The following is a 104,044-nucleotide window of genomic DNA, read 5'->3' on the forward strand; positions in this document are numbered from 1 at the left end:
CAAGTCTTGGCAGGTGAGTGATGATGGGCTGGAGTATGTTTTTGAGCTAAGAGATGATGCTTTTTGGCATGACGGGGTGAAATTTAGCGCAAAGGACGTTAAATTTACCATCGAAGCGGCTCAAGATAAGAAGCTAAACGCGCCGGCTATCTCAAATTATGAAGTCGTAAAAAGCGTTGAAATTTTAGGCGATTATAAAGTTAAGATCACGCTTAATGAACCATTTCCGCCATTTCTTGACGCACTTAGCTTTGGCGTTTTGCCTGAGCACATTTTAAAGGGCAAAGATATCGCAACTGATAAATTTAATAACGCTCCAGTGGGAACTGGTGCATACAAGCTAGTAAAATGGAAAAAAGATGAGAGTTTGGAATTTGTGGCAAATGAGAAATTTTACAAGGGCGAGCCAAAGATAAAAAGGGTATTTTTTAAGATCGTCGGCGATGAAAATTTAAGACTTGTAGGCCTAAAAAGCGGTGAGATAGACGTTGCGCTCATCTCTCCAACCGGCGTAAATTTCATAAAAGATGATAAAAAATTAAGCCTACTTAAATTTAAAAGCGCGGATTATAGAGCTTTGATGTTTAACTTTAATGATCCTCTTTTTCAAGATAAAAATGTAAGGATAGCCCTAAACTACGCGGTTAATAAAGATGAGATCGTTAAAAGCTTATTTCACGGATATGCAAGCGTAGCGAACAACCCGATAGAAAAAAGCTTTGCAAATGACAGCGAGTTTAAATTTAACTACGATCCGCAAAAGGCCAAAGAGCTACTTGAAAAGAGCGGCTTTAAGAGAAACAAGGCTGGCTTTTTTGAAAAGGATGGCAAGGAGCTTGGCTTTGACATCTACGCCTTTAATAACGACATTTTAAGGGTCAATCTAGCTAAAATTTTAAGCAGTGAGCTAAATAAATTTGGCGTGAGAGCCAAAGCCTACGCTAAGCCAAGAACAGCCTTTAGTATAAGCGAGGTTGATAGCTTTATCATCGGCTGGGGAAGCCCATTTGATCCAGACTTTCACACATATAGAATTTTTGGCGGATTTGCCGATGTGAGCGTAAATGAAAATGGCTGGAACTTTAGCCACTACAAGGACTCAAACGTCGATCTTGCCTTAAAAAATGCAAGATACACAAAGGACGTAGAGCTTAGGAAAAAGTACTATAAAGAATTTCTAAAAGCGCTTCATGAAAACCCACCTTACATTTTTATAGCCTATCTTGACTATCCACTTGTGTTTAATAACAAAATTTCAGGCATTAAAACGCAAATTTTAGGTCACCATGGGGCTGGATTTTTATGGAACATAAGAGAGTGGCAAGTAAAATAGTGGATAAAAACTTTGTTTAGAGCCATTTTAAAAACAGCGATCTCAAGCCTTGGATTGCTGTTTTTCATCTCATTTTTTCTATTTTTGCTCATATATTTTTTGCCAGGAAACGTCACTGACGCGATGTTTTTGCGAAGTGAGGCGGTGAGCGTGGCTGTAAAAGAGCAAATTTTAGAAAATTTGGGGCTAAAAGATGGCTTTTTTGTGCAGTATTTTAGATGGCTGGCTCACTTTGTGACGGGGGATTTTGGCACTAGTTTTGTAAGTGGGGCAAGTGTTTTTTTGCTCATTAAAGAGAGGCTTTTAAACTCGCTTATCTTATTTTTCGCCTCATTTTTTTTGATAGTTTTTTTATCCTTCTTCTTAGGATTTTTAAGCGCCATTTATAAAAATAAATTTGCCGACATCTTTATAAATTTTAGCTCCTTTTTGCTGGCATCACTACCGCATTTTTACATCGCTCTTGTGCTAATAGCGATATTTAGTGTCTATATAAATTTGCTGCCAAGCTCTGGGGCAAACGAGCTAGGATCCAGCGGAGTAGGGGCTAAATTTATCATCTTGCCAACGCTTGCCATCATCTTGCCACACCTTGGCGCAAATGTGAAATTTGTAAGAGACAGGCTAAATCAAAGCCTAAACGCCGACTTTATCCAGACGGCTCACGCTAGAGGTTTGGGACGGGGCAAAATTTATCTCTTTGCCATAAAGCACGCAAGCACCGATATAGTCTATTATTTTGCCACTCTTGTGGCTGGCGTTTTTGCAGGCTCATACGTCATTGAGAGCATTTTTTCATTTCCAGGCATAGGCAAACTTAGCCTTGATGCAGTGATCGCCAAAGATTATCCAGTCGCACTTGCGACCATTTTGCTAACGGCTGTTTTTGTTGTTTTTGCAAATTTACTGGCTAAAATTTTCGCTATCTTGACAGATAAGAGAAATTTATGAGAAAAGTCATATTTTTCCTAGCCTGTTTTGTCTTTTTGTCGCTTGTCACATTTGCTTTTGTGACGCCGTTTTTTTCTAAATTTGAGCCAAATTTCACTGACTTTATAGCGGTAAATTTAGCCCCAAGTAGCGAGCACATCTTTGGCACTGACATCCTAGGCAGGGACAATCTCATAAGAGTGGTCTATGCGCTTAAAAACTCGCTTCTTATCTTGCTTTTAGCTGGCTTTTTAACAACGCTTTTTTCGCTCATCTACGCATATTTTGGCACGAGCAAGAGCAGAGTTTGCGAGAGCCTTTTTGACAAGGGGCTTGATGCCTTTTTGAGCATACCAAACATCGTTTTTATCATGCTTTTTAGCTCATTTAGTAGCGGAGATCTGCTTATAACCTCTTTTATCATCGCCATTTGCTCGTTTATGCAGGGCGCAAAAGTTTTTATGCAAAATTTTAGACTTAATAAAAAGTGCGACTACGCCGAGCAAGCCGTGATAAATGGAGCTGGTAAATTTAGCCTGATTTGCTTTGAAATTTTGCCAAATTTAAAGCATCTAATAATTAGCATCTTTGGCATAAATGCGATAAACGCTGTCGTTATGGAGGCCACGCTTGGCTTTTTTGGCGTGGGTAGCGACGCAAACAAGATAAGTCTTGGCATCATGCTAAATGAGAGCAAAGAAGCGCTTTTCCTTGGCTCTTGGTGGATGGTGCTTTTCCCTGGCATGACGCTATTTTTACTTATCCTTGCAACCTCGATCATCACATCAAATTCAAAAAATGGCAATATAAAAATATGATAGAGATTAAAAATTTAAATATTTTTTATAAGGATAAGAAGCTTTTGCGTGAGCTTGATTTTGGCATGAGTGAGGGTAAATTTATAGGTATCACAGGCGCTAGTGGCAGTGGTAAATCGCTCTTTGCAAAAAGCCTAATAAGGCTTTTTGATGATGATTTTAGAGTGAGAGCGGATAAATTTAGTATTTATAAAAAAGATATCTTAAAGCTTAGTCAAAATGAGCTAAAAGAGCACCGAAGAAAGGTCGCTGCGCTTGTTTTTCAAAACTCCGTTGCTAGCCTTCATCCGCTCTTAAACGTCGGCGATCACTTCAACGCCTATCTTGGCGGCGATAATAAATCAAATAAAGAGCTTGCATTTAGCTATTTTAGGGAGTTTGGGCTAGATAATGCAAATCTCATCTGGCACAAATACTCATACGAGCTAAGTGGCGGTGAGGCGAGCCGCGTGCAGATCGCTCTTGCACTTTGCCTGAGGCCAAAAATTTTAGTCTGCGACGAGATAACAAGCGGGCTTGATAGCATTAGCGCTAGCCATGTGGCTGGCATCTTAAAGAGCCTAAAAGGCAAGATGAGCGTCATCTTTATCTCGCATGATGAGGCGCTGACAAGCTATCTTAGTGATGAGATTTGGCAGATGAGAGATGGGCAGCTAAATTTAAAGGAAAATGCGTGAAAATTAGGCTTGAAAATGTATCAAAAAGTTTAAACTTTAAGGAGCATTTTAATGCTAGGGCTGAAGTACTGCACCTTTTAGAGGGGATAAATTACGATCTTGATGATGGCGAAAATTTAGCCATTTTGGGCCAAAGTGGCAGTGGCAAAAGCACGCTTGCAAAGCTCATATCATTTAGTGAGCCAAAAAGTGGGGGCAAAATTTACATAAACGATGAGGAGATCACGGATAAAAATGAGCTCAAAAAGGACATCAGATATATCTTGCAAAATCAAAAGCAAGCCCTAAATCCAGCGCTAAAAGTAAAAACCGCGATCGCTCACGTGAGGTCTTATCTTAAGCTTAGCTTTAGTGAGAATGAGCTTAAAGAGCTTTTAGCTAATTTAAATTTAAAAGATGAAATTTTAGAAAAATTCCCATCTCAGCTAAGTGGCGGTGAGTCGACAAGGGTCGGGATACTGCTAGCACTTCTTTCAAAGCCAAAAATCTTAATCTGTGACGAGATAACAAGCGGGCTTGATAACGAGACAAAGCAAAAGATCATAAATTTGCTTTTAAGCTTAGATGAAAAGATCAGCATTATTTTTATCACGCACGATATTTTAAGCGCGATGAAGATAGCACAAAAGGTGCTAATAATCGAGGCTGGCAAGCAGGTGGCTTTTGGTAAATTTGATGATCTTGCGAGCCAAAATGTCCTTAAAAAATACCTCGATGCTGCAAAAATTTATAAAAATAATCTTTGATATAATGCAAGCAAAAAAGGGTTAAATTTTGCTAGTTCACATTTGCTGCTCGGTCGATAGCCACTACTTTTTACAGCGCCTACGAAAAGATCATCCAAATGAACGAATAGTAGGCTATTTTTACGATCCAAACATACATCCATATAGCGAATTTTTACTGCGTTTTGAGGACGTGAAGCGAAGCTGCGAGAAGCTAGGCATCAAGCTTTTATGCGGCGAATACGACTACGAAGCGTGGCTTGGCGGCACAAAGGGGCTTGAAGATGAGCCAGAAAAGGGCAAAAGGTGCGAATACTGCTTTCATTTTCGTATGAAAGACTCCGCTAAAAAGGCGATAGAGCTAGGACTTAGTAAGATCACGACGACACTTTTGATGAGCCCAAAAAAGGACTTTACTCAGCTTAAAAAGGCGCTTGATGAGGCGGTGGCTGGCTCAAATTTAGAGGCGGTCGCGGTTGATTATAGAAAAAATGGTGGCACAAGCGAGCAGTTTATCCTCGCTAAAAAGGACAAACTCTATCACCAAAACTACTGCGGCTGCGTCTTTGCGCTAAAAAAACAGCGCGACTCGCAAAATTTACCCCAAAGTGAGCTAATGAGCGAGCTACACGCAAGGGCGCTTTACGGAAGCATAGAAGCTAGGCTTGAGCTTTATAAAAAGGTGCGCGAATGCGAGGCGAGAGGTGAGAAATTTCACCTTTTTAGAAGGCGATTTTTAAACTACAGGCTTTTACGCGCTAGTGTGAAATTTCAAAACGCTGTGATACCAAGCTACTTTGTGCTCTACTCTGGCTTTAAAAGAGAAAATTTGAAGCTAAATGTAGAAAATTCCTGCGAAATGGACGATGAGCTAAAAGAGTGTGCAATTTTTATGAGTATAGAGCGCTTTAATAAATTTACAAATAGCAAATTTAAAAGCGTAGATGAGCTTTGCAAAAGGCCGCTTGAGCTTGATAAGGAGCTAAAATTTCGCCGTGATATAAGCGGAGAATTTTCGCAAAATCCTATCATCGTCTTAGACGAGGTCAAAAAGGGTAGCTACGAAATTTACGTAAAGGCTGTTTTTTATAACGATAGCGAAGAAATTTTGGTTTTAGACTAAAAGGTGGGTTTATAAAATTTATCTTAAAGCAGTGAATTAAATTTTTGCCACATAAGGCGAAATTTAGAGATTTTTAAAAGAGGCTAATAATTTTTTTCTTAGTATAAATTTGTTACAATCGCCACAAATTTACATTACTAAGGCTAAAACGTGATAGACGTCGTAGAAATTCAAAAAATTCTTCCACATAGATTTCCATTTTTACTTATAGATAGAGTTGTTGAGCTAGAGCCAGCTAAGAATATCGTGGCTTACAAAAATGTAACCATTGGCGAGCCGATATTTCAGGGACACTTCCCAGGTCACCCGATATATCCTGGCGTAATGATAATCGAAGGTATGGCGCAAGCTGGTGGCGTGCTAGCATTTAAGAGTATGAGCGACGAGCATCAAGCCGGTATCGAGAATAAAGTGGTCTATTTTATGAGCATAGACGGAGCAAAATTTCGCCATCCAGTCCGCCCTGGAGATAGGCTAGAGTATAGACTAAATGTGCTAAAGCACAAGGGAAACATCTGGGTGCTTGAAGGTAAGGCATACGTAGATGACGCACTTTGCGCTGAAGCTGAACTAAAAGCGATGATAGTCGATAAATAGGCTTTAAGAAAAAGAGATACAATGAAAAATATCCACCAAACAGCCGTTATAGAAGATGGAGCGATCATTGGAGATGACGCAAATATCGAGGCTTATGCATTTGTAAGTAAAGATGCAGTCCTTGGCAATAACGTCACGATAAAGCAAGGCGCAAGGGTGCTTGGCAAGACGAGGATCGGCGATAACTCTCGTGTATTTAGCTACGCGATCGTGGGCGATATCCCGCAAGATATCAGCTATAAAGATGAGATTGATACCGGCGTTATTATCGGCGAGCACGCAACTATACGTGAGTTTTGCACGATAAACTCAGGCACACACAAGGGCGATGGCATAACAAGGATCGGCGATAACGCCTTTATCATGGCATATTCTCACATCGCACACGACTGCATTATCGGCAACAACGTCATTTTGGCAAACAACGCAACCCTAGCAGGTCACGTCGAGCTTGGTGATTATGCTGTTGTTGGCGGTCTTACACCAATTCATCAGTTTGTTAGAGTGGGTGAAAGCTGCATGATCGCAGGTGCAAGTGCGCTTAGCCAAGATGTAGTGCCATTTTGCCTAGCTGAGGGCAACAGAGCCTATATTAGAAGCCTAAATTTAGTCGGCATTAGGCGTAGATTTGACAAAGAGCAGGTTGAAGAGCTGGTTCGTGCTTATAAATTTTTGTTTAATCAAGGTATCAGCTTAAAAGATCAAGCAAACGAGCTGATCGCAAAAACCAGCGACGAAAACGTGAAGAAAATGTGTAAATTTATATTAGAAACGACAAGAGGAATTCCACTTGCAAAAGGAAGAGATTAATGGCTAGAAAGTGTAATTTTTGTGGAGAGGCTGAGTCTGCCGAGAGAAGGCTACTAGCAGATATAGAAGGAAATGCCTATATATGTGAGTATTGCATTGCTGCGGCATACGATATGATACACGGAGATACTAGCGTAGAAGAGAGTAGAAGCGAAGAAGTAATAGAGTATCAAAAACTTACACCAAAGGAGCTAAAATCAGTACTTGACAACTACGTAGTTGGTCAAGATAGAGCCAAGAAGGTATTTAGTGTTGGTGTTTATAACCATTATAAGAGAATTTTTAAACAAAGTGATATCAAAGACGACACTGAAATTTCAAAATCAAACATCTTGCTTGTTGGACCAACAGGAAGTGGCAAAACATTGATGGCTCAAACTTTGGCGAGATTTCTTGACGTGCCTATCGCGATTTGTGATGCTACGAGTTTAACTGAAGCCGGATATGTAGGTGAGGATGTTGAAAATATCCTTACTAGGCTTTTGCAAGCTGCAAATGGCGACGTGAAAAAGGCGGAGCAGGGCATTGTATTTGTTGATGAGATCGATAAGATCGCTAGAATGAGTGAAAATAGAAGCATTACAAGGGATGTTTCAGGTGAAGGCGTACAGCAAGCGCTTTTAAAGATCATCGAAGGAAGTGTTGTAAATATCCCACCAAAAGGTGGCAGAAAACATCCAAACCAAGACTTCATCCAGATAGATACGACAAATATTTTATTTGTTTGCGGCGGTGCATTTGATGGACTTCTTGATATTATCGAGAGAAGAGTTGGTAAAAACGTACTTGGATTTAACCAAGAAAAGCGTGGCAAAAACGAAAAAGAAAATTTACTAAGCCTACTTGAGCCAGACGATCTTGTAAGATATGGCCTCATCCCAGAGCTTATCGGCAGACTTCACGTAGTAGCCACTTTAAATGAAATAACAAAAGATGACATGGTAAAAATTTTAACTGAGCCAAAAAATGCGATATTAAAACAATACCAAAAGCTTTGTGCGATTGACGGTGCTACACTTAAATTTGATGATGAAGCACTCGAAGAGATAGCAAGTCTAGCTATCGAGCGAAAGACTGGAGCTAGAGGACTTAGAAGTATAATGGAAGAGCTTATGACGGACATAATGTATGAGCTGCCAGAGTTAAAAGAGTATGACATCGTCATATCAAAAGAGACGGTAAAAGATAAGGCAAAGCCAATTTTAATAAAACACGATAAGAAAATAGCGTAAAGGAAATAGATGTTTTTAGATCAGGTTATAGGTTTTTTCTCAAGTGATATGGGCATAGATCTCGGTACAGCGAATACGCTTGTTTTAGTAAAAGATAAAGGCATAATAATAAACGAGCCTTCTGTTGTTGCAGTAAGACGTGAAAAATATGGCAAACAAAAAATTTTAGCGGTCGGACATGCTGCAAAAGAGATGGTAGGAAAAACTCCAGGCGATATCGAGGCGATAAGGCCGATGAGAGATGGCGTTATTGCGGATTTTGATATGACTGAGCGCATGATACGCTATTTTATAGAAAAGACTCACAAAAGAAAAAGCTTTTTACGCCCAAGGATCATCATCTCAGTTCCTTATGGACTTACTCAGGTCGAAAGAAAAGCTGTTAGAGAAAGCGCCTTAAGTGCTGGAGCAAGAGAAGTATTTTTGATCGAAGAGCCTATGGCAGCAGCGATTGGCGCAAATTTACCAGTTCGTGAGCCACAAGGTAACCTAGTAGTTGATATCGGTGGTGGTACGACTGAGATAGGTGTTGTCTCACTTGGTGGTCTAGTCATCTCAAAATCAATCCGCACAGCTGGCGATAAGATTGATATTAGCATTGTTAATTACATAAAAGAGAAATATAACCTACTAATAGGTGAGAGAACAGGCGAGGAGATAAAGATCGCCGTAGGTTCTGCTGTGCAGCTTGAAAAAGAGCTAAGCGTAGTAGTAAAAGGTCGTGACCAAGTAAGTGGTCTTTTAAGTAGAGTTGAGCTAACAAGCGAAGATGTGAGGGAGGCTATGAGAGAGCCGCTTAAAGAGATTGCAGATGCACTTAAAACCGTGCTTGAGATGATGCCACCTGATCTTGCTGGCGATATCGTGGAGACTGGTATCGTACTAACTGGTGGTGGAGCGCTTATTAGAGGACTTGATAAATTTTTATCTGATATCGTTAAACTTCCAGTTTTTGTAGCAGATGAGCCACTTCTCGCGGTTGCTAGAGGAACGGGCAAGGCACTTGAAGAGATCGGGCTTTTACAACAGCTGACAAATGAAGAGTAAGATTGTTCTTTTTGTTTTTATAGCATTGCTTGCTATGGTCTCAGTTTTCAAGGGAGAAATTTTAAGTAATCTTTCTATTGGGTTTAGTAACTATGCTACAAATTCATACGACAATTTTGCTAAAAGCGTGAAAGACTATATAAACGAATATTTTAGGCAGGCTAGCGAGATAGAAAAACTAAGAGCGCAAAATGAAGAGCTAGAGCGCTCAGCCACGCTTCTTTCTACTTTTGCGAACGAGCTAAATCAAATTTTAAAAGATAAAAACTCAACTGCCTACGCCCCAGCTGTAAAGCTAGTAAAAGGGCTTAGCTACGTTCATATCGGGGATTATAATAAAATTTGGATAAGCGAGTTTGAAGGATACGATCCAAATAAAATTTACGGGCTCATCTATCAAGGAAATAGCGCTGGTATCGTCGTTGCAAAAGACGGCAAGCCACTAGCTTACTTGCAAAATGACCCAAAAAGTATATTTGCAGTTTATATAGGAAATGACAAAATTCCAGGCGTCGCGCATGGAAATCAAGGTCAAATAATGGTGAAATTTATCCCGCAATGGCTCAGCCCAAAAGAGGGCGATGAAGTCTTTACGAGTGGGCTTGATGGGATATTTTTTAGTGGAGTGCCAGTAGGGCGCGTGAGTAAAATTTTAAAAGAGAGCTCCTATCAAAGCGTGATAGTTGAGCCTTATGTAAAACTAAACATACCAAACTACCTATACGTTGTTACAAAGGAAAAATGATGCCAAAAAGAACAGATATAAATACCATTTTGCTAATAGGCTCTGGCCCTATCGTCATCGGTCAAGCGTGCGAATTTGACTACTCAGGCACGCAAGCAGCCAAGACGCTAAAAGAGCTTGGATACCGCGTAGTGCTCATCAACTCAAACCCAGCCACCATCATGACTGACCCAAATTTTGCCGATGCAACGTATATTGAGCCGATCACAAAAGATAGCATTTTAAAGATCATCGAAAAAGAAAATATTGATGCCATCTTGCCAACGATGGGCGGTCAAGTAGCGCTAAATGCCGCCATGGAGGTCTTTGAGAGCGGCCTTTTAAAGGATGTTAAATTTCTTGGTGCAAACCCAGAAGCGATAAAAAAGGGCGAAGATAGACAAATTTTTAAAGCGACCATGCAAAAGATCGGCATGGACCTGCCTGAGAGTAGATATGCTTATAACATGGACGATGCGCTAAATGCGGCAAATGAGATAGGCTTTCCGCTCATCATAAGAGCTAGCTACACGCTTGGTGGCGCAGGAAGTGGTGTGGCTTATAATATGGATGAGTTTAAAGAGCTAGCCAACACCGGCCTTGACGCAAGCCCAATACATGAAATTTTGATAGAAGAGAGTTTGCTTGGCTGGAAAGAGTACGAGATGGAGGTCATCAGAGATAGAAATGACAACTGCATTATCGTCTGCTCGATCGAAAATTTCGATCCAATGGGTGTGCATACAGGCGATAGTATCACGGTCGCACCAGCTTTAACGCTCACAGATAAAGAGTATCAGGCTATGCGTGATGCAAGCTTTGCTATACTTCGTGAGATCGGCGTTGATACTGGCGGCAGCAATGTGCAGTTTGCCATAGATCCAAAAACGGGCCGCATGATCGTTATCGAGATGAATCCACGCGTTAGCCGAAGCTCAGCGCTAGCAAGTAAGGCTACTGGCTATCCGATCGCAAAGGTCGCGACACTGCTCGCAGTTGGTTTTAGCCTAGATGAGATCAAAAACGACATAACTGGCACGCCTGCTAGCTTTGAGCCGGTGATCGACTACATTGTGACAAAAATTCCTCGCTTTACATTTGAGAAATTTCCAGGATCAAACCCATATCTAGGCACTGCGATGAAGTCAGTTGGCGAGGTTATGGCGATAGGTAGGACATTTAAAGAGAGCATCCAAAAGGCACTTTGCAGTCTAGAGCGCGATCTTTGCGGATTTAACAGCCTTAGCCTAGAGAAAAACGCTTTGATTTATGGCATCAGAAATGCAAATGAGAGAAGAATTTTATATCTAGCGCAAGCCTTTAGAGATGGCTTTAGCGTGGCTGATGTGCATGAATTTAGCAAGATCGATCCTTGGTTTTTGGAGCAAATTTATGAGATAGTTAAATTTGAAGATAAGATCGATATGGATATCTTAAACAACGAAGAGCTACTGCGAGAGGCCAAAAGCATGGGCTTTTCAGACAAGATGATAGCCGTACTTATAAATGAAAAAGACGATCTTGAGCTTAGCCAAAATGATATCTATTTTGCTAGGCAGAAGCTTGGCATCGAGCTTGAATACAACGAGGTCGATACTTGTGCGGGAGAGTTTAAGGCGCTAACACCATATCTTTACTCAACCACAAATATCACTAAATTTCCTAAAAAAGAGCTAGCAAAAGACGCTAAAAAGGTGATGATAATAGGCGGCGGTCCAAACAGGATCGGCCAGGGTATAGAGTTTGACTACTGCTGCGTGCACGCAAGCTACGCACTAAGAGACCTTGGCGTAAAAACGATAATGTACAACTGCAACCCAGAAACCGTCTCAACCGACTACGACACGAGCGATATTTTGTACTTTGAGCCGATCGATTTTGAGCACGTGAGATCAGTCATCGAGCGCGAAAAGCCAGATGGTGTGATCGTGCATTTTGGTGGCCAAACTCCGCTTAAATTTGCAAAACGCCTAAGCGTGATCGGCGCTAAGATCATCGGCACAACCGCAAGAGTGATCGATGTGGCAGAGGATAGAAAGAAATTTAGCGAATTTATAAATAAAATAGGCGTCCTTCAGCCTAAAAACGACACCGCCACTAGTTTAGAAGAAGCCTTGCAAAAAGCTGCTACTATCGGCTATCCAGTACTCGTTCGCCCAAGCTACGTTTTAGGCGGTAGGGCGATGAGAAGGGTGCATAACGAAAGCGAGCTAAAAGAGTATATAAGTGAGGCGGTAAAGGTTAGCAATCACTCGCCAGTGTTACTTGATAAATTTTTACAAGATGCAAAGGAGCTTGATGTAGATGCGATATGTGACGGCAAAGAGGTCTATATCGGCGCGATAATGGAGCACATCGAAGAGGCTGGAATTCACTCTGGCGACTCAGCTTGCATACTGCCACCGATGAGTTTAAGCGCAGAAATGATAAAAAAAGTGGAGAAGCAAACCAGAGATATTGCTCTAAATTTAGGCGTCGTTGGCCTTATGAATATCCAGTTTGCCATCTATGAAAACGAGCTTTATATGATCGAGGTAAATCCTCGCGCGAGTAGAACCGTGCCGTTCGTGAGCAAGGCTACTGGCGTGCCTATGGCAAAGGTGGCAACAAGAGTCATGTGGCAGGGAAATTTACGTGAGGCGCTTAAATTTTATGATGATTATAAAGTTGTTTATGAGGACGGCGACATCTTAAAGCCTCGCGTTAGCTCGCATATTTGTGTAAAAGAGTGTGTATTGCCGTTTAATAAGCTAAGTGGCGCCGATCTCATCCTTGGTCCTGAGATGAAGAGCACGGGTGAGGTAATGGGCATAAGCCACGATTTTGCAAGCTCATTTGCAAAGAGTCAGATCGCTGCTAGCAACACTTTGCCAAGCAAGGGTAGGGTATTTTTAACACTAGCTGACGCTGATAAATCTTACGCGCCTGATCTTGCAAAAGAGCTAATAGCACTTGGTTTTAGCATCATCGCAACTGGTGGTACGCATAAAATTTTAAGCGAAGCTGGTGTGGAGGCTGAGTTTGTCTATAAGATAAGCGAGGGTAGACCAAACGTCGAAGATAGGCTCAAAAACGGCGATATCGCACTTGTTATTAACACAAGCGATACAAAATCAAGCGTGGATGATGGTAAAAAGATCCGTCAAAACGTGCTTAGATTTAAAATTCCTTACTTTACAACGATCCGCGCAGCACTTGCTGCTGCTAAGTCGCTAAGTGCAGTTCAAACTGGCAAAGCACTTGAAGTAAAAAGCTTGCAAGAGTATCTAAGCGAGAAATGAACCAAAAAGAGCGTGTAGTAGAAGCGTTAGCTAGCCTTGGTGGCATGGCAACGCTTTTTGATCTTTATCATAAAACTGATGTTAGCACTTGGGGTAGTAAAACTCCATTTGCTAGTATAAGACGGATAGTACAGACTAATAAAGAGTTTTATAAGATCAGAGCTGGGCTTTGGGGACTTTGTGAGTTTAGGGATAAAAATTTAGCCAAAACAGGTGATAGCAAGAGTGCGCAAAATGAAAAATTTACACATTCTTATTATCAAGGCGTTATCGTTGAGATAGGAAATTTAAGACATTTTCAAACATTCATTCCAGCTCAAGATAAGAACAAAATTTATAAATCAGATAAGAAACTTTGCGAGCTTGCGAGCTTGAGTGAGATATATAAATTTAGTTATGAAGATATCGTTAAAAGAGCAAAAACAATAGATGCAATATGGTTTAACGAAAGAAATTTACCAAACTCATTTTACGAAGTTGAACATAGTACAGACTTTAAAAATTCACTAAACAAATTTTTTGAACTTCAAGACTTTAATGCTAAGATGTTTATAGTCGCAGACAAAAAGAGGCAAAGAGAGTATGAAAGCGTTTTAAAGGCTAGCATCTACGAGCAGATAGCTCAAAAGGTAAAATTTGCTAGTTACGAAGATATATCAAGGCAGCTTGAAAGAGAGAGTGAGCAAGCATTTACTAAAATGGGAATTTAATGAAAGAGTTTGAAGTTGAGATAACTGAAATTTTAAGTAAAAAAATAAAGTTTAAAGCAAAAGATCAGCATGAGGCATGTAAGATCGCCAAAAAGGCTTACGAAAAGAGCGAGATCGTGCTTGGAGCTGATGATTTTACTGAGGTGAAATTTAAATCTTGTCCACAAGTAAGCCAAAAGATTAAGGTGAAAAATGAATAATATAACTCCTTTTGATAAATTTATGGCAAGTTTAAAAGAGACAAATGCCACACTTGGCTACTTTTGTGATTTTGAAAAATGTTCTAAGAACCTTGCGAAGGTCGCTATCAAACTTAATGCTTTAAATTTCTTACTTGGTTCAAAAGATTTGAAAACTGATATTTTCAGAGCGAAACCTTTCTGAGATTAAATTCGCAAAATTTTTTCCACTGCGGTTTTTTCTGGCGTTTGTGTCAAGTCCAACCTCCACGCCAAACACATAATCACATAAATTTTTAATTTTTCTATCCTTGAAAACTTCATCAAGCCCAGTATCTAAAAGAAAGCTGTAAATTTTCTCTGGCTCATCAAAATAACTCTTTAGCTCAAGTAAATTACCACTTGAACTCACAACTTTTCTACTACTTTCTCGAACGGCAATTAGTAAATTTAGCACCTCAAAGCAGCTTTGATATTCTCTAAAAAGGGTGAAAATATCAGCTTTCAAGCTGAAGTGTCAAGCTCAAATTCCCGCTTAAATTTAGGTAGTGATGTGAAAAGATTTGACTTTGTGATTCAGAGACAAAATATCACTTATCTAATCGAAGCAAATTTTTATAGTAGTGGTGGCTCAAAATTAAACGAAGTAGCAAGAGCTTACATCGAAATAGCCAAAAGGATCTCCCCTTTGTCAGAGTATAAATTTATCTGGATCACTGATGGCTGGGGTTGGCACGATGCTAGAAATAAGTTGCAAGAGGCCTATAAGAGTGTAAGGATTTATAACCTTGCAAATTTGCACCTTTTTATAAATGAGCTTAAAAATGCGTAATGATTTCAGACTCATAAATGGTGACTGCTTCAGTGAATTGGCTAAATTTAAAGGCGAGTTTGATCTTATCTTTGCGGATCCACCTTATTTTCTTTCAAATGGCGGACTTAGCATCCAAAATGGACAGATAGTTAGTGTAAATAAAGGCAAGTGGGATGAGGGCACAGATATTGATGAGATCGATGAGTTTAACCTAAAATGGCTCAAACTCGCTAAAAATGCACTTAGTAATAACGGCAGCGTGATGATAAGTGGGACATATCACAACATCTTTTCTATCGGTAGGGCACTTCAAAAGCTTGATTATAAAATTTTAAACATAATTACGTGGCAAAAAACCAATCCTCCACCAAATTTTAGCTGCAGGTATCTAACACATAGTACTGAGCAGGTTATTTGGGCTAGAAAAGATGAGAAACATAAGCACATCTTTAACTACGAGCTTATGAAGTGGATAAATGGTGATAAGCAGATGAAAGATGTGTGGAGTTTTGCTGCGATTGCTCCTTGGGAGAAAGCATGCGGCAAGCACCCTACACAAAAGCCACTTTCGCTTTTGATAAGGCTTATCTTGATGGCAAGCAACGAAAATAGCGTCATTTGTGATCCATTTGCAGGCTCGGCAACAACTGGTATAGCCGCAAATTTACTAAATAGAGATTTTGTAGGCATTGAAAAAGAGCAAGAATTTATAGATATTGCACTTAAGCGAAAGGCTGAGCTAGAAGCAAATTTTATAAATTTTAGAGATAAATTTAGTGATATAAAAATGCTTGAGAGCTTAAAATTTTTCTAGATTTAAGATACCTTACTTTACAACTATCCGTGCAGCACTAGCAGCTGCTAAGTCCCTAAGTGCGGTTCAAACTGGTAAAGCACTCGATGTAAAAAGCTTGCAAGAGTATTTATCTAAAAAATAATAAATTTAAGGCAGTTTAGCTTATAGCTAAACTGTTTTTAAAGTATTATTAGAAGCAACAGATGTCCATATATGGCATTTTGCTTTGAATTTTAGTCCAGCTTTCATCAATCTAGTAATATTAAAGCTTATGTTTAATATAATCTCACTCAAAAGGAGAGATTATGAAAATTTTAAATGCTTTTTTTACAGGTATTATATTTGTCCTTGCTCCTATTTTTACGCTATTTGTTGGAATTTACAACAACTACTTTTCTTACTATGGCATAAGTGAGTATTTTAATGTTATTTTTGTTGATAACGTGCCTTTCTTATGGCTTTTGCCCGTATTTTTTATATTTGGGTATTGCTTTTTTTACGCGTCTTTTAGAAAAATTTTTAGAGCCTTTTATTTAGTTTTGCTGATAGTTTGTGCTTTTAGTTGGTATCCTGACTTTGGACGCACTTTAGGAGAGAATTATTTTATGAGCAAATCGCTATCTTTAGATATCTCATCAAATTTAGAAAATGAGCAAAAGACTGATGGAAAGATACTTTATGATGGACGAAGAGAAATTTATTTTTTAAGAAGCGATAATAATAAAGTCGTTAAAATTTCAAAGTAAAGTTTTACCTTTATTTAGTTAAAATGGCATAAAAATTTAAAGGTTTAAAATGCGTTTAAAACTCCCACACGTTCCGTATATTTCACATAAAATAGCAATAGATCTTCTAAATTGTGGTTTCGTAAGATTAAATAAAGGCATTGAGCCAATCGTAGCAAAAACAAGTGAAATTTTAACAGTCGATATTCAAAAAGAAAGAGCTTTAGATGAGCGAGTAAATGAGCTTTTGGAGAAAAATGAAGACGAGATGCAAACTATGCAAATTGACCGCAAAAATATGTTTTGGCTCGTTAAAAAGAAGCTCGCAGGTGAATTTGATGTAATTTTAACCCACGAAGATAGATTTAGCAATATCGCTCACAAAGTGCTTGAAACTATTTGGAAGAGCGGTCTTGTTGACTATAATGTATCTGAAAATCGCGTAAAAAATGTGATTTATAACTCAATAGACGAGTACTTAAAAAGCTATGAGAAAATAGAAGATGATGTTTATGAAATGATACAAAATTATAAACATAAGCTAATCCCAGGAACTGATGAATATGATCTTGTCTTTGAGCGTTTGTATCAAGATGAGCTTAAAAAAAGAGGCATGCTTTAATGAAAGCTTACATTTATATTGAAAATGGTGTTTTTTTAGAAGCAAAAGCTTTTGGTGCTCACGGCGAGTGTGCAGGTGAGCTCGTTTTTAATACCTCGATGACTGGCTATGAAGAGATCATGAGCGATCCAAGCTATGCTGGTCAGTTTATCGTCTTTACTATGCCAGAAATAGGCATAGTAGGTATAAATGAAGATGATATGGAGAGCCTTAGAATTCATGCAAGTGGCGTTATAATGAGAAGCTACAATGAAATTCCATCAAACTACCGCTCGCAAAAATCTTTGGGAAAATTTTTCGAAGAGCAAGGTAAATTTGGCGTTTATGACATTGATACTAGATACCTTACAAAGATGCTACGTGACGAGGGTGCGCTTATGGCCTATATTTCAACGCAAATAAGTGATAAAGATGAGCTAAAACGCAGGCTTGAAAGTAGCGGGCGCATCGAAAATATAAACTACGTAAAAACAGTTAGTGCGATGGATGAATATGAGCACAAAAGAGGTGCATGGGATAGAAATTTAAAGTCATATAAGCCGTTAAAAAGTATTGGTAAAAAGATAGCTGTTTTTGACTTTGGTGTAAAGAGAAATATCTTAAACGAGCTATGTGAAACTGGTCTTGAAGTCATTGTCGTGCCACACGACACTAAGGCTGAAATTTTGATAGAAAAATTTAAAAATGGCGAGATAAATGGGGTATTTTTATCAAATGGTCCTGGTGAGCCAAAAAATTTAAAGGCCGAAATAGGCGAGATCAAAAAGATGATTGAGGCTAGGATACCTATATTTGGCATTTGCCTTGGACATCAATTACTCTCAAATGCCTTTGGATACGAGACATATAAGCTTAAATTTGGTCAGCACGGAGCAAATCACCCAGTGCTAAATTTAGAGACAAAAGCGATCGAGATAACAACACAAAATCACAATTACAACGTACCTGAGAGTATCGCAGAAGTAGCTGTTGTGACTCATAGAAATTTATTTGACAACACAATTGAGGGTGTGAGATATAAAGACTATCCGATCTTTTCAGTTCAGCACCACCCAGAAGCAAGTGGCGGTCCAAGCGAGAGTAAATATATATTTAAGCAGTTTTTAGAAATTTTATAAGATGCAAAACATAAACCTTTACATGATTATCTCAGTTGCATTTTTAAGTAGCTTTAGTCATTGTGTAGGTATGTGCAGCGGATTTTTGAGCTTACAGACTCTATTTTTTAAAGGCAAAAGCAAGAGAGAAATTTTAATGCTAAGTACGCTTTATAGTCTAGCTAGAATTTTTGCTTATGTAGTTTTAGGAGCTTTGTTTGGCACCTTTGGAGCTGTTATTAGCTTTAACATGCAAGCAAGAAGTGTGATATTTTTTATAGTTGGCTTAGCGATCGCGTTTATCGGTATTGCCTTGCTTTTTAGGGGCGAGCTTTTAAAATTTGTGGAGAATCAAAGGGCGCTTAATTTTGTAGTAAGAATTGCAAAAACGAGGATTCAAAAGAAAAATTTAACAAATTTTTTATTACTTGGTTTTTTAAATGGCTTTTTGCCTTGTGGTGTGGTTTATTATTTTTTAGCACTTGGGATTTTAAGTGCAAATTTTATTGATTCGGCTTTTATAATGCTTGTATTTGGTCTTTGTACATTGCCAGCTATGCTTTTAGCTAGCTTTGTATTTGGGATTTTAAATGAAAAATTTAAAGACATAATGTTTAAGATTTCGGCTAGCATAATGATAATAAATGGAATTTATCTATCATTTTTAGGATATAGAGCAAATGCCTAAGATAGAAAAATAAGAGAAATAATTGTTAGTTGCGTCAAAATTTATGATGTTTGATAAATATAACCAAAAAGGAAGAATAAATGAGCAAGATTCTTAATAATCTAACTGTTCTTATCGTTGAGAATGAGGGAGATGGTAAAAAAATAGTACAAGAAGTTATGCGAGATAAATTCGAAAAAGTTATCACTGCTCAAAATGGCGATGAAGGACTTAAGAAATTTAAAAAATATAATCCAAATATGGTTATAACAGACGTTTTTATGCCTATAATGAATGGCCTTGATATGGCTAAAAGCATTAAAGAAATTTCAAAAGATACACCTATTATAGTTTTTAGCACAAATAGTGAAAAAGAGACACTTCTAAAAGCGATAGATGTTGGTATTGATAAATACGTTTTAAAGCCGATTGATCTTGATGATTTTTTGGTTACTTTAGAAAATGTTGCCAAAAATAAGATAGAAACAGCAAATATTATTCAGGTTACAAATGGATATAGTTTTAATAAAATAAAACGTGTGCTTATCAGAGATGGTATTGAAATTTCTCTTACAAAAAAAGAACTTGCTTTTATATCTTTACTCATAAAAAGACTTGGTACGCTTGTACTTCACGATGAAATAAAAAATGTTGTTTGGGTTGGCGAAAGTGTTACAGAGGCTGCTATTAGGACCTTTGTTAAACGTGTCAGAGATAAAGTCGGTAGTAATTTTATAAAAAATGTTCCTGGACTTGGTTACAAAATAGATAGAAGACTCTCCTAGTAAAAGATAATTTATATTAATTAAGTCTTTTTATAGTTTTTCTACTCTAAAATAACCGAAAATTAATATAAATTTAACTAGGAGGAAAATTTATGCGACCATCCCAGTTGCTACATTATGATTATAGTGTGGCAAAACTCTTTATGTTCTCCACGATATTTTTTGGTATTGTTGGTATGGCTATTGGTGTTTTGGTAGCTTTTCAGCTTGCCTGTCCTGATCTAAACTATATAGCTGGTGAGTATTCGGCATTTGGTAGATTGCGTCCTCTTCATACTAATGGTATCATTTTTGGTTTTATGCTCTCTGGTATATTTGCCACTTGGTATTACATAGGACAGCGTGTCCTAAAAGTATCAATGAGCGAATCTCCGTTTTTGATGTTCATTGGTAAGCTTCACTTTTGGCTTTATATACTTGTTATGATTCTAGCTGTTGTGACACTTTTTATGGGCGAGAGTACATCTAAGGAGTATGCCGAGCTTGAGTGGCCACTAGATATTGCTGTAGTAGTAGTCTGGGTGCTTTGGGGCGTAAGTATATTTGGACTTATTGGCATACGCCGCGAGAAGACACTTTACATCTCAGTTTGGTATTACATTGCTACATTTCTTGGCGTTGCTATGCTTTATCTATTTAATAACATGGAAATTCCAACAAGACTAGTTAGTGGATATGGCTCATGGCTACACTCAGTTTCGATGTATGCTGGCTCAAATGATGCCTTGGTTCAGTGGTGGTACGGTCACAACGCAGTTGCGTTTGTATTTACAGTAGCGATCATCGCCCAAATTTATTACTTCTTGCCAAAAGAGAGCGGACAGCCAATATTTTCTTATAAGCTTTCGTTATTTTCATTCTGGGGCCTTATGTTTATCTATCTTTGGGCTGGCGGCCACCATCTAATATATACTGCTGTGCCTGATTGGATGCAGACTATGGGTTCGGTTTTTTCTATTGTTTTGATTTTGCCTTCTTGGGGTTCAGCTATTAATATGCTTCTTACAATGAAAGGCGAATGGACACAACTTCGTGAGAGCCCGCTTATTAAATTTATGATTTTAGCTTCAACCTTTTATATGTTTTCAACTCTTGAAGGCCCTATCTTGGCTATCAAATCTGTAAATGCACTAGCTCACTATACTGACTGGGTGCCAGGACACGTACATGATGGTGCACTTGGCTGGGTTGGTTTTATGACTATGGCAGCACTTTATCATATGACGCCACGTGTCTTTAAGCGTGAAATTTATTCAAAATCCCTAATGGAAGCCCAATTTTGGATACAAACAACAGGTATCGTTTTATACTTTGCTTCGATGTGGATTGCTGGTATTACGCAAGGTATGATGTGGAGAGCGACTGATAGCTATGGAAATTTACTCTACTCATTTATTGATACTGTTGTAGTGCTTATACCTTATTATTACATTAGAGCTATTGGTGGACTTTTGTATTTGATTGGCTTTTTGATGTTTGCTTATAATATCTATAAATCAACTTCTGCTAAAGCTATTTTGGCAGAGCCAAAAAGTGCAACGCCTATGGGCAGTACTAAAGCCAATGCGGAGGTGATGTGATGTTTGCTTGGTTAGAAAAAAATCCATTCTTTTTTGCAGTTTGTGTCTTTATCGTCATAGCTTATGCTGGCGTGGTAGAAATTTTACCTGACTTTGCAAATAGAGCTAGACCACTCGAGGGTACAAAGCCTTATACAGTTTTAGAGCTTGCTGGAAAAAATATATATATACAAAATGGTTGTAATACTTGTCACTCACAGATGATACGTCCGTTTAAAGCAGAGACTGATAGATACGGCATGTACTCGTTAAGCGGCGAATTTGCTTATGATCGTCCTCATCTTTGGGGTTCAAAAAGAACTGGCCCAGATCTTATGCGTGTGGGTAATTATAGAACGACAGATTGGCATGAAAATCATATGTTAAACCCAGCCTCTGTTGTGCCAGGTTCGATCATGCCAGCATATCCATTTTTATTTAAGAAAAATGCTGATATAGAGACCGCTTACGCTGAAGCACTAACTGTTAAAAAGGTCTTTAACACGCCTTATGATGAGAAAGATATGCCAGCTCTTGGTACTTTTGAGCAAGCAAATGCCAACGTGAAAGAGCAGGCTGCAAGTATCGTTGAAAGTATGAAAGATGAGCAAGTAAAAAGTGCCTTTGCAAAGGGTGAAATTCGCCAGATCGTGGCACTTATCGCCTATCTAAATAGCCTAAAATAGGAGTTAATAATGGATATTAGAGAACTTCAAGCTTATGGCTATTTTATTTTGACAGCATTCTTAGCTATCACTTTGTACGCTTATTTTTTTCATCTTTACAAAAGCGAAAAGCAAGGTAAAAGAAATTATGAGAAGTATTCAAGATTAGCCCTAGATGATGAGATCGGAAGTAAAATTTTAGAGCAAAAGGCTACAAAGGAGAGCGTATGCAATGGCTAAATTTAGAAGATAATATAAATTTACTTGCGTTAATAGGTGCCATCTTAATTATCGTACTAACTGTCGTTGTAGCTGGCAAGTATGTTGGTCAAATGAAAGTTAAAAAGGATGAAAGCGTAGAGCTTAGCGAGCACAACTGGGATGGGATAGGCGAGTATAAAAATCCAGTTCCATTTGGTTGGGCGGTAGTTTTTTTATTAACACTTGTTTGGGCGATTTGGTATTATTTACTTGGTTATCCACTAAATTCTTACTCACAAATCGGTGAATATAATAAAGAGGTAAAAGAAGCAAACGCTAAATTTGAAAAAGAGTATGCAAACCCAAGCAAAGAAACGCTTCATGCTATGGGGGAGAGCGTATTTTTAGTGCAATGCTCAGCATGTCATGGCATCACAGGCGATGGCATTGGTGGCAAAGCTGCAAATTTACAAATTTGGGGTAGCGAACAAGGAATAATTGATACGATACTAAATGGCTCAAAAGGGCTTGATTATCCTATGGGCGAGATGCCAGCAGGATTAGCCGATGCTGATGGAGCAAAGGCTATCGCAGCTTATGTTGCAAAAGAGATAAGTGCTATAAAAAGTACAAAAAACGAAAATTTAGTAGCTATGGGAAAAGAGCTTTACGCAGCTTGTGCAGCTTGTCACGGAGATGATGGCAAAGGCATGGATGGTATGTCGGCTGATCTTAGTAAATATGGTTCAAGTGAGTTCATCGTAGATGTACTAAATCGTGGTAAAAACGGCAACATCGGTGTTATGCCTAAATTTAATGATGGCAGATTAAACGAGATACAACAAAAAGCAGTTGGCGAATATGTCATATCGCTATCAAAGGGCGAATAATGGAAAATAAAAATAGAAATATCTTTGCTTTAAATGGTATTAGCGGTTATTTGGTGGCAGTTTTGCTTTTGCTATCTATCCTTGGCATACTTACTTATATTGGTATTGGCTTGCAAAAAGATGTAGCAACCAAACCTTACTCATTAAAAGAGGCAAGTAGTATTGAGATGAAGAGCGTTGATAACGCTAAACACGTCATTATAAAGGAGTAGTGATGCTAGGCATAATAGAAAAAGCCATAATATTGCTTATAGTTGTTGCAGGAGCTATTTGTGCGTGGTCAGTGCTTACATCAAACCACCTTTTTGTAGGCTAGGTGTGAGAAAATTTATACTCATTTTTATATTTTTGCTCTCACAAAGTTTGGCTTTGGGAGCAAATTTTGTGATAAATAATGATGAAATTCTAAGCCAAAAAGTAAGTGTAAAGCTAAATGAGATCGGCAGTGAGCTTTACGCAAAAAGCGGTATAAATTTAGTAGTTGGCGTATATAAAGATGGTGAGCTAGAAGCTCTTTTTAAAGAGCAAAACCTTAGCTCGCCTTATGCTTTTTTACTGCTTATAAAAGGCAAAAAGAAAGTAGAAATTTTTGCCGATGCTAATACTTCAAAGCTTTTTAATAAAGAACAAATTTTAAGTGTAAATCCAGAATCAGGAACGATAATTCCTATTTTGGTTTCTAAAAATGGCAAAGATGTCTATAATGCTGCTATATTAAATGGCTACGCTGATATTGCCGAGCAAATCGCATCTAGCTTAAATTTACAGCTTGAAAGTAGTGTTGGAAATTCAAATAAAACTACGTTAAATTTTTTAAGATTTTTCATATATGGCTTGGTTGCATTTTTTATAATTGTTATCTTTTATAAAAAGGTAAAAAATGGATAAAAAAACCTTTTGGCCTTATGCTATCGTGCTTAGTTTCATTGCTATCATTATCGCTTGCGCAGTAACGATCATCATAGCGCTGAAACATCCAGTCGAAATGGATAGCTCTTATATGCAAAGCTACCAAAATGTCGATGAAAACATAACCTTTATCAAAGAGAGTGAAAAACGTTTTGATGAGAAATTTGATCTAAAATTTGAGCCAAATTTTAATGCTCTAAATGCTAAGTTTAAATTTCATCTAACTCCTAAAAAAGGAGAAATTTCAGCTTTAAAATATGAAATTTTACTCACTCGCCCACAGACAAATAAAGAAAATAAAATTTTAAGAGCTTCATGGCAAAAAAATGATCTAGTAAGCGAAGAAACAAGTCTAAGAGAAGGTAGATGGCAGCTACTTTTAAGACTAAGTGACACTAATGATACAAGGTATTATAAATTTGATCTTAATGCCACAAAATGATCTTAAAATCGTAGCTTTGGTATCTGGGAAAGATTTCAAAGCTTTAATAAACTAATCTTTTTGGCTAAATTTAAAACCAAAATACTAAGTTTCTATCAAATAAAACTATAAATCAAATCTCTTTAAATCCAAAATTTAATCCCAAACGTTCGCAAGTACCGACATATTCTTTAAATTTATAGATTAGTGGATGCCATTTTTGCGTATCTATCTTTTCATCTTTTAGTAAATTTTCATCTACAAAAATGCCTGTAATCTTACAAGTAACGATGCTAAACCACTCTTTTAACTCTATCTTTTCTACAACCGTTTCTATCTGTATCTTGCACTCTTTTATCCTGACGGTTTTTGCATTTATGCCAGGCTCTTTGCTGAGATTTGCCACCTTAAATTTGTCGTGCTCGTAGGTGTAGCCAAGATTCTTTTTTTCTTCTGGTACTTCGCTATCACCAGTTAGTTTTTCCATTTTTTGCACAGCTTCTAGCAGGTTTTCATCACATAAATTTAGCGTGATATCTGAACCATTTTTGATATTTTTAAAGCCTTGATTTTCAATGCCTATGCCAAGCACCACTGTATTTCCTAACGTCCAAGAAGATGAAAGCACCGTGATATCATCGTTTGCGTTTTTATCTTTTGTGGTAGCCAGCAAAACCGGAAAGCCGTAGTAAAAACCTTGTCTGTTTAACTCTTTATGCATTTTTGCTCCTTTTTTTGTGATTGTAGCTTTTGGCTCTTTAAGGCTTAAAATTTTAATGTATTTAGATAAAAATTTAAAGCTTTATCTAAGCGTAAAAAGCGCTCTTTTATCAGCATTTAGCTATCATTGCTTAAAAATTCAAGAGAGAAAAATGCATAACCTAAACCAACTTTTTGTCTTTACGAACTCGCGTAAGATTCGTGAATTTAATGCAAGTTTTAATGATGAGCTAATCCCAAAAAGCCTAAGTATCGCTGAGTTTTATAAAAAGGTAGTTTATGTAGATGGTAGGTTTGAGATTGATAGCACCTATGTTTTAGTGCTTATGAATAGAGCCTGTGCTAGCGTCAAAAAGGCAAACTCTGTTCTTAAAATTCCAACTGAGTTTTTTGAATTTTTGAAAAATAATGACTATCTTTTTTCTTTTTTTAAAGAGCTAGCTATTAGTAAAAAGAGTATCGCTGAGATCAAATTTAACGATATTTACGCTAATTTTGAGGAGCATTTAAACATACTTGAAGAGGTTTTAAAAGAGTATGAGAGTTTGCTTGATAGAGAAAATCTCTATGATGATATAACCTTGCCAAAAATTTATAACATAAATGAAGCTTACATCAAAAGCTTTAGTGAAATTTCACTGCATATAGATGGAATTTTAAGTGAATTTGAGTGGGAAATTTTAGAGAAAATCTCAAAGCTAACTACGCTAAAAATTATCTTTCAAACTAGCGTTTTCAACACAAAGCTAATCAATAAAATAAAGCAAATTTCAGCTATTAGCGAGATTGAAAATTACAAAAAATATGAGCTAAATTTAAAGACAAATGAGCTAATTTGCTTAGAAAATATCAAAAAATTTGAGCCAGTTTTAGAAAAGCGATTTGCCACTAGAAGCCTGCAATGTGCCTACGCTATGGCAAAGGCGAGCGAGTTTGTGCGTGATGGAATAAAGCCTGAAAATATCGCTGTCATATTGCCAGATGAGAGTTTTAGTGAAATTTTAAGGCTTCATGATAGCAATAAAATTTTTAACTACGCTATGGGCGAGAGCTTTAAAAATACAAAATTTTATGAAGCGCTTTACTACATCACAAGAGCGATAAACGAAGAGGTAAGGCCGATTTTTGATCAAAATAAGTGTGAGAGCTACGAGGAGCTTGGCTTTATCTTGAACACGCTTAGCGTAAGTGAAGAGCTTTTTAATAAATTTAAATCAAGCTACTTTGATCTTTGTGACTTTGCTAAATTTAAAGAGCTAATAGACGAGCTTTTGGTGCTTGAAAATGAGCCAAGATGCGAAGAGAAGCTCGCGCTTGAGCTTTTTAGGATTGAGAATTTATGTAGGTATTTTAGCTTTAGCTTAAAGCAGTTAAGTGAAATTTTTTTGCTAAATATATCACGCCTTAGCATCGATGATGTGGGTGGTGGAAAGATCAGTGTCATGGGCATGCTTGAGAGCCGTGGAATGAAATTTGATGGTGTGGTCATAGTTGATTTTAATGATAACTTCATCCCAGCAAGAAGCACAAACGAGATGTTTTTAAACTCGAAAGTGAGGCAAAAAGCAGGACTTATAAGCTACCTTGAGCGTGAAAATTTGCAGAGATTTTACTATGAAAGTCTTATAAACAATGCCAAAAAGGTCGCCATAAGCTGTGTTTTAAACGAAGAGAGTATTCCTTCAAGATTTTTAAAAAATTTCAAAACAATAAAAGATGAGAAATTTAGTGACGAGGCGTATTTAAAATTATTTTTAAAAGGAAATACAAGCCTAAATTTAAGCGATGATGAGATCATTTTGGAGCATGATTTTTTTACTAAACCGCTATCATTTTCGACACTAAATTTATTTCTAACTTGCCCAAGAAAGTATTATTACGCAAAGATAGCTGGTATAAAAGGAGCAAAAGCAATAGCAACTGAGCCAGGATCTAAGCAAGGAAATAGCGTGCACAAGGCGCTTTATGAATACTATACAAGTAATTTTTATAGACAAAAAAATATATTTGATTTGACTATTTTTAAAGAAATGCTCGCAAAGCAAGATTTTTCTTCGCTTGAGCTTGAGATTTGGTCGCAGAAATTTAAAGAATACGCAGAGTTTGAAAATAAACGTTTAAGTACTGGCTTTAGAGTGCTTGATTGTGAAAAAGATATAGAGAGTGATTTTTGTGATGTAAAGATAAAAGGCATTATCGATAGGATCGATGCTAGCCCTGATGGCGAGCCTTTTATACTTGATTATAAAACTGGTGAGGCAAATGCGAACTCGCTTCAGCTTGCATTTTATGAAGCACTTTATGGTAGCGAGGTAAAAAGTGCTTATTTTGCCCTAAAGAATGAACCTGTGCTTATCAGCTCAAAAAAAAGCGTGGATGATCTAAAGGCTGAGATAGAAAATCTAAAGAGCATAAATAACACTAAGATAAATTTTGAAAGAAAAAGCGGAGCTTGTAAATTTTGCGAGTATGCCATACTTTGTAGGAGAGAGTTATGAAAGATTTTTTAGCCCTAAAAGCAAGTGCTGGAAGCGGAAAAACATTCGCTTTAAGCGTTCGTTATATCGCTTTGGTGCTTAGAGGCGAAAATATAAATGAGATCATCGCTCTAACCTTTACCAAAAAAGCGGCCAATGAGATGAAAGAGCGCATAATCGCAACTTTTTTGGACTTACAAAACAAAAAAGACGAGCTTGATAAGCTTTGCAAAGAGCTTAGTTTGAGCCAAGATGAGGTCATAAAAAGACGCGATGAGAAGCTTGATAGGTTTTTGCAAAGTGAGCTAAAAATTTATACATTTGATGCATTTTTCTCTGGAATCTTAAAAAAATTTAGTCAAAATTTAGGGCTTAGTCCTGATTATAGCGTGCAAGATAGTCTGCAAGATCTGGCATGGAAAAAATTTGTAAAAGAGGTAAGCAAAGATCAAAAGCTTCTTAGCGAGCTTGCACTCATGATGATAATCTCAAGTCAAAAAGAGGCGAGCTTTTCACAGACTTTGGCTAAATTTTATGAGAGCTTTGGCGGTGAGCTAAAAGATAGTGGTGCAAGCTATCCAGATGATAGCAAGGTAAGAGCAGCGCAAAAGGAGATAAATGAACATATAGCCTTGCAAAATGGTGCTAGCGATACGGCCAAAAAGACATTTAGTGAGCAAAATTTATTTGAGCTTTTTAAAAACAAGGTCTTTGAAAGAGAGAGCCTAGATTACCGCACTTTTAGCAAAATTTATACAAGTGGGCTTGATAGGCTCTTTAACGAGCTAAAAGAGGCGGCAAAAGAGTATATTTTGGAGGTTGAAAGATATAGACTTAGCGGTTTTAGCAAGCTCTTAAATGTTTATAAATACTCAAATTTAGAGCTAAATAAAGAGATAAATGCTCTAAGTTTTGCTGATATAAATAAGCTGGTCTTTAAGCTTTTGGTTGAAAATTTTGATAAAGATGTGCTTTACTTTAGGCTTGATGGCCGCATAAATCACCTTTTGATAGATGAGTTTCAAGATACAAACGTGATCCAATATGAGATCATCTTGCCAATTATCAATGAAATCGTTTCAGGATACGGACAAAACGGACTTGGAAGCTTCTTTTATGTTGGAGATACGAAGCAGAGTATCTATAAATTTAGGGGCGGTAAAAAAGAGCTTTTTGATAAGCTAGGAGATGATTTTAGTCAGATAGATATAGAAAATTTACCAAGCAACTACCGCAGTTTAAAGGCTTTAGTGAAATTTAATAACGCTATTTTTGAAGAAATTTATCATAGATATGGGCTTAGCTTTGAGCCACAAGAGCCAGCTAAAAAAGATAAGGAGCTAAACTACAAAGTAAGTGGCGAGTGTCCTTATTTTGAAGCCGAGGAAGATGACTATGGCTACTTGCGTGTGCTAAGTGACGAGGATATCGCGGGTGCAGCACTTTCACAAGTAAAAGAGCTACTTGCTGCTGGCGTAAATGCAAGTGAGATAACTGTGCTTTGCTGGAAAAATAGTGACATCAGTCTTATCTCAGAGGTGCTTAGCAGTGAGGGGACAAAAAGCGTAAATGAAGGCACCTTGGAGCTAAAGCGAACACCGTTTGTTGCAGCGATCATCGAGTATGCGAAATTTTGTCTTTTTGGTGAAGAAATTTATGAAAAAAATGTAAAAGCACTCGTAAATACAAATCCTAAAAGGCTAAAAATAAAAGCTGAAGATAGTGCGACAAAAAGCCTATTTTATCTAGCTAAAAATTTATATATAAATATGGCTGATGTTGATATTTTAAGGCTTTTTGAGCTAAGCAGTGGCTACAAAAATTTAAGTGATTTTATCTTTAATCTAGAAAATTTTAGTTCTAAAATCAGTCCTAAAAATGCTGACGGCGTAAAAATAATGACAGTTCATAAGTCAAAAGGGCTGGAGTTTGCTCACGTGATAGTTTGTGATATGATGAGTAAAGGCAGAGGCGATGACTCAAACTTTATAACCGAATATAGCGAAAAAGGCGAGTGGATAGTAAAAAGCCGAATTTCTGGCAGAGAAAATTTTGACCCTGAGTATGCTGATGTGTTAGAGCAAATGAGAGAGCTTGAGAAACAAGAAAATATCAATAAAATTTACGTTGCTTTCACTAGAGCTACAAAGTCGCTTATTATCATTAAACAAGCTACTCCAAGTGGAAATAGTCCTAGCTTTTTTTCTTTTTATACTAGAAGTGATAAAAGCGAAGTAAACGACTATCTTGATCTAAAAGAGTTTAGTTTTGGCAAAATTTTACCTAGCAAGAGTGAGCAAAAAGAGGCAAAAAAAGATGAAAAAATGCCTGAAATTTTAAAGATAGAAAGGCAAGATGTAGAGGCAAGAGAGCAAAAAACGAGCGGTAAAAATTTAGAGGCAATCTATTTTGGTTTAGCATTTCACTATTTGCTCGAGATGAGTGAAAAATTTGATGAAAATTCGCTTTTAAAAGCTAAAAGTTTAATACTAAATAAATTTTATAAATTTCTCTCACCTGATAGACTTGAAGATGCCTTTAAACGGGCAAAAATGCTAATAAATGAGCCAAAATTTTTAGAGTGTATAAAGGATAAAGAAATTTACAAAGAGCAGCCATTTAAAGTAAAAAATGAACTAAAACAGATGGACTTATTTTGTATTGGAGAGAGCGAAATTTGTGTGATTGACTATAAAACGACCGATAAAAATATCGAGGAAAATAAAAAACAAGTTGGAGAATACAAAGAGGCATTAAGTAAATTTTATCCAAAGCATAGTATAATTGCCGTCATCTTCTACGCTCTTGATGGAAAAATTTCATATATTGAAGTTTAAATGCTACTTAATTTAAGCTTTATAAAAGCATTGTTTAAATACAATCACAACTCAAAAATTAACTTGGCAAAGGTAAGAAAATGACAAAAATAACAAAGCCAAACGAAGTTAAACGAGACTGGATCGTTGTTGATGCAGCTGGTAAACGTTTTGGTAGATTGCTAACTGAGGTAGCAACTATACTTCGTGGCAAAAACAAACCATGCTTCACGCCAAATGTAGATTGTGGCGACTATGTTATCATCATAAATGCTTCAAAAGTAGAATTTACTGGTAATAACAAAGCTGAAGATAAACTTTATCACAGACACTCAGGATATTTTGGTAGCGTAAAGAGTGAAAAATTTGGCGATTTGATAGCAAATAAGCCAGAAAAACTATTTAAATTAGCTGTTCGTGGAATGCTTCCAAAAACTAAACTTGGAAGAGAGATGATAAAAAAACTAAAAGTTTATGCTGGCAGTGAGCATCCTCATACGGCACAAATAGCTAAAAAAGAAGGAAAATAATTATGGCAAAAGTTTATGCAACTGGTAAAAGAAAAACTGCCGTAGCAAAGGTTTGGATAAAAGCTGGAAGCGGTAAAATCGTAGTAAATGGTATGGATCTTAACACTTGGCTTGGCGGACATGAAGCTATAAAGCTTAAAGTAATTCAACCACTTTTAGTTACTAAACAAGAGAGCTTAATAGATGTAGTAGCCATAACTTTAGGTGGCGGTTATTCAGCACAAGCAGAGGCTTTAAGACACGGCATTTCACGTGCTTTAGCTGATATGGATGCTGATTTTAGAGCAGCGCTTAAACCAAAAGGCTTGCTAACTAGAGATTCTCGTGTTGTTGAACGTAAGAAATTTGGTAGAAGAAAGGCAAGAAGAAGCCCACAATTCTCTAAACGTTAATGATTTTTTGCAAGTGCTTTTGCATTTGCAAAATTTAAGTTGTGTAAATTTCAAATTTACATTGTTAATTAAATTATGATTTAGAGTCGGTTAAATTTTATTCAGTTAAAATGTAACCACTTTAAAATAAATCCTAAGAAAGGAATTCTAAATATGAAAAAGATTGCTTTAGCTTTGGTTGCCGCAACAGCGGTTTTTGCGTCTAACGCAGCATATAATTATGAAGTTACTCCAACTATTGGTGGTGTTCACCCAGAGGGAAATTTACGTGTAAAAGACCATAACTTCGTTGGTGTTAGAGCTGCTAGAAATCTTGAAGATTTCTTCTTTGATCAAGTAGAGCTTGGTGTTGATTACACTCAAAAAGCAAAAGAAAAAACAGGTAGCTTAACAAGAGAAGGAAGAGTTCTTAGATATCATGCAAATCTTGTAAAAGATATAGTTGATTTTGGACCAGTTAGTCTATATGGCTTAGTTGGTGCTGGTTATGAAGATGTCCCAGCTATTTTTGTTAAAAATGAAGATGGTGGTTTTGGTCAATACGGTCTTGGTTTAAGATATCAAGTAACTGATAGATTTGCTCTTAAAGCAGAAGCAAGGGATGCTATCAAATTTGAACACGCTGATCATAACCTATTCTATTCACTAGGCTTTGGCATCGGCCTTGATTCAAAAGCAGCTCCAGTTGTGGCAGCAGCTCCAGTTGCAGCAGCAACTCCAGCAGCAACTCCAGTTCTTGATGATGATAATGATGGCGTGCCAAATGATATAGATCAATGCCCTAACACTCCAGCTGGCGTAGTTGTTGATGAAAGAGGATGCGAAAAAGTTATCGTTCTTAGAGATTTAGATGTTAACTTTGCATTTGATAGCTATAAAGTTGGACCAAAATATGCAGCTGAGATTAAAAAAGTAGCTGACTTTATGGGCGAACACCCAGATTATAAAGTTGTACTTGCTGGTCACACTGATAGCGTAGGCGCAGAAGCTTATAACCAAAAACTATCTGAAAAAAGAGCAAAAGCAGTAGCTGATGTTCTTGCTGGCTATGGCGTAAGTGAGGATAAAATTTCAACAGTTGGCTACGGTGAGCTTAAGCCAATTGCTACAAATAAAACTAAAGAAGGCCGCGCGCAAAATAGACGCGTTGAAGCTACTTTCAATAAATAATCTTATTATTTAAGGTTACTTCTTTTAGGGGCTTAGCTTCGGCTAGGCCCTTTTTTATTTCTACGGAGAAAATAATGAAAAAAACCATACTTTTTGATTTGGACGGTACGCTTATTGATTCTACTTCTGCTATTTTAAAAGGATTTGATAGAGCTTTTTTATCCCATGGTAAAAAAGAGCCAGACCATAATATATTAAAGTCTTTGGTTGGTCATCCGCTTGAAATAATGTTTGAAAGACTTGGTGCAAGCAAAAATTTAATTGATAGCTATATAAAAGAATATAAAGCTTGCTACGAAAAAATTTACCTTGATGAGACGGTACTCTTAGATTATGCAAATGAAGCATTGAAGGAGGCAAGTAGCTTTGCTGATGTAAGTATAGTTACTACTAAAACTTCAAAATTTTCTATTATCTTGCTTGAGCATTTAGGGGTTATGAAATATATAAAAACTGTTATTGGAAGAGATGATGTTACTAATCCAAAACCAAATCCAGAGCCTATAAATTTGGCTCTAAATAGACTTAATAAAGATAAAAATAATGCATTTATGGTAGGTGATACCATTATGGATCTAATGGCTGCACAAGCCGCTTTTATTACAGGCGTGGGTCTAACTTGTGGATATGGTCAAAAGAGTGATTTGGAAAAATTTAGTAAATATATTTTCTCAAACCCATTTGAAGCCGTTAGCTTTATAAAAGGGGTTTAATAATCTAATATTCCTAAACTACTTATACTTTAAAGTAAATTTAACCTAACGTTTAGCTTTCTTAGCTATAAGATTTACTCCAAAAATTTATTACCTTTGTTTGGCGTAAAATATTTTAACATCTAAATTACTCTGAATAAATTTGCTTAAAAACGCTACTTTCATAGTAATTTTATCTTATTTAAAATATGAAAATTTGTCTAAAAATTAGCTAACTTCTAGGAGATCATAGATTTAAGACCCTGGCCACCTTTAGAGCGCTTGCAAATGCAAAATGTAAGTTATATCCGCCAAGCATGCCAGTGATTTCCAAGACTTCACCAATAAAATAAAGCCCCTTAACGTTAGAAGCTTGTAAATTTTCATCTAAAAATTCAATCTTTATGCCGCCTTTTGTAACTTCCGCTCTTTCAAAGCCAAATGTCCCAGCTGGGGCAAATTCATAAGCAAAAAGCCTTTTTATGATTTGTCTCTCATTGTCATTAAATTCATAAAAGGCTCTGTCTTTTAAGCCAAAATTTCTTAAAAATTCTAGCACAAACCTCTTTGGTAAGGGCAAAACCGAACTAAGTTGCTTTTTGCCATTTATTAAATTTTTCTCACTAAATTTGGACAAAAAATTTATGCAAATTCGCCCTTTTTGCCAAAATAGCGAGGCGCTTAGTATTGCTGGTCCGCTTATACCCCTATGTGTAAAAAGCAGATTACCACTAAATTTATGACTCTCGTTTTTGCTATTTATCTCCACATCTACGTTTAGGCTGACGCCACTAAGTTCTTTAAACCAAAACTCATCTTTTTGCACACTAAAGCCAACAAGTGCCGGCGCAATAGGCGATAGCTCAAGACCAAATTCACTCGCTATCTTGTAGCCAATATCGCTTGCGCCAAGTACTTTATAGCTTAGTCCGCCACTTGCGATGACTAAATTTCTAGCTCTAAATTTCTCATCTTTTGTCAAAATTTCAAAAATTCCATCTACTTTTTTAGCACCAAGAACTTCTTTGTTGTAAAAAATATCCGCTTTTTGTCTTTTCAGAAGCACGTTTAAAACGCTCTTTGCACCGCTATCGCAGAAAAATTGATTTTGCTTTTGCTCACTAAATTTAAGCTCGCTAAAAAATTTTAAAACTTGATTTGGAGTCAGTACTTTTAAAATTTGCTCTATAAATTTTTGCTCGCCAAGGTAGTTTTTAGCGCTTATAAAGCGATTTGTGATGTTACATCTGCCTCCACCACTTGCTAGGATCTTTTTGCCAGCACTGCTATTTTTCTCTAAAATTGCAACTTTTTTACTTTTTAAATTTGCTCCTAAAAATAGTCCGCTAGCACCAGCACCAATGATGATGACGTCGTAGATCAAAATTTCAAACTCTCTTTTAAAGCAGCCTCGCTTGTAAGGCGAGAGTCAAATTTGATTACTTGATTTTTCTCGTTTTTGTAATAATCGACTACACCTTTTTGGCTATTTAGTGACTCTAAATTTAAGCTTACCTCAGGGCTTAGATAGATATTTTTAAAAATTCTTGGATCGCTTAGGCTAAAGAGCAAAACAAGCCATATCACGCAAAGCACCACGCAGATAATGGCGAGCACTTTAAAGCCAAAGGCGTGCAAGATATACCCACCAAATGCACCTCCAACAAAGCTTCCTAGATAGCCAAATGAATTAAATACACCAAGGGCTGAGCCTTTTTGTGAGGATTTTACAAATTTTGTTGCAGTTGATTGCATGATGGGCTCGTGAAGGTTAAATCCTATAAAAAATATAGCAACTCCCAAAACGAAGATAAAAAGCGTAAAACTAATGGCAAAAATAGTGTAGGTTAGGGCAAAAAGCAGCGTACCAGCTATCAAGATGACCTTGCTAAGCCCCTTGCCATCGCCAAGGGCACCAGCTAGCCCCATAGCCAAAAAGCCAAGCACGGCGCCAAGTGTATAGACCTTGTAAAGCTCGCTGCTTTCGTAACCGTACTCTTTTACTAAAACGATAGGGATCACCAAAAATGCGATGCTTGCTAGCATCTTTTGCATAAAAGAGGTGAAATTTATGATCATGTAGTCTTTTTGTAAAAACAGCTTACCAAATGGCACTTTTTCACTTTTGGCACTCACTTTTATCTCTTTTGGCACAACAGTGTAAAGAAGCACAATGCAAAGTAAGCTAAGAGCGGCACTTAGGTAAAAGAGGCTTGAAAGTCCGTAGTCTTTGGCAAGAAGTGGCCCAAGTACCATAGAAAGCGTGAAACTAAGCCCTATAAAAGCGCCCATTATCGCCATGGCTTTTGAGCGTTTTTCTTCTGTTATATAGTCACTTATCATCGCAGTTGCAACTGCTCCGATAGCACCTACGCCTTGTAAAAATCTACCAAATAGCATGGTAAAAATATCGCTTGTAAGTGCACAAATTATTGAGCCGATGATAAAAACCAAAAGTCCGATCGTTAATGTTTTTTTGCGTCCTATCCTATCCGAGAGCGCTCCAAAAGGCACTTGAAATATCATCTGTGAGATCGCATAGACGCCTACTATTAGCCCTACTAAAAACTCGTTTGCTCCGCGTAAATTCAAGGCATAAAGGCTAAGCACTGGCAAAACTATAAAAAGACCTAAAAACCTACTTGCTATGATAAAAGATAGTGGTAAAACGCTTTTTAACATAAAATTTTCCTTATTTTTAAAAGGACTAAGTTTATCATTTTAACGCTAATTTAAATTTAAAAATTTAATCTACTTTTTTGTAAAATACGCCCAAAAATCAAGGAGCTCTTGCAATGAAGATCGTGCTTGCGACGTCAAATTTAGACAAAGTAAAAGAGATAAAAGAGTATTTAAAAGGCTATGAAATTTACGCCTTAAGCGAGGTTGTAAAGCCATTTGAGATCGTTGAAGATGGCAGCAGCTTTCAGCAAAATGCACTCATAAAGTCAAGAGCCGTTTTTGCAAAGCTTAAAGAGCAAGGGCTTGACAATGAGTTTATCGCTCTTAGCGATGATAGCGGTATTAGTGTAGATGCACTTGGTGGCGAGCCTGGGATCTACTCTGCGCGCTATTTTGACCTTGATAAAAATGGCAAGGTATGCGGCAAAAACGCAAATGACGCAAACAATAGAGCAAAGCTAATTAGTAAGCTAAAGGCGCTAAATTTAAAGAGCTCACCAGCTCATTACACCGCCTGTATCGCTATTAGCTCAAAATTTGGCGATTACACGACGCATGGCTTTATGTATGGTGAAGCGATTAAGCAGGAGCGTGGTACAAATGGCTTTGGCTACGACGCGCTCTTTATCCCAGACGGCTTTACTAAAACGCTTGGTGAGCTAGACAACGAGACAAAGCTTAAAATTTCTCACCGTTCAAAGGGACTTGAACTTACAAATTTCGTGCTAAAAAGTCTAAAGAAAAACTTTAGTTAAGCTCTTTTAGTCCTTTGTTGGCTCGCTCTAAAAGATCCCGTGCGCGAGGATTTTGCTCTTTTCCATTTAAAATTTCAAGCACTTTTTTGTAGTTTTGGGTAGCTTCGTCCTTTTGATTAAGCTTTGCTAGGTCGTTAGCGACCTCTATTAAAAGCTCTGATCGCACAAGCTCGTTGCCACTTAACTCTGGTGTGATATCAAGCAAATTTAACGCTAAAATGTGGTTTTCGTGGGCTTTGTCAAAGTCATTTTTCATGTAGTAGGCGTTACCGATGGATTTTATGCAGACGAGTTCGTCGTGCATCGGGGCATTTGGTGCATCGTCATAAATTTTTAGAGCTTCTTGAAAGCTAGCAAGCGCCTCGTCATATCTGCCAATGGCCTTTTGTGCCGCACCCAAGCTATGATAAGAGCGCGCTAGCAGTAGTTTGTCACTCCCTTTTGCCGCGAGCTCAAGCGCTCTTTTAGAAAGTTCAAGTGCCTTTTGAGGCTCTTTATTTACCATGCAAATGCTGGCGCCATTTATGAGCGAAGTGATCGCCTGCTGGGCATCGCCAGCCTTTAGGCATGCCTCGCTTGCTTGCGTGGCTAAATTTATAGCACGAGCTAAATTTCTATCACTTTTATAAAACTCATTTACGCTCTCTTGAACTAGCTCGTCGCAGCTACTTGCAAAGAGGCAAATAGGCGCTAAAAATGGCAAAATTTTCTTCATCTTTTTACCTTTAAAATTTGGCTTATTTTACCTTTTGAAGCTAGAAATTTATATTAACTTTGCTAAAATCACTAAAATTTTAAGGAGCCAAAAATGTCAAATATCTTAATCATAGGCGCGGGCGGCGTGAGCCAAGTCGCGACCGTAAAATGCGCGATGAACGCAGACGTTTTTAGCAAGATAACCCTTGCAAGCCGCACAAAAAGCAAGTGCGACGCGATCGCTAAATTTATCAAAGACCGCCTAGGCGTGCAAATTGGCACCGCCCAGATCGACGCTGACGACACCGATGCGGTCGTAAATTTAATCAAAAAAACGGGTGCCGAGCTGCTGCTAAACGTCGCGCTGCCGTACCAGGACCTAACCCTCATGGACGCGTGCTCTCGCGCCGGCATCCCGTACATCGACACCGCAAACTACGAGCACCCCGATACCGCCAAATTTGAATACAAGCTGCAGTGGGCGAAGGACGGCGAGTTTAAAGCCGCAAACACGATGGCGCTGCTGGGAAGCGGCTTTGATCCTGGCGTGACCAATGTATTTTGCGCCTACGCGCAGCAAAATCTCTTTGACGAGATCCACGAGATCGACATCCTAGACTGCAACGCGGGCGATCACGGATATCCGTTCGCGACGAATTTTAACCCTGAAATCAACCTGCGCGAAGTAAGCGCAAAGGGCCGCTACTGGGAGCGCGGCGAGTGGAAAGAGACCGAGCCGATGGAAATAATGTTCAAATGGGACTATCCGAAAGTAGGCGTCAAGGACAGCTACCTGCTCTACCACGAGGAGCTAGAAAGCCTCGTTAAAAACATCAAGGGGCTAAAGCGAATCCGCTTTTTTATGACGTTCGGACAGAGTTACCTCACGCATATGAAATGCCTAGAAAACGTCGGCATGCTACGAATCGACGAGGTCGAGCATAACGGCGTAAAAATCGTGCCGATACAGTTTCTAAAGACGCTATTGCCGGATCCTGCAAGCCTCGGCCCTCGAACGAAGGGCAAAACCAACATTGGCTGCGTGATACGCGGACTCAAGGACGGCAAAGAGCGTCAAGTCTATATCTATAACGTCTGCGACCACGAAGCTTGCTACGCCGAGACGGGCGCGCAGGCGGTGAGCTACACGACGGGCGTGCCTGCGATGATCGGCTCGATGATGGTAGCAAAAGGCATTTGGAGCGGCAAGGGCGTCTTTAACATGGAAAATTTCGACGCCAAGCCTTTCATGGATGAGCTAAATAAGCAGGGCTTGCCGTGGGAGATGATGGAGATGAAACCCGGCGAGAGGTATGAAGTAAACTAAAATTTTAGGCGATTTTCGCCTAAAATTTTAGTTTTTATCGTAATTTCTTTTATTGCGTTTAAAAGCTTGATGGATTTGACAGTACTTTTATCGGAATTTATACTCTCAAAAATTCTGATAAACTTATTTATCAAATTTTCACAACTGGAACATATCAAAAAGTTACTATTTAAACAACTTATAATGCCAAAGCAAAATTCCCAGTCATTTAGTATTAATTGTTTTAATTTTTCATCGTCTACTTTTTCAAACGCTTCAAGCTCCAATTCGTTTCCATTCTTTAAAAGATCTAAAATTCCCTCTTTTGTGCTAATTTTTGAACAATCAGACATATCCCTCAAGTTATCATCATACTCTATTAATGCAGGGTCAAATTCTAAAATTTTATCTATATCAGGATTATACGGCAAAATGGTATTGTAACTATTATTTTCCAATATGCCCTTCAATATATTAATGGCAAAATTATGGTATTCATCAGCTTGTGTCGGATTTCGTTCTTTGATAAACTCTATATAGAAAATAAAATTACTTACCCCTAAAACATACACCATATCAATATTGTCAGCAAGAAAATCTCTTATTTTATTGCAATATTCTCCATCATCCAATTTAAAGTCGTATTGCAATCTATGCATGTATCCATCCAATTTCTTAAGCTTATCTTCTTTAAATTTTATGATATTAACAACATCTCTAATCTTTTCATCATCTGTTATGGATTTTGTTATATAGCTTATGATTTCCTCTCTTATGTCACTTGGCTCAAGGTAATTTATTTGAGCATATTCTATAACCTCGTCAAACTCTTTATTTTTCTCGTTATCTTTAAGATTAGTAGTAAAGTACTTAAAAGAATATTTATCAAGCTCCTTAAAATCCATATTTAATTTCAAAGCATTTATAGTAGCTATTTCCATAATATCTTTTACTAAAATTTGCTCGGTGTATTTAAAATCCTTTAAATCTTTTTCTAAAAAGCCAAAATCATTTAGCGCAGCCACTACTCGTCTCATAATTCTTATATTATTTATGTTATGGTGTTTAAAATATTCGAGTGGATAATCCTTAAAAACCTTAAGTTTGTCTTCTATAATTTTATAGGTATTTTCCGCGGTAGGATTATAGTTAAATTCATAATCTACGATTTTATCTTTATATCTTTTGATATCATCTAATTTTAATTCCTCAGCATTAAAAATCATAACTATATGACAGTTTTTCTGTTCTTTTAATTCCGATATTAATCCAAATACATCTTTTACGCTTAATTTATTTGATAATCTTTCAAAATCATCAAAACAAATTACGATATTTTCGAAATCTTTCTTTTCAAAAAATGATATGCACCCAATAATTGCTGAGCCGAGCGTAGGTACAACCGAATCTAAAATTTTATCAAATTTTAAATATTTAGCCTTCTCTGAAACTTCAGATATAACCTTACTTGCCCTATAAGCTTGAAGTATAATCTCCTTTACTATCTGGTTAATACTATCCTTGCCGAATAAAGAAATATATACGAAACTTTTATTTAATTTCTTTGAATTGTCTTCTACAAATTTATGCCAAAAGTAAGTTTTTCCAACACCCCATTCACCATTTATCGTAGTGCAAACAGCATTTTCGTCTTTAAAAATCTGAATGAGTTTTTCTTTTATTTTATCTATTTCGTTTTTTTCCATTGTTAATTGCCTTAAATTTCTGCTTTAAAATTTTAAAAATTTCATGCTTTGAGAGCTCGTATTTGTCGTATATCACGGCGTTATCATCGCCGATAGGCTGCATGAGGCCATATGCTAGCCTGCCTTTTTTTAAATTTTATGTTTGAAACACTAATTTTGCGCTTGGCGTCTATCTCGGGGATGCCAATTTCGTTGATATCTTTAAAATAAAATTTCGCATTCTTGCCGCGTTTTTGTATGAAAAATCCGTCATTTTCGATTTTTCGGTATCACAGAATAAGAAACTAGGATAAAGAGGTAACTTCGGCGCAAGCTAACTTACTGGCGCCGAAGTTGAAAGTTATTTTATCACTGCTTCAAAGCCAACATCTACATCTGGATAGCTCTTTCCGCCATGAAATGGTTTAGCGGCAGCGGCAAATTTATCAAAGCTTTCATTTAGCTTCAAATCATTTACAAGATCAACTGAAAATTTTGCCATTAGCTTGCCATTTTGTACTTCATATTTTGTTTTAAAAATTTTTGAATTGCCATTTATGCTAAGCTCAACATCCATTTCTCCAGCTTTATCGTCGCCATTTACTGCTACGATCTTACCATCTACTGCCTTGCCATCGAAAATAATGCCAATCCTTTTATCGCGGTCAGGCAGCTTTGTATCGATATCTTTTGGCTCTAGCTTAAATTCAAAGCTCTTTAAAAAATCAGCAAAATTTGCATTTTCTTGACTTTTAAAATTTATCGTTTTAAAAGTACCTGGTACGGCTGTCTTATTTGCTAGCTTATAGCCAGTAAATGTTACCTTTGGTTCACCTTCTACGCTAAATGCAAGAGCTGAAACTGCAAAAAATGAAGCTGCTAAAGCAACAGAAGTAAGTTTGTTCATAAAGAATCCTTTTTATAATATTGATAATAAATATCGCAAATTATATACCCACTTACTTCAAAAAAGACTTAAAAACTCTTTTTAATTAATGAATAAATTTTTAATATCTTTTTACTCTGGATCATCGCTAAAATCGTTATCCCTAAAGATCACATAAAAATTTATGAGCCAAAAAACAAAAGCGATTGCTATGAGTGTTGCTGGTAAATGAATATAAAAGCCACTCCAAAAATAAGCTAAAATTCCTCTGCTAACTCCAGCTAAAAGAACTAAAATAAAAGCAATTTTGCTAAGGCGTAAAAACTCAAGATCTTGCCCGCTGTGACGAAGTCCTGCGACATTAAATATAAGCATCACACTAAAAACTACTGCATTTATCGCTATTAGATGCATAAAATTTGTTTCAAGATGGAGTTCAAAAATGCCGCTAAAGCCGATACCTAAAAACCCAACCGCTAAAAATAGTTGCATAAAATAGTATAAAAGCACAAAACTATGCCTAAAAAGCTCTTTATAGTGCCACTCTTTAAGCTTTGCAAGTATCGCGCTTCCACAAGCTATCGCGGCATAATAGACACCTAAGCTTGCTTCAAAAAATATATTTAAAAGCAAAAAAGCACAAATGCAGCAAATAGCGATATTTTTATAGATAAAATTTGGCACAAAAACAGCTTCATCCATGCCTTTTTCTCTTTTTAATGCTTCTTTTCCAAGTACGACACTAACGCGGTATGAGATGAGTAAGATAGCTATTACGTGGATAAAAACTTGTAAATTTAGAAATTTTTCATTGCCGCTTACTAGATAATAAATTTCAAAGCTTAAAATGCCAAACAAAAAGCCAAGTACGCCAAATTGATCATCGTTTTTATCTCGCCAGATCATATAAACGCAAAGCAAAACCAAGTAAAGCCAAAAAAGAGCGATAAAGCAGTGCGCTAAAAATAGACTAAAAAATGCCAAGATAAAGCTTGTAAAAAAGAGTGAAAATAATATACAAGCATGTATTTTTAGAGATGCTTGAAAATTTGTCCAATCAGTTAGTCCAGTTAGCAAAAATCCAGCATAAGCAAGGGCTAAAAAAAGTTGCAAAAATATAAATTTATGTAAACTCACAAAATCAGTTGGAGTAAAAAACACATTAGCACCAAGCACCGCACAGGCGGCGCTCATTAAGAAAAATATCCTCATAGGATGAGTAAAAAAGTTATTAATCATAATAAATTTGCCCTTTGAAATTTTCATCTATCATCTTGCTAATAAACGTAAAATCGCGCTCTTTGAAATCTTTGTCTATTTCAAGTTCTCTTTGTATGACCGCACCTTTACTTGATAGGAAATAAATTCTACTTGACATTTTCACAGCCTCCATTCTATCGTGTGTGACAAGAACCACACTCATACCTTCGCTTACTCTTTGGCTGATAATCTCAATCAAAATTTCTTTCATATCATAATCAAGCCCAGAAAAAGGCTCATCCATCAAAAGTAGATCAGGTTTTGTTACGACCGCTCTTACGAAAGCGACCCTTTGTCTCATGCCACCGCTTAGCTCGCTTGGGTATTTTAAAATGTCTTTTTGGCTTAATCCAACCTTTTTAAAAAGCTCTAAAACGGCGTTAATGTCCGGTTTATCCATAACTAAAAGCACATTTTCAAGAGCATTTTTCCATGTAAGCAGACGATTTTCTTGAAAAAAATATGTCACCTTTTTAAATTTATTAAAAATTTCCCCTTTTCTGGGCTCATTTAGTCCGCTAATAAGCCGCAAAATGGTAGTTTTTCCGCATCCTGATGGTCCAAAAAGCGTCACCACCTCGCCACTTTTTACATTTAGGCTAAAATTCCTTACGACCTTATCTCTTAAAATTTCATACTCTACATTTTTAAGCTCAAGCATCATCTTCTCCAAGGCATCAAAGCTATTTTTAGTGGCTCGATGATGAGGTATTCAAAGAGCATGATAAGAGTGATGCTTAAAAGAACGTATGCCATCACTTCGGTTGTTTCAAGCATCGCTCTTGCATTTGCTATCTTTGCTCCCATGCCGTTATTTGCGCCAAGTAGCTCAGCCATTATGACTATCTTTACGCCCATTGCGACAGCTACGCTAATAGAGCTTATTATGTAGCTCGTAAGATGCGGGATGTAAAGGTGTCTTATCTTTTTTAAAATTCCTAAATTATAAGCGTCAAACATCTCTTTTAGCTCCTCATCTACGCTACTCATAGCAACTGCTGAGCTTGCAAAAGTAAGCGGTAAAACGGTTATAAAGATAGTAAAAACGGTGCTAAAATTTCCAAATCCAAACCAAAAAATAGCAAGTACTATCCAAATAATTGGTGGCATTGACAAAAGCAAGGTGATAACAGGCTTTAAAAAGGCTGCAAAACTTTTAAAACTACCTGCTATTAGCCCTAAAAATATACCAAAAAATGTTGCCGAGCAAACTCCAATCAGTGATCTGCAAAGCGTTATATTTATCTCGCTGTTTTTATAATCTTTTAAAATTTCACAGGCTTTTAAAAATACATCTTTTGGTGGCGGAAGCAAGAGTGGGGAGCTAAACTCGCTTCCCACTTGCCAAATGGCTAAGATCAAAAAAACTATGGCAAATCCGCTAAATCCGCCCCAGAAATAGTCAATTATTTTTAAAAAGCTTGAGCGATCTTTTTTGGTGCCATCAATTAGTATCATAAAAATAGACCTTTATCTGGCATCTTGCCGCCTAGAAATTTTGGATTAAACTGATAAATTTCTTCAAAAAACGCCATGATCTCATTTTGTAGTTCATTTGCTTTTGTTACTGTTAAATTTGCCTTATCAAAAGCATTTGCGAGTGCCACTTCTGGAGCTGGCAAGTAGCTCGAGCCTATCTTTGCTGCACTTTGTTTGTTCTCAAGTATCCATGAAAGTGCATTTTTAAGGTCGCTATGAAGCGTGTCAAATAGATTTAAGTTTTTCTCGTAAAAGCCTCTTTCTACGATAATGCCAGCCATTGGGATTATCGGTTTTGTACCAAAGCTATCGCCCCAAATTTTTGGAAAATCAACTGAGTAATGCACGCTAACGCCTGCTTTTTTACCGCGCAAAATAGTCGCTTCGCCAAGAGGTTGTGGAACTATTAAAATGTCAAAATCTTTTTGTAAAAATAAAAGCAGAGCCTCAGGCGGCGTTGCTGTGTAGGTGATGTCTATCTTGTTAACGTCTATGCCTCTCTTCTTGCAAAGTGCTCTTAGGACAAGATCAGGCATATCGCCTCTAAATGGCATGATAAGCTTTTTGCCTACAAAATCTTCTAAATTTTTGATCTTTTCATCCTTAACCATAGCGTTCATAACGCCAAGGGTCAGTAAATTTAGCATCGCAAAATCAAGACCTTGATTTCTTAAATTTGCAGCGACATTTGATGGTGACATCGTGACTTTAATATCCCCACTAGCTACGCCTGCACGAAGCTGATCTGGTGTTTTCCAGATGTTTAGGCTTACATCGTAAGTTTTGTTTAACTCACCTTGCAGCGCAGCAACTGCCATGATAACGCTTGGGATCGCTGGCGCGCCCCACATATTAAAGCTCTCTTTTGCAAATAAATTTGGTGCAAATGCGCTAACGCCTAAAGCTGTGCTAAGTCCTAAAAATTTTCTTCTATCTAACATCTTTTTCTCCTTTAAAAACTGCTGTGAAAGCTAATGAAAAATATCCTACCAGGGGCATGAACGACTACTGGATCAAGTGCTGCTACGTGATCGCCACTGATAAATTCCACATAATCTTTGTCAAATAAATTTGCTACGCCAAACCTTATGCCAACTTTGTTTTTAAACTCTACGCCGCCATAAAGATCGAGCAAGCCAAATCCTTTTGCGGCCTCTTTCTTGTCGATACCTAGACCATTTTGCTTGCTAAAATCGCCTCTAGTTTGCTTTGAAACTAGCCTTAGTGCGGTGCCTAGGTTGTAGCTACCAAAGCTTGCATAGTCTTTGTAGTCAAATGCAAAATTTGCCTCAAAAGGCCTTATTTGATAAAGTGGTCTGCCATCGGTTTTGTTTTGTCCGTAGTTGTAGTAAAGTGAGCTTTTTAAGCCAAAGTGCCTTGCAAAGCTATATTCTGTATTGAAATTTACACTATAAAGCGTTGCATCAACGTTTCTTGAGATGACGGCATTTTTATTTATTAGTGGCATCGCAGCCTTTGAGTGGCGTCTATCAAAAATGATCAAATTTTTAACACTATCAGCGATGAAATGTCCTCCAAAGCTAAATGCATCTTTGTTTTGAAGCGAGTTTAGGTATTCTTTGTAAAACTCACTGCCAAATTTAAAGCCAAGAACTGCTCTATTGTGCCTTTCTGGCTCTAAATTTGGATTTGCTATCCAGCCTTTATCGCCTTCGCCATAAAGTGCGTTAAAACGCTCCATATTACTTGGCAGACGAGACAAACTCTCAAGCTTTGCAAAGTAGCTATCCTTGTCGTTTGGTGTAAATTTATATTTTAAACTTGCACTAAAAGCGTCTTTTTTGATTTTATCGCTTACGTCTTCACCATAAATTTGACGAACTAATTTACGAGTGGTATTAGGTGCGATCATCGGATTTTGCACAAAAAATTTAGTGTCGATGCCATTTAATTTACTTCTTTGCTCTTCATATTTTAAGGCAAGAGAGGCTTCGTTTGCTTCATTAAATTTATAAGCAAGTGTATCAAAGAGCATAAATTTATCATTTCTAACATCAGCAAATCTGTATCCGTTAAATACCCAAGTAGAGCCACGTTTTAGGTATCTTTTGCCATCATGTTTATCTTTTTCAAAGTCAGCGCCTATTTGATTGTGAAAGCTTGCAAAGTCAGCGTCATACTTTAAATTTGCCTCAAATATATTCCTCTTTAAATCCACTTTTACATTTTGAGTGGTATCTCTTAGATGAAAATTATCAGCTTTTCGCTCAACCTTTTTTGTAGCAAGCTCAAAATTTAGCGTATTTGAAAGATCTTCTTCACCCAAGCGAATATTTAGCTTGCCGACTTTTCTTGTCGTTTTAAAAGCGTCCATCTCGTGCTCTGGCTGCTTGTCTTTATCAATATTATCCCTTAAAAACGTAAGCCTAAGCTCGCTAAGATCATTTGGCACAAAACCTAAGATAGCGCTTTGACCTTGTCTATTGTAGCCATAGTTCCATTTTTTGCCACTTCCGTCTTTATAATTATTTGCTTTGGTGAAATTTGCATTTAAAATGGTGTAAAAATTTGCGCCACGATATTTAAAAAGCGATGAATTGTAAAAACTTTTGCCATACATTCCAGCTGAGATATGAAACATATCAGCTGAGTTATCAAGCAAATTTGTAACAAATGGATATTCGTTTCTTTGAGTGCGGTCAAATTGATTTTCTACAAAGGCACTTTGTGCAACGTTTGGCGTGATGACTGGCGGCGGAGCAAATTCTCTAATAGGCTTTATAATGTCTAAATTTGCTTCATTTGCTAGAAGCAGTGATGAAAGAACTGCTAGGCTTAAAATGGGCCTCATGTAAACTCCTTTTAAAGATATAATTATGATTTCTTTTATCAGAATTGTAGTAGCAAAACCCTTTATAAAAGTTGATGTAAGTCATCTTTTAAATTTTTAATCCATAATTACGAGCTTATTGTAGATAAAATGCTTAATTTTATTTTTGCAAGAGTAGCTAAATGGTGTAAATTTAATGTGAAAAAATGTATAAAATTTTGATAATTGTTATATAAAAATTTTTAGATCATAGGTTGATTTAATTATGCTCTAAAATTATTAAGCCTATCTCTTAGCTCTTTTGAAATGGTAAATTTTGAGAGTTCATATTTATCAAAAATGATGATCAAATCATCACCTAGTGGTTGCACTAACCCAAAGCAAGCATCTCTATCAAGACGGTTTTTCTTAAATTTTACGCTTAAAGTTTCGACTTTTTTCTTATCGCCAAAACTTTTAATGGCGATCTCATCGATATCTTTAAAGTAAAATTTTATACTTTTTGAGCCTTTTGTAATGATAAATCCATCATCTTCAATACGTAAAAAGTTGTTTTGAAAAATTTTTCTAACACAAAAGAACGCTGAGAGAGCGCCAATGATGATGCCAAAGAGAGACGCTGTGCCAAGAGCTAGATAAAAGTAGCCAATGATGCTAAATATAAAAAGTCCAAGCCCAAAGGCTAGCGCCCAAAATACATCTTTTTTACTCTCTTTTGTTATCATCATTTTTCCTTTTAAGCTAAAATTCCAGCACCATTTATCGCTTGGCTGCGCTCTTTTGCATAAATTCTCTCGCCATTTATCACGTCATATTTCCAGATCGGCGCATTTGCCTTAAAGTCCTCGACAAACTCATTAATTAGCCTTAGCGCAACCTTTCTTTGAGGGCTCACAACGCCTGCAACATAAGAGCTCGTATGCACGGCCACATCGCCTTTTGAGTGAGCAAAGAGTACGTAGGCATTTTCTTTTTTGGCTCGCTCCTGCCAAGCATCTAGCCATTTTTTAAGTATTGGCTCATAGATATCAAAGCTAAGCGCCGAAATACCACCTTCTTCTCTTACGATTCCAACAAAAGTGATGAGCGCACCGCAGTTTTTATCCTTAAAGCGTTCATACCACTCGTTTGTGATGCTTTGAACATCTAAGCTTCCATTATAAATTTGCATCTTAGCCCCCACAAACTGGTGGCAAAATAGAAATTTTATCACCTGATTTAAGAGCAAAATTTATATCGCTTACGATCTCGTCATTTACAGCCACAGCACAGATATTTAGCCATTTTTTAAGCTCTTCTTTCTGGCTCAAAGCCGCTTTTACTTCGCCTAAATTTTTTGCTTCTACTTTTATATTTTCAAGCCCGATAGGCCCAAGAAATTCGATCTCTATCACGTTTTATCCTTTGAGATTTTTGCTGATTTTACTTAAAAATAAATTTAGATATACTTATTTAAAAATTTAAAAAGCGAGCAAAAATGAACGAAATTTTAAAGAGTATAAAAACCCCAGCCTACGTCTGCGAAGAGGCAAAAGTACGTAAAAATTTAGAGCTTTTAAAATATGTCAAAGAGCAAAGCGGAGCTAAAATTTTAGTAGCACTTAAGGGCTTTGCATTTAGCGGAGTGATGGATATGGTTGGCTCTTATCTTGACGGTTCGACTTGCAGTGGGCTTCATGAGGCAAAATTTGCAAGCGAATACGTAAAAGGCGAGATCCACACGTATAGCCCAGCATTTAAAGACGAGGACTTTGATGAGATTTTAAAAATTTCAAAGCACATTACATTTAACTCTTTTGCACAGTGGCAAAAATTCAAGGGTATTGCCCTGCAAAATGGCATCATCTGCGGCCTGCGAGTAAATCCAGAGGTCTCGCTAGCCCCAACTGACAGCTACAACCCATGCAGTAGATTTAGCAGGCTTGGCATCACGAGAACAAATTTTAAGCCTGAGCTTCTTGATGGCATCACTGGGCTTCATTTTCACGCGCTTTGCGAAGAGAGTGCGAGTAGCTTGCAGACCGTGCTAGAGGCATTTGAGGAGAAATTTGGCGAGTTTATCCCAAAGATGAAATGGATAAATATGGGCGGTGGCCACCACATCACGAGGACTGATTACGACGTAGAGCTGCTTATAAAGATAGTTAGGCGCTTTCGCGAGAAGTACGGCGTAGAGGTATATCTGGAGCCTGGCGAGGCAGTTGGCTGGCAAACTGGCTTTTTGATAAGCAGCGTGCTTGACATCATGCATAACGAAAAAGATATCGCTATCCTTGACACCTCAGCCGAGGCGCACATGCCTGATACCGTGCTTATGCCGTATCGTCCGGCCGTTAGAGGTGAGAGTGAAAATGGCAAATTTGCTTATAGATTTGGCGGTAATACCTGCCTAGCTGGCGATATAGTAGGACTTGAAGCGGGCGATGCGGAATATAAATTTGATAGTGAGCTACAAATCGGCGACCGAGTCATATTTGAAGATCAAATTCACTACACCATCGTAAAAAACACGACATTTAATGGCATAAAACTGCCTGATTTAGTACTTTTGAAAGAAAATGGCGAAGTTAAAATGATCCGCGAATTCGGATATGAAGAGTATAGGCGCAGAAATTAATCACTGGTGTTTTGGCTAGCTTTTGGCTACTAAATACTGAGAATTTTTCTACACGGATTAGTATCCGTAAATTTTGGCAAATTTATCTATCTTTGGGCTTTTTTGCCAGTTGTATTCAGTCTCGTTTGCGATCTTTTGGGCTAGCTCCTTGCCAAAATGATCACTGATAAAGCCAAGCGCCATATCCATGCCAGCAGCTACGCCTGAAGCTGTGTAGAACTTACCTGTCCTCACCCACCTAGCGCGCTCTTGCCACTTTACCGCTAAGCCGCAACTTTTCACCCATTCAAGTGACCTTTTATTTGAAGTAGCCCTTAAGCCGTCAAGCTCTCCTGTGCGAGCGATGAGCGCCGAACCTGTGCATACGCTTAGGCAAAATTTGGATGCCAAAACGCACTCTTTAAGTCTCAAAATAAACTCACTATCATTTACAAGTGCCCTTGTGCCTTGACCACCAGGGAGTAGCAAAATGCTCTCTTTTGGCATCTTGTTAAGTTTTTTTGTTTTTATCAAAAAGCCTTGCTTGCTTCTTTTCATCCCACCATCAAACGAGACATAATTAATGTTAATTTCAGGCACCCTTGCCAAAAACTCCACCGGCCCCATTAGATCAAGCGTCTCATAGTCATCAAAGATAAGGCAAAAAAGATCCATAGCACAGTCCTTTTTAACTAAAATTTGGCTTTATTTTAGCTAAATTTTCAGATCAAAAACGCTAAAAATTAACAGAACTTAAATGTTTTTTATAAAATTTTTAGTAATCTTTTTTGCTAAGGTTTGCTTGTGATTAGCTCTGATATAATAGCAGCTAAAACAGCATAACTATGTGATTTTAGCATATTTAACTAAAAGCTCAAATCATTAAGTTTTATGCAAATAAAGGAATAAAATGACGAGAATTCTTACTCTACTTTTTACATTGTCTGTTGCGGCAATGGCCATTGAGGGACCAACTGGCGTCAATCAATTTGACAGCACCATTTGGGCAGCACAGAGGATAGAAAATATCAAGCCTTATGAGCATAGCTGGGGTCCGATATTTACTTTTATCCAAGGTAATGATTATTTTGCAATAGCAGCACTTTCTATCATTTTGGCTGTTATTGGAGCATTTGCATTACACTTTTTAATCATTGGACCAAAACATTTTAGTCATGATGGCAAAAAGGTGTTTGCTTTTTCATTGATCATACGTATAGCTCATGGTTTGGCAGCGATCTCATGGATCATTTTAGTGCCAACTGGTATCATCATTATGTGGGGTGCAGAGCTTGGCGGTGGAACATTTGTGCGTTTCTGTAGATACTTGCACGATATAGCAACTGTGATCTTTGCTGTTTCTGTGCTTCCTATGTTATTTACCTGGACAAAGAGAATGCTTCCAGCAATTTATGACATCAGATGGATGATGATAGTTGGTGGCTATTTATCAAAGAAAAAGAGACCTGTTCCAGCTGGTAAATTTAATGCTGGTCAAAAAGCATGGTACTGGATCGCTATCCCTGGTGGTATCGTTATGATAATTACTGGTGCGATTATGTATTTTACGGACTTCAAAGAGCCAGCGGTTGCTTCTTGGTTTGGTCTTACACAAATTGATCTTTTAAGATACAGCGTAATTATCCATAATTGTCTTGGCATTGCATGTGCAGTATTTTTCTTAGTTCATATTTATATGGCAGCTATTGCTATTCATGGTGCTATTTGGTCGATGATTACTGGATATAAAGAGGAAGAAGAAGTTTATGTTCTTCATCACTACTGGTATCAAGAGCTCGTTAGAGAGAATAAAATTCCAGTATCTGATTATGAAAAGTCTTATACAAATTTAAAATAATTAACTTTACTTTGACCTTGCTAGTAAGCGAGGCCAAAGCTCTCTTTTATCTCAAATTTATACATTAAAATTTTTAAAATAATTAATATTTTTTTGGCTATAATCCAAACTAGTTTCAAGGTTTGAAATACTAATTGCAAAAGGAAAAATCATGACAACAATTGATTGTAGAAATTTAGAGTGTCCAAAACCAGTCATAATGACAAAAAATGCACTTGATGGCTTAAGCGAAGGTGAAAGCTTAGAAATTTTGGTAAATGCACTAGCCCCAAAAGAAAATATTTCAAGATTTTTAAAAAATCAAAATATAAACTTTAGCCTCGAAAGCAATGGCAACGAGACTAAAATTTTAGCTACAAAAGGCAAAAATGCGCTTGAGCTTACAAATTTTGATGAGTTTGTCTGCGACATAACACCAAAAAATAATAAAGTACTCTATCTGAATGAAGAGCGTGCGGGAAGCGGTGAAGTGGGAATAAATTTACTATCAAAATTCCTAGGAGCATTTCTTCAAGTTGAGAAAAAACCAAAGATAATAATCTGCGTAAATAACGCTGTAAAGATGACGACAAACCGCTCACACCCAAGCTTTAAGCCGCTTAAAGATCTTGAAGCTGCGGGTGTTAAAATTTTAAGCTGCGGAAGCTGCTTGGAGGCTTATAAGCTAGTAAGCGATCTTGCAATTGGCGAAATTTCAAACGCTTATGAGATCATCGACATACTCTCAACTCACGAGCAAATCAAACTATGATCTATCACGACAAAAAGCTTACGCAGTTTGTTAGAGCCGCTGGCTGAGCTGCTAAGCTTGACCCGTCGGGTCTAAACAAAACGATTAGTAGTTTAAATTTATCTCATCCAAATCTGCTCTCAAGCACCAATTCTAATGAGGATGCGAGTATCTTTAAAATTTCAAGTGATCTTGCACTTGTTCAAACGCTTGACTTTATAACGCCTGTGGTAAATGATCCTTTTATTTACGGTCAAATCGCTGCTGCAAATAGCCTAAGCGACGTCTTTGCAATGGGTGGTGAGGTGATAAATGCTCTAAACATCGTGGGCTTTGATAGTTGCAACTTGGAACCTGAAATTTTAGGAGAAATTTTACAAGGTGGGGCCGATAAAGTAAAAGAGTGTGGCGGAATCATCGTTGGCGGGCATACGATCGAGACACAGCAGATGTATTATGGGCTTAGTGTCACTGGAAGGGTACACCCTGATAAATTTTGGGCAAACAATACAGCCACAAATGGCAATATTTTGATACTTACAAAGCCCCTTGGAAGCGGCATTTTAAGCACAGCAATAAAGGCTGATTTATTAAGTATGGAGCAGATAAAAGAGGCTGCAACTATCATGGCACAGCTAAATTTTTATGCATTAAAAGCACTTGATGGCATCAAAGTCTACGGCGCTACTGATGTGACTGGATTTGGCTTTTTGGGGCATTTAAGCGAAATGCTAAATGAAAAGATCAGTTTTGAAATTTATGAAAAAAACGTGCCAATCATTGCAAGCGCAAAGGAATTTGCCGATATGGGTATCATTCCAGAAGGAAGCTATAAAAACCGCGAATTTGCAAAGCATTTTGTGGACAAGGAAGCTGACATTTTACTATTTGATGCACAAACTTCAGGCGGGCTTTTGCTTGCAGTTGGTGAAAAGGATGCAATGCTTGCAGTAAAACGCTTAAAAGAAGTAGGCTATGAGCACTCAGCTATCGTTGGCTCTGCGGTGTCAAAGAGCGAGTTTGGTATTTTTTTAAGATAAATTTTTAAAAATAGCATGCTATCTCATTGCGTTAGTGAAATCTTTTAATTTACTTAACCATTCTATAATTTCAAAAACTATAAAGGAGAGATGATGAATTATCTTGAAATTTTAAAATTTCGTCATGCTTGCAAGGTTTTTGACGAAAGCAAAAAAATCGGTGCTGGAGAGTTTGATTTTATACTAGAGGCTGGTAGGTTAAGCCCTAGTTCAACTGGCCTTGAGCAGTGGGATATCTTAGTCGTTCAAAATAAAGAGCTTAGAGAAAAAATAAAAGCTCTTTCATGGAATCAAGCACAAATCACATCTTGCTCACATTTAGTTGTCGTTTTAGCTAAGATCAAAGAGGTAAAATTTGGAAGCACATACGTTAATAAAATGATCGCTAGAAATACTAATAAAGATCCTGAAGCAATTGCTGCAAGGCAAAAATTTTATCATGACTTTTTGCTTGCAAATTTTAAAAATGATGATGAACTAACATTCCAGTGGTCACATGAGCAATGCATGATAATTGCCACAAATATGATGAATGCAGCTGCAAGTTTAGGCATTGATAGTTGCCCGATAGAAGGCTTTGATAGACATGCTTTAAATGAACTTTTGGGACTTGATGAGAGCTTTCAAAGAGTGGCTATTATGGTGCCATTTGGCTACCGCCTAAATCCACAACCAAAAAAACTTCGCAGAGAAATTTCTGATATCATTACTTGGATTTATTAAGATATTTGAGCCAAATTTTAAATAAATTTTTGGCTCAATTTTAAATAAATCAATAAATTCTAAATAAATACTTACCTTTATAAACCCAAATCAAGTAAAAATGGGATAAAATCAGAGCCAAAACCTAAACTAACGAGGTGTCTATCGTGCTTGAGAAACAAAAAACCAGCCTTCAAATAGTAAAAATGTTTTATACAAAGTCTATTTTACTTTTACTCTCATTTATATTTTTAGCATTATTTGTAGTTTGTGCTGGTACGAACGATATAAAGTATGATCTTAGCTCAACTAATTCAAATATAAAATCATCAATCTCAAATAGCTTTTTTATAATAAAAAACGATCTATTTTTAAAATCAAAAATGGTTGAAGCAGGTCTTAGTGATATGCTATTTGATAAAAATTCAACAAAAAACGATCTTTATATAGCTTTTTATGTTTTTGGTAAAAATAGAAATTTAATCTATTCAAAGAGATTTTTAGGTGCTGATGACATAGCCGAAAAGGATCTATCGTGGATTAGTTTAAACGAGACAGATGCTGGGAAATTTAAAGTATCAGATCGAGTTTATAAAAACAGTCGTTTTAGAGACATTTATGCATCTTATGGACTAAAAAATGGAGGTAGCATTTTAGTTCAAATTAATATAAAATTTTTGCAAAACTACGCTAATGTAGATTACGATGATAAAAGTAAAACTTATGCTTATCTGGTAGATAAATATGGAAATTTATCAAGAGATGAGTTTTATAAAAAATTTGATGAATCGATGTTTTTGCCTTATGTGAGTCTTGGCGACGAGTTTAAAGAGGATAAAATAATATTTTCTTTAAGCCATATGAGCTTTTATCTCATAAGCTATATGCCAGAGTATAAAATTTTTGTTATTACAGCTTCAACGAAGCATTTTCATATCTTTATGCAGTTTGTGTTATTTTGGCTATCGATCTTTTGTTTTATATCTTCTTTGATTTTATGGGTTAGAGATGTGAAATTTATAAAAAATAGAATAATGCCAGCTTTAAAAGAGGTAAGAGATACTTTAGATGGCAATGAATATGAGATAAGACGAAGCCTTAATGTAACAGAATTTGAAGATATAAAAAATGGAATAAACAAGCTAAAGATAGAAACCAAAAAAGCAACTGACGTACTAGAAGAATACAAAAGTAGATTTGGCTATATTTTTGAGCAAAGCTTTTTGAAAATAGTAGTTTATGATGCTTATAGCGGCGATATTATTGATGCTAGTAATGCATTTTTATCTTCCGTTGGCTACACAAAAGATGAGATTATAGAGCTAAATTTAAATGATTTAATAGATGGTGATTTTGCATTGTTTATGCAAATGAAACAAGACGCTCAAAATAGCGATATGAGTTTTAAAATCAAGCTAAAAACAAAAGATGGCGGCACTAAAGAGGGATTTTTACAAGAGTCGCAGATTGAACTAAGGGATTCTAGGCTAAATTTTATGCTTATACACGAGCTTGATGATGGAAAATTTACGAAAAAGGATAACGAAGCAATAAATGATTATTCGTTTTTATCGCCAAATGTAATAGCAGAAGCTTTAAGCAGCGATCCATTTTCTATCGTAAGAAGTACGCAAAATATCGATAGTGTCTTTAAAGTCGCACAAGATAAGAAGCTTATAAATTTAAAAGATCTAATAAGTCCTGAAAGTTTAGATGAGTTTGCTGTAAATGTTTCTAATGAATCTAAAAAATTCTTTGAAAAAGGCGGCAAAAATAGCGAAATAAATCTCGTAGCCAATATGCAAACAAATGAAAACAACAAAACGCCATTTAAGATAAAAGTAAAATTTATAGATAATGGTGCTGACAAAGAGCGAAAAATCATCTACTTTTTTAATGACTTAAGTGATATAGCGAAGTTGCAAGAAAAATATGATGCTGAATTAAAATATTTTCAAAGCATACTTTGGGCAAGCCAAGCGCTTGTCTTTTCATGGGATAAAAAAAGCGACACCCTTTATATCCCAAATGCTATCGCCAAGTCGCTCGGATATGCATTAAATGGGGATATGAGTATAAATTTTGAACGTGCAAAAACTATATTTGTAGATGAATTTGTAAGCTTTAAGGACTTTTTTGACCTTATAAAAAAAGGTGAAGTATATGATGGCGAAGTGCGTTTTTATAGGGCTGATAAAGAGATTATTTATGTAAGGATTAGAGCAAAAGCAATAGCTTTTTATGATGGTGAAGCAAGCGTCATAAAGGGCACAATGCAAGATCTTAGTGTGCAAAATAGCTTTTTTTCTTATCAAGACCTTTTGGCAAAAATTTTCTCATACGCAAAAGAGCAGATTATTATGCTTGATGATGAGTTTAGAATCATAGACGCTAATGACGCTTTTTTCGATACGCTTGACATTTCTAGAGATAAAAATTTTATAGAGAAAATTTACTCAAAAGATATAATTAATTTTAAAAACGGACTAAAAGATATTAAAGATGAAATTTTAAATTCACTTAAAATAACTGGCTTTTGGCAAGGTCTTATTCATGATGTTCGAAGCAAAAATAGACTCGAAGTCATAAGTATAAGCAAGCTTTTAAACGCGTTTGGCGATCAAGAGGGATATATATTGTTAGCTTCAAGCGCAAATGATGATTGCTACAATAAAGAGTATCTCGAATTTATCGCATATCACGATACGCTGACTGGGTTACCAAATAGATTTTTACTTTTTAATAAGCTAGAAAATCTGCTAAAACAGGCGAAAAAAAGCTTAAAAATAGCAGCTTTTTATGTTGATTTTGATAATTTTAAATCGATAAATGACGGATACGGACATCAAGTAGGCGATAAAATTCTAATAGAAATTTCAAAAAAAATAGATGAAATTTTCCCAAAACAAGGAATATTTGCAAGAATAGGCGGAGACGAGTTTATAGGTGCTATGCCTTATGAAAATTTGGGAGAAATTTACGAAACTGCTGAGAATATCTTAAGAGTGGGTCAGAGTAAAATTTCTATTGATGATGATGAGAAAAAACTTAGCGTAAGTATTGGTATTAGCTTAAGTAGCGATGCACTTAGTGTTGATGATCTAATTGAAAGAGCTGATTGGGCTATGTATCAAGCAAAGCTTAATGGAAAAAATAAATATTATGTATTTAATTCGAAAAAAGATACATATTTTAAAAATGAATATAGAGATGACTCAAAGATCATTGAAGCTATCGATGCTGGCGAGATGTTCTTACTATATCAGCCTGAGATTGATATAAAAAGCGGGGAAGTTAGCAGCTTTGAGGCATTTATTAGATGGAAAAATGGCGATAAGATATTAAGGCCATCAGATTTCTTACCACTTGCAAAAGGCTCAAAAGCAGTTGTTGCTATCGCACTATTTACACTAAAAGATGCTTTAAAAGCTAGGGCTGTATGGCTAAAAGAGGGAATAAATGCAAAAGTTAGAGTAAATTTATGCATTAAAAAGCTAATGACCTCTGAGTTTTTTGAGAAATTTAAAAAGCTTTTAGAAGATGAGCAGCTAGACGCTAATGGGTTAATCATAGATATCGTTGACTCCGCAAGTGGCGTAAATTTAGATGATGTTGTTAGATATATTGATGCTTATAAGGAGCTAGGTGTTAGCTTTTCGCTTGATGATTTTGCGTCTTATTCGGGCTCAGTAGAAGCGTTAGGTATGTTAAAAACAAATAGATTTAATATAGATAAAAGATTTTGCAAACAAATTTTTGATTCAGTAGAAGCGCTAAAGACCATACGCATGATAAAGTATGTATCAGATACATTTGATTTTGATGTCATGATAAAAAATTTAGAAGATAAAAGCATGCTTGAAATTTTTGTTGGATTTGGCTTTAGTAGATTTCAAGGACGGCTTTTTGCGCCAGAGCTTAGCCTGGATGATGTGCTCAAATTTAAATTCACTCTATCATCTCCACTAAATGTAAGAAATTTTCAAGATGATGAGAACTACAATATGCTTTGCAAAATAGTAGGTGCAAAAGAGCTTATGACTCGTTTGATAAATTTGCTTAAATGCGATGAAAAAGTAAGCGAAAAATTAAAAATCGAAATAGTAAATCAAGTAGATGATATCAGAATAATAAATGAAAAATTAGCTGAAATTTTAGATACGATCCTTGTAAAAATAGACAAAGAGAACGTAATAAATTTAGCTAATGAGGCAATTTTGTTATGCGATAATGATCTAAATTTGAGTGGAGCGAATCAATAATGAATGAAAATGCTTTAAATGTTTATGAGCATGAAATCCCAAATGGAAGCAAGCTGTACTTTGCCAGTAGTGCAAAGCTAAAGAGGCAGATCGAGCAAAAAGCTAGTGAAATTTTAGAAAATGAAGGCTTTAGCGAGATCGTAACACCATTTTTCTCATATCACCAGCATTTAAGTGTAGATGCGACAAATCTTTTGCGTTTTAGCGATAGCCTAAATCACGAAATAAGTCTAAGAGCTGATAGCACGGTAGATACTGTAAGGATCGTACTTAGAAGGCTAAAGGCAAATGAATCAAAAAGATGGTTTTATATCCAGCCAGTCTTTCGCTATCCAAGTCAAGAAATTTATCAAATCGGAGCCGAACTAATCGGTGAAAATGATGTTTTAAAAAGCATAAATATCGTAGCAAAGCTTCTTAATGAGCTAAAAATGGATACATTTTTGCAAGTGAGTAATATACAAATTCCAAGGGTAATTTGTGAAATTTTAAGCGTGCCTATTGAAATTTTTGAAAATGGGCAAATGGAAAAAATTTTATCTCAAAATGTTCCATGGCTAAGTGCTCTTGCTCTTTTAAAGTCAGTTGATGAACTGGATGAAGTGATTAAAATTTCTCCAAGCAAACTAAAAGAACCGCTTGAAAATTTGAGAAATTTAGCCAGCGCTTTAGAATATAAAAATTTAAGAATAGTTCCGCTATATTACTCGAAAATGAGATATTACGATAGTTTATTTTTTAGATTTTTAAGAAATAACAGCATAATAGCAAGTGGCGGCAGCTACGAAATAGACGGAAAAATAAATAGTGGTTTTGCTGTTTATACAGATGCATTGATAGAAGAAAAAATTAATTTAAGGAAGTAAGAATGAGAAAGGCTGATTTAGTAGTTGGAGTTCAATGGGGTGATGAGGGTAAAGGCAAAATAGTTGATATGCTAGGACTAAACTATGATATGATCTGTCGCTCACAGGGTGGCCATAATGCCGGCCATACGATCTGGGTTGATGGCGTTAGATACGCGCTTCACCTTGTTCCAAGTGGAATTTTGCATAAAAATATCATAAATATCATTGGCAATGGTGTTGTGGTTTGCCCAGAAGTATTAATCACTGAAATGGCTCAGTTTGAAAATTTAGAAGGAAGGCTTTATATTAGCGATAAAGCACATTTAAATCTAAGCTACCATAGCCAAATCGATCAAGCAAAAGAGAGACTAAAAGGCGAAAAAGCAATCGGTACTACTGGCAAAGGCATAGGACCAACTTATGCTGATAAAATAAGTAGAAGCGGTCACAGAGTAGGCGAGCTACTTGAGCCAGAGCGTTTGTGCGATGCTTTGATGCATGATTTTGAGACAAACAAATGCGTATTTGACGCACTTGGTGTAAAAATTCCTAATGAGAACGAATTGCTTGAAGAGCTAAAAAGATATAAAGAGGTTTTAGCTCCATTTATCGCAAATACTACAAACCTAGTGTGGAAGGCACTTGATGAAAATAAAAAGGTATTACTTGAAGGCGCTCAAGGCACGCTTTTAGATATCGACCATGGCACATATCCATACGTAACTAGCTCAAATACCATAAGTGCAGGTGCTTGCACAGGTCTTGGACTAAATCCAAAAGAAATCGGTGAAGTAATAGGCGTCATAAAGGCATATACGACTCGTGTTGGCTTTGGCCCTTTCCCAACAGAAGACAAAGGCACAAGTGGCGATAAGATGTGTGATATCGGTAAAGAATTTGGCACAACAACAGGCCGCCGCAGACGTTGTGGCTGGTTTGATGCTGTGAGTGTAAAATATGCTTCAAGACTCGATGGTGTCGATACTTATGCGCTCATGAAGCTTGATGTACTTGATGGATTTGAAGTGGTAAAAATTTGCAAAGCTTATCAATATAATGGCGAAACTATCGATTATATGCCAACAGATCTTGAAAATGCAACTCCTATCTATGAAGAACTTGCAGGCTGGGATAGCGTAAAAGGCATAAGCAAATATGAAGATCTGCCAGCAAATGCAAGGGCTTATATCGAGCGAATAGAAGAGCTAACTGGCGTAAAGATCGGATACATCTCAACAAGCCCTGAAAGAAGTGATACGATCATTAGATGAAAAGCAAATTTACCTCTATCGTCCGCATAAAAAAACAAGAGATGGATAAGGTAGAGGCAAAGCTTGCCGTTGCTAGGCTTAATGTAAGAAATTTTGAAGAAAATTTAGTACATTTAAGAGCAAGGCTTGAGGAGTTTTGCTTGCCAAAAAGTGGCAATATAAGCGAGTTAAAGGAAAATTTAGAGTTTATAAAGATAGCAAGGCAAGAGTTAAATGCCTGCAAAGAGAGCCTTGAGATAGCTAAAAAAGAGGTTTCGCATTACGAACATAAATATAAAAATGCAAATTTAGAGTACGAAAAGATGAAATATCTAGAAAAAGAAGAGTTTAAAAAAGAGATAAAACGCATACAAAAGGCCGAAGCACTTGCGCTTGATGAGTTTGCGGTGATGAAATTTACAACTAAGAGCGAGTTTTGATGAGAGCGGTTTTATTACTCTTAACTATTTTAAATTTTGCATTTTGTTTTGAAGTACCAGTTGACTGTACGCAAATTTTTGAAGCTAGAAAAGAAGAAATTTCAAAGGAACTTGAGATCATAGACGAGCAGCGCCAAGCTTTAGAGGTATTTCGTGCAAGCTCAGCAGCAGCCTATGAAGAAAATAATAAAAAGCTTGCCAAAAAAGAAGCTGATATAAATGCGACAATGAAAGTAATCGAGCAAAAACGCAAAGAGATCGATGAAGTGGTCGCTAAAAATGAGAAAATTTTAAAAGAACTTCGCACAATGACTAGCGATAAAGTCAATGAGTCATATTCTAAGATGAAAGATGGCGCGGCAGCTGAGGTGCTCTCTAAAATGCCTAGATCAAACGCAGCCACCATACTTTATGCTCTTGATGCCAAAAAGATATCTACTATCATGGCAAAAATGGATCCAAAAGTAGCATCCGAGATCACCACTTTGCTTCAAAAAGGGCCACCATTTGCTGATGAAAAAGGCGATATGCCAACCCCAGCTGGTAGCATAAATATTCAGTAATAAATTTTTGCACAAGCAAGCAAAATTTTAAAAAATTTAGACACCAAAATATAAAGCTCTATGCTTATAAATTTTTAATTTTAAGCTCGCCTAACTTTAGCTTGCATACTTTTGTGGTAGCTATTTCTTGACCAAACTTGCTACGACTCCAACTCCAAGGATGACTAGAATGATAAAAAGGCTAATTTGTGCAGAAATTTCAAATCCGTTATGAAAGATATGAGCAGTCGCATTTACAGCTAGCTTTGCTACGATAAAAAATAAAAGCACGATCACAGAAATTTCTAAATACTTTAAAAAATTTTTGAGTGCTTCAAGCACAAAATAAAGCGTTCTTAGCCCAAGTATCGCAAATATCATCGCTGAATAAACAATCACAGGATCTTTGCTCACAGCAATGACAGCTGGAACGCTATCAAAAGCAAATATCACATCGCTTAGCTCAATCACGCAAAGACACAAGAATAATGGTGTTGCTATCCAAGTGGCTTTTAGCCTTAAAATTTGATCGTTAAGTGTAGTTTTTTGACTATCTGAAATTTGCTTAGAAATTTCGCTAAATTTAACAAAAAAACTATGTCCAAAAAGCTGTGGTAAAACCGGAAAGAAGCGGTAAACTGCCCTATAAGCTATGTGGTTTGAATAATCTTTTATATCCTCATCGCACTTATCTTTTTTTATCATCATTACGGCACTATATGCGACTATTGCTGCAAATATTAGCTCCATCCAAGGCGAGATGGCAAAAAGCATCGTACCTACGGCTACAAAGATGAGCCTAAATATCATAGCTCCTATAACGCCAAAATAAAGCACTCTGTGGCGATAAATTTCAGGTATATTAAACCATGAAAAAATCGCCATCATCACAAAAAGATTATCTACCGAGAGTGACTTTTCTAGCGCATATCCTGCAAAATAAAGACTTGCTATCTCACTGCCTCGCTCAAAATATAAATATATACCAAAAAGTACCGAAGCTCCTATCCAAAAAATAGACCAAATACCAGCTTGTTTTAGTGAAATTTTCTCATCATGTTTATGAGCAAAAAGATCTATTCCAAAGGCAAGTGATGCCATTATAAGAAAAACTATAATTGTTTGAATTTCTGACGTGTTCAACTTTTATCCTTAAAATTTTTAACAAGGCATCATCAATACTTCTACTATCTCGCCTTTTTTAAGAATTTCTTTATCCATTGGGATCATTAAAAGTGCGGCTTTGTTTGTTAAATTATTTACAATCGCTGAACTTCCAAGCTTTTTGCCATTTAGATTTACAAAATTTTTTCCTTCACGATTTTCTAAATTTACAGCCGTAAATTCTAAAAATGGCGAACGCTTTTTATAGTCTTCGTCCATTATTGCCGTGATCTTTGGCTCTTCTTGACCAAACCACGCATTTATTAAGACCCTTACGTAAAGCACACACATAACCATTGCCGAGTACGGAAATCCTGGCAGTGCAAAGATATATTTATCGCCTGACTTTGCCACTCTGATGTGACGGCCCGGTTTTATGGCAGCACCTTCGATGATAAGACTAAAATTTTCATTTAAAGCGCCTTTTACAAAGTCGTAATCACCCATGCTTATGCCACCAGTCGTCACTAATATATCAGCTGATTTTAGTGCGTTTATGATCGCTTTCTCGACAAGCTCGGCCTTATCTTTTACGATCTCGCAAAGGATCGGCTCCGCACCCATTTTGCGTATCTGCATAGCGATGCCTACGTGATTTGAGCTGTGAATTTGTGCTGGATTTTCTAATGGCTCGCCAAGGTCTTTTATCTCGCTGCCAGTTGCAAGTATCGCCACTCTTGGGCGTATGAAAACGCTTACGTGAAAGACACCAAGCTCAGCAAGAAGTGCTATCTCGGCGTAGGTTAGACGAGTGCCTTTTTTGATCAAAATTTCACCTTTTTTGTAGCTCTCACCCACTTCGCGCACGGCAAAACCCTTTGGCACGCTTTTTTTGATGAGTATTTTTGATCCGACAACCTCGACATTTTCTACCGGGACAAGAGTATCAGTGCCTTCGCTCATTAGTGAGCCAGTGAAAGTTTTTACACATTTACTACCCTCTATGACTAGTCCTTTGTCGCTTCCAGCAGGTAGATCTGTGATGAGCTCAAGCTCGCTTAGGCCATCTTTAAAGGCAAAAGCGTATCCGTCCATCGCTGAAACTGGCTTTGCTGGGTAATTTTCAGCGGCTGTCACGTCGTAGGCGATATTTCTATCAAGTGCATCTGTGATGGCTACTTTTTCGACCTTTTCCCACGCATTTATTGTATCTTTTAGAATTTTTAGGCTATCTGCGTAACTCATAAAATCTTTCATTTTTATCCTTTTTATGAAATTTTTGCATATTTTATCTACTTTGCTCTTAAAAAAATTAATCTTTGTTTTATTTAATGATTATTAAAATGTCGTTTAAGAAATCAGTTTGATTTTACCCTATACACAGGAATATTCATGAATAAAACAGTGCTTTACATCATTGCAGGTGCAAGCTTAGGCATTCTTGGCCCAGTGCTTGTTTATTTTGGCAACCCAGCAAATATGGGCGTTTGCGCGGCTTGCTTTTTAAGAGATAGCGTAGGTGCTTTTGGCTTTCATCAAGCAAAAGTAGTGCAGTATCTAAGACCTGAAATTTTAGGGCTTATCCTTGGAGGCTTTCTAGCAAGTATGCTTTGGAGTAGAAATTTCACTCCAGTATCAGGCAGTGCGGCATTTTCTAGATTTTTCTTAGGCGTGTTTGCTATGATTGGTTGCCTTATCTTTTTGGGTTGTCCATGGAGAGCGTTTTTGCGCCTTGGCGGCGGAGATATGACTGCTATTGCTGGTCTTGTTGGTCTATTTGCCGGCGTTTTTGTCGGACGATTTTTTAAGAAAAATGGTTACGTCATACCTGAAAATGATGCCACTACAAAACCAGTTGCGTTTTTGCCATTAATCATTGCTATTTTGCTTTTAATAGCCCTTGTCTTTGGTTTAAAACTTGGCGATAATGGTGCATTATTTAGCTCAGAAAAAGGCCCAGGCTCACAGCACGCAAATATCTTTATCTCACTTATTTGCGCCATTGTTATTGGCATTTTTATGCAAAGAAGCAAATTTTGTTCGGTTGGTGCGATCAGTAAAGTTTTTGAGCGTGATCTTTCAATGTTTTATGGCATTGTATCTATCATCGTTTTTGCAAGTATCACAAATTTAGCTCTTGGGCAATATAAATTTGGCTTTGAAGCTCAACCTATCGCTCACAATGACGTCCTTTGGAATTTCCTTGGCATGAGCTTGGCTGGTCTTTGCTTTAGCCTAAGTTATGGCTGCCCAGGCAAACATTTAGTGCAAATGGGAGCTGGAAATTTAAGCTCAGCTGTATTTGTTTTAGGCATGGGAGCAGGTGCTGCGATAAGCCATAACTTCATACTTGCAAGCTCTGGAGCTGGCATCACTCCTTACGCTCCATATGCCGTAGCGATCGGCTTTATCTATGCTATTTATGTTGGAGTTTTTACTAAAAAAGCATAATATAAATTTGGCTGCCTTTGCAGTCAAATTTACTTACTTTTTATATCTACCATCTCATCAAAAAGTTCAAAAAGCTCACGTGGGTGTGCGATCATCATCACGCCAAGTTCCCTAAAATCGATCTTTAAATTTTTCAAAATTTCAGCCGCTGAAGCATTATCAAGTGCTGAGGTTACCTCGTCTAAGAATAAAAATTTAGGCTTTGCAAGATAGACTCTGGCAAAATTTAGCCTCTGAGCCTCGCCTCCACTCATTATCTTAGGATAGTCTAAAATTTCATCTAATTTTTTAAATTTGCTAAGGCCAACTCTGGCTAAAATTTTATAAATTTCACTATCATTTTGCTCATTTTTGTTCGGATAGGAGATGAGTTCTCTTAAGCTAGATCTAACCAAATATGGCTTTTGGGATAAGATTTGTTACTTTTAGGTAGCTTACACTAAAGCTAAAATATATTTATGGGAGTTAAAATTGAAAAAAGTTTAATTCTATTGAGAGAATTTAGCCACCAAGGATGGCTAAATTTGAAGTTATCTTAAAATTTGAATCTTTGCTTTTGCGCGGAGTTTATCAAAATAATCAGCCATAAGCTTTTCTTGTTCGCCTTGATAAAGCTCGTTTATAACATTATCCTTAACATCTGCAAAGCTTGGAGTGTATGAGCCAATTTTCTCTTTTACATAAAACATATCAAAACTATCAGCACCTTGTAGTATTTGGGTAAATTCGCCATTATTTGTACCGGCTATGATGGCAGCTAGCCTTGGATCTATGCTCTGATAGTCTAGGCTAAGCTCTTGCGTTTGCACACTATTAAGTAGTGATGGACTTGTTTTTTGAGCTTCTAGTTCTTCAGGATTTTTTGCCCTATAAAGGACCACTTTAGCGGTGCTAAAGACCTTAAATTTATCAGGATTAGCATCAAAATACATCTTTGCTTTTTGCTCATTTACATTTTTACCAGCTTCAGCCAAGATGCTTTTATAAAGCTTTTCTTGAAGCATCTTTTTTTCTATGTTGTTTTTAAACTCCAAAAAGTCCATGCCTTGAGCTTGGATAGAGCTTCTAAACTGCGAATTTGTCATGCCATTTTGCTTTGCGATCGATTCAATTCTATCGTTTAGCTCAAATGGCGTTACACTAATGTTTAAATTTTTTATCTGAGCATCTTCGAGCCTATCTCTTATGAGTAAATTTAAAGCATCTTGTTCGCTAGCTCTTAGTTGTTCTTTCAAGCTATAAACTTCATAAAGCGTGATTGGTTCGTTCTCTACAATAGCTGCGATACCGTTTATCATCTGAGCCGAATATAAATTTAAAGCACTTAGCATGCCAGCAGCCAAAAAGAGCAATTTTTTCATAATAAAACCTTTATTTAAGTATTTAGTAAATATAATTTTGGGCAATTATAACATAAAAATAAGGCACAAAATGATAGTTACTAGATTTGCTCCGTCGCCTACTGGATACCTACATATAGGCGGACTTAGGACAGCCCTTTATAATTATTTATATGCAAGAGCTAATAATGGAAAATTTTTACTTCGTATCGAAGATACTGACCTAAAACGAAACTCAGAAGAGGCCACGCAAGCCATAAAAGAGGCATTTGCTTGGTGTAAGCTTGATCACGACGGCGAAGTGACATATCAGTCAAAGAGATTTGATCTTTATAAAGAGTATGTTAAAAAGCTTCTTGATGAGGGCAAAGCTTATAAATGCTACATGAGCAAGGATGAGCTTGAGGAGCTTAGGGCTAGCCAAGAGGCAAGAAAAGAGCGTCCAAAATATGACAATAGATATAGAGATTTTACTGGCACGCCTCCAGCTGGTATCGAGCCAGTCATCCGTATCAAGGCCCCACTTAGTGGCGAGATCGTCATACATGATGGCATAAAGGGCGAGGTTAAATTTAAGGTTGAAGACATATTAGATGACTTCATTATTGCAAGAAGCGATGGCACACCGACTTATAACTTTACGGTTGTGATAGATGACGCATTAATGGGCGTAACAGACGTCATCCGCGGTGATGATCACCTCTCAAATACCCCAAAACAGATCGTTCTTTACGAGGCACTTGGCTTTAAGGTTCCAAAATTTTATCACGTCGCTATGATAAACGGAGAGGATGGCAAAAAGCTTAGCAAAAGGCACGGCGCAACTGATGTTATGGAGTATAAAAAGATGGGCTACTTGCCTGAAGCGCTCTTAAATTTTCTCGTTCGTCTTGGCTGGAGCCACGGCGATGATGAGATTTTTACTATTGAGGATATGCTTAAATACTTTAATCCAAACGACATCAACAAAAGCTCAAGCACTTACAACGCTCAAAAGCTTGACTGGCTAAATTCTCACTACATTAAGACTTTACCTTACGAGAGGCTAGCGCACGATATGCTTGAGTTTGGCGTTGATTTTAAGGCTTTGGTAAAGGGTGAGCTACTGCTAAATTCGCTCCGTGAGAGATCAAAGACATTAATTGAAATGGTAAATAGTGCAAATGCGATTATCAACGCTCCAAAAAGCTACGATGAGAAAGCTTGGTCTAAATTTATAAATGAAAATAGCAAAGAAATTTTGGCTAAATTTGCTCAAATTTTAGACCGTGACCTCGACGCGAAGAGCTATGAAGAGCTAACTAATAAATTTTTAGAGCAAAATGGCTTAAAGCTAAAAGACCTAGCTCAGGCTCTAAGGATAGCGCTAACTGGCTCAAGCGTGAGTCCAAGCATATTTGAAGTGCTTGAAGTAGTGGGCAGTAGCGAGACGAAAAATAGAATACAAAATTTATTGAAGGAAGAGAAATGACACATGTAACTAAAGAAGAAGCACTAAACTACCATATAGGCGGTAAGATCGAGATAAAGGTAAAGACGCCTTGTGAAACATCAAGAGACCTTTCAATGGCCTATACGCCTGGCGTTGCAGAGCCTTGCAAAGAGATAGAAGCTGATAATGAACTAGCTTATAAATATACAAATAAAGCAAATCTAGTAGCCGTTATCACCGATGGCACGGCTGTTCTTGGGCTTGGCGACATCGGTGCTATCGCTGGCAAGCCAGTTATGGAAGGAAAATCAGTCTTATTTAAAAAATTTGCAAACGTTGATGCCTTTGACATCGAGCTAGACGAGCACGATCCAGATAAGATCGTTGAGATTTGCAAGGCTCTTGCTCCAACATTTGGAGGTATAAATTTAGAAGATATCCGTGCTCCAAAATGCTTTGAGATCGAGAGAAAGCTTCAAGAAGCAGTCGATATCCCAGTCATGCACGACGATCAACACGGCACGGCGATGATAACAAGCGCTGGTATGATAAATGCGATGGAAATTTCTGGCAAAGATATATCTAAGATAAAGATCGTAGTTAGCGGCGCAGGTGCAGCTGGCATTGCATGCGCGAAGATGTATAAAGCGCTTGGTGCAAAACATATCGTTATGATAGATAGTAAAGGCGTCATTCACTCAAAAAGAACAGACCTAACGCCTGAAAAGGTAGAGTTCGCGCTTGAAACTGAGGATAGAACTTTGGCTGATGCGATGAGGGGTGCTGATATGTTTTTAGGCCTTTCTAAGCCTGGTGTGCTTACAAAAGAGATGGTTGCTTCAATGAATAAAGAGCCTATCATCTTTGCTTTGGCAAACCCAGTGCCTGAAATTTATCCAGAGGACGTTGAGGCTGTAAGAAGTGACGTAATGATGGGTACAGGCAGAAGCGACTATCCTAACCAAGTAAATAACGTGCTAGGTTTCCCATTTATCTTTAGAGGTGCGCTTGACGTTAGAGCTAAAAAGATCACTGAAAATATGAAAATGGCTGCAGCTAGAGCGCTTGCACAGCTTGCAAAAGAGCCAGTACCAGCTGAAGTTTTAAAAGCAAGTGGAGTTAGCGAGCTAAAATTTGGCAAAGAGTACATCATCCCAAAACCATTTGACAAACGCGTGCTAACAGCGGTTGCTCCAGCAGTTGCAAAAGCTGCGGTTGAAGATGGTGTAGCGAGAGTAAAAGATTTTGATGTTGAGGCTTATAGAGCCAAACTTGCAAAAGGATTTTAAAATTTAGCCCAAATTTTGGGCTAAAACTCTTTTTGGCATTTTGTAAAGATAAACCTTCTAAAAACAGTAAATTTAAGGATAAAAAATGCAAAACGTGAAGCTCATCTCACACCCACTGATCGAGCATAAATTAACCATTCTACGTGATAAAAACACCCAGCCTTTTCAGTTTCGCATGCTAGTTGATGAGATCAGTTATCTTATGATCTTTGAAGCGACTAGAAATTTAAAGGTAAAAGATGTAAAAGTCCAAACTCCAGTTGCGGTGGCAGATGCAAAGAGGCTTACTACAAAAGTGATGATATGCCCCATCTTAAGGGCTGCGCTTGGTATGCTTGATAGCGTTTTTACCATCATCCCAGATGCAAGCGTGGGCTTTTTGGGCTTTCAGCGAAATGAAGAGACAGCGCAGGCTGAGTTTTTTTACGCAAAGCTTCCAAAAGATGCAAAAGAGCGTATGGCGATTATCATCGACCCTATGTTTGCAACTGGTGGCACGGCGATAGATGCAGTCAAATTCTTGCGCGAAAAGGGCATTAAGGAGATCAAATTTATCTCTATCATTGCTGCTCCTGAGGGGCTAAAGAGATTTAGTGAAATTTACCCAGACGTTGAGGTCTATACGGCATCGATCGATGAGAAACTAAACGAGAAAAACTACATCGTTCCTGGTCTTGGTGATGCTGGCGATAGAGTTTTTAACACTCTTTAAGGGCTAAATTTGAATAAAAGACTTTTGCCAGCTCTAGTCGCCTTTGTCATTGCTATCATCGTTGGCGCCTTCTTCTTTTCAAAAGAGGGCGGCGAGGCAAACAAAAACGCTCAAATTTTACTTGAGCAGCTAAACAAAGAGGGGCAAAAGAGCCAGAGCCTCGCAGAAAATGGCTCATATACCTCAAAAGACGAGGTCGCTCTTTATATCTATAAATTTAACAAGCTACCAAAGAATTTTATAACTAAAAAAGAAGCACTTGAACTTGGCTGGGACGCAAAAAGTGGAAATTTATGGCAGATAAGCGGTGGCAAAAGTATTGGTGGGGATAGATTTTCAAATAGAGAAAAGAGGCTGCCAGAAGCTGATGGTAGAAAGTGGTTTGAATGTGATGTAAATTATAATGGTGGTAGGCGTGGCGCTGAGAGAATTTTATACTCAAACGACGGGCTTATCTACTACACGCCCGATCACTACGAGCATTTTTACCTGCTTTATGAGAAGAGGATGCAATGAAAAGCGTGATCTTAGATGCCAAAGAGATGGCTGAAAAAGAAAAAATGCATGAGTATTTTACAAAAAAATTTGGCCTGCCAGAGTACTACGGCAAAAATTTAGACGCACTCTTTGACTGTCTTTGCGAGATAAATGAGCCAACACTTATAAAGCTAAAAAATGAAAATTTTTTGGATAGTGGCACAAAAGAGAGCTTGATTCAGCTATTTCATGACGTTTGTAACGAAAATGATCTAGTTAAATTTGAGCTTGTAAAAGATGAAAAATGATATTTGGAAAGATTGATTATCTAAATTTACTCCCATTTCACGTTTTTTTAAAATCAGCTCCACTAAGCTCTCAGATAAAAAAGGCGATCGAGTTTAAAAAGGGCGTACCAAGTAAGCTAAATAGAGCGCTAAATGCTAGAAAGATCGATGCTGCGGTGATCTCAAGCATAGCTAGCAAAAAGACAAATTTAAAGAAGCTAAATTTTGGAATAGTCGCCAAAAAAGATGTAAAAAGCGTGCTTGTGCGCAAAAACTCAGCCTTAAAGCCAGATCCTGCCTCAGCTAGCTCAAACGCCCTAGCCAAGGTGCTTAAACTAAATGGCGAGGTGATCATAGGCGACAGGGCGCTAAAAGCATACTTAAGCGAGGGTAAAGAGTGCTTTTATGATCTTGGTAAAATTTGGCACGAAAAGACAAATTTGCCATTTGTTTTTGGTAGATTTTCTTACGTAAAAAATGGCTCGTTTTACAAAAAACTGGTCGCAAAATTTCTACAAAAAAATGTAAAGATCCCAAACTATATCTTAGCCCAGTATGCTAAAAGTCGCGGCATAAGTGAGCAAGATATCAAGTGGTATCTTAAATTTATAAGCTACAAAATAGGTCCAAAAGAGCAAAAATCACTCAGAAAATTTTTTAAAGAAAATAGATTATTAAAAGTAGCAAAAAGAATTAAATTTTTATAGCTTCTTAGCAGCTGCCAAGAAGCTATAAAATTTAGTGATGCATGTGCATATTAGTTGAGTTATCATCACTCATATTTTGCATCATCTTGTGGTGATCGTGCATTGGCATATCTGCTGGCATGTTCATTGGCATATTCATATGCATACCCATCTCACCGTTTTCAGCCTTGTAGCCTGTTATGGTAGGATCAACCATGCCAAATATCATTGCGACGTGTGCGACGATCAAGGCAAATATGAGTAGGAAAAAGTGAAGCTTTAGCTTTGCCTTTTCGCTTGCGTTTTTGTAGATCAAATTTAGCTCTAAAAGCGCGATGCCAAGAAGTGGTATGACGCTGATGAGATATGAGTAGACAGCGATGACATCGGCATATCCACGCCATTTTATACTTGGATAAATTTTTGCCATAAAATAGATCACAAGAGCTGTAAAATAGACCCCAAGCACTATGCCAGCAAATTTGCCAACAGCCTTATAGCCAGCATTTTTACCGCTATCCATGTGATACATAGTGAGAAACTCCATCGCCACTAAAAGCTCCGTAAGCCCCACAGGTATCACCATGAAGAAGATTAGATTGTAAGGTTGATTGAGCGATAAAAGCTCCATGTAGTGTGTCATTACCATTGTAAGTCCTTTGTAAAAAATTTAAAGAAGATTAACGCCAAATTGCTAATAATTATAAAATATCAAGATAACAAATTTAAGCTAGTCTTTAAACTCGTGTGAGATGACTGGAGAAAATTCTTCCCAATGAAGTTTGGTTTTGATTGTTGGCATCTTGCTTTGAAATGGTTCTTTCTTAAGTGCCGCCATAGCGACACTATCGCCTTTTGGCTTAGCTGGTGCTTCTACGTTTAGTATGGAGCGCTCAAGCTCGATGAAGTCTTTTAAAATGACTGTGTATGATTTAAAGAAATTTGCCTCTTTGTGAGCTGAGAGTAGCTGAGAAAACTCATCTACAAATAAATTTAAAGTTTCAGAAAATAGCTTATTGCTAATATTTTTTGCATCATCAAACTCATCTTTTAAAAATGTAGCCATCGCTAAAAATATAAATCCAACGTAGTCCTCGCTATCTTTGCAAAGCTCGCTATCACGTCTATATGGGCTTAGTTTTAAACATTCAATAACCCTAAGTCTAGCTGCTCCATTGTCTCTGCCCTCTTCATAAAATGAGGCACTTAAAGGGATATTTGTAAAGCCAAAAAGAACATCATTTTGTTCTTTTGAAAATTCTTCAAAGCTAAATTTATCTAAATTTTTAAACGCAGCATCACTATCCTCGCTTAAAGGATTTGCGCTTAAGTATCTTAACTGCTCTTTCCACCTTGAAAATTTCTCATCATTTGTGTAAAAAAACATAGGATATGCTAGAAATTCGTAAAAATATGATCTTGCTTTTATGATGTTTTTATCCATTTAATAAATCCTCTTTCATCGCGTTTATTTGGGCTTGAACCATTAGTTTGGCCTTACAGTCAGCACAGCAGTAAAGCGCTTTTATCTTGACCCTATCGTTGCCAAATCTTGGTTGCATTATAGTTGCAATCTTTTCGACTGCTTTTTTAGTTGCAAACTCTTTTCCGCACTCAACACAGGCAAAAAGCTCATCTCGTGCCAGCTCATTATATGTAAAAAACTCAGGCTTAAGAGAAATTTTTCCAACTTCAAGGCTTATGGTATCTTTTTCAGCACAGCTTAGTTCGCAGTATCCGCAAGCTGTACAGACGCTTGGATTAAATAAAATCGAATTTGTCTTTTTATCAGCCACTAGCGCGCTTACGTTACAAGCGCCAACGCAACTTAGACAAAGTGTACAGCTATCAGTGTTTATCTTGACATCGCCATATCTTATCATCTCGCCGCTTTTTACCACGCCAAGATCTTCGCTACCTACTAAAAACTCGAGCCTTTTTGCAAAAATTTCTCTTTTTGGTAAGGCATATTCGTTTATCGTGTGTTGTGAGTCAGCTATAAATTTTGCTTTTTTGAGCGATTCTTCAAGCTCATTTTTATCTTTAGCGTGATAGATCGCCGTCTCTTTAAATTTAAGCTCATAAATTTGATTTAAGATGCTAATGGCGTCTTTTTCGCCTTTGCCAAGAGTTTTGCTAAATAAAATCACACTCGCACCACTTTCTTGAAGCAATGTAAGAAGATGCGCTTGATTTAACATATGCGGTGCTGATATGAAAAAAGGTAGGACATTTTCAGGTAGGCTTATATTTAGCTCGTCTAAATTTGTTTCATTAGAGATTATTAGTGGAATTTTACCTTTGTAAAGTTTGGCAATAGTAGCAAATGAGTTTTGTGGCATAAGTGTAGAGTCAAGTGCGCCACTAGGGCAGACGCTGATACAGTTTCCGCAGTTTGTGCAATCTATCTGCGAAAAGACAAGGTGCCTTGTTTCATCCTCTTTTAATATCGCAACCGTTGGGCAAACTTCGGCACAACGTCCGCAAATTTCAGTCCTGCGCTCGTGATACTGGCATATTGACGAGTCGTACTGCGTAAAGCTTTTGTATCTAAATTTTGGACTTTTTGTATTTAAAATTTCAAGCACTTTTTCATCTTTAAGCCCTGCTATCTCGTAACAGCCACTTTGCTTTAGCATATAATCTCTTGCGTTTTCAACCAAGAAAAAGTCGCAATCAACTTCAAATTCGTCATTTGCTCTAAGTACTAAAACGCTTAGCTCACCAGCCGCACCGTATATAAATTTTACTTCAAAGTGCGTGAGTTCAATGACTTTGTAGCCATTTTCTTTTAGTAAATTTGCTAGCTCTTCGCGGCCTGAGTTGCTAACTATTACGACATTTTTGCCAACCTCTTTTTCATAATCGACATCCTTTGCCATGTCAAAGGCACTAGCTCTTGCCTCGTAGAGTAAAAGCGTGTTTTTAGCTTTTTCTAAGACGCTTGCGGTTGTATTTTTTAGATAAAAATTTATCTCAGGTGCGATAATGTTTGCTTTAAGCTTTGGCGAGTTAGAAATTAAATATTCTTCTTTTTCGTTATTTATTTCTATCTGTTCATTTAACATCAAAGTATCATCAAAATCGTTATAAAAGCCAAATTCTTTCATAATTTCTCCTATTATCAAAAACAGGCTTATTTTAATATTAATGGGATTAATGGACTCTGAATTTTATATGTTCCTTTTTGCTCTAAGGTTTAATTTATAATATTTTTTATGTTAAAATCACGGCTTGGTAAAACTAACTTACTAGGAGCACGAATTGAGCGATTTAAGAGATATCCCACAAGTTGATAAGATCATAAAAAACGAAGCATTTTCAGGATTTGATATAAATTTAGTCACATTGCTTGCGAGGCAAATTTTAAATGAAGTTAGAGCTAAAATTTTAAATGAAAATGCAAATTTTGCGTTGCAAGAAATAATAGATTTAATCCTAAACGAATATCATAAATTTAATGAATCAAGCCTTCAAAGAGTGCTAAATTTAACTGGTGTAACCATTCACACAAACCTTGCTAGAAGCGTCATCGATAAAGAAATTCTAAGCCGTGCAACTCCGGTAATCACAGGATATTCTAACCTTGAATACAGCCTAAAAACAGGCAGCCGTGGCAACAGATATGACTACGTTGGCTCGCTAATAGCAAGGGCCTTTGGTTTTGAGGACGCTATCGTCGTAAATAATAACGCAAGTGCTGTATTTTTGGTATTAAACACCTTTGCAAAGGGCAAGGAAGTCGTCGTTAGCAGAGGCGAACTAGTCGAGATCGGCGGTAGTTTTAGAGTGCCAGAAGTTATGGCAAATGCGGGCTGCTTTTTGAAAGAGGTTGGCACGACAAACAAAACTAAGCTAAAAGACTACGAAGAGGCAATTAGTGAAAATACGGCGATGCTTGTAAAGGTTCATCGCTCAAATTTTGACATCGTGGGCTTTAGCGAAGAAGTTACAGCAAATGAACTAAGTAAATTGGCGTGTGAGCAAAATTTGATAGATTATTTTGATCTTGGCAGTGGATTTTACGGAAATTTGCCGTTTAACTTAGACAAAAATGAGCCAGATCTAAAAAATTTAAAGGATGTTTCGCTAGTTAGCTTTAGCGGCGACAAGCTCCTTGGCACGGTGCAGTGCGGCATAATAGTTGGCAAAAAAGAGCTCATCGCAAAGCTTAGAAAAAATCAGCTTTTAAGGATGCTTCGCGTCGATAAGGTGATCATCTCGCTTTTGGCTGAGAGTATAAAAGCTTATTTAAATAAAGAATTTGAACTAATCACAACACAAAAACTGCTTCACAAAAGTGTAAAAGAGCTTGAAAGCTTAGCAAATTTTATAAATAAAAATTTAAAAATGCCGCTAGAAATCATTCGCACACAAACCTTTGTAGGAGGTGGTGCGATGCCAAATAAAAAAATTCCAAGCATGGCTTTGGCGGTTAGTGGAGATGCAGTTTTAAATGAGCAAAAATTTAGGCAAAAAAAGGTGATCGGCCGCATAGAAAATGATAAATTTATGCTCGATCTTAGATCGCTTTTAGATGAGGACGTAGAAGTGCTAATAAAAATAATAAATGAAACGGAAGAAAAATGAGTTTAATAATAGGAACAGCAGGGCATATAGACCACGGAAAAACTGCACTTATAAAGGAGCTAAACGGCTTTGAGGGGGACAATCTCGAAGAGGAGAAAAAGCGTGGCATAACGATCGATCTAAGCTTTTCAAATTTAAGTAAAAATGATGAAAATATCGCATTTATCGACGTACCTGGGCATGAAAATCTCATAAAAACGATGATAAGTGGCGCGTATGGCTTTGATGCGTGCTTATTTGTGGTGGCGGCAAATGACGGACTTATGCCCCAAAGCTTGGAGCACCTTGAAATTTTAAATCTTCTTGGCGTAAAATCCGTGATCGTAGCGCTTACAAAGTGTGACCTCGTAGATGAAGCGACTATAAATTTAAGAAAAAAAGAGATAAGAGATGAAATTTCTAAATTTAAAAACCTGCAAATTTTAGAAATTTTTGCCGTTAGTATAAAGGATAGGGCAAGCATTGACGAGCTTAGAAGCTACCTCTTTACGCTAAGAGCTAAAAAGCGCGATGAGGAGGGCGTTTTTAGATACTACATCGATAGGGTTTTTAGCCTAAAAGGTATCGGTAGCGTCGTAACTGGCACCGTGATAGAGGGAAGCGTTAGCAAAAATGAGAAGCTTTTTAACTATGACGCTGGCAAAGAGGTGCTAGTAAGAAGCGTGCAAAGCCACGATAAATTCGTAGAGCGTGCCGGAGTTAGCAGCCGTGTGGCGCTTAATCTAACTGGCATTGAGCTTAGCGAGCTAAAAAAGGGGCAGCTACTTAGCAAAAAGGGCTTTTTTAGGGGTTTTAGAGAGGTTGATGCGGTCGTAACTGCTAAAAATCTCATCCACTCTCAAAGCGTGACATTTTGCGTGGGCGCTAAAAACGTCCCTGCAAAGGTGCTGATCCTTAGCCAAAAAGATGATAGCTATTTTGTTACCTTTAAATTTCAAAGCGATATGTTTTTGAAATTTGACGAGCCTTTTGTTCTCATCTCAGACGCACGCGTTATAGGCGGTGGCAGAGTGCTAAATCCTGTACTTGAGCCACTAAAAAAAGCTGGCAAAATTCTCTTTTTGGCTGCACTTTTAAAGCATGATTTTGTTGGAGCATTTTCTATCTTAAAAGAGGCTCACAAAAATGGCTTTGGCATCATCTCTTCTTATCAAAGATTTGGTCTAAATCACGAAGAGGCCGTAAATGTAGCTAAAAAAGTCTCAAATGTTTTTGTCGATGAAAAGGCTTTAAATATCTACGATCTAAGCGCGGTTGAGCGGATAAAGTCTGTGGTTAAATTTATGATAGAAAAAAATGAATTTGCCGTTTTCTCAGCTCAAAGTATAAGCCTAAAGCTTGCTTGGGCTAGTCAAAATTTGGCTCAAAAAGCACTTGATGAGCTCGAGAGTATAAATTTAATCGCTAAAAATGATGGCGTCTATACAAAAAAGGGTGTTGATATAAGCAAACTAAAAGTAAGGCTTGAAGAGAAAATTTATGAAATTTTAGAAAGCGGAAAGCTAGCTCCAACGGCACCTTATAATATATATGATGAGCTGGAAATAGATAGGCTAAGTGGTGATAATGCACTTAAAAAACTAACTGCAATGGGCAGAGTTGTAAGGTTGGAGCATAATCTTTTTATCACTAGAAATTCTCTAAAAATGGCACTTGATAAGCTAAGAGAGATCATCAAAAATCAAGGTTTTGTAAATGTTACAAACGCCAAGGATGCACTAAATTTAAGTAGAAAATATGTAATCGCTTATCTTGAGCAACTTGACCTTGAGAGTGACATAATGAAGCAAGGAAATGATAGAGTCTTTCGTGGTTAGTATTCATTTACAAAAAGTAAATATAATCCGCCAAATTTTTAAAAAGGAAAAAAATGAAAAAAGTGGTTTTGGCCTCAATAATAGCGGCAACTAGCCTAATGGCAGCTAGCAATAAGCAAATAGAAGATTTTTACTCAGAAGTTTTTAAAAATCAAAATATCGATGGTGTTAATGTAAAAGTCGTAGAACGCACTAAAATTTTAGATGATATAGAAAAAGTAAGCTTAAAATTTAGCAAAGGGGATATGTCTCAAGAAGATGTGACTTTTGTTAAGGGCGATCTTATGTTTCCTGATGTTGTAAATTTAAAGGAGCAAAAGTCTTATTTGGCTGAAGAAAAAAAGGTAATCGCAGAAAAAGCAGCACTTGATTTAGTAAAATCACTAGCTAAAATTTATAAAAATGAAGACAAGGCAAATGTTATAACTCTTGGCAATGATAGCAAAAAGCCAACTCTTATCATGTTTTCAGATCCTGAATGCCCATATTGTAGAGCCGAGCTAGCAAAGATCGAAACGACACTAAAAGACAATAACGTTGAAATCATCCTAACTCCAGTACATGAACTATCGTCTTTGCAAAAAAGTGCTTTGATCTATAAAGATATAAAAAATGCAAAAAGTGATAGCGATAAGGTTAAAATTTTAAGAAAGTATTTTTCTGAAGATTATAACGTGGATGAAAAAAATGTTAGCAAAGAAGAGAGCGACAAGATCGATACTTTACGTAAAAAATATTTCTCAGCCGGCGTTAGATCAGTGCCATTTATAATAAATAAAAGTGATTTAAAATAATCTTTTCTAGGGAGCTCTCCCTAGAATTTATACTTTAAATTAGCCTTTCTCTCAAAATTCATAAAAGTTAAAATATTAAATATATTTTCTTATATTTTTAACAATAACTTAACATATTTAATTAAAGCTTTATATTTACTTTGATTATCTTGCAATTATGCTAAATTTGCAGAGTTTAAATCTAGGCTATAAAAAGCCCTGAAATAGGCCTTGCAATATTTTAGAATTTCTAAAGTTGCAAATTGTGAAGACCAATCAAACCAAATTCTCAAATTTTTAAGTTTGAGAGCTAAGGAGAAAAAATGCAAGGATCAAGAAGGGATTTTCTAAAAAAATCTCTAAAAGTCGGTGCTGCCGGCGGTGTACTAGCAGTCTCAGCCGTAGCAAAAGTGACTAGTGACGACTTAGCTCCTGATGACAATGGTGTCGTCGTTGGCAAGTCAAACAAAAAGGAGGTGCTTTATAAAAAAAGCAAGAACTGGGAAACCTACTATAAAATCGCTTACTAAGGGAGAAAACCATGAGTGATGCACGTATAGGAAGACGTTCATTTTTAAAGCTAGCCGCACTTGGTGCTGGAAGCACAATGGCTTTTGGAGAAAATGAAACGATAAGAAAAGCAAGTGATGAGGAGATAAAAAATCCTTTCCCTGGCTCAAAAAAGGTTAGAACGATTTGTTCTATTTGCTCAGCAGGCTGTGGTATCGAGGCTGAGGTAAAAGATGGTGTTTGGGTTCGTCAAGATATGGCGATGCATCATCCGATATCTCAGGGCTCACACTGCTCAAAAGGTATCGATCAGATCGACCTTACACACAGCAAGCAACGTATCAAATATCCTATGAAAAAAGTTGATGGTAAATGGCAAAGAATTTCATGGGATCAAGCTGTAAATGAGATCGGCGATAAGATGCTTCAGATCCGCAAAGAAGATGGCCCTGATAGTGTTGTTTTCTTAGGATCGGCTAAATTTAACAACGAACAGTCTTACTACTTTAGAAAATTTTGTGCATTTTGGGGTACAAACAGTAACGATCACGTAGCAAGAATTTGACATAGCGCAACAGTCGCCGGTGTGGCGAATACTTGGGGTTATGGCGCGATGACAAACCACTTTGGAGATATGGCTGCAAACTCAAAATGTATATTTATCATTGGAGCAAACCCAGCTGTGGCAAACCCAGTTGGCGGCATGAAGCACACTTTACAAGCAAAAGATAGAAACAATGCAAAAGTAATTGTAGCTGATCCAAATTTTACAAAGACAGCTGCACATGCTGATCTTTATTTGAGACAAAGATCAGGAACTGATATTGCGCTTGTTTATGGTCTTATTCATATCATTCTTAAAAATGGTTGGGAAGATAAAGAATTTATAGAAAATAGAACTTACGGTATTGATGAGATAAGAAAAGAGGCTGAGCACTGGACACCAGAGGTTACATCTGATGTTACTGGAGTACCAGTTGATAAACTACTAAAAGCTGCAGACATTCTAGCTCACACAAAACCAGGTACTGTTGTTTGGGCACTTGGCATCACTCAACACTCAGTTGGTACATCAAATACAAGAATTTTACCTATCCTTCAACTAATTCTAGGAAATATGGGTAAAGCAGGCGGCGGCTGTAATATCATTCGTGGTCACGACAATGTTCAAGGCTCAACTGATATGTGTAACCTTTCAGATAGCTTGCCAATGTATTATGGCTTAACTGATGCAGCATGGAAATATTACTGCAAAGGCTGGGGCGTTGATTATGACGAATTTATTAAACGCTTTGCAGTCTCAACAAAAGAGCCAAAACAAGGCGGTACTCCTGTTAAAAACACAGTCTTTGAAGAGTATTATTACCATGATCCTAAAAATCCAGAGGATAGAAACTGGAGAAACGAAAAAGGCTGGTCACTTTCAAAATGGTGGCAAGGCGTCTTGAAGGAGGAGAATACATTTAGTAGTGGTGCATTGAGAGTTCTTTGGGTTCAAGGAACTGGTCTAACGTCTATGGCGCACCTAGCTAAAATTCAAGAAGCAGCTTCAAAACTAGATATGATCGTTGTGGCTGAGCCATTTGTAAATGAAATTTCTATCCTTTCAGACAGAAAAGATGGCGTTTATATCTTGCCAGTAGCGACTGCATTTGAAAATGAAGGTCACTTAAGTGCAACAAACCGCTCAGGTCAATGGAGAACAAAAGTTGTTGATCCACTTTATGAGAGTAAGGGCGATCATGAAGTAATGTTCTTGTTTGCTAAGAAATTTGGCTTTTACGATGAATACGTAAGAGGCATGAAAATGGGTATCGTAGATCGTGAAATAAAACAAGTAAAAGATGATTTTATATGGCCTGATGATGCGACAAATGAGATAGCAAGGATTGGAAATTCTATAGGTTATGGTGGTAGAACAGCCGAGATGTTTAGACGCCATCAAGCAAACTGGGATAAATTTGACCCAGATACGCTAATAGGTCTAGGTGGTGAAGTCAAAGGCGAGTACTACGGTAAACCATGGCCAGCATGGGATGAAAAACACCCTGGAACACCAATACTATATGATATGAGCAAGCCTTATGTTGAAGGTGGTTCAGGCTTTAGAAATCGCTTTGGTCTAGAGCATAATGGCGTTAGTCAGCTAGCTAGCGAAGAGACAACACTTGTTGGCTCAGCTATAAAAGGTGGCTATCCACAAATCACAAAAGAGAATATAGAAAAAGTCTTAGGCATAACTCTAACTGAAGAAGAGAAAGCTAAGATGGGACCAAGCTGGAGCATGGATTATAGTGGTATTATCTTTGAAAAATGCCGCGAAAAAGGTGTTGTTCCTTATGGTAATGCAAGGGCAAGAGCTATCGTTTGGGAATTCCTCGATCCTATTCCAAAACATAGAGAGCCTGTTCACTCACCACGCTGGGATCTTGTTCAAAAGTATCCGACATTTGATGATCAAGCTAGAAATTTCCGTGTTTCTACTAAGTTTAAGTCAGAGCAACAAGCAAAAGATTGGTCGAAAGAATTTCCAATCGTGTTTAGTACACAACGTGTCGTAAACTTAAGTGGTGCTGGTATGATCGAAAGAACCAGTAAATATCTATCAGCTATTACGCCAGAGATGTTTGCTAATGTTAACCCAGAGCTAGCTTTAAAATACGGCATAAAAGACCGCGATATGATGTGGATCCACAGCCCACAAGGCACAAAGATCAAAGTAAGATGCTATCACAGCCAGATGGTAACTCCAGATAGAATTTGTATGCCATACAACTTCGCTGGTATTATGCAAGGCGTTGATCTTTCAGCTCGCTATCCAGAGGGTACTAAGCCTTATGTTATTGGTGAAAGTTATAACACTGTTACTAACTATGGATTTGACCCAGTTACTCAAATTTCAGAGTTTAACGCAGGTCTTTGCCGCATAGAGAAAGCTGAGGAAAATACATTTAAAACATCGTTTTTCCATGAATATGGCGAGAGAGACGCCATGGGTAAAGAGTAAGGAGGAATAAAATGGCAAGAATGAAATTTTTCGTAGATACTGATAGATGTATTAGTTGTTATGGTTGCCAAGTTGCTTGTTCTTCTGCTCATGAACTTCCAGTGGGAATTTATAGAAGGAAGGTCATTACACTTCACGATGGTATCGAAGGTAAAGAGGTTTCAACTACCATTGCATGCCAACACTGTACTGATGCACCTTGTGAGCAAGTTTGCCCGGTTGATTGTTTCTACATTAGAGCTGATGGCATCGTGCTTCACGATAAAAATATATGCATAGGCTGTGGTTACTGCTTATATGCTTGTCCATTTGGTGCTCCACAGTTCCCTAAAGATGGGGCATTTGGCGTAAAAGGCGTTATGGATAAATGTACAATGTGCGCAGGCGGTCCAGAGCCAACAAACTCACACGAGGAGAGAGAGCTTTACGGCCAAAATAGAATGGCTGAAGGAAAAGTGCCTATGTGTGCGGCTGTTTGTGCTACAAATGCACTTTTAGTTGGAGATGCAGCTGAAGTATCAAATGTATATCGCAAACGTGTTATGCTAAGAAACACTGGGCTAAATGCCTAACAAGAAGGAGAGCTTTTGCTCTCCTTTAAATTCTAAATTTTAAACTTAAAGCCTTTTCATTTTTTATAAAACTACTATTTTTATATTCAAAAGATAAATTTTAAATTTACATTAGAAAATTTCTAAGATCATTTAAAATTGGCTATTTGAGGACAAATTTCTCTTTATTATCTCAATTTGCTCTATTTTATGATAATCGTTTTTATTTTAATCAAAGTAAAGCCTTGGTAATATTCGCTTCAAAAAAATCTCACAGGTGGTTTATTTAATGAATAAATTCTTAAAATTTATGCTAATTATGTTGTTGCCTATTTGGCTCGTGGCAAAAAATGACGACTATGAGCAGGTCGCAGCTCAGATAAAAGAGTCGCTACAAAAAGTAATAACAGAGTATAGAGCGGGCAATGTTGAACAAGCGGTCAGTGATACTCAAAATGCTTATTTTGGCTTATTTGAAGATGTCGAAGCTGGCATCAGAATAAATTTAGGTCAGAAAAAAGCTTACTCTATGGAGAAGCAGTTTGGCGAGATCAGAAAGGCGATAAAAGCAGGCGAAGCGCCAGATGATGTGCAAAAAAGAATAGATCAGATAAATAGCGAGATTGCTGAAGTTCTACCAGTTATCTTAAAAGGACATAGACTAGTTGGTGAGTATTCAGACAGCCCAGCTCAAGCTGCTACAACTGATTATGATACTTCTAAATTTATCCCTGAGTGGAAGGTAGCATTTACAAATTTATCAGCTGATCTAGATAAAGCAATAGCAAGCTATGAGAGCGATAAACAAGATGATGCTAAAAGTGCTATCCAAGATGCTAAATTTACAGATTACAGAAATACTCAACTTGAAATCGCTATTCGTCAGTATATAGAAAATGGTAAAAGCATAGATGCTGATATCCAAAGAAAGATGGGCGAAGCGATCAGCGGTATCACAAATGGTATAAGTAAAGATGATTTTAAAACTAAGCTAGATGAGATCAAGAAACTAGCATATGATGCTATCTCAAAACTCCCAGCTGATACTGCAAAACTTGCAAAAGTTGATATGAGCGATGTAGAAACAGCTTCTGAAGAAGATAGTGGTGTAGATTATACCAAAGTCGTTCAAAATATAAACGACAAAATTCAAGCTGCTATCACACTTTATAAAAATGGTGATGTAAAAAAAGCCATGGGCGATATCCAAGACATCTACTTTGATGAGTTTGAAGGTAGTGGCATGGAGAATAAAGTAGGTGCAATAGATGTAAATTTAAAAACAGCTATTGAAGCTACATTTGGCAATCTTGTAGCCCTTATGAAATCAGGTGTAGATGAAAAAACTCTTCAAGAAAGTGCAAGCAAGATGTCATCTCAGCTAGCAGCCGCACTTGAGAAAACTAGCGGTTCAAGCTCACCTTGGACGCTATTTATCTGGGCACTAACTATCATCTTAAGAGAGGGTTTTGAGGCTCTTATCATCGTTGCAGCCGTCGTTGCATATCTTGTAAAAACTGGCAATGCAAAAGCTATGGGCAAGGTCGTATATAGCTCAGTTGGCGTGGCTATCATCTTAAGCTTTGTCATGGCTTGGATAATGAACATCATCTTTGGCGAGGCAGCAGGTCAAAAAAGAGAGCTTATGGAAGGCATCACGATGCTTGTTGCTGTGGGACTTCTATTTTATGTTGGCTTCTGGCTTCTTTCAAATGCTGGCGCTAAAAAATGGAACGACTACATCAAATCTCACGTATCTGAGTCTATCTCAAGTGGCTCAAGCACGGCGCTTTGGTGGACTGTATTTTTAGCGGTATTTAGAGAGGGCGCTGAGACAGTGCTATTTTATCAAGCACTTATCTTTGACGCAAAAGACTCAGCTGGCTACTCAATGATCGCAGCTGGCTTTGTCGTAGGTCTTATAGTTCTTTTAATAGTCTATTTCTTATTTAAAATTTTCGCTGTTAAAATTCCTATTAAACCATTTTTTATATTTACATCAGCGATCATCTTTTACATGTCGATCGTCTTTGTTGGCAAGGGTGTTGGCGAGCTAGTTGAGGGTAAAATTTTCATCCCAACTATCATAAATGGACTTAGCTTCCCTGACTGGATGAGAGACTGGCTAGGACTTCAGCCATATTATGAGAGCTTAGTACCTCAAATCATTATGGTGCTTGCCCTAGTCATAGGCATCGTTATTATGAAATCAAAACAAAATAAAAATTAATCTTATTTAAAGGAGAGAATATGAATAAAATTCTTAGTTCAGCTCTAGCACTTAGTCTAGCAGCTGGTTTTGCACTTGCTGGAGAGCACCCAATCGGCGAGCCTGTAGAGGCTAATGGCATGGAGATAGCTGCAGTTTATTTGCAACCAATCGACATGGAACCAAAGGGTATTGACCTAGCTCCAAGCCTAGCTGATTTTCACCTAGAAGCTGACATACACGCTATTGCTGGTAATAAAAACGGCTTTGGCGAAGGTGAGTGGATCCCATACCTAAAGATTAACTACGAGCTAAAAAACCTTGATAACGGCAAAGTTAAAAAAGGTACCTTTATGCCAATGGTTGCAAGCGATGGCCCACACTACGGTGCTAACGTAAAAATGGATACAGGTGTTGGTAACTATGAGCTTAAATTCCACATCGACAATCCAGAAAAACAAGGTTTTGGTCGCCACGCTGACAAAGAGAGCGGTGTTGGTAAATGGTTTGAGCCTTTCACAACAACTTATAAATTTCAATGGACAGGTGGTCCTGTTAAATAATCGCTTTGGGGCGTTCTCGCCCCTTTTTAAAAATTCTCATAGGGTTTAGTTATGTCAATTTACTTCTATCAGGTCTTTTTAGCCCTCCTTGGATTTACGCTTTTTGCTGCCTTAAATAACAATGGCAAAAGTTTAAAAACGATCTTTTTACCGTCATTTCTTGGTGTTGTTGCTGGTGTGCTTATCTTTAAAGCTGCTCGTCATGCGCTTGTTGATGACCAGTTTAAAATTTTCATAGATTCTGTGACACTGGTTTTTCTACTCATTAGCATTTTATGGATATTTTTCGAGCTTAAGATAGCAAAAATCGTAACATTTTTTATTTTAGGCATCGGCTTTGGCTTTGGCTATAGCTCAAGTAGCGCTTTGTTCCCGTTATTTGGTGGCGAGCTGCTTGACACGCTTTCAGTCATAAGCTTCTTTTTGATGATCTTTGCGATGATCTTGATACTATTTTTATTTTTCTTCATTTCAAATTTAAAAGCAAGCATCCCATCATCAGTAGCTAAAATTTTAGCTCTTATCACATTGGTCTTTTTGCTAGTTGATAGAAGCTCACAAACTGCACTCGAACTTTTACGTGCAGGCGCTTTAAAGATAAGTAGCGAGCTAAATTCTCAAATTTTATCTATCAGCGCAAAAGGCATCTACGTCACAGAATTTAGTGCCTATTTTTACATAGCAGTGATCCTTCTTTTATGCATCATCGCGCTTTGCTTTGTGCCAAAGAGTATCGATAAGAGCACGCTTGGCTCTATCAAATACCGCTTTACAAAAGCCATTAGAGAAAATGTCTTTGACAATGCAAAATTTGCATTTTGCAGCGTTTTAATAGCGCTTGGATTTTCACTTTATTTTGATCTTTACGCATCTCGCCCACCTCAAATTTCAGAGCCGGTCTTGGTTGAGCCAGTGGGAGATAAATTTATATTTGACGTTGAAATGTTAAAAGATAACGAGCTTCACAGATTTGCCTACATTACAGACGAGGGCAAACAGGTGAGATTTTTCTTGCTAAACCGCTTTAGCGACCGCCCATCTCCAGTCATCGTCTTTGACTCGTGTATGATCTGCGGCGACATGGGCTATATCAAGAAAGGAAATGACCTTATTTGTATCTCTTGTAATGTTAGAATTTTCTTGCCGTCAGTTGGCAAAGAGGGTGGTTGTAACCCGATCCCTATGGCATTTACCTTTGATGGTAAAAATATCATAGTTGATTACAAAACGATCGTCGCAGGGGCAAACTACTTCAGCAAGGTCGTCGAAAAGATGGTGCTTGACCCAGTTAGTCGCAAAAAGGTGAGCAATCTTGATTCAAGATCATATTTATACTACGGACGCACATATTTCTTTGAGAGCAACGAAACTCAGGCGAAATTTGAAGCAAATCCAGAAAAATATGTAGAAACAAATGGAACGTTAAAATGAAAAATATGCAACTAAGAATGATAAAAAGCTCGATCACGGGCTCAAAGGTGCAAAAGACGATGGCGTTTATTACCATCTTGCTAGCTGCTCTTTTGATAGCTTGCATGCTAAATATCACGCTAAAAATCGGTGATCAAGTGGCAAGCGAGCTTAGAGGATATGGCTCAAATATCGTTGTTTTGCCACGAGGTGAGAGTTTAAGCATCGAGATCGAGGGTAAAAATTTCACCCCACTAAAATCACAAAATTTACTCCCAGAAGCTGATATTTATAAGATAAAAGAGATCTTTTGGCGAAACAATATCGTTGCTTTTGCGCCGTTTTTAGAAGCAAAAGTTAAAGATGAAAAAGGAATTGAATTTGCCTTTGAAGGAACCTATTTTGATAAAAATATCGGGCTAAAAGATGAGCCAGAATTTAGCACAGGCGTTAAGAGCTTGTACGGATTTTGGGGCGTTGAGGGTGTTTGGCCAAAAGATGAAAGTATGGATGAAATTTTAGTTGGCGAAGAACTTTCTAATGCTAAAAATTTAAAAGTTGGTAACAAACTAGAGTTGATAGGTAAAAATGGCGTAAGAGAGGTTAAAATAGTTGGAATTTTAAAAGGAGCTAGTGACGAGACGCATAAGCTAGTTGGCTCACTAAAGCTTGCTGGAGATCTTTCAGGACATTCAAACTCATACACAAAGGCTGAAGTCTCAGCTATGACGATCCCAGAAAATGACCTATCGCTAAAAGCAAGAAGAAATTTAGACAACCTTGATAGTGCAGAGTACGACAAATGGTATTGCTCGGCTTACGCAGGCTCGATCGCATTTCAGATAGAAGAAAATTTACCAAACGTTAGCGCAAAAGCTAGCCTTCAAGTAAGTGATGCTGAGAGTAACATAGTAAAGAAAATCCAAAGCCTAATGGGCATCGTTAGCATCATCGCTCTTGTGGTTTCAGCCATTGGCATAACATCGCTAATGACAAGTGAAATTTATCGCCGTAAAAAAGAGATCGGCCTTTTAAAAGCCATAGGCGCAAGTAACTTTGAAATTTACGCCCTTTTTGCTAGCGAGAGCCTTGTGGTTGCCTTTTTTGCAGGTATCACTGGAGCATTTTTAGGATACGCGCTAAGCTACGTGATGTCTTACATTATCTTCTCACACGGCATAGGCATAGCTTGGATCGTGCTACCAATAAGCGTGGCATTTGCCCTACTTATCTCAGTCGTTGGCTCGCTAATGCCAATGAGAAACGTCATAAATTTACTACCTGCGGAGGTGCTATATGACCGCAAATAGCAAATTCTTTTACAATACAATTTATAAAAGTTTAAAAAACGGCTCATCAAGAGTGATGGTCATCGTGATCTCTATCTTACTTGGAGCATGCGTGTGTGCTGCGTTTGTCAATGTCTATCTTGACATTGACTCAAAGGTCTCACGTGAGCTAAAAACTTATGGTGCAAATATGATCTTTGCTCCAAAAGATATGGCTACAAGTGATGATATGAGTGAAAAAACTTACAATGAAATGATCGCTAAAGTGCCAAAAGACAAGCTTCTTGGTGAGAGCGGTTATCTCTTTGCTCAGGCAAATATCGGTCCAACAAACGCTATCGTCATGGGAACAAAATTTAGCAATCTAAAAAAAGTTAAACCATTTTTAGATGTTAGAGATGGAACGATGATAAATGTCGATTTTGACGATAAAAACGTGCTAATAGGCGTCGATCTAGCTCGTCAGGCTGGCTTTAAAGCAGGCGATGATATAGAAATTCGTGCCATTGGCTCAAATGAGAGCATAAATGTAAAGATAAAAGGCGTAGTCGCAAGCGGCGATAAAGAGGATGCACTTTTGATCACGTCACTATCTTTGGCTCAAAAAATTTCAAATAAAGCTGGCAAAATAAACTATGCTGAAGCTGTTGTGCTTGGTAACTTTGATGAGATAACATCGCTCGCAAAGACTATAAGCAATGATGAAATAGCTGCAAAACCAGTGGCAAAGGTCTCAAAGTCTGAGGGATATATTTTGGAGAAAATAAAGCTATTAATGGCACTTGTTAGCCTTGTTATTTTGCTCATTACTTCAATGTGCGTAAACACAACGCTTAGTGCTATCTTGCTCTCTCGCTCAAAGGAAATCGCACTTCTTAGAGCCATAGGTGCAAGCAAAAAAGATGTACTAAATCTATTTGGTTTTGAAACATTTGTGACAGCGCTCATCTCAGCATTAGTTGGTGCATTTTTAGGATATTTACTAGCTCAAATTTTAGGTTATGCGATATTTGATTCTAGTATTGATTTTAGAATTTTAAGCATCCCAGTAGCTGTGATAATATCGCTTTTATTTGCAGCGATCGCAGCATTTTATCCGATCAAACGGGCACTTAATAACAAAATGGCAGATACATTAAGAGGAGAATGATATGCAAAATGCACTAGAATTAAAAAATATTTGTAAAATTTTTGGCGATGTTAAAGCACTTGATGATATAAATTTTGAGGTTAAAAAAGGTGAGTGGGTCAGCGTAATGGGGCCAAGTGGTAGTGGTAAGAGTACGCTTGTAAATATCCTTTCTCTAATGGATACTCCAAGTAGTGGTACTTATATGCTTGGTGGGGATGATGCGAGCAATCTAAATGCTGACGATACACTTAAATTTAGACGCGAGAAAATCGGTCTTATTTTTCAGCAGTTTCACTTAGTACCATATCTTAGCGCACTTGAAAATGTGATGATCGCTCAGTACTATCACAGCTCAGTTGATGAAGAGGACGCTAAAAAGGCACTTGCGGCAGTTGGTCTTTCTCACAGGCTAACACACAGACCAAGTCAGCTAAGTGGTGGTGAGCAACAACGCCTTTGTATCGCACGCTCGCTCATAAACGATCCTGAAATTTTAATAGCAGATGAGCCAACTGGTAACCTTGATGAAGCAAATGAAAGAGTTATACTTGATCTATTTTGCAAGCTAAGGAAAGATGGAAAAACTATTCTTCTAGTAACCCACAACCCTGATCTTGGCGAGTATGGCGATAAGATCGTATATCTAAGACATGGTAAGCTAGAGAAAATTCGCACTATTGAAAACCCAAAGGTGCCAAATGAGATATAAAATTTTATTTTTATGTCTAGTCTCGGCCCTAGTTATGGGCTGCGTCAAGCAGTATGAGAAGCATCATATCACTCTAAATGACTCAAGCGGCATTGATACGCAGTTTTTCCCAACAGAAAAGAGGCTAAAGATAGGCGATAAGCCATATATGCTATTTTTCTTTGGCACCGACTGCGGAGTGTGCAAGGCCGCAATACCTGACCTAAATACGCTTGAAAAAGAGTATGGTAAAGAGGTTCAATTCATTGGTGTTTTAGGACCTAGTAAAGGCTTTGATAAAGATATTGAGCTTTTAAAAGAGCACAACATCACCTTTAAAACTACGAGCGACAAGGTTTCTGTGGATTATTTTAGTAAGGCAGTTGGCGGCGTCATGGGTGTGCCAGTTATCTATTTTTTTGATAAAGATGGTAAGATGCGATCAAAATTTATCGGTCTTACACCAAAAAGTGTACTTGAAAGTGCTATAAGATCGCTCTTATAGGAGTGAATATGAGAAATTTCTTTTTATTTGTCTTAGCGGTATTTTTTGTTGGATGTGCTAGTAGCACTCCAAACATCTCGGTCAAAACGAGCGATCCGATCTTTTTTACGCTTAATGAATCAAACAGAAGCGTCTATGTAAATTTTAAAAATAGCGCGACCGGACAAGATGTAAATACTGAAATTTTAAGCGAATTTGCAAAGGCTGGCTTTAGAAATGAGCCAAATATCAAAAATGCCGATTTTATCATTCTTGGTGATGTGCAAAGCTTTTCTAGGATAATCAAAAGAGATCCTAGATTTTCAATGGGCATGGGATATGGCTTTGGTAGACCAAGCTTTGGCTTTGGCTACTCGATGTTTTTCCCATTTGGCTATTACGATGATGATGACTTTAGTACAAATAGCTATACTTATCACATGCAAGTAAGCGTACTAGTGCGTCCAAAAAATGGTGGCGAAAAGGCGACAAATATCTCGCTTATGCAAGCTGGTAATGTCTATTCGCCAAGCTACATCTGGCCGTTTTTTAAAGAACGTCTAGCAAAACAGATCGTTAGCTTTTTTTATAATGTCTCGCAAAAATAGGAGAAATTAGTAAATTTAAAAGGATTTAAATGCTAGTTGATGAAAGCTATGAAATTTTATCTTGTGATGATATTGAACTTGGTATAAAAAGAAGCTCTCCTCTCTCCTTTTATTCCTGTTATGACAATGCCAAGGATGCAAAAGCTCTTTTGGTGATTATCCCTGGGCTTGGAGAAGACTCTGACCTTGGATATAGAGCTAATCTTATGCGGACTATGGCAGAGGCTTATGATGTTGCATGCATTAGTGTGGATTATCACTGCATAGGCAACCGCCCACAGCTTGGGGCGAAATTTGGGCTTGATGATATAGATCGCGAAATCTTAACAAGAGAACTATCAAGCATAGGTATAAATTTACCAATTGATCTAAAAAGTATCGACTGCCACGAGAAGGTTGATTTGCTACTTAAATTTCTCAGCAAAGAGATTACTATTCGAAAAGAGAGAGGTATTTTGCCGGCTGATTTTAGGCTAAATGCTAGCATTACGATGGTGCCAACAAAAAATGAATATCAAAATTTTGGCGTTATGCAAGCAATGGACGTACTAAATGCCGTGCTTTATACAAAAAAATATATAAATAATGCCAAATTTGAACATCTGCCAGTGATAATGGTAGGTAGCTCACATGGTGGATATTTGGCACACATGTGTGCTAAGATTGCTCCATGGTTAGTTGATGCCGTGATAGATAATAGCTCTTATGCCATATTTTTATGGCGTCTTATTGGCTTTGGTAAAGAGATAAATTTTACTAACTATTTTTGTTTTGGCACTGACACTTTGTATCAAAATTTATATATTTATTTTTTTGATAAGACCTACTGGACACTTAATGAAAAATCACCATACTATTTTATTGACGCAAGAGAAGAGATAAGAAACATCCTAAATTTAGATCATTTAAATGTTCAAAGCGGCTATGAAAAGCCAATTTACGTGAGCTATCACTGTATTTGCGATAAAGAAATAGCTCCAGCAAAGGATAAAATCGAGCTTTATAAAGCTCTTAAGAAACTTAAATTTGACGCAACACTACATATGATAAAAGATGGGAGTGAGGTTGATGGCAAATTTATAAAGTCTCTAACGCATGGAATGGGGATGTCTTATAAACTACTTTTACAAAAAGAGCTTCCCAGTATGATGGAGAAAATTTTATCTCAAAAAAACAAGAATAGTAGCAAGAGTATTGAGTATAAATGCGGCGATACGATCTATAAATTTAGTGAAGTCTTAGATCAAATAAATCTTGAAATTTTAGATATTGCTTAGTATTTAAAATAGTTAAAACTAGGTGCATAAAGACCTAGTTTTTATCAGTCATTATCTATCTCAAAGTCGTAAAATTCGCTTTCAAACTCAACATTTCCTATTTTGCTGTATTGTATAAGAGCTGCTTTTATATTATCTATCTGCTGATACATTAGGCCAAGAGCTATTCTATTTTCGATAGCACTAGCATCATTTAGTTTTGTTAGCTCTAAAAGCGCGATTGCGTTTGATACTTTTCCAGCTCCTGTCGCAGCCACAGATGCTAAAAACAATGTGCTAGCATCATTTACTTTAAACTCATCGATCGCTTGATTATAAAGTTTATAACTCTCATCAAAGTCGTTTGTAAAGATATCGACATAGGCTAGAGTTTGGATTAAATTTATATTCTTTGGAGCATTTTTTAGCTCAGCTCTTAACTTATCACGCTCTCTTGTAAGTAAGCCTGAAATTTGAAGTAGCTTGATGTATTGCTTTTTGATGATATCAGCGCCGTGATAGAAAGCGTTTGAGTCAAGATGCTTGCCATTAAAGTGAATCTGTATCGCTTTTGCATACTCTTTGACATTTTGCTCTTTGTTTTTCGAGATGAAATTTAAGATATTTGCAATAATATCATTTGGCAAAATTTTTAGTAGCTCATCAGCTTTCTTTGCCATTAGCTCGTCATTGTTTGTTACTTTTGCGATGATGATATCAAAGGCTAAATTTAGCATTGTCTGCTCTTTTGGTTCTTCAAGCCATCTTATCATCGCACTTTGGTTACCGCTAACCAGACTTAGAAGTGAGGCATATAAATTTACAGGCTTTAAGCTCTTATCGTTTTCTAAATTTTCGCCAATCTCTTCAATGAGTTTTGGGTTTAAATTTCTATTTATATCTAGACAAATCGCCCCAAAAATACCTGCAAGATGGTTATTTACATCTTGATGATAGCTTGCTATGAAGTGCTTTGCTGCAAGGCTAAAATTTCCAAGCTGAGCGTAACTTAAGGCGAGATTGTATTGCAAGATAGAGTGATTTGGATAAGTGCTGGCTAGCTCTTCAAACTCTTTATTTGCTTCCTTTAAGCGGTAGCTTAGTGCTTTTGCAATAGCTTCGCTAAGTTTTGCATTTACTTTTGAAGCAGCTGCACTTTGGCTAAGATAGTCATTTGCTGCTGAAGTGTCGTCTAAAAAGACGCTAACGCCGCCTTTTCTTATCTGCTCGATACTCTGTTTTGCATCAAAGACCTTGTAAGGCGCGAAGTAAAAAAGGGTCTCATAGCGCCTTGTTCTATCAAAAAACATATCATCGCTAAAGTGTGCCTGAGCTAGGCTGACATCAAAAAGATCAGGCTTTAGTATCGTTTTTATCTTGTAAATTTTGCTTGGCAAAGAAGCATTGTAGTCGTAAACATCTTTGATAAATGCAGCTGCGTCGCCGTAGTCAGAAGTTTTTAGATCAATTAGCGCCTCAGTCATCTTGATAAGATCGATATTTGGCGTATTTTTAGAAGCTTTTGTTAAATAATCCCTTGCCTTGTCGTATTTGCCAAGTCTTGCATAGAGCTGTGCTAGTGTGAAGTCGGCCTTAAATGCCTTTTGGCTCTCAAGTTTGGCTATTGCCCTTTCATCATCTCCAAGAAGTGATAAAATCTTTGCACTTAAATACGCATATTCATTTTTATAATCCGCAGTATTTGGATGAGAAAGTGCTTGAAGTGCCTCGTAATAGTTGCCTTTATAATAGTTTATAAGTGCGTAGTAATAGCTATAAAGTGGCGAGTTGTTTTCATACTGCAAAAATGAGTCAGCAAGTCCTATATAGTAGTTAAAATTTTTAGTGTTATTTAGCTCAAGCGAGCAAACAGCGGCGTTTATGGCGCTAACTGCTGTGTTTTCTCTATCGGTTATAGCTTTATTAAAAGATACGATTGCCTCATCACATCTTTCTTGTTTCATCTGCGAAACACCGAGGTTGTAGTTTGAGAGAGACTGGTTATAAACAGCTACGTTTTCATAAATTTTTAGAGCTTCAAATTTATTGCCACGCTCATAAAGCTGGTTGGCCTTATTTATCATTTCATCGATCTTTGAAGTGCCAAAATTTTGCGTTTGGTAGTTGTTTTCTATATTTTTTACGATACTTGCAGTATCTATGTTCTCTTTTTTGTCTTTCTTTAACAAGATAACTAGCAAAACCACTATCAAGATGATAAGTACTAGAGCGACCACACCTGCTATTATAAAGAGCTTTTTATTGCTCTTTTTTACAGGGATTGGCTCCGGGATGCTCTCGTCTTGCAGCACACCCTCACTTGCGATACTCTCAAGTGAGACGATCTCTTCAGGTGCCTCGGCTTTTGCCTCTTCAGGTGCTTCTTGCTCTACTTGCTCGCCAGGTGGTTTTAAAACTACAACCTCTTCTTCAGCCACTACATATACCTTTTAAGAACTTCTGGAATTTCAATAGTGCCATCTGCTTTTTGGTAGTTTTCCATGATGGCAATAAGAGTCCTACCCACAGCTAGACTTGAGCCATTTAGCGTATTTACAAGCATATTTTTCTTGCCATCTTTAAAGCGAATTTTTGCACGCCTTGCTTGAAAATCACGAGTGTTGGAAATAGAGCTAATCTCTCTATATTTACCTTGACCAGGCAACCAAACCTCAAGGTCTATCGTCTTTGCCGCGCTAAAACCAAGATCGCCGCTACAAAGAAGCATATGGCGGTGAGGAAGTCCAAGGCTAGTTAGTAGATCGCTTGCGCACGCTACCATTTCATTTAGCACGTCTTCGCTTTGATCAGTTCTTGTGATACTTACTAGCTCGACCTTTTCAAACTGATGCTGACGGATCATGCCTCTAGTATCACGTCCTGCTGAGCCTGCCTCTTGGCGGAAGCATGCTGAGTAGCAAGTCATCTTTATAGGTAACTGCTCAGCTTCAATGATCGTGTCATTGTATAAATTTGTCACAGGCACTTCGCTAGTTGGGATGAGGTAGAGGTCTTCGTCACGCACTTTGTAAAGATCCTCTTCAAATTTAGGTAGCTGACCAGTACCAAAAAGCGTGTTTGAGCTTACTAGATAAGGGACATTTACAAGCTCAAAGCCACGTGAGCTATTAAAGTCGATCATATAATTAACAAGCGCTCTACTAAGCCTTGCTCCCATGCCGCGAAGAACGGTAAAGCGAGATCCTGAGAGCTTTGCGCCCCTTTCAAAGTCAAGCCAGCCAAGACTCTCACCTAACTCCCAGTGCTCTTTTGGTGTAAAGCTAAATTTAGTCGGCTCAAGCACCGTTTTTATGCAGACATTATCGTCCTCGTCCTTGCCAAATGGTACGTCATCGTCGGTGATATTTGGCACGTTAAATGAAATTTGCTCAAGCTTTTCTTCATATTGTTTAACGATCTCATCAGCATCAGCAAGCGCAGCTTTGTTTAAATTTAGCTCATTTTTAAGCTCACTTACATCTTCACCTGCTCTTGCCTTTATACCAAGCTCTTTACTCTTTGCGTTTTGGATCGCTTGGAAATTTTCAAGTGCTTTGCGCTTTTGTTTTAGTTCATTAAAAGTTTGTAAAAGCTCGTCAAGTAGTCCAGCTTTTACATTTTTGCCCTCAAGCTTTTTTACAAATTCATCGTAATTTGTCTCGAGTAGTTTTAAATTTATCATCCTATATCCTTAAACCATAAACATAACTTTTGCAAAAAGTACGATAAAAACTGCCGCTGTTAGCGCAAATGGATGTATGTTGCCAAGTGGGCTAGGGCGTTTAAATATAAATTTGCAGCTCAAATTTGTTATAACTGCAGCTACGATTAGCATCGCTAAGAAAAATTTGATCATAAAAATGATTTGTAAATTTGTCTCAAAGTAGCCTCCAGCCTTTGATCCGACCCAGTTACTCATCATCATGCCTCCAGTTAATACCAAAAGCAAGATACAAAGTGGCATTATCTTAATAGCAACTGAACCGATAGCTTGTTTTGCCTTTTGAGCAAGCTCAGGTGGCATTTTTTTACAAGCTGCCTTAAAAATGATTACATCAAAAAAGAGGTAACCAACAAAGATGATTGCACAAAAAAGATGAACTATCTGTGCGTATGGATATAAATTTTGCATATTTTTCCTTTATTAATAAATTCCGACTGCTTCACGAACTTTTTTTATTGTTGTTTGAGCAACATTACTTGCCTTTTTGGCTCCTATTTCTAAAATTCCAGACACTTCGTCAGGATTATTTTGATAATGCTCAAATTTCTCTCTCGCATCTTTAAAATAGTCCCAAATAAGCTCATTTAGATAAGCTTTAAAGTGCCCATGTCCCTCACCGCCACGCTCATATCTAGCTTGAAGCTCTTTTTGCCCACTCTCGTCTAAGAAAAGCTTAGCGATATTATAGACGTTGCAGTTTTGCCACTGCTTTGGTTCTTCAAGCGGTGTGCCATCTGTCACGATGCTAGAAATTTGCTTTTTAAGCGTTTTAGCATCGGCAAAGATGTCAATAGTGTTGCCATAGCTTTTGCTCATCTTTTCGCCGTTTGTGCCAGGCACGGTGGCGACATTTTCATCGATCTTCGCCTCAGGCAATGTAAAAATTTCTCCATGCTCGTTGTTAAATTTTATCGCAATATCACGAGCGATCTCTACGTGCTGGATCTGATCCTTGCCCACGGGTACGACCTGCGCGTTATAAAGCAAAATGTCAGCTGCCATCAAAACTGGATAGCTAAAGAGTCCGTGGTGCGAACTAAGACCTTTTGCGACTTTATCTTTGTAACTATGTGCGCGCTCAAGAAGCCCCATAGGCGTGTGCTGACTTAGTACCCAGTAAAGCTCAAGCACGTCTTTAACATCACTTTGCACCCAAAATATGCTCTTATTTGGATCGATCCCAAGTGCCAAAAACGCACATGCAGCCTCAAAAGTATTTTGCTTTAGGGCTTTGGCCTCGCTAAGGCTTGTCATCGCGTGGTAGTTTGCTATAAACATAAACATCTCATTTTGCTCTTGCATATCAACCATCTGCTTTATCGAGGCAAAGTAGTTACCAAGGTGTAGTTTGCCGGAGGGTTGGAGGCCGGTTAATACTCTCATCTTATCCTTTCAAATTTTGGCTTTGACTTTTTTTGCTTATGCTTCGTTAAAATTTTATTTTCAAGCTCAGCAGACCATGCGTCTAGCTCCCACTTAAAACCAAAATTTCGCCTTGCCTAAACAAAAAATTCTTTGCCAAAACGTTTAAATTTTAACATCATGTTAGACTTTGTGCGTCTAGCTTGATCTTAAAATTTAGCTCGCAGGCTAAATGCCTAGTCTTGATTAAAATTTGACTGCACAACATTTGTCGCTTTAGCGCTCTAATAAAGCGAAGCAAAAATTTATCTCAAAACTTCACTAAAATTTCTAACTACAAAACGTTAAATTTAGCTCAAACATTTCAAATTTTAACATCACGCCAGATAGCCATCTAGCCTGATCTTGAAATTTATCGTTGCAAGCGGCCCTTACCACTTTACAACTAAATTTTTAAAAGCATCCTTATCTCTTTTACGATTTGCTTTGGAGTTTTACCCTCGACTTCGACGATGTAATCAGCCTTTTTCTCATAAAGCTCCTCTCGCTCCAGATGTAACGCCTCGGCTCTTTTTAGATCACTTAAAAGTGGACGTTTGGCGAGCTTTTTCTCGCTATTTTTACTATTTTTTAGTCTTTGCATGATCGCATCAAAGCTTGCTTTTAGATAGATCACGGTACCAATTTTTTTTAAATTTTTAACCTTGGCAAAGCCGCCACCTGTCGAGATGATTGTGTTTTTGACATTTGTTGCTAAAAATTTAGCTAGATCCTTTTCAAGCTGCCTAAAATGCTCCTCTCCATACTCTTCGAAGATGGCTTTTATCTTCATATTTTGTGAGCTCTCTAGTAAGTCGTCGCAGTCAAGGTTCATCGTCTTTAGTGCCTTGCTTAACGCCCTTGCAGTCGTGCCCTTGCCAACTCCCATAAACCCTATCAAAACGATATTATTATTCTTTGTCTTCATCACTCTCTCCACGTTTTTTAGGGATTAGCACGATAGGCACGCCAGTTAGATTAAAACTCTCTCTAAGTTTGTTTGTTAGGTAGCGTTTGTAGCTAAAGTGCAGGCATTTTGGACGGTTCATTATAAGTGCTATCATGATAGGTGCGGTCTTAAACTGTACTGCGTAGTAAATTTTCACAACTCTGCCTTTATCTCGTGGCAAAGGGTGCGCTTTGGTCGCTTCGCCGATCACTTCATTTAGCTTTGAAGTTTGGATTTTTTGGGTGCAGTTTTTGTAAATTTCAACTATGAGCGGGTAAATTTTATGCACTCTTTTGCCACCAAGTGCTGAGACGCTGATGATCGGCGCGTATGCTAAGAATTTAAACCTATCTTTTATCTCCTTGCAAAGCTCGTCAAATTCTTCACTACTTTTATCCCATTTGTTTAGCACGATGATGACGCCAAGCTCAAATTTCGAGGCGATGCCAGCGATACGCTCATCAAGCTCGGTTAGTGGCTCAGAGCTATCAAGTACTAGTAGCGCTACGTCCGTCTCTTCTAAAATTTTCTCAGTTCTATTTAGTGCGTATCTCTCGATGCCTTCGATCTTGCCGCGCTTTCTGATACCAGCAGTATCGACAAACTCAAAGACTCTACCATCATGCTCGTAAATTTCATTAACTGGATCAATCGTAGTGCCTGCCACATCGCTAACGACGGCGCGACTCTCTTTTACAAGCGCGTTTAGAAGTGAGCTTTTACCGACATTTACGCGACCTATTATGCCAACTCTTATGTTTTTGCTCTCATAGTCTATCTCGTCGCTTAGCTCGCCCTCGTCGTTATAGTTTTCTAAAAAATCATCAAAATCTTCGCTCGTATCGGCCTTTATCTGCACTTTGTTTTCTAAGTGCTTTGCTAGCCACATACTTAGCTCATCAATACCGGTGTTGTGGCTTACGGAAATTCCAAAGGAATTTTTTGCACCAAAGCTTATAAATTCCCACTCCCTTTGCTCATCTTTTTTGCTGTCGATTTTGTTGATGACTAGAGCGATTGGTAAATTTAGCTTGCTAAGCTCGTAAAAAATGGCTCTATCCTCGTCATCTGGCATCATTTTGCCATCGACCATATACAAGATAACGTCTGAATTTCTAGCCTCTGCTAAGGTCTTTGCTTTTACATTTTTAAAAAGCTCGCTACTATCATCAAGCCCGCCGCTGTCGATTAAAATGCACTCTTTACCCTCAACCTCGATCTTAGCTTTGTTCGTATCTCTTGTCGTGCCGCTAACATCGCTTGTTATAGCGATACGACGACCAGCTAAGCGGTTAAAAAGTGAGCTTTTGCCGACATTTGGCTTGCCTACTAATATTACTTTTTGCAAATTTTGTCCTTTTCGTGATGGCTGATTATACAAATTTTTGACTTATATAAAGTATAAAAATTTGCTTAAAAGCGCCAAAATAAAAGAAAAAATCAACCAAAATTTAAGCCACTTTTCATTAAAATGGCTACTTTAAATTTAAAGGTCTTGTGATGTTAAAAAGGTTTTATATTTCGCATCTTGGCATTTTTTATATGCTCTTTGCTTGCTTTATGTTTGCTGTTACTGGCGCATTTGCAAAGTATCTTAGCAAAGATATGCCATCTATCGAAGTTGTATTTTTTAGAAATTTAATAGGCCTTTTTATTGTTATTTATGCCATTTATAGATTTCCATTTAAACAAGCTGGTGGACACTTTTTTTTGCTAATGTTTCGTGGTTTTGTGGGTACGGTCGCACTTTTTGCTTTTTTTTACAATGTAGCGCACGTAGATTTGGCTACAGCTTTCACATTTCAAAAGACAAATCCAATATTTACAGCAATCCTTGCAGCTATAATTTTTAAGGAGCGACTAAGCTCGCTTGGCTGGTTTGCTGTCTTTTTGGGATTTGGTGGAATTTTGCTTGTTATCCAGCCAAATTTAGGCATCAATAAAACCGATATCATCGGTATTTGGAGTGGCCTTGGTGCGGCGATCGCATACACAAGCGTTAAAGAGCTAAACAAGAGCTATGGCACAAATATCATCGTGCTAAGTTTTATGCTTTGGGGATCATTTTTGCCACTTATTTGCATGGGTTTGGCAGAATTTTTCACTTACGAGCCACTTGATTTTTTGTTTTCAAAATTTAGCATGCCAAGCTGGTATAACGTTGTTTTTATCTTGCTAATGGGACTTAGTGGATATTTTTTTCAGTCATACATGACAAAGGCGTTTGCGGTTGGGAAAAAGGCTGGAGTGATCGCTGCGGTTAGCTACGCAGACGTTATTTTTACGCTTATAATTGGCTATTTTATGGGCGATGTATTGCCAAATCAAACGGCACTTTTAGGTATCTTGCTAGTAATAGTGAGTGGAATTTTAGTTGTGAAAGAAAAATAAAGGAGAAAAAATGATACTAATAGCAGGGCCTTGCGTCATAGAAAGCGAGCAGCTCGTTTTTGACGTGGCAAAAAGGCTAGTTAAATTTAACGAAGATAAGCGGATAGATTTTTATTTCAAATCAAGCTTTGATAAGGCGAATCGCACGAGTATAAGCTCGTTTCGCGGGCCCGGACTTGAAAAAGGGTGCGAAATTTTAGCCAAGGTAAAAAAGGAATTCGGCTTTAAAATTTTAACCGATATCCACGAGAGCTACCAGGCCGCGCCAGTAGGCGAAGTTGCCGACGTGCTGCAAATCCCGGCGTTTTTGTGCCGTCAGACTGATCTGCTAGTGGCTGCGGCTAAAACAAAAGCCGTGGTAAATATCAAAAAAGGGCAGTTTTTAGCCGCGTCAGCAATGAAGCACTCGGTCAAAAAAGTGCTAGAAACAAGGGGCATAAAGGGCGAGGGATACGAGGTTGCTAAACAAAACGGCGTGTGGCTAACGGAGCGAGGCAGCACCTTTGGCTACGGAAATTTAGTCGTAGATATGCGAAATTTGGTGCTGATGCGCGAATATGCGCCCGTGATTTTCGACGCGACGCATAGCGTGCAGATGCCGTCAGCTTTGGGTGAGAAAAGCGGCGGCGACGCGAGATTCGTGCCGTATCTGGCACGAGCTGCGGCAGCTGCGGGCGTGGACGGATTTTTCTATGAGACGCATATTAATCCTTGCGAGGCGCTTTGCGACGGGCCGAATATGCTAAATTTGGACGAGCTAGACGCGAATATCGCTCAAATTTTTAAGATAAAAGACGCCCTAGGCGATGCAAACTAAGGGCTTTTTGTGGGTGCTAGGCGGCGCGGTCGCCGAGTGCGGCTGGGCGTACGGACTAAAACACGCCCAAGATGCCGTAGGATTCGCGCTTACTGCCGCGTTAGTCTGCGTTAGCTTCGTATCGTTTATGAAGGCTATGAAATACTTGCCCGTTAGCGTAGCGTATACCGTATTCGTGGGATTTGGAGCGTTTTTTATCGTGGTCGCCGAAAGCGTTAGCGAATACAACTCAAGCGGCCAGATGCCAGATGCTTTGCGGCTGTTTTTCATAGCGACGCTAGTTGCCGGCGTGCTAGGACTAAAAAGGCTAAAATCTTGATACACGTTTTAGCTCTTTTGGCGGCGGGATGCTGCGAGGTTTTGGGCGTATTTTTTCTAACCAAATTTCAAAAAAGCTTCGGAGTGAAAAAAGCGGCGAATTTTTTGATTTTGGTCGCAAATTTCGCCATTTCGCTCTGGCTTTTGAGCTACGCGATGCAGGCGATGGCGATGTCGGTGGCGTACGCGATTTGGACGGGCATCGGAGCGATCGGAGCCGTGGGCGTCGGAGTGGTTTTTAACGGCGAAAAAATGAGCGCGCAAAAGACGTTTTATCTATCGCTAATAACGCTAAGCGCGGTAATGTTAAAGATAATTTAAAAAGGAGAAATCATGAAAATAATCGAAGGAAATTTGGCTCTAAAAGGCGGCGAGAAGATCGCCATAGTGGGCGCGAGGTTTAATCACATCATCACCGATAGGCTGGTCGAAGGCGCGAGGGACGCGTTTTTGCGTCATGGCGGGGATGAGGCGAATTTGAGCCTCATTTTGGTGCCGGGCGCGTTTGAGATACCGATGGCGCTCGAAAAAGCGCTAGCCAGCGGTAAATTTGACGCCGTTTGCTGCGTGGGAGCGGTAATCCGCGGCTCTACGCCTCACTTTGACTACGTTAGCGCCGAGACAACCAAGGGCATCGCAAACGTCACGCTAAAGTACGGCAAACCTGTGACCTTTGGCGTGCTAACGGTCGATAGCATCGAGCAAGCCATCGAGCGAGCGGGCTCAAAAGCCGGAAATAAGGGCTTTGAGGCGATGACGGGCGTGATCGAGATGCTAAGCTTATATAAAAATTTGGAGGCGTAAAATGGCGACTCGTCATCAGGTTAGGCAGGCTGTCGTTTCGCTACTATACTCAAATGAGATAAATCCGGTAACTGCTGCATTTGAAGAGGAATTTCTAGAAGAGAAAAAGATAAGAAACGAGCGCAAGCATGAGGTGCAGCAGACTTTTAAAGAGGTGCTTGCAAATAAAGAAAAACTAGATGAAATTTTAAAGCCATATCTAAAAGATGGCGATTTTAGCAAGGTTGGTGCGACTGAGCTTGCCATTCTTAGACTTGGGCTTTATGAGATGAAATTTAGCCAAACTGATAAAGCAGTTATCATAAACGAAGCGATCGAGCTTGCGAAAGAACTTGGAAGTGATCAGGCGCCAAAATTTATAAACGGTGTACTTGATAAGCTAAAGGGCGATCTGTGAGGCTCTGTGTCGCACTTGATATGGCTAGTCGTGAAGAGAATTTAGCCCTTGCTAGTGAGCTAAAAGGGCTTGATCTTTGGCTAAAAGTAGGGCTTAGAAGCTATCTTAGGGATGGGGCAAAATTTATAGAAGAGTTAAAAGGACTTGGAAATTTTAAAATTTTCCTCGATCTAAAGCTCTATGATATCCCAAATACGATGGCAGATGCGGCCGAAGTCGTTTCAAAAATCGGCGTAGATATGATAAATGTGCATGCTAGCGCTGGTGAACGCGCGATGAAGACAATTATGGATAGGCTAGCTGGTCTTGGAAGCCGTCCTTTGGTGCTCGCAGTATCGGCACTTACTAGCTTTAGTGAGAGCGAGTTTGACGCTGTTTATAATGATACGATCGTAAGAGCTGTTAGAAAATTTAGCCAGATGAGTTTTGAAGCAGGACTTGATGGAATGGTCTGTTCTGTTTTTGAAAGCAAGCTCATTAAAGATGTAACAAATGAGAAATTTATCACCCTTTGCCCTGGTGTTAGGCCTTTTGGCGAGAGCGCTGGAGATCAAAAAAGAGTAGCAAACTTAGTGAGCGCAAAGCAAGAGGGTAGTGACTTTATAGTTGTTGGCAGGCCGATTTATGAAAGTGAAAATCCAAGAGAAATTTGTGAACGAATTTTGGAGCAAATTTAAAATTTGAACTTGTGTGAAGTGGTTTTTAACTAAGCTTTTTTATAAAATGTTGTGTGAAGATGACATCAAAGCGAAGTGAGGAGCTAAATTTGAGTGATTTTAAGAAAATCCCCTATGTCGGTGAAGCGACCGAGGCCGATCTGTTGGCACTCGGCTACACAGATATTGCTTCGTTAAAGGGCGCGGATCCAGACGAGATGTTTGAACGCACAAAGGCACTCGGACGCGGCAACGATAGGTGTATCCTCTATGTTTACCGTATGGTTTGCTACTATGCAAATACGCCGCACCCAGACAAAGCCAAGCTAAAATGGTGGCTTTGGAAGGACTAAATTTATAAATTTTTGTTTTAGATTTTTTATCTGAGGCCTATAATTGTGAAATGCAAATTTAAGCAAGATATCAGCGGCCTTCAATTATAATGCGATTTCTTTTTATGGACAGATGGGTGAGTGGCTGAAACCACACCCCTGCTAAGGGTGCAGCTCTTAATCGGGGCTCGAGGGTTCAAATCCCTCTCTGTCCGCCACTGCTTATAGATAATCATAAATTTTTTTATTATCATTTCACATTATTTTTTGAATATCTTTATATAAAATTAAATTATTTCCGCGTTAGAAAATTGCTTACCTAGTAAAACTTAACTATAAGTTTGTAGATTTTATACTGATGATTTTTTGTGAAATTTATAAGTAAAAATTTTATGGTGATCACACATCTTTTGAAAAATTATGATTTTTTTGGTTATATTGTTGTTTCAAACTAATTAAAAATATCTTAAATTAAGTTTTTATTGTAAAAAGTATTATATTTTGCATGATTAATTATATCGACAATCAAAAAACTATTTTTTTGATAAAAGCTCAGAATTCGCTTTTTACAAACTATTGACATTTGGAATTTATATATTTATTTAATATATTTTTTTCTTAAAAGATAAAATTTCTCACATAAATTTA

General features: G+C 37.6%; 105 protein-coding genes, 1 tRNA gene and 1 pseudogene (1 of these 107 running past the window's edge). 78 read left to right on the forward strand and 29 right to left on the reverse strand.

Translation table 11 applies throughout. The annotated features are described in order from the left end of the window. The 15 genes from CYP28_RS01225 to CYP28_RS01295 all read left to right on the forward strand — a co-directional run. Positions 1–1,333: the 3' portion of an ABC transporter substrate-binding protein gene (locus CYP28_RS01225; RefSeq protein ID WP_103592791.1), read on the forward strand. It extends 200 nt beyond the left edge of the window; 1,333 of the gene's 1,533 nt are visible here — the last part of the coding sequence; its start codon lies beyond the left edge, outside the window; it ends in the stop codon at positions 1,331–1,333. Positions 1,334–1,345: 12 nt separating this feature from the next. Continuing rightward, on the forward strand, positions 1,346–2,284 hold the full coding sequence (locus CYP28_RS01230) for an ABC transporter permease (RefSeq protein ID WP_103592792.1): 939 nt from the start codon (positions 1,346–1,348) through the stop codon (positions 2,282–2,284). Continuing rightward, positions 2,281–3,081 (forward strand): ABC transporter permease, encoded by an 801-nt coding sequence (locus CYP28_RS01235; RefSeq protein ID WP_103592793.1) that lies wholly within the window; start codon positions 2,281–2,283, stop codon positions 3,079–3,081. Before CYP28_RS01230 ends, CYP28_RS01235 begins: the two co-directional genes overlap by 4 nt. After that, positions 3,078–3,758 carry an ATP-binding cassette domain-containing protein gene (locus tag CYP28_RS01240; protein WP_103592794.1) on the forward strand — a complete coding sequence of 227 codons (681 nt, stop codon included), beginning with the start codon at positions 3,078–3,080 and terminating at the stop codon, positions 3,756–3,758. The genes CYP28_RS01235 and CYP28_RS01240 overlap by 4 nt, the downstream gene beginning before the upstream one ends. Further along, entirely contained in the window at positions 3,755–4,504 is a 750-nt protein-coding gene (locus CYP28_RS01245) for an ATP-binding cassette domain-containing protein (protein WP_103592795.1), read from the forward strand. The genes CYP28_RS01240 and CYP28_RS01245 overlap by 4 nt, the downstream gene beginning before the upstream one ends. A 28-nt stretch (positions 4,505–4,532) precedes the next feature. After that, entirely contained in the window at positions 4,533–5,606 is a 1,074-nt protein-coding gene (locus tag CYP28_RS01250; RefSeq protein ID WP_103592796.1) for an epoxyqueuosine reductase QueH, read from the forward strand. 150 nt (positions 5,607–5,756) lie between these two features. Further along, on the forward strand, positions 5,757–6,203 hold the full coding sequence (fabZ, locus tag CYP28_RS01255; protein ID WP_021091063.1) for a 3-hydroxyacyl-ACP dehydratase FabZ: 447 nt from the start codon (positions 5,757–5,759) through the stop codon (positions 6,201–6,203). 21 nt (positions 6,204–6,224) lie between these two features. Further along, positions 6,225–7,013, forward strand: coding sequence for an acyl-ACP--UDP-N-acetylglucosamine O-acyltransferase (lpxA, locus tag CYP28_RS01260; protein WP_103592797.1), 789 nt, complete (start codon positions 6,225–6,227; stop codon positions 7,011–7,013). Continuing rightward, positions 7,013–8,245, forward strand: coding sequence for an ATP-dependent Clp protease ATP-binding subunit ClpX (gene clpX / locus CYP28_RS01265; RefSeq protein WP_103592798.1), 1,233 nt, complete (start codon positions 7,013–7,015; stop codon positions 8,243–8,245). Before lpxA ends, clpX begins: the two co-directional genes overlap by 1 nt. Positions 8,246–8,254: 9 nt before the next feature. Continuing rightward, positions 8,255–9,292, forward strand: a complete 1,038-nt coding sequence (locus tag CYP28_RS01270) for a rod shape-determining protein (protein WP_021090637.1) — start codon at positions 8,255–8,257, stop codon at positions 9,290–9,292. Then, complete coding sequence (gene mreC, locus CYP28_RS01275; protein ID WP_103592799.1) at positions 9,282–10,037, forward strand: rod shape-determining protein MreC; 756 nt, start codon at positions 9,282–9,284, stop codon at positions 10,035–10,037. Before CYP28_RS01270 ends, mreC begins: the two co-directional genes overlap by 11 nt. Beyond that, positions 10,037–13,297, forward strand: coding sequence for a carbamoyl-phosphate synthase large subunit (gene carB, locus CYP28_RS01280; RefSeq protein WP_103592800.1), 3,261 nt, complete (start codon positions 10,037–10,039; stop codon positions 13,295–13,297). The genes mreC and carB overlap by 1 nt, the downstream gene beginning before the upstream one ends. Then, positions 13,294–14,007: a hypothetical protein gene (locus CYP28_RS01285; RefSeq protein ID WP_103592801.1), complete on the forward strand. Its 714-nt coding sequence runs from the start codon at positions 13,294–13,296 to the stop codon at positions 14,005–14,007. The genes carB and CYP28_RS01285 overlap by 4 nt, the downstream gene beginning before the upstream one ends. Next, complete coding sequence (locus CYP28_RS01290; RefSeq protein ID WP_103592802.1) at positions 14,007–14,207, forward strand: DpnD/PcfM family protein; 201 nt, start codon at positions 14,007–14,009, stop codon at positions 14,205–14,207. Before CYP28_RS01285 ends, CYP28_RS01290 begins: the two co-directional genes overlap by 1 nt. Continuing rightward, on the forward strand, positions 14,200–14,391 hold the full coding sequence (locus tag CYP28_RS01295) for a DpnII family type II restriction endonuclease (protein WP_103592803.1): 192 nt from the start codon (positions 14,200–14,202) through the stop codon (positions 14,389–14,391). Before CYP28_RS01290 ends, CYP28_RS01295 begins: the two co-directional genes overlap by 8 nt. Here the strand turns inward: CYP28_RS01295 and CYP28_RS01300 are convergent. Further along, on the reverse strand, positions 14,347–14,643 hold the full coding sequence (locus tag CYP28_RS01300) for a type II restriction endonuclease (protein ID WP_258034127.1): 297 nt from the start codon (positions 14,641–14,643) through the stop codon (positions 14,347–14,349). The two genes, CYP28_RS01295 and CYP28_RS01300, sit on opposite strands and share 45 nt — an antisense overlap. A 12-nt stretch (positions 14,644–14,655) precedes the next feature. On the opposite strand from CYP28_RS01300, the gene CYP28_RS01305 reads away from it, so the two are divergent. The 14 genes from CYP28_RS01305 to CYP28_RS01370 all read left to right on the forward strand — a co-directional run bounded on the left by CYP28_RS01305 (position 14,656) and on the right by CYP28_RS01370 (position 24,358). After that, positions 14,656–15,018 (forward strand): DpnII family type II restriction endonuclease, encoded by a 363-nt coding sequence (locus CYP28_RS01305; RefSeq protein WP_103592804.1) that lies wholly within the window; start codon positions 14,656–14,658, stop codon positions 15,016–15,018. Beyond that, positions 15,011–15,814 carry a DNA-methyltransferase gene (locus CYP28_RS01310; protein ID WP_242047031.1) on the forward strand — a complete coding sequence of 268 codons (804 nt, stop codon included), beginning with the start codon at positions 15,011–15,013 and terminating at the stop codon, positions 15,812–15,814. The genes CYP28_RS01305 and CYP28_RS01310 overlap by 8 nt, the downstream gene beginning before the upstream one ends. A 287-nt stretch (positions 15,815–16,101) precedes the next feature. Continuing rightward, the gene (locus CYP28_RS01315; protein WP_103592806.1) at positions 16,102–16,542 is read left to right on the forward strand and encodes an isoleucyl-tRNA synthetase; all 441 of its coding nucleotides are present in this window, start codon (positions 16,102–16,104) and stop codon (positions 16,540–16,542) included. A gap of 49 nt (positions 16,543–16,591) precedes the next feature. Beyond that, positions 16,592–17,143 (forward strand): DUF507 family protein, encoded by a 552-nt coding sequence (locus CYP28_RS01320; protein ID WP_087578297.1) that lies wholly within the window; start codon positions 16,592–16,594, stop codon positions 17,141–17,143. Further along, positions 17,143–18,261 carry a glutamine-hydrolyzing carbamoyl-phosphate synthase small subunit gene (carA, locus tag CYP28_RS01325; RefSeq protein WP_103592807.1) on the forward strand — a complete coding sequence of 373 codons (1,119 nt, stop codon included), beginning with the start codon at positions 17,143–17,145 and terminating at the stop codon, positions 18,259–18,261. The genes CYP28_RS01320 and carA overlap by 1 nt, the downstream gene beginning before the upstream one ends. Position 18,262: 1 nt before the next feature. Next, positions 18,263–18,928, forward strand: a complete 666-nt coding sequence (locus tag CYP28_RS01330) for a sulfite exporter TauE/SafE family protein (RefSeq protein WP_242047032.1) — start codon at positions 18,263–18,265, stop codon at positions 18,926–18,928. Between the two features lie 80 nt (positions 18,929–19,008). Beyond that, positions 19,009–19,692, forward strand: coding sequence for a response regulator transcription factor (locus CYP28_RS01335; protein WP_054196090.1), 684 nt, complete (start codon positions 19,009–19,011; stop codon positions 19,690–19,692). Between the two features lie 92 nt (positions 19,693–19,784). Then, a complete protein-coding gene (ccoN, locus tag CYP28_RS01340; protein WP_103592808.1) occupies positions 19,785–21,272 on the forward strand; it encodes a cytochrome-c oxidase, cbb3-type subunit I in 1,488 nt (495 codons plus the stop codon). Beyond that, positions 21,272–21,937 carry a cytochrome-c oxidase, cbb3-type subunit II gene (ccoO, locus tag CYP28_RS01345; protein WP_084041629.1) on the forward strand — a complete coding sequence of 222 codons (666 nt, stop codon included), beginning with the start codon at positions 21,272–21,274 and terminating at the stop codon, positions 21,935–21,937. Before ccoN ends, ccoO begins: the two co-directional genes overlap by 1 nt. Before the next feature lie 6 nt (positions 21,938–21,943). Further along, on the forward strand, positions 21,944–22,156 hold the full coding sequence (locus CYP28_RS01350) for a cytochrome c oxidase, cbb3-type, CcoQ subunit (RefSeq protein ID WP_430516118.1): 213 nt from the start codon (positions 21,944–21,946) through the stop codon (positions 22,154–22,156). After that, positions 22,144–23,007, forward strand: a complete 864-nt coding sequence (locus tag CYP28_RS01355) for a cbb3-type cytochrome c oxidase N-terminal domain-containing protein (protein WP_103592810.1) — start codon at positions 22,144–22,146, stop codon at positions 23,005–23,007. Before CYP28_RS01350 ends, CYP28_RS01355 begins: the two co-directional genes overlap by 13 nt. After that, positions 23,007–23,219: a DUF4006 family protein gene (locus CYP28_RS01360; RefSeq protein ID WP_103592811.1), complete on the forward strand. Its 213-nt coding sequence runs from the start codon at positions 23,007–23,009 to the stop codon at positions 23,217–23,219. Before CYP28_RS01355 ends, CYP28_RS01360 begins: the two co-directional genes overlap by 1 nt. 106 nt (positions 23,220–23,325) lie before the next feature. Further along, the gene (locus tag CYP28_RS01365) at positions 23,326–23,895 is read left to right on the forward strand and encodes a hypothetical protein (RefSeq protein ID WP_103592812.1); all 570 of its coding nucleotides are present in this window, start codon (positions 23,326–23,328) and stop codon (positions 23,893–23,895) included. Next, on the forward strand, positions 23,888–24,358 hold the full coding sequence (locus CYP28_RS01370) for a FixH family protein (protein WP_103592813.1): 471 nt from the start codon (positions 23,888–23,890) through the stop codon (positions 24,356–24,358). Before CYP28_RS01365 ends, CYP28_RS01370 begins: the two co-directional genes overlap by 8 nt. A gap of 112 nt (positions 24,359–24,470) precedes the next feature. Here CYP28_RS01370 and CYP28_RS01375 read toward each other — a convergent pair whose 3' ends face one another. After that, positions 24,471–25,058 (reverse strand): flavin reductase, encoded by a 588-nt coding sequence (locus CYP28_RS01375; RefSeq protein WP_103592814.1) that lies wholly within the window; start codon positions 25,056–25,058, stop codon positions 24,471–24,473. Positions 25,059–25,113: 55 nt separating this feature from the next. Between CYP28_RS01375 and CYP28_RS01380 the strand changes: the two genes are divergently transcribed. The 6 genes from CYP28_RS01380 (at position 25,114) to CYP28_RS01405 (ending at position 33,155) form a co-directional block, all read left to right on the forward strand. Continuing rightward, positions 25,114–27,555, forward strand: a complete 2,442-nt coding sequence (locus CYP28_RS01380) for a PD-(D/E)XK nuclease family protein (RefSeq protein WP_258032475.1) — start codon at positions 25,114–25,116, stop codon at positions 27,553–27,555. Continuing rightward, positions 27,552–30,371, forward strand: a complete 2,820-nt coding sequence (locus CYP28_RS01385) for a RecB-like helicase (RefSeq protein ID WP_103592815.1) — start codon at positions 27,552–27,554, stop codon at positions 30,369–30,371. Before CYP28_RS01380 ends, CYP28_RS01385 begins: the two co-directional genes overlap by 4 nt. Before the next feature lie 80 nt (positions 30,372–30,451). Beyond that, on the forward strand, positions 30,452–30,880 hold the full coding sequence (rplM, locus tag CYP28_RS01390) for a 50S ribosomal protein L13 (RefSeq protein WP_002939292.1): 429 nt from the start codon (positions 30,452–30,454) through the stop codon (positions 30,878–30,880). A gap of 2 nt (positions 30,881–30,882) precedes the next feature. Beyond that, positions 30,883–31,272, forward strand: coding sequence for a 30S ribosomal protein S9 (rpsI, locus tag CYP28_RS01395; protein ID WP_103592816.1), 390 nt, complete (start codon positions 30,883–30,885; stop codon positions 31,270–31,272). A gap of 153 nt (positions 31,273–31,425) precedes the next feature. Beyond that, complete coding sequence (locus CYP28_RS01400; protein WP_103592817.1) at positions 31,426–32,442, forward strand: OmpA family protein; 1,017 nt, start codon at positions 31,426–31,428, stop codon at positions 32,440–32,442. 74 nt (positions 32,443–32,516) lie between these two features. Further along, complete coding sequence (locus CYP28_RS01405; RefSeq protein ID WP_103592818.1) at positions 32,517–33,155, forward strand: HAD family hydrolase; 639 nt, start codon at positions 32,517–32,519, stop codon at positions 33,153–33,155. Between the two features lie 226 nt (positions 33,156–33,381). Here the strand turns inward: CYP28_RS01405 and CYP28_RS01410 are convergent, their stop codons facing one another. Then, a complete protein-coding gene (locus CYP28_RS01410) occupies positions 33,382–34,518 on the reverse strand; it encodes an NAD(P)/FAD-dependent oxidoreductase (RefSeq protein ID WP_103592819.1) in 1,137 nt (378 codons plus the stop codon). Then, positions 34,515–35,816, reverse strand: coding sequence for an MFS transporter (locus tag CYP28_RS01415; protein ID WP_103592820.1), 1,302 nt, complete (start codon positions 35,814–35,816; stop codon positions 34,515–34,517). Before CYP28_RS01415 ends, CYP28_RS01410 begins: the two co-directional genes overlap by 4 nt. A 113-nt stretch (positions 35,817–35,929) precedes the next feature. Between CYP28_RS01415 and CYP28_RS01420 the strand changes: the two genes are divergently transcribed. Continuing rightward, positions 35,930–36,571: a non-canonical purine NTP pyrophosphatase gene (locus CYP28_RS01420; protein ID WP_103592821.1), complete on the forward strand. Its 642-nt coding sequence runs from the start codon at positions 35,930–35,932 to the stop codon at positions 36,569–36,571. On the opposite strand, the gene CYP28_RS01425 is transcribed toward CYP28_RS01420, so the two are convergent. Beyond that, positions 36,564–37,286: a tetratricopeptide repeat protein gene (locus tag CYP28_RS01425; RefSeq protein ID WP_103592822.1), complete on the reverse strand. Its 723-nt coding sequence runs from the start codon at positions 37,284–37,286 to the stop codon at positions 36,564–36,566. The two genes, CYP28_RS01420 and CYP28_RS01425, sit on opposite strands and share 8 nt — an antisense overlap. A 93-nt stretch (positions 37,287–37,379) precedes the next feature. On the opposite strand from CYP28_RS01425, the gene CYP28_RS01430 reads away from it, so the two are divergent. Beyond that, positions 37,380–38,594, forward strand: a complete 1,215-nt coding sequence (locus CYP28_RS01430; protein WP_103592823.1) for a saccharopine dehydrogenase family protein — start codon at positions 37,380–37,382, stop codon at positions 38,592–38,594. On the opposite strand, the gene CYP28_RS01435 is transcribed toward CYP28_RS01430, so the two are convergent. From CYP28_RS01435 to CYP28_RS01485, 10 genes are all read right to left on the reverse strand, one after another. Further along, the gene (locus CYP28_RS01435; protein ID WP_103592824.1) at positions 38,591–40,279 is read right to left on the reverse strand and encodes a P-loop NTPase fold protein; all 1,689 of its coding nucleotides are present in this window, start codon (positions 40,277–40,279) and stop codon (positions 38,591–38,593) included. The genes CYP28_RS01430 and CYP28_RS01435 overlap by 4 nt on opposite strands. Before the next feature lie 340 nt (positions 40,280–40,619). Then, positions 40,620–41,165: a hypothetical protein gene (locus tag CYP28_RS01445; protein WP_087585424.1), complete on the reverse strand. Its 546-nt coding sequence runs from the start codon at positions 41,163–41,165 to the stop codon at positions 40,620–40,622. A gap of 111 nt (positions 41,166–41,276) precedes the next feature. Next, positions 41,277–42,383, reverse strand: coding sequence for an NnrS family protein (locus tag CYP28_RS01450; RefSeq protein WP_103592875.1), 1,107 nt, complete (start codon positions 42,381–42,383; stop codon positions 41,277–41,279). Beyond that, the gene (locus CYP28_RS01455) at positions 42,376–43,065 is read right to left on the reverse strand and encodes an ABC transporter ATP-binding protein (protein ID WP_103592874.1); all 690 of its coding nucleotides are present in this window, start codon (positions 43,063–43,065) and stop codon (positions 42,376–42,378) included. Before CYP28_RS01455 ends, CYP28_RS01450 begins: the two co-directional genes overlap by 8 nt. Beyond that, positions 43,065–43,862, reverse strand: a complete 798-nt coding sequence (locus tag CYP28_RS01460) for an ABC transporter permease (protein ID WP_103592825.1) — start codon at positions 43,860–43,862, stop codon at positions 43,065–43,067. The genes CYP28_RS01455 and CYP28_RS01460 overlap by 1 nt, the downstream gene beginning before the upstream one ends. Beyond that, positions 43,859–44,824 (reverse strand): ABC transporter substrate-binding protein, encoded by a 966-nt coding sequence (locus CYP28_RS01465; RefSeq protein ID WP_103592826.1) that lies wholly within the window; start codon positions 44,822–44,824, stop codon positions 43,859–43,861. Before CYP28_RS01465 ends, CYP28_RS01460 begins: the two co-directional genes overlap by 4 nt. A gap of 11 nt (positions 44,825–44,835) precedes the next feature. Further along, positions 44,836–46,695, reverse strand: coding sequence for a TonB-dependent receptor domain-containing protein (locus CYP28_RS01470; RefSeq protein ID WP_103592827.1), 1,860 nt, complete (start codon positions 46,693–46,695; stop codon positions 44,836–44,838). A gap of 242 nt (positions 46,696–46,937) precedes the next feature. Next, entirely contained in the window at positions 46,938–47,399 is a 462-nt protein-coding gene (locus tag CYP28_RS01475) for a molybdate transport repressor (protein WP_087576576.1), read from the reverse strand. 11 nt (positions 47,400–47,410) lie between these two features. Continuing rightward, a complete protein-coding gene (locus CYP28_RS01480; RefSeq protein ID WP_072593913.1) occupies positions 47,411–47,845 on the reverse strand; it encodes a molybdopterin synthase catalytic subunit in 435 nt (144 codons plus the stop codon). 1 nt (position 47,846) lies between these two features. After that, positions 47,847–48,068 carry a MoaD/ThiS family protein gene (locus CYP28_RS01485; RefSeq protein ID WP_087578320.1) on the reverse strand — a complete coding sequence of 74 codons (222 nt, stop codon included), beginning with the start codon at positions 48,066–48,068 and terminating at the stop codon, positions 47,847–47,849. Positions 48,069–48,151: 83 nt separating this feature from the next. Between CYP28_RS01485 and nspC the strand changes: the two genes are divergently transcribed. Beyond that, positions 48,152–49,291 (forward strand): carboxynorspermidine decarboxylase, encoded by a 1,140-nt coding sequence (nspC, locus tag CYP28_RS01490; RefSeq protein WP_103592828.1) that lies wholly within the window; start codon positions 48,152–48,154, stop codon positions 49,289–49,291. Positions 49,292–49,348: 57 nt separating this feature from the next. Here the strand turns inward: nspC and CYP28_RS01495 are convergent, their stop codons facing one another. After that, positions 49,349–49,945: a DJ-1/PfpI family protein gene (locus CYP28_RS01495; protein WP_103592829.1), complete on the reverse strand. Its 597-nt coding sequence runs from the start codon at positions 49,943–49,945 to the stop codon at positions 49,349–49,351. Between the two features lie 235 nt (positions 49,946–50,180). On the opposite strand from CYP28_RS01495, the gene CYP28_RS01500 reads away from it, so the two are divergent. From CYP28_RS01500 to CYP28_RS01540, 9 genes are all read left to right on the forward strand, one after another. Continuing rightward, a complete protein-coding gene (locus CYP28_RS01500) occupies positions 50,181–51,128 on the forward strand; it encodes a formate dehydrogenase subunit gamma (RefSeq protein ID WP_103592830.1) in 948 nt (315 codons plus the stop codon). A gap of 151 nt (positions 51,129–51,279) precedes the next feature. After that, positions 51,280–51,879: a sulfurtransferase-like selenium metabolism protein YedF gene (gene yedF / locus CYP28_RS01505; protein ID WP_103592831.1), complete on the forward strand. Its 600-nt coding sequence runs from the start codon at positions 51,280–51,282 to the stop codon at positions 51,877–51,879. Beyond that, entirely contained in the window at positions 51,876–52,898 is a 1,023-nt protein-coding gene (gene selD / locus CYP28_RS01510; RefSeq protein WP_196781186.1) for a selenide, water dikinase SelD, read from the forward strand. Before yedF ends, selD begins: the two co-directional genes overlap by 4 nt. 93 nt (positions 52,899–52,991) lie before the next feature. After that, a complete protein-coding gene (locus CYP28_RS01515) occupies positions 52,992–53,621 on the forward strand; it encodes an NAD(P)H-dependent oxidoreductase (RefSeq protein WP_103592832.1) in 630 nt (209 codons plus the stop codon). A 146-nt stretch (positions 53,622–53,767) separates the two neighbouring features. After that, the gene (locus CYP28_RS01520; RefSeq protein ID WP_103592833.1) at positions 53,768–57,862 is read left to right on the forward strand and encodes a diguanylate cyclase domain-containing protein; all 4,095 of its coding nucleotides are present in this window, start codon (positions 53,768–53,770) and stop codon (positions 57,860–57,862) included. Beyond that, positions 57,862–58,728 carry an ATP phosphoribosyltransferase regulatory subunit gene (locus CYP28_RS01525; protein WP_021090725.1) on the forward strand — a complete coding sequence of 289 codons (867 nt, stop codon included), beginning with the start codon at positions 57,862–57,864 and terminating at the stop codon, positions 58,726–58,728. The genes CYP28_RS01520 and CYP28_RS01525 overlap by 1 nt, the downstream gene beginning before the upstream one ends. Before the next feature lie 2 nt (positions 58,729–58,730). Beyond that, positions 58,731–59,981: an adenylosuccinate synthase gene (locus CYP28_RS01530; protein ID WP_084041659.1), complete on the forward strand. Its 1,251-nt coding sequence runs from the start codon at positions 58,731–58,733 to the stop codon at positions 59,979–59,981. After that, positions 59,978–60,400, forward strand: a complete 423-nt coding sequence (locus tag CYP28_RS01535) for a flagellar export protein FliJ (protein WP_103592834.1) — start codon at positions 59,978–59,980, stop codon at positions 60,398–60,400. Before CYP28_RS01530 ends, CYP28_RS01535 begins: the two co-directional genes overlap by 4 nt. Then, a complete protein-coding gene (locus CYP28_RS01540; RefSeq protein ID WP_103592835.1) occupies positions 60,400–60,963 on the forward strand; it encodes a MotE family protein in 564 nt (187 codons plus the stop codon). The genes CYP28_RS01535 and CYP28_RS01540 overlap by 1 nt, the downstream gene beginning before the upstream one ends. A 120-nt stretch (positions 60,964–61,083) precedes the next feature. Here CYP28_RS01540 and CYP28_RS01545 read toward each other — a convergent pair whose 3' ends face one another. Both CYP28_RS01545 and CYP28_RS01550 read right to left on the reverse strand, forming a co-directional pair. Next, positions 61,084–62,085 carry a TerC/Alx family metal homeostasis membrane protein gene (locus CYP28_RS01545; protein WP_103592836.1) on the reverse strand — a complete coding sequence of 334 codons (1,002 nt, stop codon included), beginning with the start codon at positions 62,083–62,085 and terminating at the stop codon, positions 61,084–61,086. An 18-nt stretch (positions 62,086–62,103) separates the two neighbouring features. Next, positions 62,104–63,303, reverse strand: a complete 1,200-nt coding sequence (locus CYP28_RS01550; protein ID WP_103592837.1) for a molybdopterin molybdotransferase MoeA — start codon at positions 63,301–63,303, stop codon at positions 62,104–62,106. A gap of 135 nt (positions 63,304–63,438) precedes the next feature. On the opposite strand from CYP28_RS01550, the gene yedE reads away from it, so the two are divergent. Beyond that, the gene (gene yedE, locus CYP28_RS01555; protein ID WP_103592838.1) at positions 63,439–64,497 is read left to right on the forward strand and encodes a YedE family putative selenium transporter; all 1,059 of its coding nucleotides are present in this window, start codon (positions 63,439–63,441) and stop codon (positions 64,495–64,497) included. 29 nt (positions 64,498–64,526) lie between these two features. On the opposite strand, the gene CYP28_RS01560 is transcribed toward yedE, so the two are convergent. Together CYP28_RS01560 and CYP28_RS01565 are read right to left on the reverse strand one after the other, a co-directional pair. Then, positions 64,527–64,892, reverse strand: coding sequence for an ATP-binding cassette domain-containing protein (locus CYP28_RS01560; RefSeq protein WP_180997934.1), 366 nt, complete (start codon positions 64,890–64,892; stop codon positions 64,527–64,529). 135 nt (positions 64,893–65,027) lie between these two features. After that, a complete protein-coding gene (locus CYP28_RS01565; RefSeq protein ID WP_103592840.1) occupies positions 65,028–65,858 on the reverse strand; it encodes a peptidylprolyl isomerase in 831 nt (276 codons plus the stop codon). Between the two features lie 70 nt (positions 65,859–65,928). Between CYP28_RS01565 and gltX the strand changes: the two genes are divergently transcribed. The 6 genes from gltX (at position 65,929) to CYP28_RS01595 (ending at position 70,741) form a co-directional block, all read left to right on the forward strand. Then, complete coding sequence (gene gltX / locus CYP28_RS01570; protein WP_103592877.1) at positions 65,929–67,308, forward strand: glutamate--tRNA ligase; 1,380 nt, start codon at positions 65,929–65,931, stop codon at positions 67,306–67,308. Next, positions 67,305–68,558 carry a malic enzyme-like NAD(P)-binding protein gene (locus CYP28_RS01575; protein WP_087585442.1) on the forward strand — a complete coding sequence of 418 codons (1,254 nt, stop codon included), beginning with the start codon at positions 67,305–67,307 and terminating at the stop codon, positions 68,556–68,558. The genes gltX and CYP28_RS01575 overlap by 4 nt, the downstream gene beginning before the upstream one ends. An 85-nt stretch (positions 68,559–68,643) precedes the next feature. Continuing rightward, entirely contained in the window at positions 68,644–69,270 is a 627-nt protein-coding gene (gene upp / locus CYP28_RS01580) for a uracil phosphoribosyltransferase (RefSeq protein WP_103592841.1), read from the forward strand. 9 nt (positions 69,271–69,279) lie between these two features. Continuing rightward, on the forward strand, positions 69,280–69,786 hold the full coding sequence (locus CYP28_RS01585; protein ID WP_103592842.1) for a ribonuclease domain-containing protein: 507 nt from the start codon (positions 69,280–69,282) through the stop codon (positions 69,784–69,786). After that, positions 69,783–70,055, forward strand: a complete 273-nt coding sequence (locus tag CYP28_RS01590; protein WP_103592843.1) for a barstar family protein — start codon at positions 69,783–69,785, stop codon at positions 70,053–70,055. The genes CYP28_RS01585 and CYP28_RS01590 overlap by 4 nt, the downstream gene beginning before the upstream one ends. Continuing rightward, the gene (locus CYP28_RS01595; protein ID WP_103592844.1) at positions 70,052–70,741 is read left to right on the forward strand and encodes an MqnA/MqnD/SBP family protein; all 690 of its coding nucleotides are present in this window, start codon (positions 70,052–70,054) and stop codon (positions 70,739–70,741) included. Before CYP28_RS01590 ends, CYP28_RS01595 begins: the two co-directional genes overlap by 4 nt. A gap of 31 nt (positions 70,742–70,772) precedes the next feature. On the opposite strand, the gene CYP28_RS01600 is transcribed toward CYP28_RS01595, so the two are convergent. The 3 genes from CYP28_RS01600 to CYP28_RS01610 form a co-directional block, all read right to left on the reverse strand. Further along, positions 70,773–71,369, reverse strand: coding sequence for a DUF6803 family protein (locus tag CYP28_RS01600; protein WP_103592845.1), 597 nt, complete (start codon positions 71,367–71,369; stop codon positions 70,773–70,775). An 81-nt stretch (positions 71,370–71,450) separates the two neighbouring features. After that, a complete protein-coding gene (locus tag CYP28_RS01605) occupies positions 71,451–72,164 on the reverse strand; it encodes a TorD/DmsD family molecular chaperone (RefSeq protein WP_103592846.1) in 714 nt (237 codons plus the stop codon). After that, on the reverse strand, positions 72,157–73,830 hold the full coding sequence (locus tag CYP28_RS01610; protein ID WP_103592847.1) for a 4Fe-4S binding protein: 1,674 nt from the start codon (positions 73,828–73,830) through the stop codon (positions 72,157–72,159). Before CYP28_RS01610 ends, CYP28_RS01605 begins: the two co-directional genes overlap by 8 nt. A gap of 154 nt (positions 73,831–73,984) precedes the next feature. Here CYP28_RS01610 and selA point away from each other — a divergent pair, with 154 nt between their 5' ends. The 15 genes and pseudogenes from selA to CYP28_RS01690 all read left to right on the forward strand — a co-directional run bounded on the left by selA (position 73,985) and on the right by CYP28_RS01690 (position 91,628). Next, on the forward strand, positions 73,985–75,310 hold the full coding sequence (gene selA, locus CYP28_RS01615) for an L-seryl-tRNA(Sec) selenium transferase (protein WP_103592848.1): 1,326 nt from the start codon (positions 73,985–73,987) through the stop codon (positions 75,308–75,310). Continuing rightward, the gene (selB, locus tag CYP28_RS01620; RefSeq protein WP_103592849.1) at positions 75,307–77,127 is read left to right on the forward strand and encodes a selenocysteine-specific translation elongation factor; all 1,821 of its coding nucleotides are present in this window, start codon (positions 75,307–75,309) and stop codon (positions 77,125–77,127) included. The genes selA and selB overlap by 4 nt, the downstream gene beginning before the upstream one ends. 53 nt (positions 77,128–77,180) lie before the next feature. Further along, positions 77,181–77,921: a thioredoxin domain-containing protein gene (locus CYP28_RS01625; RefSeq protein WP_087585452.1), complete on the forward strand. Its 741-nt coding sequence runs from the start codon at positions 77,181–77,183 to the stop codon at positions 77,919–77,921. A gap of 302 nt (positions 77,922–78,223) precedes the next feature. Continuing rightward, the gene (locus tag CYP28_RS01630; protein WP_009294906.1) at positions 78,224–78,430 is read left to right on the forward strand and encodes a twin-arginine translocation signal domain-containing protein; all 207 of its coding nucleotides are present in this window, start codon (positions 78,224–78,226) and stop codon (positions 78,428–78,430) included. A gap of 11 nt (positions 78,431–78,441) precedes the next feature. Further along, positions 78,442–81,348 (forward strand): annotated as a pseudogene (locus CYP28_RS01640) (formate dehydrogenase subunit alpha); the annotation flags it as partial. A gap of 80 nt (positions 81,349–81,428) precedes the next feature. Beyond that, complete coding sequence (gene fdh3B / locus CYP28_RS01645; protein ID WP_021090689.1) at positions 81,429–81,989, forward strand: formate dehydrogenase FDH3 subunit beta; 561 nt, start codon at positions 81,429–81,431, stop codon at positions 81,987–81,989. A 268-nt stretch (positions 81,990–82,257) separates the two neighbouring features. Continuing rightward, positions 82,258–84,198, forward strand: a complete 1,941-nt coding sequence (locus tag CYP28_RS01650; RefSeq protein WP_103592851.1) for an FTR1 family iron permease — start codon at positions 82,258–82,260, stop codon at positions 84,196–84,198. A 20-nt stretch (positions 84,199–84,218) separates the two neighbouring features. Then, positions 84,219–84,740 (forward strand): iron transporter, encoded by a 522-nt coding sequence (locus CYP28_RS01655; RefSeq protein WP_084041674.1) that lies wholly within the window; start codon positions 84,219–84,221, stop codon positions 84,738–84,740. Between the two features lie 51 nt (positions 84,741–84,791). Further along, positions 84,792–86,171 (forward strand): Fe-S-containing protein, encoded by a 1,380-nt coding sequence (locus CYP28_RS01660; protein WP_103592852.1) that lies wholly within the window; start codon positions 84,792–84,794, stop codon positions 86,169–86,171. Then, on the forward strand, positions 86,168–87,460 hold the full coding sequence (locus tag CYP28_RS01665) for an ABC transporter permease (protein ID WP_103592853.1): 1,293 nt from the start codon (positions 86,168–86,170) through the stop codon (positions 87,458–87,460). The genes CYP28_RS01660 and CYP28_RS01665 overlap by 4 nt, the downstream gene beginning before the upstream one ends. Continuing rightward, positions 87,447–88,589, forward strand: coding sequence for an ABC transporter permease (locus CYP28_RS01670; protein WP_103592854.1), 1,143 nt, complete (start codon positions 87,447–87,449; stop codon positions 88,587–88,589). The genes CYP28_RS01665 and CYP28_RS01670 overlap by 14 nt, the downstream gene beginning before the upstream one ends. A 1-nt stretch (position 88,590) precedes the next feature. Continuing rightward, positions 88,591–89,280 carry an ABC transporter ATP-binding protein gene (locus CYP28_RS01675; RefSeq protein ID WP_072593883.1) on the forward strand — a complete coding sequence of 230 codons (690 nt, stop codon included), beginning with the start codon at positions 88,591–88,593 and terminating at the stop codon, positions 89,278–89,280. After that, the gene (locus CYP28_RS01680) at positions 89,270–89,764 is read left to right on the forward strand and encodes a TlpA family protein disulfide reductase (protein ID WP_021090806.1); all 495 of its coding nucleotides are present in this window, start codon (positions 89,270–89,272) and stop codon (positions 89,762–89,764) included. Before CYP28_RS01675 ends, CYP28_RS01680 begins: the two co-directional genes overlap by 11 nt. An 8-nt stretch (positions 89,765–89,772) precedes the next feature. After that, positions 89,773–90,351: a hypothetical protein gene (locus tag CYP28_RS01685; protein WP_103592855.1), complete on the forward strand. Its 579-nt coding sequence runs from the start codon at positions 89,773–89,775 to the stop codon at positions 90,349–90,351. A gap of 29 nt (positions 90,352–90,380) precedes the next feature. Further along, the gene (locus CYP28_RS01690; RefSeq protein WP_103592856.1) at positions 90,381–91,628 is read left to right on the forward strand and encodes a DUF2920 family protein; all 1,248 of its coding nucleotides are present in this window, start codon (positions 90,381–90,383) and stop codon (positions 91,626–91,628) included. 44 nt (positions 91,629–91,672) lie between these two features. Here the strand turns inward: CYP28_RS01690 and CYP28_RS01695 are convergent, their stop codons facing one another. The 6 genes from CYP28_RS01695 to der form a co-directional block, all read right to left on the reverse strand. Next, positions 91,673–94,045, reverse strand: coding sequence for a tetratricopeptide repeat protein (locus tag CYP28_RS01695; protein WP_103592857.1), 2,373 nt, complete (start codon positions 94,043–94,045; stop codon positions 91,673–91,675). Then, positions 94,045–95,289, reverse strand: coding sequence for a serine--tRNA ligase (serS, locus tag CYP28_RS01700; RefSeq protein ID WP_103592858.1), 1,245 nt, complete (start codon positions 95,287–95,289; stop codon positions 94,045–94,047). Before serS ends, CYP28_RS01695 begins: the two co-directional genes overlap by 1 nt. A gap of 9 nt (positions 95,290–95,298) precedes the next feature. Further along, positions 95,299–95,739, reverse strand: coding sequence for a hypothetical protein (locus CYP28_RS01705; protein WP_021090475.1), 441 nt, complete (start codon positions 95,737–95,739; stop codon positions 95,299–95,301). Between the two features lie 12 nt (positions 95,740–95,751). After that, positions 95,752–96,714: a tryptophan--tRNA ligase gene (gene trpS / locus CYP28_RS01710; RefSeq protein ID WP_084041683.1), complete on the reverse strand. Its 963-nt coding sequence runs from the start codon at positions 96,712–96,714 to the stop codon at positions 95,752–95,754. A gap of 424 nt (positions 96,715–97,138) precedes the next feature. Next, entirely contained in the window at positions 97,139–97,660 is a 522-nt protein-coding gene (locus CYP28_RS01715; protein ID WP_103592859.1) for a shikimate kinase, read from the reverse strand. Continuing rightward, complete coding sequence (gene der / locus CYP28_RS01720) at positions 97,644–99,029, reverse strand: ribosome biogenesis GTPase Der (protein ID WP_103592860.1); 1,386 nt, start codon at positions 99,027–99,029, stop codon at positions 97,644–97,646. The genes CYP28_RS01715 and der overlap by 17 nt, the downstream gene beginning before the upstream one ends. A gap of 152 nt (positions 99,030–99,181) precedes the next feature. On the opposite strand from der, the gene CYP28_RS01725 reads away from it, so the two are divergent. From CYP28_RS01725 to CYP28_RS01765, 9 genes are all read left to right on the forward strand, one after another. Continuing rightward, on the forward strand, positions 99,182–100,072 hold the full coding sequence (locus tag CYP28_RS01725) for a DMT family transporter (RefSeq protein WP_103592861.1): 891 nt from the start codon (positions 99,182–99,184) through the stop codon (positions 100,070–100,072). A 10-nt stretch (positions 100,073–100,082) separates the two neighbouring features. Beyond that, positions 100,083–100,889, forward strand: a complete 807-nt coding sequence (kdsA, locus tag CYP28_RS01730; protein ID WP_103592862.1) for a 3-deoxy-8-phosphooctulonate synthase — start codon at positions 100,083–100,085, stop codon at positions 100,887–100,889. After that, positions 100,879–101,208, forward strand: coding sequence for a DMT family transporter (locus tag CYP28_RS01735; RefSeq protein WP_103592863.1), 330 nt, complete (start codon positions 100,879–100,881; stop codon positions 101,206–101,208). Before kdsA ends, CYP28_RS01735 begins: the two co-directional genes overlap by 11 nt. After that, positions 101,205–101,528 (forward strand): DMT family transporter, encoded by a 324-nt coding sequence (locus CYP28_RS01740; protein ID WP_103592864.1) that lies wholly within the window; start codon positions 101,205–101,207, stop codon positions 101,526–101,528. The genes CYP28_RS01735 and CYP28_RS01740 overlap by 4 nt, the downstream gene beginning before the upstream one ends. A 12-nt stretch (positions 101,529–101,540) precedes the next feature. After that, positions 101,541–102,011 carry a 6,7-dimethyl-8-ribityllumazine synthase gene (gene ribH / locus CYP28_RS01745; RefSeq protein WP_103576413.1) on the forward strand — a complete coding sequence of 157 codons (471 nt, stop codon included), beginning with the start codon at positions 101,541–101,543 and terminating at the stop codon, positions 102,009–102,011. Position 102,012: 1 nt separating this feature from the next. Further along, entirely contained in the window at positions 102,013–102,408 is a 396-nt protein-coding gene (nusB, locus tag CYP28_RS01750; protein WP_103592865.1) for a transcription antitermination factor NusB, read from the forward strand. Further along, the gene (pyrF, locus tag CYP28_RS01755; protein ID WP_103592866.1) at positions 102,405–103,085 is read left to right on the forward strand and encodes an orotidine-5'-phosphate decarboxylase; all 681 of its coding nucleotides are present in this window, start codon (positions 102,405–102,407) and stop codon (positions 103,083–103,085) included. Before nusB ends, pyrF begins: the two co-directional genes overlap by 4 nt. A gap of 89 nt (positions 103,086–103,174) precedes the next feature. Then, on the forward strand, positions 103,175–103,417 hold the full coding sequence (locus CYP28_RS01760) for a helix-hairpin-helix domain-containing protein (protein WP_103592867.1): 243 nt from the start codon (positions 103,175–103,177) through the stop codon (positions 103,415–103,417). Between the two features lie 106 nt (positions 103,418–103,523). After that, positions 103,524–103,614, forward strand: a tRNA-Ser gene (locus CYP28_RS01765). Positions 103,615–104,044 lie beyond the last annotated feature (430 nt).

The sequence above is a fragment of the Campylobacter concisus genome, assembly GCF_002914195.1.
Lineage (GTDB): Bacteria > Campylobacterota > Campylobacteria > Campylobacterales > Campylobacteraceae > Campylobacter_A > Campylobacter_A concisus_M.

Bases quoted from the DNA above. Each gene is read 5' to 3' on its own strand.
- CYP28_RS01235 (WP_103592793.1), top strand. From the start codon at position 2,281: ATGAGAAAAGTCATATTTTTCCTAGCCTGTTTTGTCTTTTTGTCGCTT.
- CYP28_RS01240 (WP_103592794.1), top strand. From the start codon at position 3,078: ATGATAGAGATTAAAAATTTAAATATTTTTTATAAGGATAAGAAGCTT.
- lpxA (WP_103592797.1), top strand. From the start codon at position 6,225: ATGAAAAATATCCACCAAACAGCCGTTATAGAAGATGGAGCGATCATT.
- clpX (WP_103592798.1), top strand. From the start codon at position 7,013: ATGGCTAGAAAGTGTAATTTTTGTGGAGAGGCTGAGTCTGCCGAGAGA.
- CYP28_RS01270 (WP_021090637.1), top strand. From the start codon at position 8,255: ATGTTTTTAGATCAGGTTATAGGTTTTTTCTCAAGTGATATGGGCATA.
- mreC (WP_103592799.1), top strand. From the start codon at position 9,282: ATGAAGAGTAAGATTGTTCTTTTTGTTTTTATAGCATTGCTTGCTATG.
- carB (WP_103592800.1), top strand. From the start codon at position 10,037: ATGCCAAAAAGAACAGATATAAATACCATTTTGCTAATAGGCTCTGGC.
- CYP28_RS01285 (WP_103592801.1), top strand. From the start codon at position 13,294: ATGAACCAAAAAGAGCGTGTAGTAGAAGCGTTAGCTAGCCTTGGTGGC.
- CYP28_RS01290 (WP_103592802.1), top strand. From the start codon at position 14,007: ATGAAAGAGTTTGAAGTTGAGATAACTGAAATTTTAAGTAAAAAAATA.
- CYP28_RS01295 (WP_103592803.1), top strand. From the start codon at position 14,200: ATGAATAATATAACTCCTTTTGATAAATTTATGGCAAGTTTAAAAGAG.
- CYP28_RS01310 (WP_242047031.1), top strand. From the start codon at position 15,011: ATGCGTAATGATTTCAGACTCATAAATGGTGACTGCTTCAGTGAATTG.
- CYP28_RS01315 (WP_103592806.1), top strand. From the start codon at position 16,102: ATGAAAATTTTAAATGCTTTTTTTACAGGTATTATATTTGTCCTTGCT.
- CYP28_RS01320 (WP_087578297.1), top strand. From the start codon at position 16,592: ATGCGTTTAAAACTCCCACACGTTCCGTATATTTCACATAAAATAGCA.
- carA (WP_103592807.1), top strand. From the start codon at position 17,143: ATGAAAGCTTACATTTATATTGAAAATGGTGTTTTTTTAGAAGCAAAA.
- CYP28_RS01330 (WP_242047032.1), top strand. From the start codon at position 18,263: ATGCAAAACATAAACCTTTACATGATTATCTCAGTTGCATTTTTAAGT.
- CYP28_RS01335 (WP_054196090.1), top strand. From the start codon at position 19,009: ATGAGCAAGATTCTTAATAATCTAACTGTTCTTATCGTTGAGAATGAG.
- ccoN (WP_103592808.1), top strand. From the start codon at position 19,785: ATGCGACCATCCCAGTTGCTACATTATGATTATAGTGTGGCAAAACTC.
- ccoO (WP_084041629.1), top strand. From the start codon at position 21,272: ATGTTTGCTTGGTTAGAAAAAAATCCATTCTTTTTTGCAGTTTGTGTC.
- CYP28_RS01355 (WP_103592810.1), top strand. From the start codon at position 22,144: ATGCAATGGCTAAATTTAGAAGATAATATAAATTTACTTGCGTTAATA.
- CYP28_RS01360 (WP_103592811.1), top strand. From the start codon at position 23,007: ATGGAAAATAAAAATAGAAATATCTTTGCTTTAAATGGTATTAGCGGT.
- CYP28_RS01370 (WP_103592813.1), top strand. From the start codon at position 23,888: ATGGATAAAAAAACCTTTTGGCCTTATGCTATCGTGCTTAGTTTCATT.
- CYP28_RS01375 (WP_103592814.1), bottom strand. From the start codon at position 25,058: ATGCATAAAGAGTTAAACAGACAAGGTTTTTACTACGGCTTTCCGGTT.
- CYP28_RS01380 (WP_258032475.1), top strand. From the start codon at position 25,114: ATGTATTTAGATAAAAATTTAAAGCTTTATCTAAGCGTAAAAAGCGCT.
- CYP28_RS01385 (WP_103592815.1), top strand. From the start codon at position 27,552: ATGAAAGATTTTTTAGCCCTAAAAGCAAGTGCTGGAAGCGGAAAAACA.
- rplM (WP_002939292.1), top strand. From the start codon at position 30,452: ATGACAAAAATAACAAAGCCAAACGAAGTTAAACGAGACTGGATCGTT.
- rpsI (WP_103592816.1), top strand. From the start codon at position 30,883: ATGGCAAAAGTTTATGCAACTGGTAAAAGAAAAACTGCCGTAGCAAAG.
- CYP28_RS01400 (WP_103592817.1), top strand. From the start codon at position 31,426: ATGAAAAAGATTGCTTTAGCTTTGGTTGCCGCAACAGCGGTTTTTGCG.
- CYP28_RS01405 (WP_103592818.1), top strand. From the start codon at position 32,517: ATGAAAAAAACCATACTTTTTGATTTGGACGGTACGCTTATTGATTCT.
- CYP28_RS01415 (WP_103592820.1), bottom strand. From the start codon at position 35,816: ATGTTAAAAAGCGTTTTACCACTATCTTTTATCATAGCAAGTAGGTTT.
- CYP28_RS01420 (WP_103592821.1), top strand. From the start codon at position 35,930: ATGAAGATCGTGCTTGCGACGTCAAATTTAGACAAAGTAAAAGAGATA.
- CYP28_RS01425 (WP_103592822.1), bottom strand. From the start codon at position 37,286: ATGAAGAAAATTTTGCCATTTTTAGCGCCTATTTGCCTCTTTGCAAGT.
- CYP28_RS01430 (WP_103592823.1), top strand. From the start codon at position 37,380: ATGTCAAATATCTTAATCATAGGCGCGGGCGGCGTGAGCCAAGTCGCG.
- CYP28_RS01435 (WP_103592824.1), bottom strand. From the start codon at position 40,279: ATGGAAAAAAACGAAATAGATAAAATAAAAGAAAAACTCATTCAGATT.
- CYP28_RS01445 (WP_087585424.1), bottom strand. From the start codon at position 41,165: ATGAACAAACTTACTTCTGTTGCTTTAGCAGCTTCATTTTTTGCAGTT.
- CYP28_RS01450 (WP_103592875.1), bottom strand. From the start codon at position 42,383: ATGATTAATAACTTTTTTACTCATCCTATGAGGATATTTTTCTTAATG.
- CYP28_RS01455 (WP_103592874.1), bottom strand. From the start codon at position 43,065: ATGCTTGAGCTTAAAAATGTAGAGTATGAAATTTTAAGAGATAAGGTC.
- CYP28_RS01460 (WP_103592825.1), bottom strand. From the start codon at position 43,862: ATGATACTAATTGATGGCACCAAAAAAGATCGCTCAAGCTTTTTAAAA.
- CYP28_RS01465 (WP_103592826.1), bottom strand. From the start codon at position 44,824: ATGTTAGATAGAAGAAAATTTTTAGGACTTAGCACAGCTTTAGGCGTT.
- CYP28_RS01470 (WP_103592827.1), bottom strand. From the start codon at position 46,695: ATGAGGCCCATTTTAAGCCTAGCAGTTCTTTCATCACTGCTTCTAGCA.
- CYP28_RS01475 (WP_087576576.1), bottom strand. From the start codon at position 47,399: ATGATAACAAAAGAGAGTAAAAAAGATGTATTTTGGGCGCTAGCCTTT.
- CYP28_RS01480 (WP_072593913.1), bottom strand. From the start codon at position 47,845: ATGCAAATTTATAATGGAAGCTTAGATGTTCAAAGCATCACAAACGAG.
- nspC (WP_103592828.1), top strand. From the start codon at position 48,152: ATGAACGAAATTTTAAAGAGTATAAAAACCCCAGCCTACGTCTGCGAA.
- CYP28_RS01495 (WP_103592829.1), bottom strand. From the start codon at position 49,945: ATGGATCTTTTTTGCCTTATCTTTGATGACTATGAGACGCTTGATCTA.
- CYP28_RS01500 (WP_103592830.1), top strand. From the start codon at position 50,181: ATGACGAGAATTCTTACTCTACTTTTTACATTGTCTGTTGCGGCAATG.
- yedF (WP_103592831.1), top strand. From the start codon at position 51,280: ATGACAACAATTGATTGTAGAAATTTAGAGTGTCCAAAACCAGTCATA.
- CYP28_RS01515 (WP_103592832.1), top strand. From the start codon at position 52,992: ATGAATTATCTTGAAATTTTAAAATTTCGTCATGCTTGCAAGGTTTTT.
- CYP28_RS01525 (WP_021090725.1), top strand. From the start codon at position 57,862: ATGAATGAAAATGCTTTAAATGTTTATGAGCATGAAATCCCAAATGGA.
- CYP28_RS01530 (WP_084041659.1), top strand. From the start codon at position 58,731: ATGAGAAAGGCTGATTTAGTAGTTGGAGTTCAATGGGGTGATGAGGGT.
- CYP28_RS01535 (WP_103592834.1), top strand. From the start codon at position 59,978: ATGAAAAGCAAATTTACCTCTATCGTCCGCATAAAAAAACAAGAGATG.
- CYP28_RS01540 (WP_103592835.1), top strand. From the start codon at position 60,400: ATGAGAGCGGTTTTATTACTCTTAACTATTTTAAATTTTGCATTTTGT.
- CYP28_RS01550 (WP_103592837.1), bottom strand. From the start codon at position 63,303: ATGAAAGATTTTATGAGTTACGCAGATAGCCTAAAAATTCTAAAAGAT.
- yedE (WP_103592838.1), top strand. From the start codon at position 63,439: ATGAATAAAACAGTGCTTTACATCATTGCAGGTGCAAGCTTAGGCATT.
- CYP28_RS01565 (WP_103592840.1), bottom strand. From the start codon at position 65,858: ATGAAAAAATTGCTCTTTTTGGCTGCTGGCATGCTAAGTGCTTTAAAT.
- gltX (WP_103592877.1), top strand. From the start codon at position 65,929: ATGATAGTTACTAGATTTGCTCCGTCGCCTACTGGATACCTACATATA.
- CYP28_RS01575 (WP_087585442.1), top strand. From the start codon at position 67,305: ATGACACATGTAACTAAAGAAGAAGCACTAAACTACCATATAGGCGGT.
- upp (WP_103592841.1), top strand. From the start codon at position 68,644: ATGCAAAACGTGAAGCTCATCTCACACCCACTGATCGAGCATAAATTA.
- CYP28_RS01590 (WP_103592843.1), top strand. From the start codon at position 69,783: ATGAAAAGCGTGATCTTAGATGCCAAAGAGATGGCTGAAAAAGAAAAA.
- CYP28_RS01595 (WP_103592844.1), top strand. From the start codon at position 70,052: ATGATATTTGGAAAGATTGATTATCTAAATTTACTCCCATTTCACGTT.
- CYP28_RS01600 (WP_103592845.1), bottom strand. From the start codon at position 71,369: ATGGTAATGACACACTACATGGAGCTTTTATCGCTCAATCAACCTTAC.
- CYP28_RS01605 (WP_103592846.1), bottom strand. From the start codon at position 72,164: ATGGATAAAAACATCATAAAAGCAAGATCATATTTTTACGAATTTCTA.
- CYP28_RS01610 (WP_103592847.1), bottom strand. From the start codon at position 73,830: ATGAAAGAATTTGGCTTTTATAACGATTTTGATGATACTTTGATGTTA.
- selB (WP_103592849.1), top strand. From the start codon at position 75,307: ATGAGTTTAATAATAGGAACAGCAGGGCATATAGACCACGGAAAAACT.
- CYP28_RS01625 (WP_087585452.1), top strand. From the start codon at position 77,181: ATGAAAAAAGTGGTTTTGGCCTCAATAATAGCGGCAACTAGCCTAATG.
- CYP28_RS01630 (WP_009294906.1), top strand. From the start codon at position 78,224: ATGCAAGGATCAAGAAGGGATTTTCTAAAAAAATCTCTAAAAGTCGGT.
- fdh3B (WP_021090689.1), top strand. From the start codon at position 81,429: ATGGCAAGAATGAAATTTTTCGTAGATACTGATAGATGTATTAGTTGT.
- CYP28_RS01650 (WP_103592851.1), top strand. From the start codon at position 82,258: ATGAATAAATTCTTAAAATTTATGCTAATTATGTTGTTGCCTATTTGG.
- CYP28_RS01655 (WP_084041674.1), top strand. From the start codon at position 84,219: ATGAATAAAATTCTTAGTTCAGCTCTAGCACTTAGTCTAGCAGCTGGT.
- CYP28_RS01660 (WP_103592852.1), top strand. From the start codon at position 84,792: ATGTCAATTTACTTCTATCAGGTCTTTTTAGCCCTCCTTGGATTTACG.
- CYP28_RS01665 (WP_103592853.1), top strand. From the start codon at position 86,168: ATGAAAAATATGCAACTAAGAATGATAAAAAGCTCGATCACGGGCTCA.
- CYP28_RS01670 (WP_103592854.1), top strand. From the start codon at position 87,447: ATGACCGCAAATAGCAAATTCTTTTACAATACAATTTATAAAAGTTTA.
- CYP28_RS01675 (WP_072593883.1), top strand. From the start codon at position 88,591: ATGCAAAATGCACTAGAATTAAAAAATATTTGTAAAATTTTTGGCGAT.
- CYP28_RS01680 (WP_021090806.1), top strand. From the start codon at position 89,270: ATGAGATATAAAATTTTATTTTTATGTCTAGTCTCGGCCCTAGTTATG.
- CYP28_RS01685 (WP_103592855.1), top strand. From the start codon at position 89,773: ATGAGAAATTTCTTTTTATTTGTCTTAGCGGTATTTTTTGTTGGATGT.
- CYP28_RS01690 (WP_103592856.1), top strand. From the start codon at position 90,381: ATGCTAGTTGATGAAAGCTATGAAATTTTATCTTGTGATGATATTGAA.
- serS (WP_103592858.1), bottom strand. From the start codon at position 95,289: ATGATAAATTTAAAACTACTCGAGACAAATTACGATGAATTTGTAAAA.
- CYP28_RS01705 (WP_021090475.1), bottom strand. From the start codon at position 95,739: ATGCAAAATTTATATCCATACGCACAGATAGTTCATCTTTTTTGTGCA.
- trpS (WP_084041683.1), bottom strand. From the start codon at position 96,714: ATGAGAGTATTAACCGGCCTCCAACCCTCCGGCAAACTACACCTTGGT.
- CYP28_RS01715 (WP_103592859.1), bottom strand. From the start codon at position 97,660: ATGAAGACAAAGAATAATAATATCGTTTTGATAGGGTTTATGGGAGTT.
- CYP28_RS01725 (WP_103592861.1), top strand. From the start codon at position 99,182: ATGTTAAAAAGGTTTTATATTTCGCATCTTGGCATTTTTTATATGCTC.
- kdsA (WP_103592862.1), top strand. From the start codon at position 100,083: ATGATACTAATAGCAGGGCCTTGCGTCATAGAAAGCGAGCAGCTCGTT.
- CYP28_RS01735 (WP_103592863.1), top strand. From the start codon at position 100,879: ATGCAAACTAAGGGCTTTTTGTGGGTGCTAGGCGGCGCGGTCGCCGAG.
- ribH (WP_103576413.1), top strand. From the start codon at position 101,541: ATGAAAATAATCGAAGGAAATTTGGCTCTAAAAGGCGGCGAGAAGATC.
- nusB (WP_103592865.1), top strand. From the start codon at position 102,013: ATGGCGACTCGTCATCAGGTTAGGCAGGCTGTCGTTTCGCTACTATAC.